Here is a 115,343-nt window from a genome sequence, read left to right on the forward strand (position 1 = left end):
GTAGCAATGCTACGTCTGGTCACACCCGTAAATTGTAAATTCATATTTTGATTCAGCAACGCCGTTTAAAGAATAAGTAACAACCAACAATCAACAATCAACCACTACAAATAACATCAACGGAAATTGCGCCTCTATTGTTCGGTTATACGACTTTCACCATTGCACAAAGATCGATAACCTCGTAAGTAACAGTGAAAAAGTAGTGAAAACTCTGCCTTAAACGCTGGATGTCGCTGTTGAACTAAGGGGTGAATACCTGTGTACAAATGGATCTTGCCTAGTCTGAGCGAAGTATTAGCCGATAGTCAATCAACTATGGGTTCTTGTTCATCTACAAAGGCTCAACAACAGTGGCGCTTATGCGTGGCGGCTACACAACAATTGCTGTTAGATACCTTGAGAACGCTTGACGGAGATGTAACGCAAGGATTGGTTTTAGCTGCGCCAGCACCTGTGTTTGATGATCCCAAGTTGACTCAAAAGTTGCAGTCAATAGCTTTTACAGCAGAACCGTTTAATCATTTGGCATTAATGCCATTTCAGATGTCTGATCAGGAAGTTGCGATCGCAGCAGAAGCAACTATCTTTAATAAGTCAATTTTACCTTTGCTAAAAACAGATCCGTTAGCAAAAGAGCAGTTTTGTCTGATTTTTACGAAAAAATTTAGATTAGTTCTAGTTTTAGCAGAAGAAAACGGTCAAAAAACCTTTTTATTTTCCTTTGATTCAGAGGTAGTGCAGCAGGCGTGGCGAGCATTGAGCGCACGGGTAATGTTGAGTAATCCTGATTTGTTTGCTGAACTTGAGGAGACAGTACAGAACTATTACCCTACTGCACCAGATTATCGCACAGTCATGCAGTTTAGCCAATTGTTGCTAGCGGAATTACCGGAGCAAGAAGGGACAAGGGACTGGGGGCTAGGAACAAGGGAAGCAATAGAGGGATCGCTTGAGCAGGAACAAAAAGCTGAGATGAATTCCTCTTACTCTGCATCACCAAATCCTGATGTGGAAATGCTGCAAGCTTTTGCTCATGAAGTCCGTACTCCTTTGACAACTATTCGCACTATCACTAGACTATTGCTGAAACAGCGCGATTTACCTGCCAATGTCATTAAGCGATTGAAAGTTATTGATCGTGAGTGTACCGAGCAGATAGACAGGATGGAATTGCTGTTTAGAGCAGCCGAACTAGAAACATCTGCTACAGATAAAGCTACAAGCCATCAACTGACAGCAATGAGTCTGGAGCAGGTGTTACAGGCGAGTATTCCCCGTTGGCAAGAAGCAGCTAGTCGGCGTAACTTGAAGTTGGATGTAGTTTTACCCCAGGATTTGCCGACTGTAGTTAGCAATCCTACCATGCTCGACCGGGTTCTCACAGGTTTAATAGAAAATTTCACCCGTAATTTACCTGCGGGTAGCCATATTCAAGTACAGGTTATTCCTGCTGGCGATCAACTAAAGTTGCAATTATTGCCTCTGGTGAGGGATAATGACGCAGCAATTGTATCAAACTGTACGCCACCAATTCGCAAGGCTCTTGGTCAGTTACTGATGTTCCAACCAGAAACAGGTACAATCAGCTTGAATCTCAATGCCACTAAGCATTTATTTCAGGCTATTGGTGGCAAATTGATTGTGCGTGAGCGTCCTCGTTATGGAGAGGTTTTAACAGTCTTCTTACCTTTAGAAGGATCGGAAAAGCAAGGGAATTCAAAGTTCAAAATTCAACATTCAAAAGTATAAGAGGCGTTAAAATTTGTAAATGTCTGCGATCGCACATTAATTATGATGTGGCAGTTCTATGTGCCTTCCTCACACGGGTAGAATTAGGCAGAATCTGCAACAGTAAGCGATCGCTAGGCAAGTATGCAATTAGACTGAAAAAGATTTTATACAACGGTTGAAAGCTGAAGATTCTTCCAAGTTTTTGGGAAAAACCCTTGCGAATAAATACTTTTGTTAAGCGAGTGATAAAAAATACAGTATTTTTACTGTTATTACGGTTGTAATAATTGAATAATATAATAAATCGTACTCGACTATAGTTCATCTTCAAGTAACGGCTGACTCTATAAATCTAGTCAAAAGATGAGACAAAATATCCATCATAAAATTAAGTAAAATCAACAGTTTTTAATCAAAATAAACTTGTTTTTGATTCATATTTGTTAATCTATCAAAGATAATTTTGCGTTTAGTGATTGTTTAACAATTCTATAATTGAGACAATGGATAATAAAATGATGAGTTTTACAGAAAAAAGTAATTTCTCACAACTGATTAATGAATTTAACAATTGCATAAAATTACAATATAACGGTGAATTAAAAATCAAAATAGTTAAGGGACAAGTCTATACTTTTTACTATCGTTTAGGTAGGATTGTATGGGCAACTGGGGGTTCTCATCCTTTCCGGCGTTGGCGTAGACTAATGGCACAACATTGTCCACAAATTGATATTGCACAAGTGCGATCGCACTTCATTGATCTATCAAGAGATTATTGGGATTATCGTGTCCTAGAAACTTTGTATTCTCAACAGAAAATCAACAGAGAACAGGTTAACACCATTACAGAAAGCACTATTCATGAATTGCTATTTGATTTAATACAACAAGCAAATTACAGTGTAATCAACTATGAACGCCAACAGCAAATTATTTTAAATTCACCAATGAGTTTTACAAATGTACAGATGGCTTTGCAGGAAGCACAACAATTATGGCAAGCTTGGTTAGCAGCAGGTTTAGCAAAATTTTCTCCTAATTTAGCACCAATAGTATGTCAACCAGAGGAGCTACAACAACAAGTTAGCCCCCAAATATATCAGAAGTTTATTTCTTTAATGACTGGTAAGCATACCTTACGTGATTTAGCAATCAAACTTAAACAAAATGTTTTACCAGTTACACGCTCTCTACTACCCTTTATCCTTAAAGGTGTGATAGAACTCGTAGAAGTTCCCGATCTACCGATGTTGCAACTAGTTCATGGCAAAAATGTTTCATCATCTCCACCACACGCACCTAAACCCCCACTTGTAGCCTGCATAGATGATAGTCCACAAGTTTGTCAAATGCTAGAGCAAATGCTGGTACCAAATGGCTTTAGATGTCTTAAAATTCAAGACCCTATTCAAGCATTACCTAATTTAATTCAAAATAAACCAGATTTAATATTTTTAGATCTGATCATGCCAGTAATTAATGGTTATGAAATGTGTACACAAATACGACGTATCTCTACCTTTACAAATACACCAATTATTATTCTCACCAGCCAAGATGATCTTTTAGACAGAATTCGTACTAGGGTAATAGGTGCAACAGAATTTATTTCCAAACCTATTACCGTTGATAAAACCATGGCTTTAATACGCAAATATCTACATCCTGCAATCAAATAATTTTTCAGGCGATGGAATTAGTTTTATATAAAAAGCATAAAAACTAGAAAAAAAATTTTGATTTTTGGGAATATATTTTTATTTTTCCGCAATTATTTAATAGCTAGATATTAAAATTTTTGCTATTAGGAAAAATCAATATTTACATAGTATTTATTTGTTAAATAAAATTACCTAGATAACTAATAGTAGCTCATAGCTGTAACATTGGAGCTAGATTTAAAAAATCAGAATTTTTACGGTATAAAATTTTTCAAGCAATTGCAATAATCAAATTATAAATAGATATAAGTAATTTTGATGTACTGCACAATATATATTTTTTTAGGAGCAAATCAAAATGGATTGTTTGCAACAGATGAATGTGAAGAATTTACTATTGGAATTCTTACACCTTAATCAGACGCAGTATAGTGGCGCGTTAGATATTACAACTAGTTATCATCATAAATTTCGTATTTACTATCATCGAGGAAGTATTATTTGGGGAACAGGTGGTGTTCACCCCCATCGGCGCTTACGCAGACATATGGCTCAAAATTTTCCACAAGTTGATTTACAGAGTCTACAATGGCGTTGGCAAAATCTATCAATCAATAACTGGGATTACCAGTTATTGAGAACCTTACATCAAATGCAAAAAATAGAATGGTCACAAATAAATACAATTGTAGAGAATACCGTTACAGAAATATTATTTGATATCATCCAGGAGGCACATTGTACTCACGTATTTTGCGATCGCCGTTCAGAAGTCGTTTTAGATGTGCCGATTATTTTTACAAACACAGAAATTATTCTGCGCCGTACATACCAATTATGGCAGAATTGGGCAAAAGCGGATTTAGCAGCAATTTCTCCTAATTTAGCACCTTCCCTAAATCAACCAGAACAACTGCAATACCAAGTTAGTCAAAGTGTATACAAAATTTTTATAACTTTGCTTAATGGTAACTATACTTTGCGTGATATTGCAATAAAAATAAAACAAGATATTTTGCCTATTACTCGTTATTTATTACCACATATCAACCAAGGGAAAATTCAACTAAAAGAAGTTAAAGACTGGTATTTAAATTTATCTAATAACGCTACAACATCTGTAGATAAATTTCTAATAAAACACAGAAATCAACTAGTTGCTTATGTAGATGATAGTCCACAATTAGGTCAGACATTGGGAAAAATTATTATTGATAATGGCTTGAGATTTATTCATATTCAAGACTCTACACAAGCTTTAGTAAATTTAATTGAGCAAAAGCCAGATTTAATTTTCTTAGATTTAATGATGCCATGCACTAGTGGTTATGAAATTTGCGCTCAATTAAGAAAAATTTCTTTTTTTGCTAATACGCCAATAATTATTTTAACTGGTAGTGATGGAATTTTTGACAGAACTCGCGCTAAAGTCGTAGGCTCTACAGATTTTCTCAATAAGCCAATTGTAGTTGAGCAAGTTATGGCTATGCTAAACAAATATTTGCCAGTGAAGTCTTTTGTTAATCTTAGTAAGTGATAAATTCAAGAATTTATCTATATTAAAAAATGTAAATTTTGTAAATTATACGTATTGATACTGAACCTATTTAACAACAAATATCTCAGAATAAAAAAATCAGTGGAGATATGATAAATATTTTTCCTGTCACCCTACTATAATATCTCCAAACTGTTGCTAATACATGTTATTGCTCTTTTTGCAAAAAAGATTTGATTTTGCTATGAATACTGTTTTAGTTGTAGAAGATGGATTAACTGATTTAGAACTAATTTGTAATTGCTTACAACAAGCTGGATATTCCGTTATTAAAGCAAAAAGTAGTGAAGAAGCAGAAGAAAAGCTGTTACAAAGTCAGCCAGATTTAATTTTTCTCGATGTAATTTTACCAGGAAAAAGTGGTTTTGAGATATGTCGAGAAATTAAAAGTAACCCTGCCACAAATAAAATTCCTGTAATTTTTTGTTCTACGAAAAATAGCGAAGTTGATAAGTTATGGGGCAATATGTTAGGCGGTGATGCTTATCTCAGTAAACCAATCAATCAAGATGAGCTTGTGGTTACGGTGAAGCAATTAATTAAGTGATCGGCAAGAGATGAAAACAGAAAACAAGCAAAGATATTTAAGCTTGACTTTAAAGGATAAATACATAGCGCTTATCACCTTAGAACATGTCCAGGAAATATTCACTATTGACTTGACAAATATTTGTCGAGTACCACAAGTGTCTAGTTGTGTTGTCGGTGTATACAATTGGCGTGGTGAGATGCTATGGCTAGTTGATTTGGAAAGGATGTTTGGTTATCCTCCTTTAGGATCACAAACAGATTTATTTTCTAAATTGATGGTGATAAAACTCCAGTATCAAGGCAAGTCTTTGGGAATTTTGGTACGTGAAATTCGAGATATTGAAAATCTGGATATACAGTTTCTAAAATCACCAGATGAACATTTATTTTCTCTGGAATTATCTCCTTTTGTACAAGGTTACTTTATCAGTCCTAGTGAAGAAATATTAATTAGTTTGAATACAAAAGCAATATTTCAAGCACAAATTGGGGTAGGAAATTAGTAGGGTGACAAGGAAAGGTATTTCATGGACTGCTGATAGATGCTGAAGGTTAATAAACATATTTATATAAATAGAGGTTCTATTCATGACAATTACCTATGACAATTATCCAGAAAATAGTTTTGTTGTTAATCAAGAAGAAATTTTAGAAACAACAGATATCTCTCAAGCATTTAAAAATTGGCGAAAACAATGGCAAGCGATCGCCAAGCAGATGCGACAAGCCACAGATGCAGATACACTGTTTCAAGTCACAACTAAAGCGGTACGGGAAATCATCGCAGGCGATCGCGCCTTAATTTATCGTTGGCACAATCTGGATACAGGTGTGGTGTTGGCTGAGTCCAAAACTATTGGTTGGACACCTGCATTTGGTGAAAACTTGTCTACTATTGTATTTGGTGTTGACACAACTCCAGATTACTCAGAACCGATCACAATTACAGATATCAACCAGGTAGAACCTACTCCTTATCAACGTCAGTTGTGGGAAAAATTTCAAGTCAAAGCTAGTGTGTCAGTACCGATTCTTGTAGAAGGTGAATTGTGGGGATTGTTAGCAGTTCATCAATGTGGGATGTCGCGCCAATGGCAAGAAGCAGAAATTAATTTGCTGACACAAGTAGCGACAGAATTGACTTATGCCTTGCAGAGGTTTCAATTTCAAAAGGAACAGCAACAGCAAGCCCAGGCAAAAAAAGCTGTTGGTAAGGTGATTGATAAAATTGTCCGCGTTGCCAACGTTGATCAGTTTTTCCAAACTTCCACTCAAGAAGTGCGTAACTTACTGCGTTGCGATCGCGTTGCCCTTTATCAATTTAACTCTGACTGGAGTGGTGAATTTATTGCGGAATCGGTTGGTAATGGCTGGGTGCGTTTGGTAGGGCCTGATATTAGAACAGTCTGGGCAGACACCCATCTCCAAGATACCAAAGGCGGACGTTATGCTCGTAGTGAAAGCTTTACAGTTGATGACATTTACAAGGCAGGATTATCCCAGTGTCATATAGATATTTTAGAACAATTTGAAGCCAAAGCTTACATGATCGCGCCCGTATTTTCTGGAGAAAAATTATGGGGACTGCTAGCCGCTTATCAAAACTCTGGTGCGAGAAAATGGCAAGAATGGGAAATTAGTTTTTTAGCTCAGATTGGTATGGGGTTTGGTGTCGCCATCATTCAGACTGAGTACTTGGAAAAGTTGCAAGAAAAATCAGACCAGTTAACCCAAATTGCCGAACAAGAAAAAGCTTACAGTAAGATTACCAATCGCCTGCGGCAATCACCAGACGTAGACACGGTTTTCAAAACCACAACTCAAGAACTCCGCCAACAATTACGTTGCGATCGCGTGGCTGTGTACCATTTCCGTGATGATTGGAGTGGCGAATTTATTGCCGAATCTGTTGCTAGTGCTTGGGGGCGCTTGGTAGGTACAGAAGTTAACAAGTTCTGGGAAGATACCTATTTGCAGGAAACCAAAGGGGGACGACTGGCAAAGGGTGAAAGCCTTGCCATTGATGATATCCATCAACAAGGATTGTCAGCTTGTTACATCGAACTATTAGAAGAATTTGAAGCCAAAGCCTATGTAGTTTCACCGATCTTCTTTGGGGACAAATTGTGGGGTATTCTCGCCGCCTATCAAAATTCCCAACCCCGCCATTGGCAAGAGTGGGAAATCAACTTACTTGCCAGAGTCGGCGATCAGTTAGGACTGGCGTTACAACAAGTTGAATATCTGCAACAACTCCAAACCCAGTCAACCCAACTAGCAGCAGTAGCTGCCAAAGAAAAAGCAGCAAAAGAGTTATTCCAACAACGTTGCATTCAAACCCTCACAGCCCTTCGTCCAGCCTTGGGAGGAGATTTGACCGTCCGCGCCCCGATCACAGATGATGAGTTGGGGACAATTGCCGATGCTTATAACAACACCTTGCAAGCACTGCGACAGATAGTCATACAAGTACAAAAAGCCGCCCAGCAAGTCGCCCAAACTTCTCAAGATAGTGACGCATCCCTTGTAGACGTGATCAATTTGGCACAGCAGCAGTCCCAGGAAATCTCTATAGCTTTAGCTGAAATTAAACTGATGGGAGACTCCAGCCAAGCAGTCGCTCACAGTGCTGATTTAGTGCAAGTCGCTGTAGAGAAAGCAAACCAAACTTTGACAGCTGGCGATCGCGCCATGAACCAGACAGTTGAAGCAATTCAAGCTATTCGCGAAACCGTCGCCCAAACCAGCAAAAAAATTCAGCGTTTAAGCGAATCTTCTCAGAATATCTCCAAAGTAGTCAACTTAATTAGTAACTTTGCTACACAAACAAATGTCCTAGCCTTGAACGCAGCCATAGAAGCCACTCGCGCTGGCGAATACGGCAAAGGTTTCGCAGTCGTTGCCGATGAAGTTCGTTCTCTGTCTCGCCAGTCAGCGACGGCTACAACCGAAATTGAAAAACTGGTGCAAGAGATTCAAGCAGAAACCACAGACGTAGCAATGGCAATGCAAACAGGTATTCAACAAGTACTAGAAGGAACCAACCTAGTTAACAATACCCGCCATAACCTCAACGAGATAGTAGCAGCCACAACGAATATTAGTCAATTGATAGAACAAATTACCGCAGCTACCCAAACTCAAACCACACGATCTGTTTCTGTTACCACCTCCATGCAACAAGTCGCTGAAATTTCCCATAATACCGTCGCCCAAGCCCAAGCTTTAGCCGCCGTATTTCAACAACTTCTTGCAACAGCCAAAGAATTACTCACAACAGCCAGTCAATTTAAAGTTGGTTAGTTGTTGGTTTGGTTGTTGGTTTGGTTGTACCAGACGTGCCATGGCACGTCTGTACATTGGTTAGTAGTTAGTGGTTAGTAGTTAGTTGTTCTTTAAACTACTTACTCCCCACACTCCTCACACCTCCCCACCTCCCGAGTGATACCATGATCACAGACTCTGCAATTCGCGAACAAGGTTACATCTATTTCCTGGCAGAAGCACCAGAATTACTGCATCAAGTTGAACAAGAACTGTTTACTTTATCGACTGATTTTAGTCATGCCAAAGTACATAATTTGATGCGGGCAACCCATACAATCAAAGGTGGAGCTGCTAATGTCGGATTGGAAGTCATTAGTAAAGTAGCCCATTACCTAGAAGATGTAGTCAAATGTCTCTATCATCCTGATGTTGTTATAGATGCCCAACTGCAAACATTGCTGGTAGAGGCTTATGAGTGTCTACGTTTACCAATTACAGCAGAATTGACGGGAACGACAATCGATGAACAAGAGATTTTGCAACGTTCAGCAACAGTGTTCGCTAAGTTACAAGAAAAACTGGGAGATGCATTTACAGATAGTAATCATATTCCCACATCCGCAGAATTAGGATTTGACATTATTCAGTCAATTTTTGAAACTGGTGTGCAACAAAGGCTAGAGACGATCGCAACAGCATTGCAATCCACTACAGATGCTGAAGCGATCGCTGAGTTATTACGTTCCGAAGCAGAGGTATTCCTTGGCTTGGGTGAGTCGTTAAGTTTACCAGGTTTATGTAATATTGCTGAAGCGATTATCAAGGCATTAGAAACCCATCCACAGGAAGTTTTCCAAATAGCAGAGATAGCATTAGCTGATTTACAACAAGCCCAAAGTGATGTGTTAGCAGGCGATCGCACTCAAGGTGGCACACTTTCTCAGGCTTGGCAACAATTTACAACAAAAATCCAAGCACCCAACGAAATTCATTTAAATGCAGAAATTGAAGAATTATATCAATTTTTAACTCAACACTTTCAAGTTAAAGGTCAGTGTTTAAAACCTCAAACAGCAAGATTATATCTCCAAGTAGTCTACTATCTTTTAGCTTGGTGGGAACAGGAATTCAAAATTCCTACTTCGGAATTAAATTTATCTTTACTTGTTCCCCAAGTTGCAAATCTTCCCAGCCACGATCATATTCCCGATTGGCTAAAACGATTTTGGCAATTTATCTGTGAAAAAGAAGATAGTTATAGCCTAATTCTGTATCGCCAAGGCGTAATTTTAACTGTTATTTTAGCAGTGACACGCCTACAAGCTCAAAAAGGAAAAGTTCAAAATGTTGTATTAGAAATACTTGCCGAACAAATTAAAGCTATAGCCCAAGAATACAAGCAATATCCGCCTGTAAATCGTCAAGAAAAACAATGGTTTACAAGTTGTAAATTACAGGATTTAATTAAAAATTCGCAAATTATATTACCTAGCATTAATAATAAAATTATAGAAGAAAATTATCAATTACAAGAATTAGTTATCTATAACGAGAGTTATCAGAGTAACCAGATACAAAAATTAGACATAGAAAAATTTTCAATTCCAATACCAGAAACACCAAAAAATATTTGTTCTACTGTCACGGCAGAGTCTAAAATTATTCCCAAAAGTGACGTGAAACCAGATGTGTTAAGCATTTCGCGTCAAAAAACCTTCGTGCGTGTGGATGTTGAAGATTTACAACGCCTTGATTATTTAGTTGGAGAATTATTGATTAGCGAACAACGCTACAATTTGCAAAACGAAAAACTCAAAGACATTATCAAACAGTTGTTGCAGCAATTACATCAACATCAAAATGGATTAGAAGACACACTGCAATTAAAAAAGACAGCAGATTCTCTCAATGCAGTTTTACAACAATCCCAGCAAATGCAACACAAGCAGCAATCTCTAGTACTCAATGTGATTGATCAGCTAGTATCAGCACGGATGTTACCTGTGGGATACGTTGTAGAGCGTTTTCCCCACATGTTGCAACATCTGAGTCAAGTATATGGCAAGCAGGTGCAGTTGCAACTGACTGGTACACAAGTTTTAGTCGATAAGGCGATCGCTGAAAAATTATATGATCCTCTGCTGCAATTATTGCGTAATGCTTTTGACCACGGTATTGAACTTCCAGAAGTCCGCCGTCAACAAGGTAAACCAGAACAAGGTGTAATTGAAATTTCTGCTTACCATCGCGGTAGCCAAACAGTGATTGAAGTCCGAGATGATGGACAAGGATTAAATTTCCACAAGATTTACACCAAAGCCGTACAACTTGGTTTGATGAGTGCAGACAATACTTCTATTACATTAAATCAACTCCTCGAATTCTTGTTTCAACCAGGATTTTCTACCACTGATCAAGTCAGCGAAATTTCCGGACGGGGAGTGGGCTTAGATATTGTGCGATCGCAATTACAAGCACTCAATGGTTCAGTGACAGTGCAATCTCTACCCGGACAGGGAACAACATTTATCCTGACGATTCCTTTTTCTATGACTACAGAAAAACTGATGCTGGTGCAAGCAGAGGGTGTGACTTACGCACTACTGTTGGATAGTATCCAGAAAATCCTCATACCAAGTCCTGAACAAATCAAAGTATTTGATGGTAAACAAGTTCTGCACCTACAAACAGAACAAAATGAGTACATAGTCACTTTACAGCAAATGGCACAGTTAATGCCTTATAGTGACTGCGATCGCGAATCTCCTGTTCTAGAATCGCTTAATTCACCTGTATTGTTATTACGTTGTCAACAAGAAATTTTAGCTTTAGTTGTTGACCAAATCATAGGTGAACAAGAACTAGTAATTAGACCTTTGGGAAGCGCGATCGCACCACCAAAATATGTTTATGGTTGTACAACCTTAGCAGATGGGACGCTAGTTTTAGTAATTGATGGCGCTTTGTTAACACAAACACAACAACAAAGAATACAACCGCAGTTAGACTACATGCGGCTACCAGTAGCAGAGATTCTGCAACAAAACAGTTGGTTCCAACTCTCTACGGACACGACCCAATCTCTGCCATTGTTAAACTCAGCATCTGCATCCAAAGTCATACTGATTGTGGACGACAACCTTAGCTTTCGTCAAACTCTCTCCCTAACTTTGCAAAAATTTGGTTATCAAGTCTTGCAAGCAGAAAATGGTTTAGAAGCACTAGAAAAATTACAACAACATCCTGAAATTCAGCTAGTGATTTCTGATTTAGAAATGCCGCATATGAATGGACTGGAATTCCTCAGTCGTCTACAACAAGATCCTCAGGTAGGACGTAGACCTGTCATTATTCTGACATCTCGGAGTGTGCAAATTTACGGTCAAATGGCCCAACATCTGGGAGCGATCGCCTATCTTACCAAACCTTATGTAGAACAGGAACTGGTTTCTACAGTAGAACGGTTTGTGAGTGCTGGTGAGTTAACACATTGCTAGTTGAACACTCATATTATTCGTTGGAGTCGGTAATCGGTAATAGGTAATGGTAATGCTTAATGCCCAAGCTTTATATCATAAGCAATTAGTCGGATATGATATCAATCCCCACCTTTGTTCCTTAGGACAGATGTGGTGAGAGGCAATAATTTTCTAATTGCAGGGTTGCAATTTGTAACAACAATCTGAGAAAATGAGAAGAATATGAAAAATAATTAGATCAAACTACTGCCTGTGAAACTTGATTCCCTACCCATGAGTGCTGCTAGTACATCTCAGTACAATTCTGTGGAGACTCGCCCTAGCGCATCTCTATATTCTAAAAGTCAGCAACAAATAACAGAAAATCTTGATAGCAATACGAGTATTACTACAGTCACTTCACCATCACCTGCTGTTGCTGATTGTACTCAAAAGCAGTCACCCATAACTATTTTCGTCACCACTTTCTTAACCATTTTTCTAGCGGAAATTGGTGATAAGACACAGCTATCCACTTTACTCATGAGTGCAGAATCACATTCACCGTGGGTTGTTTTTGTCGGTTCCGCAGCAGCACTGATTACAACTAGCTTATTAGGTGTACTTCTGGGTAGTTGGATCGCTAGTCGCCTTTCTCCAAAAACTGTAGAAAAAGCAGCAGGAGTAATGCTGCTGTTGATTTCCCTGATGCTGTTTTGGGATGTAATTTCTTAATTGTTCTTTGTTAGTGGTTGTTTGTTGGTTGCAAAACTTCAAACAACCACCAACTACCAATCACCAACCAACAAAATTTATGAACTGGCATCTTTTAGGATTAAGCTTTATCACCGTTTTTCTCTCTGAGTTAGGCGATAAAAGTCAACTAGCAGCGATCGCCCTTTCTGGGCGTAGCCAATCTCCTCGCGCTGTGTTCTTTGGAACTGCTGGGGCGTTACTGTTAACTAGTTTGTTGGGAGCATTAGCAGGTGGGGCTGTGGCAGAATTTTTACCCACGAGGTTGTTAAAAGCGATCGCTGCTGTGGGATTTGCCATACTTGCTGTACGCCTGCTGTGGTTTAAAGATGAAACTTCTCAAGATGAATTGTAGAGACGTCCTACTATATATAGTGCGTTTCTACAAATTCTATTGCCGCCAGCACCAGCTTAAAAGCGTACCACCTGCTACTAATTTGATAACTTCCAATAGCCAATAACCACCATGCAATAAATTCATATTCGCTGGGACTTTTGTTGTCGTGTCAAACAGGTTTAGTTGCATTCCGATAGCAGACATTTCCGGTGTTAACCAATAGGTGGTAGTGAGTGATATAGCTAACAGCAGTATTGATAAAATCAGGCTACCAGACCGCCAGTGAGATTGAGTTTGATTAAGAGCTAAAACACAAGTTAACACCAAACCAGCAGCCAATAATTCTATACGGTTAAAATTCCAGAAAATAACGTAACCTGCTGTAGCAAAACTGGCTTGTGTGATCATACCAGACACATAAAGACTAGGCATAATCACCCAGTCTAAAAGCAAACTAGCACTGAGCCAGAAGCCCAAAGTTAGCATCACAATTGATTGCAAAGTCGGACGCTTGAAGCCGAAACTAGAAACAGTATTCATGGTAAATAAATAATTGCTTATATTTATAACTCTAGTTTCTAACTTAATAAATTAATTTGACAACTAATTTCAATTATCTTTTACATTTATATTTGATAAGTAATAAAAATACAAGTTAATTTTGCGTGATAAAATATATTAGACAAATAATAAAAATTAGTTTTATACATTAGGCTAACTTAGCCAAATAAAGCAATGCGCTTTCCATTGTTATTAGGTACAGCACTAACTTTAGTAATAGCGATCGCACCAGATGCTGTCCTCAAAACTCAAGCAGTGCAGCTTAGAGATGGCACAGTATATTTTGTCCAACCTCCTTCGCTAGAAGGAGCAATTACTACCTATAAAACAACATATGCCTGGGGTGCAACATACTATTTTACAATCAATTTACCTGAAAATGCTGGAGAACCACTGCAAAAAATAACCATAAACCAGCATCAAGGAGTAGACCGTGTCCGCTTCGACCTAGAAGATACCGTCGTTTTTGAAGGTAAGCCTCGCGATAAAAGGCAAAAACAGCAACTCAAAGACGTGACAAGCGATCGCAAAACCAGAACAGTATCACTGACATTTGATCCACCAATCCCACCAGGTAAAACTATCACTATTGGTCTGAAACCTTACCAAAATCCAGGAGTTAGCGGGGTTTATCTGTTTGGTGTCAAAGCCTTTCCTGCGGGTGAAAAAAGTTACGGGCAATTTCTTGGTTACGGACGCTTGCAATTTTATAGCCCAACTTTCCTTTAACAAAATTAGCTTTCCTAGTTGAAATGAATTTTTCTTGGCGTCTTGGTGTCTTTGTGGTGAAAAAGATAATCTTTGAACCACAAAGACACTAAGACACAAAGAATGTAATACTGTTTTGTTGCGTGTCTTATAAGTGCGATCGCACCTTGCATTGCTGTAGAAGGCAAGATAATAGCAAATTCTTTGCCGTCCCCCAAGTCGTCCCCCATCTCCCTTGTTTTACTTATCCTTAAACGTCCATACACCATCATCCCAATCTGCATCTGATGGAGGTTTTTGCAACCAGTATAGACATCGGTTATGATGCATCTTTGCAGCTTGGTCATTTTTGTCTATTTGCAAAACCTTGGCAAACTCAGCTTTGGCAGAGAAAAACTGACGATTCAGATAAAAATGCCGTCCTTTTTGATAATGTTCAATTACTTGCAATTTCTTGCTACTTATGTTTTCGGAACGCAAGCCTACTAATTCATATATGGCTACTGGTTCATTTCTACCTTTCACACGAATATAATCTAGTTCTCTAGCCCAGATATAATCTTTACAGGGGTGATATGTTTTATCACTAATAATAATGTCACAGCCGTACTGCTTGCTGACACTTTCTAGACGGGAACCAAGGTTGACTCCATCACCAATCGCTGTAAATTCCATCCGCTTGCTAGAGCCAATATTGCCACTGATGACCACATCAGAATTAATACCAATACCAATATTAATGCGTGGCTTGTTACGGGCATGACGACGGGCATTAAATTCTTGCAGACGGTGGCGCATTTCTAATGATGTTTGCACAGCCATCCAAGCATGTTCTTGCAAAGGCAAAGGAGAACCATACACAGCCATGATGGCGTCTCCAATGTATTTATCAAGAGTACCTTTATACTTAAATACAGCTTCTACCATCGATTCAAAATATTCGTTGAGCATACTTACCACTTCCTCCGCTTCTAGGTTTTCTGTTAAAGTGGTGTAGCCACGGATATCAGAGAATAAAATTGAAACTTCTTTGCGATCGCCTCCGAGTTTAGCGTCGTCTAGTTTCAGTAATTCTTCTGCCAATTCCTGAGTCATGTAACGATACATCGTACTCTTGAGGCGCTTTTCATCACTAATATCATCCATGACTACTAGCGCCCCCCGCACTTGGCGATGATCGCTAGCATCGGCTATTGTGTTAATCGATAAATTTACACTGTGTTGCACTTCGTCATGAGATACTAAAGTGCGATCGGGGTAATACTGTTCGCGATATTTTATCTCTGCTGCATTTAAAGCATAGTGACACCATTTTTTAAAGTTACCTTCTTTAATCCGAATGATGTCAGTAATTAATTTACCTTCTAGTTTGTCTGCTGCCTCCAAACCCAACAAGCGCTTAGCACTTTCATTTGCAGCGATAATATGACCACTTTGGTCCGTAGAAATAACACCATTAGAAAGACTGCGGAGAATATCTCGCTGCATTTGTTCTTGTTGCTTGACTGTGGCAAATAACTTCGCATTTTGCAGTGCTACTCCCGCTTGAATATTAAAAGCTTCCATAAACTCTTCGTCGTTGCGATCAAAACTAGCTTGGAAACATTCGGGGGCTAGGGGCCAATCGGCGGGGTTATAAACAGGAAAATCACCAGTTTTCTTTTTATTAACTAGTTGGGTGACACCAATCAATTCGCGATCAGCGTTAAATACTGGCATACAAAGTAAGCTACAGGTACGATAGCCATTTTGCTGATCAATTTGTTTGGCTGTATCCGAGTCAGGATGATTATACAAGTCGAAGGGAATATTTAGCGTTTTACCGGATGCTGCGACTATCCCAGCGAATCCCTTGCCAATGGGGACACGTAACTCTTTAGTAGAACCATTATCTTGAGTGATTTTCGTCCATAATTCATGGCGATCGCGATCTACTAACCATAGAGTACTGCGATCAGCGTTCATTAATTCCTTGGCTTCATCCATCACCCGCTTGAGGGTGTCTTCTAAATCGAGACTGCTTTGAGAAAGGGATTTGATCGCCTTCATCAGTGCTGCTGCGGCTCTTTGTTTTTGAGTAGCAACATAAAAAGAGCGCGACGACTCCAAAATTAAACGAATAGAAGGGGCAAACTCCTGAAATAGCTGTTCATCAACACTCGTAAAGCCTCTAATATCAATTCGTTCTGATAGTGGTGCATGGCAATTGTTGGGATATTTTAATTTATTCAGCAATTGCACCACAGCCACTAACCGCCCTTGCTCATTTAACAAAGGCAAAGCTAGCATTGTGTAAGTACGGTAGCTGGTACTTTTTTCTTGTTCTTGGGCAAAACGAGAACGTGGATCGTCGTAAAAATCAAAAGGAATATTGATCACCCGTTTATAAGTAGCTACTTCCCCAGCAATACCCTTATCAGCCGGAATGCGAATTTCTAAAGAGCGATCGCCCTCCCCCCCAGCTACAATTGACCACAATTCTTGTTTTTCTTCATCCAATAAAAATATTGTCGTTCGGTCTGCTCCTAATAATTCCCCTGTTTTCAAAGTGATAGACTGTAACATTTCTTGCAAGATTGTCTCAAAGCCATGAGAGTCCAGCATGGATAGGGTTTGATTGACAATCAGTAACTTTTGTTCTACCTCCTTAACAACTTGTTTAAAAGTATCCTGCTTGAGAGGAGCAAGAAACGAAGAAATAGTCCCTTGTCTTCTAGCAAGACTACCCACAGGAGCAGTATTTTGCGGCGAGTCGTGGTTTTCGCTGCGAACACCTATAATCAAATCGGCGGCTTCACCGCAACTACGTTGTTGAACTGACATAACTAACTTTTGATATAGGTAACGGTTTTATGTGTTAAAGAATGTCGCTAATAATTATGTAAATGTTGCTACCAGCCAAGCTAGATTAACATTATCCACAGTTTAATCTTTCTATAGAGCAAGCGTCACCCTGAATACGGAGTCAAAGATGGGGTGATGAAGAGGTAGGATAATGGTGTGATGGGCTAATGGGGTGATGTGGTGATAGAATGCTAGAAAGTTAAAAGTCGATTTTACTACCATATTTTTAATCGTAAATCCACTAGGACTAAATAGATACTACAGTCCAGACTAAGTGTAAAGCTTAACTTTGTGTCTTAGTGTCTTTGTGGTTCAAAAGTTAAATTTTTCACCACATAGACGCGCTAGAGGCTTCCCGCAGCGTAGACACTAAGACACGAAGAAATAAAAACCAGCTTTGCGGAAAAGGTAGTATTTTTAAACGCAGAGTCACGCAGAGTAAGCGCAGAGGGACGCGGAGGTTTGAGGAAGATTATTCGCTGGGGATTAATGAAATGTTAGACTTAGCTGTTCTATTAATTTATTAATATGTGTTTGCTCATGAGTTGCCATGAGAGAAATTCTGATTCTACTGGTAGGAACAGTGGGAGGACGAATCGCCGGGGCAAAAATGCCAGCAGATTTGAGTTGGTTTCCTGCTTGCAGTGCGTCTGTTGCCTTAGCAAATTCTAAGCAGAGAATGGGTGATTGTGAAGGTAGTAGTTTAAGATTGGGTAAGTATTGGTGTATTAAGTTTTTTAAGTAATCTACATTTTTCCACAATTGAGTGCGGCGTTGTGGTTCTTGTTGAATAATATTGATTGCTGCTAACGCTGCGGCTGTATCTGCGGGTGAAAGGGCTGTAGTGTAAATCCAACTCGGGGCGCGATTTCGTAAATAGTCGATGAGTGTTGCACTTCCAGCTACATAGCCACCCAAACTACCTAAAGCTTTACTCAATGTCCCAATTTGTACTAATTGCTTACCTGTACAGCCGAAATGTTCGACGCACCCTGCACCTGTTTTTCCTAATACCCCAGTAGCGTGGGCTTCATCGACTAGCAGCATACAGCTAAATTCTTGGGCTAGATCAATTAGTGCAGGTAAAGGACATAAATCTCCATCCATGCTGAAGACGCTATCGGTAGCGATCAAACAGCGTCGATAGTCTGGGCGTAATCTTTGTAACTCGCTTTTGACTGCTTCAACATCACAGTGGGGGTATTCAACAATTTTGGCACCACTAAGAATTGCCCCATTTTTCAGGCTGGAGTGATTATACTGGTCAGCTAAAATTAAATCTCGCTTGCTTACTAAGGCTGTAATTGCACCCAAATTTGCTAGATAGCCGGAACTGAATACAACTGCATCTTCTGTTTGCTTGAGGGATGCGATCGCTTTTTCTAGTTCTCTGTGTATTTTTTTATGCCCACTGAGTAGTCGGGAACCAGTACTGCCAGTGCCAAATTCTTGCACAGCAGCAGTAGCTGCAAGTATCAAACGCTCATCCCCAGCTAATCCCAAATAGTCATTACTGGCAAAATTAATTACTTCCTGCCCCTGGAGTAACACTGTCGCACCAGGACAACCCTCGATGGTTTGTACCGAACGATACCAGTCTGCACGGTGAATTGTTGCCAGAGATTGTTCTATCCAAGCGTAGGGATCGGACATTGTCAGGGAAGAAACTAGGGAATTGTAAGCCTTTTATTTGCTTTATAAGTTTATATGGTTATGGAATTTAGCGATAATGTCACTAATTATCTAGTTCTGTGGATGTGTGTGATTGCAGTACCTTCAAATAACGTAAAACAAAAAATTTTGTCGTTACAAACATTTACATAATTCCTGAGAATTGCACCTACCTCATTCGACAAAACTACCCTTTTCGTATAGTATGTTCGCTAATGGCTTACAGGTGGAATGCTGTATGAATCACGAATCAGAACGATAAGCTAGTTATAAAATTTACAGACTTGAGAAAATTTTTATTAAAAATTTTACGCAAAAGATTCTAATTGAGGATTTTATATGAAAAAATCCTATATGGTTCAGCTTGAGTATCCGAAATATAAATTTAATTTTATATAGTAAAGTTTACGCATAATGAATCATTAGATGATACTGTCTTCTTTTGCTAGATGCAAGATATCTTTAAAAAATTATGAACCTACCCAAATGGCTTTTAGTCAGCTTATGGACTTCAATCTTAGCTTCACAAGTTGTCACAGCAACTACTGTTGAGCATAACAAAACAGCACACATTGTCGCCCAAACTGCTTATCAAGATAAGGTATGGCCTTTAATGAAGAGCCATGTACCCAATGCTGGTGATAAGAAAAGTCTGTTATGCGTCTTTTCCAAAGCACGGAATTTGGCACCTTACAACTTTCTTTTGCAGGAGTTATATAGAGAAAGTTTTGGTGATAGAGTTGCGGCAAAAGTCGGAGAGTTTTTGAAAAAAAATTCTCATGACTTTACTTATCAATTCCATATGCAGGCAATGAATGATGGCGCTGTCAGAATTCATACTTTAGATACGAGAGATAGCTATATTAATCACAATTATATTGTCGACTTTTACCCTAATGAAAAATATAACTTTATTAATTATGGTAGACTACCACGTACGAATCAAAGCCAAGAAAAAATTTTGCAAATTTACAAAAGATTCCTTCCTAGTGCATTGCAAAAAAGGTGTATGCAACATTTCCAATATTTGGAACTTTGAAATTTTTTAGAAATAGGGAAATTATAACTAATACCAACTAAATAATAGGGAATAATTATTGACCATTGACAAATAACTAATGACTACATTCAGTGGTACTAAGATGTGCGATCGCTTGTCTGAGCCATTCTTCTACGTATGCATCTTTTGGTAGTCCAATATCTTCGCTAACTACATGCAAAGCGTGACTCACTTCAGTGGGAGTATACCCCAATGCAAGCAGAGCCATTTGCACTTCTTCGAGAATTCCTGGTGCTGGACCGCCTGTAGCGACAAAGAAGCCTGCTGTTTTGCGCCATTCGATTAATTTGCTTTTCAATTCTAAACAAATGCGTTCGGCGGTTTTTTTGCCGACGCCAGGCGCTTGAATCAACAGTTGAATATTACCAGTGATAATAGTCTGGACTAACTCTGGAAGTTCCAGAGTATCTAATAAAGCGATCGCCAAAGCAGCACCGATACCACTCACACTTAGCAAGTGACGAAATACATCCCTTTCTGCTGGGGAACCAAAACCGTACAGTAACGGCACTTCCTCCCGAATTTGGTAATAGGTAAATACTTGTACTTCACCTCCCGATTCTGGTAGCTGCTGTGCTAGCCGCCCTGGGATTTGTAAATCGTAACCAATACCATTGACCTCGAGAGTAAGAACATGGCGATTTCCACTCTGTTTTTGAATGCCAGCAACAATGCCTTTAAGATAACTAATCATTATTCCATCAGTCCGAAATATCTTAAGCCTTCCAAAATACCACCTGCACAGGCATTTTGTGCCAAGTAGCGGTGGTTAGCGGGATTTTCATTGTGCCACTGGAGTAACTCCCGACGAGCATTCCCCACAATAATCCCTCGTTCATTGCCTGTTGCGAATAAAGCAATATCATTACCAGAATCACCACAGACAACAGTTTGCTCTGCTACAAATTTCCACTTTTGACGAAGAAACTGTACTGCCTGACCTTTATCGCTCCTGCGAGGTACAATGTCAAGGTCTATACCACTACTGTAGATTAACTTTACATTTAAATTAGATTTGAGCAACTCCGATTCTAATTTTGGTAAAACTGCCACAGATGCCTCCTGTTCTAAGAAAAAACTTACTTTGAAAGGACGCTGCTCAGTGCTTGGTTGCGGTTTTAACTCAGTAAATTTAGCTGTTTGATTTAACACTAAATTCCTGTCCCAACCCTGTGAAAGTATTGCTGCCCAAGTTGAGTCTGGGCTGTCGCTACCATCCAAGTATATTTCCGTTCCTACAGATAAAATCAGGGCATCTGGTTCAAGAAGATTTTTTTCTTCTTGCAATTCACGGTATAGAACAGGCGATCGCCCAGTAGCATAAACAATTTTTGTACCATACTCTTCACGATGTCTTTGCAGGCGCTCATTTAATAGCAGCAGCGCTTGATCATCACCTACGAGAGTATGATCTAAATCAGTTACAAATAAAAATCCAGCCACGGCTACTTCTTTTGTTAGCTCTACACCAAAAGTGTATGCCGTTTTTGTACCGATTATCTGCTTGGTGTCTCAGTGTCTTGGTGGTTATATAAAATTTTTATTTCACCACCAAGACACCAAGACACAAAGAAAATTTATACGACGCAAGGTATGCAAGTGAAAACAGAGGAGAAACTTGCAGTAGACGCAATATAAAGATATATAGATTTAAATCAATAGTAACTATTTGATAAAAAAGTTATAAGAATTTATTACAGTAGTTATCGTCGAATTGTCTAGATCACTAATTCCATTTTGAGAGATATAAGGATAATCTATATTTAACAAGATTAAGCAAATATAAATTTGTTTAAACTCCCATAGCAACGTTGTCTGGAAGTGACGGTTGTATTTTGACAACTGCTATTTTGTCTTGCTGCAAATTAGAGGTGAGTTAATGGCTCAGTTCCTGCTTGAAACGGTTTGGTTGGTACCTTTATATGCGTTAATAGGTGGGCTTTTAGCTGTGCCTTGGTCGCCGGGAATTATTCGGCGTACGGGGCCAAGACCGGCGGGGTATGTCAATTTAATCATGACATTTTTAGCGTTTGTTCACTCTGCTTTAGCATTCCCTGCTACTTGGAATCAGCCTGCGTATCAAGTATTTATACCTTGGTTGAGTACTGCGGGTTTAAATCTCTCCATTGATTTAGAAATTTCCTCGATTAGTGTTGGTGCAATGATCGTAGTTTGTGGCTTAAATTTGCTAGCACAGATTTATGCCATCGGCTACATGGAAATGGACTGGGGTTGGGGACGTTTCTATTCTTTGTTGGGAATGTTTGAAGCGGGATTATGTGCCCTGGCTTTGTGCAACAACCTATTCTTTAGCTATGTAATTCTGGAGATCCTGACTCTCGGAACTTACTTGCTGGTTGGGTTATGGTTTATCCAACCTTTGGTAGTTACTGGGGCGAGAGATGCGTTTCTAACTAAGCGGGTAGGCGACTTATTCCTGTTGATGGGGGTACTGGGACTATGGCCTTTATCGGGAACTTGGAATTATACAGAATTAGCGGAGTGGGCAGCTAGTGCTAATGCAAATCCAACACTAATCACACTGGTTGGTTTGGCACTGATTGCAGGGCCAATGGGTAAATGCGCCCAGTTCCCTTTGCATCTGTGGTTGGATGAGGCAATGGAAGGGCCTGTTCCCAGTACAATTTTGCGTAACTCAGTAGTAGTTGCAAGTGGTGCTTGGGTGCTGATCAAATTGCAACCTGTTTTTAGCTTGTCGCCGATAGTTTCTGGTGCAATCGTTGGTATCGGTGCAATCACGGCGGTAGGTGCTTCCTTAATTGCGATCGCTCAAGTTGATGTTAAACGCTGTTTGTCTTATTCTGTGAGTGCCTATTTGGGTTTGGTGTTTATCGCTGTAGGTACACAGCAAGACGAAGCGGCGCTGTTGTTGGTACTTACCCACGCTTTTAGTGCAGCATTACTGGTGATGAGTACAGGTGCTGTTGTCTGGAACAGTATCACCCAAAATGTTACTTTGTTGGGTGGACTATGGTCACGTCGTCCAGTTTCCGGCTTAGCTTATATTGTTGGTATTTTGGGTTTAATTGGTTTTCCACCTCTAGGTAGCTTTTGGGCGTTGTTGAAATTAGCAGATGGACTATGGACAACTAAACCTTGGCTAATTGGGGTAGTAATAGCAGTCAATGCTTTGACAGCTTTTAGCTTGACCAGGGAATTCTGTCTCATTTTTGGTGGTAAACCCAAGCAAATGAGTGAGCGCTCGCCTGAAGTTGGCTGGCAAATGGTGTTACCGATGATGATTTTGATGAGCTTTACTCTTCATTTACCTTTAATTTTGCAAAGCTTATCACTTCTACCTAGTTGGGCTGAATTAAATAAAGATGTTGCACTACTGCTAATTTGGTCAAGTATTTTTGGTTGCAGCATCAGTGCTGTAATTTATCTGGGCAATGTGCCAAAACCCATTCGCCTACCTTGGAAAGGTTTACAAGATTTAATTGCCTACGATTTCTACACTCCCAAACTCTATCGGATGAGTATTGTTTTGAGTGTTGACCTCATTTCTAAATTAGCCGACATTGTTGATCGTTTTGTAGTTGATGGCATTGTTAACTTGGTTGGTTTAGCTTCTATTGGTGGTGGTGAAAGTCTTAAGTATAGTACCTCTGGACAAACCCAATTTTATGCCTTCACTGTCCTGTTAGGAGTAGGTGTTTTAGGAATATTCGTCACTTGGCCCTACTGGGGAAATCAGTTCCTAGACATGATGTTGTTGTCTCGCTAACAGTGCATTGAAGTTTAACAATATCAATTTACCATTCCAAATTATGCTCAGTGTTTTAATTTGGCTCCCGATTTTTGCAGCTGCGATCATCGCATTATTACCTGGAAATATTTCTGCTAATCGTGTGCGTTTAGGAGCATTGTTTGCTTCTGGAATAGTACTGTTGTGGAATCTTTTTCTGTTACTCAAATTTGATATCAACAATCCAGGGATGCAGTTACAAGAGTATCTCCCTTGGAATGAAACCCTTGGTTTAAGCTATCAGCTTGGGGTAGATGGACTTTCGATTTTGCTGCTGATTTTAAATGGTTTGCTCACCTGGATTGCTATTTATAGCAGTAGTCAGCAAACAGAACGTCCCCGGCTTTTCTACTCGCTGGTGTTGTTAGTGAGTGGTGGAGTAGCAGGTGCTTTTTTAGCACAGAATTTATTACTATTCTTCCTGTTTTACGAACTAGAATTAATACCCTTTTATCTGCTAATTAGCATTTGGGGTGGTCAAAGACGAGCTTATGCTGGTATTAAGTTCCTGATTTATACTGCTGTTTCCGGTGCATTAATTCTGGCTAGCTTTTTGGGTATTGTCTGGGTGACAGGTTCCTCTAGCTTTAACTATGATGCCCTTTCTACTCAAACTCTATCAGCAACATTACAAATCATTCTGTTGGTAGGAATCATACTCGGTTTTGGAATTAAAATCCCCTTGGTTCCTTTACATACCTGGTTGCCAGATGCTTACGTTGAAGCTTCCGCACCGATTGCCATTCTGCTTGGTGGTGTGCTGGCGAAGTTAGGAACCTATGGAATTTTGCGGTTTGGTATGGCGTTGTTTCCCGATGCTTGGAGTACTCTCGCACCAAGTTTGGCAATTTGGGGTGCAGTCAGTGCCATGTATGGGGCAGTAACAGCGATCGCTCAAAAAGACATCAAGCGCATGGTGGCATACAGTTCCATCGGTCACATGGGTTACATTCTCCTGGCTGCTGCTGCTAGTACTCCCCTTGCCCTTGTTGGTGCTGTTGCCCAAATGGTTAGCCACGGTATTATTCTTGCCATTCTCTTCCACCTAGTCGGAGTTGTAGAAGCCAAGGTGGGAACCCGCGAGTTGGATGTCCTCAATGGCTTAATGAATCCTATACGCGGTTTACCCCTAACCAGCGCCTTATTAGTTTTAGGCGGTATGGCTAGCGCGGGTATTCCTGGAATGACAGGATTCATCTCTGAATTTATCGTTTTCCAAGGTAGTTTCTCTGTATTCCCCCTACCTACCCTATTATGTGTAGTCGCCACTGGCTTAACCGCCGTTTACTTTGTCATCCTTCTCAACCGTACTTGTTTTGGTAAACTCGACAACGACCTTGCCTATTACCCACGAGTCCTGTGGCACGAAAAAATGCCTGCCCTAGTTTTGGCAGCCTTAATTTTGTTCTTAGGAGTACAACCCACTTGGTTGGTGCGTTGGGCTGAACCAACAACAACAGCAATGGTTGCAACCATTCCTCCCATCGAAAAAGCAGTGACTCAGCAAGTAGCCCTGAAATAAAGAACTAAAAATGGTAAAAGCACTAGATAAACCTACAACTAAATTACCGCCTTCTACTCATGAATTTGCAGAAATAATTCACCGTTTAGAAGCTGGCGGTTCAATGTTACCGGATACGCCAGAAAATTTGATGCAAATTATCGGCATTTATAAGGCTTATGCAGTGCCGATGGATTTCTACTGGCGTGACTTACTTTATATTGCCGAACAAGTTTTTTTAGATCCCTTTCCCTTCTTTAAATACTTCATTTCTCAGGAGTACTTAGAGCGGCATAATCATTATGCTGGTGACGATGCTGATTTGCGAATTTGGCGTGGTGAAGCAACAGCCCATCCAGAACTTTTGGCATTTATGGAAAAGGGTGAAACCTTTAAAATGCCAAAATTGCTTCATCATTGGTTTCATGACCGCATAAATATGGAATTTGCCGAAGAGTGTATGCGGGCAATGCTTTGGCATCGTCATATGTACGCACCAGTAAATCAATTTGATGCCTATCTCGACAGTGAAGAGTACAAAGCCAATGCCGATCGCGCTATTAAGGCGTACTTCCAAGGCAACCCTGTAATGTTAGGACTCTATAAACTGTTTCCAGATATGTTTTTGGAACAGTGCCGCCAAATGTCTTATTATGCCAACCTGGGCTTGTTCTGGGAAGTCATGGCTCCAGTTTTCTTTGAAATGTCGGACATCTATGATGAAGGGGGATTTAAAGGCGTCCCCGATGCCATGAATTTTTTGGTCAATGGAATTTTTGCGATCGCAGGTCGTCCCATTTACCATCATGTTTACATTCGGGGAGAATGTTACGAAATTATCCCTAAGTCTAAGGGCTTTACCTGGCTTTATGAGGCAGCATTACCTTATGTAGAAGCTGTTTTCTATCGTACTTCTCCTTTCCGAGGTACAAAATCTTACAATGCCCAAGCCAGACAAATCCCTGATAAGCAAGAAGATTTCCACTACGGTATTTTATATGCCGATGTATTTCCTGTAGGGACTGCGGGCATTCCACCAACACTTTTAATGCAAGATATGTTGCATTTCTTACCCCAATATCTTGTGGATTATTACAAACAACACTGTCGTGGTGAGGACGATATGTTGATTCAGTTGGGAATTAGTTTCCAACGGTCAATGTACAACGTTACTTCTGCGGTAATTCAAGCTTTACGGACTGCACTCTTATATCCATTAGATGATCCAAATCCCAAACACTTACAAGCAAATCGAGAATTTTTTGAAGCACAATTAAATCGTTTTTGTCGCCCTGAATATGGCATGCGTGATGCTGCGCGTTTACGGCAAATTCAACGACAGGATTACAGATAAATCCTGAGTTATTAATATCCCCAAATTCTTAGATAACCCGGCGATATCGGCTTTAGAATTCTCACTAATCATATAGGATTTTATATCAATCCCCCTTAAGCAAGGGGGCTTTATTTTAAATGTCAAAATAAAACCTCCTTATTGGAGGCGTTGTGTTACCTTCACCCTTGAGAGTTTGTGACAAAGTTTTAGAAGGGTAGCAAATAATTGTTACTAATGCGAAGTCATCCCTAAGGCTGCTGGAGTAATCTTAGACATTACTTAATGCCTCCAAGCCATTGACCATAATATCCTCATTTTATAACAGACTAAAAAGTAAGGAATTTTCTTAGTGCCTTAGTGTCTTAGTGGTTCAAGATGTATTTTTTATCACCAAAACACTAAAATTTTTCGTGCGATCAACCAGGGACTAGGGGTGAGGTAAGAGAAATAACAGATAATATAAAAAGCGCTTCATAGTTCTTAAAAATTTTCTAACACAATGGCAAGAGATTTACGGGAATTTATCAAACTTCTGGAACAAAAAGGACAACTACAGCGAATTACAGCGCCAGTAGATCCAGATTTAGAAATTGCGGAAATTTCCAACCGCATGTTACAAAAGGGCGGCCCAGCGTTATTGTTTGAAAATGTCAAAGGTTCATCTATACCTGTAGCGATTAATCTGATGGGGACGGTAGAAAGGATATGCTGGGCGATGAATATGCAGCATCCCCAGGAGTTAGAAGAATTGGGGAAAAAATTGGCGATGCTACAACAACCCAAGCCGCCCAAAAAGATTTCCCAAGCGATTGATTTTGGTAAAGTGCTGTTTGACGTACTTAAGGCGAAACCAGGAAGAGATTTTTTCCCCACTTGTCAGCAAGTGGTGCTGCAAGGGGAAGATTTAGATTTGAATAAGTTACCTTTAATACGTCCTTATCCAGCTGATGCTGGGAAGATCATTACTCTGGGATTGGTGATTACCAAGGATTGCGAAACGGGTATACCCAATGTTGGCGTGTATCGCTTACAACTACAATCTCACAACTCAATGACCGTTCACTGGTTATCGGTGCGGGGTGGGGCGAGACATTTACGCAAAGCAGCCGAACGTGGGAAGAAATTAGAAATCGCGATCGCACTCGGTGTTGATCCTCTAATTATCATGGCAGCAGCCACACCAATTCCGGTAGATTTATCTGAATGGTTGTTTGCTGGACTTTACGGTGGTTCTGGTGTGCAGTTGGCAAAGTGTAAAACTGTAGATTTGGAAGTTCCTGCCGATTCGGAAATAGTCTTAGAAGGGACGATTACTCCAGGGGAAGTTTTACCAGACGGGCCTTTTGGCGATCACATGGGTTATTACGGCGGTGTAGAAGATTCGCCCTTGATTCGCTTCCAGTGTATGACACATCGTAAAAACCCAATTTATTTAACTACATTTAGTGGACGTCCACCCAAAGAAGAAGCGATGATGGCGATCGCTCTTAATCGGATTTATACTCCGATTCTGCGCCAACAAGTTGCGGAAATAGTCGATTTCTTCTTGCCAATGGAAGCTTTGAGTTACAAAGCAGCCATTATATCTATAGATAAAGCCTATCCTGGGCAAGCACGACGGGCAGCATTGGCGTTTTGGAGTGCGTTACCACAGTTTACTTACACCAAATTTGTGATTGTGGTGGATAAAAATATCAATATTAGAGATCCGCGTCAAGTCGTCTGGGCAATTAGTTCTAAAGTAGATCCCACACGGGATGTATTTATTCTAGCCAATACACCCTTTGACAGCTTGGATTTTGCCAGTGAAAAAATAGGTTTGGGCGGACGCATGGGTATTGATGCTACCACAAAGATACCACCAGAAACCGAACACGAATGGGGCGCACCCTTGGAATCAGATCCAGAAATAGCGGGGATGGTGGAAAGGCGCTGGGCGGAGTATGGTTTAGCAGATTTGCAACTGGGAGAAGTTGATCCGAATTTATTTGGTTACGATTTGAGGTAAAAATTATGACACCAGCAATATTGCTGGTGTCTAAAAATCGGAGAAACAAGCGTGAACAATCAAGCAGCAAAGTTAGCGATCGCTTTAGCATTTATTTCAACCTAATACCTGGGTGAGACTTTTGGAACTACTTAACCCCTACAGCTTTGATGAAGCACTACTGCTGTGTTCAATTTCCCAAGATGAGTGGATAGCCTGGATACCAGATCATGGAGAAGCAGTACTCAGTACCAGGCAATTTAGAATCATTTAGTCAATAGTCAATGGTCATTTGTTAGTGGTTAGTTGTTAGTGGTTAGTTGTTTACTCCTCACACCTCCCCATTACCCCATCTCCCCGATCACCAATCACACCACCGAAAGGGGTTCTTTAACCTTGCTTGTGAGTGTCAAAGGGTCAATTACTTCTAGTTCACCATGTTTGATACTCCAGCAACGGTCGGCGACTGCTAGCATATCTCCTGCATCGTGAGTTACTACCAATAGTGTCCAATCTTGTTTAAGTTTTGCTAATAAATTGACTAATTGCCGACGCATTGACCAATCCAAGCCGGCGGTAGGTTCATCAAGTAATAATAAGTGTGGTTGACGAATTAATTGCACAGCTAGGGCTAAACGTCGCTGCTGACCTCCACTTAAAGCCTGGGGTGATGTAGCCAATGATAAATGCTCTAATCCCACCTCTTGCAACGCTTGTTTAACTCTTTGTGTTCCTAACTCTGGATGTCCTAAGCGTAATTCTTCTAGAATCGTACCCCCGCAAAAATGCCGTTCGGGAAACTGAAATACTAAACCCGCTAATTGTTGTAACTCTTCGGCAGTCAGGGTTTGTTCGTGCCAAGCAACAGAGCCGGATGTAGGTTCAGCTAGGCCGGATAAAATTTCGAGTAGCGTACTTTTTCCAGAACCACTTGGTCCAATAATCAAACCCAACTGCTGGGGTGCCAAATCCAGATTAATTGATTTGAGAATTGCTGTTGGACAAGCTGTGGGGTGGTAAACTACATTTCTGAGATAGAGCATTTGTTAAGACTACCAAAAAGAGTTAGGACATATCTATTAACTACACACGCTCGCATCTGCTAAGTCCCGAAAAAGTTAACAGGACATTAGCTATGCTTACATAGTAAATATTTAGCAGCTATAAGATATTCTGCTTTTCTTTAAATTCTAAGAGCAACAGAAACGATCGCTCCTAATTGTTTTTATTGTGGCAAACTTATTTTGGAACAACAGCTAAAACAAAATATGGGAACCTGCTAACATCAAGGCAGTCAAACTGTATACAAAGTTTTTTTCGGAAATACCCACTAGTCTTCGTTTATCTTTTTGGATTCTAAGTAACATATAAAACAATTTCAACAGTAATCATTCTGAAGGAAACACAACAATGAGTAAATGGTTTCCATCTGTGCAAGCAATTCGAGCTGCTAAGCTTGAAACCTTTGTCCAAGTTAGTCTTGCAGCGACTTTATTTCTGAATGTATGGGTTAATCCTTCTGTTGCTGCCGATCCTTTTCGGACAAAAGAAGCACGTAATATAGGTGACAAAACTGAAGCAGCTTTTAAAGCTATTTTCCAACAGGGAGACTACAAAGCAGCAGAAGCTTACCTACAACAGGCATTAATCAGCGAACCTAATGAACCTTTAGCCTATGCAATGAAGGCATCGCTAGCATACACCAACAAAGATTGGACAACACTAGATACTTACAGCAAAAAAACTTTAGAAATAGGACAAAAGTTAATTGCTAGCGACCCCTTGCGTGGTAATATTTACACTGCCGTTGGTCATTTCTTAGAGGGAGCAGCACTAGTTCGCCGTCAAGGTACTGTTAACGGTGCTACACAGGCATTAAGTAAGTTACAAGAAGTTTACAAGTATTTAGATAAAGCACAGGCAATTTCTGCCAACGATCCGGAACTCAATTTACTCAAGGGTTACATGGATTTGATGCTAGCTGTGAATTTGCCTTTTGCCAATCCCAAACAGGCAATTGAACGCTTGGACAAAAATGCTGCACCTGAGTACTTAGCGGATCGGGGTATTGCCTATGGGTATCGAGATTTAAAACAGTACAACCAAGCACTGGAGTATGTAAATCGGGCTTTAAAGGCGACATCTAATAATCCAGAGGTATATTACCTGAAAGCCCAAATTTTGCGGGGAATGGCAGGAAAAGAGAAAAATCAAGAACTTTTACAGGAAGCGGTAATAAATTTTGACCAAGCACTAGCGAAGAAATCTCAACTACCAGCAGGTTTAGTAAAACAAATTGAACGTGAACGCCGCAAAGCTGCACAGGATATTGCTCGCGCTCAAAGATAGTGGACTGTGCTATTAATTTTGATTGGTTTGTAGTAAGGACTTTAGTCCTTAAAATTTTAAGCCCTAAAGCGCTTACTACGAACTTTTCTCTATCTGAGTTTTCTTGCCTGACTCACCTATAATTTAGTTTGGTAGCTTTGAGTAAGATTCTGTTAAGCAATTGTAAGTAATGGAAATACAGTTTCGTGAATTTAATCCTTTTGATTTGTGGATTTGGCTGAAGTTCAGTACTGTACCTTCACAACGTGAAAAGGAGTATGTCGAAGAACTTTTTGATTCCTGGTTTTACATGGGTAAACTGGGCGCATTTAATGCTGAAAATCTCCAGGTACAGGAAACAGGGTTAGATCTTAGCTATATGAACTATGACTCTGATGCGTATGATAGAACTTTGTTAGCACTGATGCACAACAAAGGCGAGTTTGAGTATCAGGGTCAATGGGGACGTTGCTGGTTTGACTTGGGAACTTCAGATGCGATCGCCTTGGATATTCTCATTAACGCCCTCCAACAGCTGGGTGTAGAATACGTCACCATTGATGAAGTTTACATCGGCGGCGAAAATGATGATTGGCCTGTCGAGGAAAGTGACAGTCGTCCTTCGTTTATATATGATAACTAGTAACAAAAATCGAACCACTAACCACTAACCACTAACTAAAATTTGCTTGTATGCTTGGATGGTTTGACGAGCGATCGCATCCCAACTATAGTTGTGCAATGCATACTCTTTCCCATTTAACCCCCGGCGTTGACATTCCGCAGGGTTTTGCAAAGCGGTACGTAGTGAATCAGTGAGTGCTAGCACATCTGTTGTAGTTACCCATCCTGACTGACTTTCCTGGACTTGTTGGCAAATATGTACTTGATCTGAAATTACTACAGGTGTTCCTGCTACCATTGCTTCAGCAACAGCGATACCAAAATTTTCGTAGTATGAAGGCAAGACAAATAAATCGGCTGCTTGCAGTAGACTAGATTTGAATTCGCCAGTGACAAAACCAGTAATTGAAGTGTGCGATCGCAAGCCAGAATTAGCTATCTGTGATTTGATTTTTTGCTCATAACCTGGATCTTGGGGATTAGTTCCAGCTAAAACAAAGTGAAAATTTAACCCTTCAGCTAGAAGGTTTTCCAAAGCTGGAATTAATAAACTCAGACCCTTTTTTGGATCAATTCGTGACATAAACAAAACCAATGGTACATTAGCAGCAATACCAAATTGCTTTCGTATCAAATTTTCCTCATTTTTCTTAGGAGGAATAACACCCAAGGGAATCACCAAATCCCGTGTCGCTACTCCAAATCTTTCTGAAATTTTCGCTTCCTGAATACTAGTGAAATGAAGTGCAGCAGCATTAGCTATATTGGCACGTTCTAATATGGCAGCATACATTTGTTTCAAGTATCTTTTCTTTCTTAAATCGGCTGGATCAAGAGTACCTAGAGGACGCAAAATATAAGGCAGCTGTCGTTGACGACAAATTGCCGCAGCAGCACTACTAATAGGAGAAAATAGTGCGTGAATATGGGCTATATGAAACTCTTGGGCGTGGCGATTTAACCAGTTGCATAAATCAAGAGAAAATTTGTAGCGGCGAAAAGGGGCGCAACGAAAATAAATTATTTCATAACCATCTTTTTGAATAGGGACATTTAAGGTGACATCTAGAGGTTTTTGACCGTTATCACCGTTACTATCGGTTGTGATCACAGTTACTTTTACACCTTCTTTGGTTAACGCCGGGGCTAATCCAAGTACCATTTGACTAGGCCCACCGTAAATTAAGGAAATGGAAGGGACTATTTGTAGAATATGCATAAGTTATATTTTTTTTATTAGTCAGAATAATTGATTGTTAAATTTACGTTTAAATATGAATTGAGGCTGAGAAAATATATTTTTATTATTCGACCACCGATGCACACAGATAAACACAGATGACCACAGATAGATTTTTCGTGTGGTTTTATGTTATTGTTTTTGACTAATAAATAATTTTTGATAAAACTCTAGTTGTTGTTTTGCTAAAGCTTTGTTTGTATATTGTGCTATTGTTTTTTGGTAGCCCATTTCACCTAAGTTTTGGGCAAAGTTTGGCTTTTCTATTAGTTGGAGGATACAATTAGCAAGGGCTTGGGCATTTCCTTCAGGGAATACTAAACCAGCATCACCAATTACGTGAGGAATTTCACCAGAATCAGAACCAATGACAGGTACTTGACAAGCCATTGCTTCGATTAATACATGACCGAATTGTTCTTTCCAACCTATGGCGGTTAATGTTTTAAATTTGTATGTTGTTTCTGATGGTAGTACTAGGGTATTCATTAAGTTGATATATCTACAAACTTGATCATGGGGGACGCTTTCTACGATGATTATTCTGTCGTGAATTTTATTTTCTGCGGCTTTATTCATTAACTCTGTTCGCAATTCTCCCCGTCCCAGTAGCAGTAATTTCCAAGGTTTATCTTTTGGTAGAAGAGTTAAAGCATCTATCAGGGTTAACAAGCCTTTTTCTTTGACAAATCGCCCCACGAAACCAACAATAAATTCCTCTGGTTGAATACCTAGTTGTTTGGCTAATTCTGGTTGGGGTTGAGGGTAAAATACACGTTCATCTATACCTAATTGAGGCATGACTTTAATAGGACCTTGGTATCCACGTTGACGTAAAATTTCAGCACCGTCTTGATTGCCAGAAATAATCCCGTGGGTGTTTTGTAGATTATATTTTTCTAATAAAGCAGCTGGAAATTTTAATGCGTATGGTAAGTTCCACCAGGTAAAAAATAAGTTTTTTGCTTTCAAGCCTAATAATTTATTTAAGGTAATCATTTGAGCATAAGCAAGACTTCTCGAAGCTTGCTCTACTTGAATGATTTGGGGACGAAACTGTTGTAACAAAGATATTAATTCTGTCCCAAAAGTCAGTAATCCCTGATGATTTTGACTAAAATTAGAAACAGGTATGATGCGAAATTTACCTTCTTCTTGATATTGTGGTTCGATAATTTTGTTTTGCACTCCCCCAGGTTGCCACTTTTTTGGCACTACAACAGTTACTTCAATGTTGGGTTCTAACTGGGATAAAACGCGTAATTTTTCACAGTTAAGGTCTACGATATAAGTATGGCTAGCGACTAAAATTTTCATAAATTATGATAATAGGTAATTGAAATGCAGAGTATTTGTGTAGAGAATTTGCTATGTATTAATGATTTTTTTTACTCAATAATGACCAACCAACAACAATTTAAACACTCTCAACTTGTTTATCTAGATGAGTGTAAATTTGTCCATCATTCCATAGAGATTGGATGATTGTTCCTAAAGCTTTCGCAAAACCTAATGTGTAGAAAATGGCGCGCGTGAAAACTTTGATGGGTGAACCACTTTTGTGACAAGGGGGACGTCCTAAGACGTGACAATCAAACAAACGGGCGTAAAGACGTAAAGCTTGACTCGCAGTAAGATTTTTCAAACCCAGCAAGAAATGATTGTGATAGAAGGTGAGTTGATATTTGAGCGATCGCATACTAATATCATGACAGCCACCTGTTTCTTCCCCTAAATGCACTAAACTAGCTTCTGGGTCGTACCAAATCTTATAGCCTGTTCGCCGCAACCGCAAACAAAAATCGGATTCTTCTCGAACTGCACTACCGCAAAATCTCTCATCAAAATTCAGTCCGTGCTTGGTAAAAATTTCGCGGCGAAATGACATATTACAACCCCTTGCTGTCAGAACTTCTTGGGGTTTGACTGTATGTACTAAATCTATATAATACCAAGCAATACCAGGATCCATTGCTTGGGGAGGTAAATATTCGATACTCTTGTAAGGTGTATCTCCCTGTGTTCTTCCTTGGGCTGTATCAGCTATTTTCATTCTGTCAAAAACTCGTCCAGCAACAGCCCCTATTTCTGGTTTATCTAAATAATTTTTGGCATGAGCTGTTAAAAATCCAGAATTTAACTTGACATCATCATCAATAAATAAAATTATCTCTCCTTTCGCGCGTCGCACTGCATAATTGCGCGCCCCTGGTAAGCTAGCCCAATTTAAACGAAACCATTGAATTTTTCCTGCTGTTGCTTGTTCTGATAAAAAAGCTTCAATTTCTGGTTCGTGTTTTGGAGTTTGATCTACTACTAAAACTTCAAAATTTGAGTAGTCTTGTTTCAATAGGTCGATGATACTGTCTCGCAGTGGTTCTTCACGACCATAAGTTGGAATAATTACAGAAATAAAAGGTAAATTCATATTAATAGTTATTTGTCATTTGTTAGTAGTTATTGGTTAGTAGTTAGTGGTTGGTGGTTGATAATAATTTCTCTACTCCCCCCATCACCCCTACCCTACGGGAAGCCGCGCAGAGCGCGTCTACACCCCATCACCTTTTTCCCTGTCTCCCCTTCGGCTTGTGCTTGTTGCAGTCTTTCCATTTTGTCTATAGTCGGCAATTTTAAAAGAATGCCAGCAGCAAACCAATAATAAACAGCAACTGGATCAACATCCAGAGGATAGTAATAAGTGTTGTAACTAATAAACAATATAAACACCCACATAGCAGCACCGTAACTGCGGAAATTACGGTTTTTTACCAATCGATACTGCCGGAAACAAATAATTGTTAAGGTAGTGACTAAAACTATGAATCCTAATAACCCAAATATTCCTACTTCGTAAAGAACTTTCGGATAATAGGTTTCTACTAATTTAGTGGGACCCATTGCACGGGCGGAGTTAGTAGCACGACCTAAACCACTTCCGAATGGGCTATCTACACTTTTCCAATTCTCTTCAAATTGTTGAACTATAAATTCATAGGGAGGAGAAGCATTCCAACGGGCTATAAAACTGTCTGTTCTCTCTTGGACAACGGTGGGATTACTCACTATTGCAATTCCCAAAAGTAGGGCTAGTCCTCCAAATATAGGAATAAACTTTTTCAAATTAGCAATTTGACCAGTCAGTACAAGTAACATTACAAAACAGACTGGCACTAAAGCTAAAGCTATTCTTTGTCCAGAGATAACTGCATTAATAAATACAGATGCCATTGAAGCTAAACTGATAATCCGCCAAATAATCGAAGGGTCACTAAAGCCAGTTGCAAAAGTGAAAAATGTGCTAGAAATGAGAAACCATGCCCATTGCCAAGGTGCAACAAATGTTCCTGGCAAGCGAATCATTCCTTGACTAGGGCTATAAACTAGTGAACCGCCAAAAAAACATCGTGCTTCCAATGAAGCTTTAAATAAAGCAGCACCTTCCGCATTTCTTGTACCTTCACATATGCCAGTTAATAATAATAAATATTGAATAAATCCTAGTACACAGGAAACAAGAATTAAAACAATTTGTAAGCGTGAAATAAATAGAAAATCCCGCTTATTACGAATCAAATAATAAACACAAGCAATCAGAGGTACATAGCCTAAAAATACTTTTAAGCCCAAAATTCCCATACCAAGAGGGAATTCTTTGGGTGCTTGTTTAAAGAGTCCTACAGGAGGCGGGTTGAACTGCTGTCCACCATTTATAAATAACAGTGTGATTATGCACAAGCCTAATAGAATATATAGTGGGGTTTTAATTCCTTCAGGAATAATTATCGGTAGTTTCTGTTTGCGGCAATTCTGCCAAACTGCAATTAAAGCAGGAACATAGAAAGCGTCTTTCGCCAATTGTAATACGGGACTATTGCCGATGTAGTAGGTGATAGTTCCGCCAAACGGCACATAAAAAATAAAGGCAAACAAAGCTTGGCGGGGATATTTGTAGGCAAGGGACATAACTATTATTCCCATTACAGCCGGGACAGCCGCCTTAATTCCAGCTGCTAAAAAAAGAATAAAACCAATGAATAAACCCCCACCAATGGCGGGAGTTAGTGTATTAATAAGTTCTTGACGTGCCTGTGCTGCTTTGCGTTTTTGGGCTAAACGTTCTTTGAGGGTAAGAGTAGGAACCTCTTGTTTTTTCTGCTTTTTTGTTTTTCTATTTTTCTGATTTGTTTTTTTCTTTTTCTGGGATTTTTGCTTTGATTTCGGCATGATTTGCTATCAATACGTCCCTAGAATAGCTGATCATAGCCTTGTAAGGATGAAAACGTAAATAATCGTCCGATTATCCCTAATCTGCTGCGTGCTGATGCTACCAATCTCAGCCGTTAATTACGCAGTATGGTAAAAAATTGTCTGTTTGCTAGTTATCAAGCTAGGATTCCCATTGTCTAACTGGAAGCACCTTGCTTGGCCAGGACTGCTACGCAGAAACCGCGATCGCCCGGCAAAAGTACCTGAAAAAGTACTTTACCGGATGAAGAATCACTTAGAAGTGCGGGATATTACTGAAGCCCAAGTCCTGGACTGGGTGGTGTTCAGCGTGATCACTATTTAATTAGTCGACTTGCAAGAGTCCGAGAATAACCATTGCGAGCAAATTTTTCTCCGAGAATTTGTTGATAAACAGCTTCATAACCGTCCACCATGCTTTTCACGCTAAAATGTTGTTCTACGTGAGTGCGACAAGCACGACGGTCGATTTCTCCTATACGATTGATTGCCTCTACAAAATCTTCAATGCGATCGCACAAAAAGCCTGTCTTACCATCCACAATAACTTCTGGCACTGAACCCAAAGGTTTTGCAAGTACAGGGGTTCCAGCCGCCATCGACTCGATCATCACCAATCCAAAAGGTTCGCGCCATGTGATGGGGAATAGCATTGCTAAAGCCCCACCTAAGAGTGCATTTTTCTGTGAGTGACTAGCTTCACCTAAAAATTCAATCTGCTTGCCGTCAATATGAGGCTTAACCTGGCTCTCAAAATAGTCTATATCTACCTGATCAACTTTACCCGCCATTTTAAGTGGTATACCCACTCGTTTAGCAATCTCAATGGCGATGTGTGGCCCCTTTTCTGGAGACATTCGTCCCAAAAATGCTAGATAGGGGGGATCTTGTGGTTGGGAATAAAACTGATGGCTGTCTGTATCAATGCCATTGTATACAGTTGCAACATAGTTTAATCCCAATTTTGGCTCTCGCTGAGCATTGGATATGCTAACAAAAGGTTGCTTGTAACTTGTAGAAAAAATTTTTTCGTTATCTGGAGTGAATATACCGTGTAGTGTGTGAACTGTAGGAGTGGTAACGAAATCTGCGTAAATTAAAGCTGGATAACCTACATGAGAATGAATGATGTCAAATTCCTGTGCTTGTTGATATGCGCGGCTTAGTAGCAAAGTTTCGTAAACATTGTATTCTTTAACATTAGGGTCTAAACGTAAAGCTTGAGGATAAACGGACTCTAATGTTGCGGAAGTGATCGAATCCCCCGATGCAAATAGCGTAACTTCATGACCACGCCGGACTAATTCATCAGTTAATAAACTGACAACCAACTCAACACCACCGTACGCAGGAGGAGGTACTCTCTCCCACAAAGGAGCAATTTGAGCAATTCGCATGTCAATCTCCTAATTGCTAAGAAATAGCTCAAAGAATTGATTTGATTCAGTCTCTGAAGAATAAGAGTTTTGATTAGAATTTAGCAGAAATAGAGTTTTAATCGTAAAGACCTGTAAACACTACATACCAAGTAGAAGGAACCGTACTTAATACTAGAAGTATATTTTATAAGATATTTAAATTTAACCTTCTGCGAATTCTAATTTCAATTACCAGGTGTGCAAAACCTCACTCTCTAATTCGTATTGTCTGGATTTTCACTACATAAAACTTGAGGCAATATTGTGAATGTCAGCAGTGACAGAAGTTGAAAACTGCTAAGTCTAAATAAATCAGGTATCTAGTAATCAATGCAGAGGTCAATAATATTATGATGATTCGCTACTTGCAACCAATCCGCGAACTAGAAAACTTGCGTCGGCAAATGGATCTAGTTTTTGATGAACTCTCAGCACAAACCGCTCAGACAAACGATACATCAACAGCTTGGGTTCCTGCTGTAGAGTTAATTGATACTGGTGATAACTTGGTGTTCTACGCACAATTACCTGGTGTAGCAGCTAAAAATCTGGATATACAGGTAACTCGTGATGCTGTAGCGATCGCAGGGGAACGTCAGCGTCAGCATCAGTCTGAAAATGCCAATTACCTACATTCAGAGTTTCGTTATGGCAAGTTTCAACGCGTTGTGAACTTACCTGTTGCCGTACAAAATGACAAAGTGCAAGCAGATTTTCGCGATGGTATCCTGACTCTGACTCTCCCGAAAGTTGAACAAGTCCGTAATCGTGTTGTTAAAATTAATTTGGGTGAAAGTACTGCTGATGCTGAGAAAAGCATAGATACAACTGCTCAAACAGTTAACTCTCAAAATTAGTTGAGAATTATTAGACTTCTTAACAAAAGTCTAATTAACCCCCGAAACGGCGGGAAGAAATCTGTTTTAGAAAACGAACACAGATGGACACCGATAAACACAGATAGATTATCAGTGTGCATTTGTATGCATCTGTGTTCGTTATTACCAGAAATTTTCATACTTGCCACAATACCATTACTTTAGCAAATATTCTTTCACAAACATTACAGTTGCATAGAACTGGAAATCAATATTTTGCTTCTTACTAAACCCATGTCCTTCATCTTTCGCCATCAGATAGCAAACAGGAACATTATTCTTTCTGACTGTCTCTACAATTTGTTCGGCTTCTCGGAGAGGGACGCGGGGGTCATTTTGACCGTGAATTACAAATAGTGGTTTTCTGATGTTACTGGCGTTATTGACTGGTGAAATTTTCAGCAGGAATTCTCGCATCTGTGGATCACGTTCATCACCGTACTCGAATCGTCGTAAATCACGCCGATAACTTTCAGTATTTTCTAGGAAGGTGACAAAGTTGGAAATACCAACAATATCAATGGCAGCACGGATGCGATCGCAAATGCACTTGGGGAGTATCAGCGAAACGGGTGGAAATTAGCATTTCACGCCGAAACTTGGTAGCAGAAAGACTGCAAGTAGTGTAGCAAACAAGAGTGATAAAAATCGCATCCTTGGACTCAAGAAGGCTGAAGAGTGAAGTATAAAGTATAAATTTTTCTTTTCTATTTTTCCTCTCCTTCAGTTCTAATTTTTTAAGGTGGGCGACGCCCACCCTACAGAAACAATTTACTCAAATCCACGGAAAACTGTTGTAATTATGCTTCCTTTGGCTCTACTAAATTTTCTGCACCTTTGACGACTTTTGCCGATTCGATTTTGTCACCTGCTTTTATTTCCCGTAAAACATCTTTTCCTTCGACAACGTAACCGAAAACAGTGTAACGACCATCTAACAGATTACGTCCAGCTGGAGTAAGTTCTGGTTCATAAAGGAAGAAGAAAAATTGTGAAGAACCACCGTTATTGTCACTTTCGGGACGAGCCATAGCTACTGCACCGTAGGCAGAAAATGGCAGCACTGGTAAATCAGTGTAACGGCCTGCTTGTTCTGATGTAATACCATAAGTTGGTTCTTTGTCACCTTCAAAAAGGATTTCTAAAGGAATAGCCCGGTATTTTTTTGTTTTGGGGTCAATAAAGCCTACTTCTTTACCTGGTGGATCACCAGTTTGTACAACATAAGATTCTTCTGCACGGGTAAAGGGTAAGCCATCATAAAAACCTCGTTGTACTAAATCAACAAAATTCCCCGCAGTAACAGGGGCACTATAACCGTCCACTACAAGAGTAATAGTACCCTTTGTAGTTTTCATTTCTATGGTGGCACGACCTTTGAGTTGCGGTAAATTGCTATATTCTTTGGGAACTTCAAAGGGAAATCCCTGCACCATCAAATCTTCTAAGTCACCGACGAGATTTAATAGCTCGGCTCGTTTTGTTAAGATTTGTTCTTTGTTTTTGGTTTTAGCCGCTTCTTCCAGGCTAGTTAGACCTGATTTCAACTCAGAAATCAAAGCTTCGGCTTGGGGTTTGTTGACTTCTGGTACACTAGCCAAAATTTGAGCAGGATTGTTAAGAATCCGTGATGCTTTGCTGAGGTCTTTGGAAACAGCACCCCAGCGCCGATTGGCCCGTAGTTGGTTTGATATATCTTCCAAGCTGCCTTGCAGTTCCCGCACAGGCTTATTATCTATTGGTAATGCATAACGCAACAGCGCTTTACCGTCAGTAATTGCATTTCCTGCTGGTAGTCCAGCACTAGTGGAGGGAGTCCACCCAGCTGTACTTACCCCTAAAAAAAGTGTTACCAACAGGAGTGTAATGAGAGTATTCTTCAACCGAGATTTTAATAACTTGAACATGGGATGGCTCAAACGCAGCATCAACTTCTTGACTAAAACAATTCGGAAATGGGAATTCGCGCTTACTGGACTTAACCATCAATAATCTTCCCACAGTACAGGAAACATCTGTCAGGTAAAGAGAATAGAAGGCAGAGGAGCCACTGCGGTGGATGGGTTTCCCGGTATAAAGGACGTGGCGTGGCACAAGGATAAATACTAATACTTCACCCTTCATTCTTGTTAAAATTGACAAAATTTTGAAAATAAGATGATTGAGAGTAAAAATTAGGTAAATGACACACCGCATCTATAATTGAATTTATTGAAATTGACTTATTAATCAAAACACAGGTGGACAATCTCATATGACAGGTAAAGGACAGGGATTTGGCTTTGGCTTAGGAAAAATGAAAGAACTAGCTGAAGCCTTTAAGAAAGCTCAGCAGGTGCAAGAAGGAGCAAAGCGACTTCAGGAAGAACTGGAGCAAATGGAAATTGAAGGTGAAGCCGGCAATGGTTTTGTGAAGGTAATAGTCAGTGGGAACCAAGAGCCTAAACGGGTAGAAATTTCCCCTGATGCCCTTAATGAGGGTGCAGAGGTACTTTCTGATCTGGTAACTGCGGCAATGAAAGATGCTTACAACAAATCCACAGCAACAATGCGGGAACGTATGGAAGAATTGACAAGTGGATTGGAACTTCCTGGGTTCTAGATTTATGGTGATTTGTCATTTGTCTTATTCTAATGACAAAGGACAAAGGACTAAAAATTTCTATGCCTTACAAACTTTTGTTTGTCTGCCTGGGAAACATCTGCCGATCGCCTGCGGCAGAAAATATCATGAATTACTTGATCGAGCAGAACGGGTTGAGCGAGTCTTCTTTCCAGACGCCAGGCGATCGCATTATCTGTGACTCTGCTGGCACATCTAGTTATCACATCGGTAGCCCACCTGATCGACGTATGTGTGCTGCGGCACTTGAAAGGCTAGGAATCAAACTCCGTGGTCGCGCTCGTCAGTTTCAAAAGTCAGACTTTCAAGACTTTGATTTGATCTTAGCTATGGATCGAGAAAATTATGACGATATCCTATCTATGGATCCAACGGGACAATATCACCACAAAGTGCGCTTGATGTGTGACTTTTGTTCTCGGCATACTCTTAAAGAAGTTCCAGATCCCTATTATAGTGGTTCAGAGGGCTTCAATCAGGTGATTGAACTACTCCTTGATGCTTGTGATGGTTTGCTGCAATACGTTTCTAATCAAGAAGACAGAAGGCAGTCGCGATGATATTTCACCACCTAGTATGAAAAACCTCACCCCCTACTCCTCTTTTGAGCAACCAGAGGTGCTGAATCCGGGGTGAGATTTTTCGGTTTTTTGGCAAACTAGGCTTTTAAGAAGCAGGGAAAAGGGAAAAGAATGTTCTCAGATGAGGTAGTAGGGTGAAGTCTTCTGCCCATCTGCCCATCTGCCCATCTGCCCATCATCAAGTTTTCCCTTTACTCAACCACTAATAGTCTCGTCTACGCAGTCCCAATAAGGGGCCAAGCACCACTCCAGCGACAAAACCACCAATATGCGCCCAGTAAGCTATTCCCCCCGTCTCTACGCTCATATTGGCAGCTGCTTGTAGACTGGCGACACCAGAAATCACATTTTGGATAAAGAAAAATCCGATCAGAAACAAAGCAGGAATTCTCACAGTGGTGACAAAAATACCTAAAAATATTAATGTCACAACTCTTGAGTGCGGAAAGGCTATAATATAAGCTCCTAAAATCCCAAAAATTGCACCACTTGCTCCCAATGAAGGAATCTGAGAATTCATGCTGATAAACCACTGACATAGGGCAGCAAAAGCACCGCAACTGAGATAAAAAATTAAATACTTAAAATGCCCCAATCTATCTTCTATATTGTTGCCAAAAACAAATAGAAAGAGCATATTTGAGATTAAATGCCACCAATTACCATGTAGGAATTGAGACGTAAATAATGTTGTCCATTCGCCAGCGAAGTTGGTAGTTAATTGTACTGGTATAACTGCATATAGCTGCAAAAATTGATTTAGTTGTTCAGTTGATAGTTGGAGTTGATGCAGAAAAACTAAAACGTTCATCCCAATCAAACCATAAGTTAGATACGGAGTGATTCGTGTTGGATTTTCATCGTACAGAGGAAACACTGGTTTTGTTCCTATAATCTATTAACTGCAATATAGCTTGTGTGCCTGCTCAAAAAATAATATTCAAAATCAAAACTTGGGTAATAAAGATTACATGTTATGCTTGTGTCAGCCTGGCATCTCACGATATTTTGTTGTTTATACTTTTTATTGTATTTGCCAGAGCATGTGAGAATACTGACAATTAAGAAATAATATGTTTACTTATTCACTAGCTTTTCAGTATATTTCTGTAGAAAATTTCATCTTTCTCTCAATTCTCGGTAAACGTTAAACCTCGAATAAGCTGTCAGATGAACACAAATATTAATTCAAACATAACCGACATCATTGATCAGCATCTTCCCCTGATAGAAAAAATTCCTAATAAGGCTCCAGAACAGGCAAAGTTGGATTCCCCAAGCATAGCGTTGTTCGAGCAAAACTTCATGCAACTGTGGCAGGAAATCACACACAGTTTTGAGAAATTACTGCAAGAAGTCAGGAAAAAGCGGCAAAATGTAGATATCGACTTGAAAAAGCAAGTAGAAGTGACATTGCAAGTCTGTCGAACTTACACAGGAATTCCTTCTATTGACGAAATTGAAAGGCGTGTGGAAATTGAGAATAGCTACGAAATTGTATATGAAAAGTACCTGAATGAGGTTCGCACCTATTTCTTGCAACATCTGTCGTCTTTAGATGATGGACTGAAGCGATCGCTTGAGCAAGTGAAATCTCAAATAGCAGAGATACTGATTACCAAAACAGAATTAGGAAAACTCACTGACAGCAAAGGTTCTGAATTCATCAAGATACTAGCAACAGAAATACCAGATCAACTTATTCCAGGCGTACCGAGTAAACTCAAAGTTGCATTTCAAATCTTGGCTGAGTTAGAACTAAACTATCGAGAATTTATACTTTATCGCATTCGTCCCCATCTAGATGGGCTGACTCCTCAACAAGCACAAACCTTGAAGTTGACTATCTTGCCTTCTGCTGAGCAAGTATTTCTCAATCTCAAGATAGCTCATGCCGAAAGTGTTCGTAAATGTGAAAAAGCATTAAAACAGTTGCTGAGTGAACCTAGTCAAGTTGCTTTTGCGATCGTAGAAGAGTTTGTTGATCGCACAATACGGACAGCAGATGTGGAAAATGAATGGCGAATCTTACTACAAAAATTACAACCAGGTTGGGATGATTTTTTGTTTCAACCAGAGCAAATTCAACGCGAGTGGATCAATTCTCCACAGCAAAACACATATGCAAATATAGCCATGAGTGAAGTTGAGGATATTTTTGCACTCATTGACTTTTAAGTCATAACAAAAATTGGTACAAATATTTTTTACCCCACCCTCACCCTCCCCGTTTACGGGGAGGGAATTAACTTTTGCTACTGTAAACGGTGGGAATAAAGGGGGTATCTAGGATTTATGCAAGAGGTTTAACTTAGACTTTATCTACGATAAGAACCAGGATTTATGTAAGTACGATTAGGTGTCCGCAGGACAGTACCGTTAGGTCCTTTGTAAACATCATAACGAACACCGTTATAGAGAGTGCGACCGTTGGGACCCTTTACTACGTCACGATTAACACCGTTATAGATGATAGTACCATTCCGACCCTTGTAAACATTGCGGTTGACACCGTTAACGATCACACGACCATTGGGACCTTTTACCACGTTACGGTTTATACCGTCATAGATGACACCGCCATTCGGACCTTGGTAGAAATCACGTCTTTGGCCATTGACATAGACAGCACCATTGGGACCTTGATAAACTGTCGGTTCTGCATGGGCCATAGTAGGAATAGCGGTTGTGCCAAGGGCAAGAGCAGAAGCAAAAATTAGATATGAGCGTTTTAAATTCAACATAATTATCACTCCTCATTGTTCATTGAGTATTTTGGTTAAGTAGGTCAGACTAAATCAACATACTTTACTGTTATCATAGGTAGTATTTAGTCATCAGTAATTAAATACTACCTACTAGAATATACTATTTGCTCAGGATACTTGTATTCGCTCCTAACGGTTAAATTGTTGACGACGTGAGCGTTTACTTTCACGCATTTGTTGTAGTTGCTGTCTTTGTTCAGGAGTCAAAACAGCGTCAATTTGAGATTTTTGAGACTCCATTATTTGCCGCATTTGAGCTTTTTGATCTTCAGTAAGATTGAGGGAGGCTTTTAGATTGCGTCTATTTTGACGATTTTGCCTTGCATCTGCCAGCTGTTCCCGTTGTTGCGGGGTGAGAACTGCATCCATTTTAGCTTTTGTATTACGGCGGATTTCTGCTATTTGGGCTTTTTGTGCATCTGTTAGCCCTAAACTTTGGAGTGGACTTTTACCTTGAGGAACTTGTGCTATTAGGAAAGGAGATGAGGTTGTTTGTGCTTGAACTGCAAAGGGAAGAGCAGTTAAACTGAGGACAACGGCACCAGTGATCAGTGATAATTTTTTGAGTGTCATTTGTGCATCTCTAGCTTTTTTCTGGGTTTCTTTATCTCCATCTTACGGAGTGATATTTAACAGTTACATGAGGAGAAAGTCATGTGTAACCCATGACTTAAGTCATGTTTATTACGTGACGATTAATATAATGTAAACTCACATAAATCTCTTTAAAATTAGTTCTAGCTGAAGTAGCCAATAATAAGTAATAGGCAATGGGCAATGGGCAATAGAGAATATACGTGTAATTAGTTCTGTCTAATTACTCGCATAAAAATATTTTTTTACTTTTCCCTTAACCTTGCCCATTTGCCCTAATCACCACTTCGTGGAAATCCCGATTGTTCCATTTTTATTTTTATAGGAGGTATATTTTTGTGAGTAGACCAATTAATATTAGCAATCATCCTTTTCGGTTTTTACTTTATTTGGAATGGATATTACTGATTATTTCTGCTTTTGCTGTTTTAATACCTTCTCATTTTCAACGTTTTAACAATCAGTCTATAGAGTTAACTATTCTTAGTTTGCTTGTTTTTGGGTTAATGGGCTTGAGTCTACCTACAAATAATAAAAAAATAAAAGTAATTTACACAATTATAGAAGTAATTTTAATTTTATTCATTTCCTTTTATAATACTAAACCATCTGGAAGATTTTTCCCATTTTTATACTTGGTTTTAGTAACTCGTAGCTGTTTTATTTTTCAAATGCAAGGTCGTTTGATTATAACAGCTTTATCTTTTATATTATTTATGGTTTCTTTATCGCAAAGAAAACCTCCTCGTGTATCAGTACAAATAGCACCGTTTATCCAAGAAAGATTTTTATTTTATAACTTTGTAGTTGCTCTATTATTTGGATTAGCTTTAGTGTTTGTATTGATGTTGATGAATACAATTTTATCTGAAAGAAAAAGTCGAGATGAACTAGCGATCGCTAATGAAAAATTACGTCAATATGCTTTAAAAATAGAAAATCAAGCAACTTTGGAAGAACGCAATCGAATTGCTCGAGAAATTCATGATTCTTTAGGACATTCTCTGACTGCTTTAAATTTACAATTAGAAACTGCTCAGAAATTGTGGCAATCTAATCCAGAAAAGGCTCAAACATTTTTAGCAAGAGCAAAAGAATTAGGTTCAAAAGCATTACAAGATGTCCGACAATCAGTTTCTACTATGCGTTCTCATCCGTTACAAGAACAATCTTTAGAACAGGCGATCGCTAATCTAGCAGAAAATATGCAGCGTACAACAGGAATCTTGCCAATTCTCAAAATAAATTTAGCTTATCCTATTTCTGCTGAGATTAGTACCCCAATTTATCGAATTATTCAAGAATCATTTACAAATATTTGCAAATATGCTCAAGCTACAAAAGTTAAACTGGAACTGACAACTACAGATACAACTTTATATTTACTAGTTGAGGATAATGGTAAAGGCTTTGATTTAGGACAAAATACGACAGGTTTTGGACAGCAAAGTATGCGCGATCGCACTTTAGCATTAGGTGGAAAATTTAATATTAACAGTACTCCTGGTTCTGGTTGTCAAATTAAAGTTGAAATCCCATTACTGAGGTATAGGTAATGATTAAAGTCTTGCTAGTAGATGATCAAAATTTAATTCGTCAAGGATTAAAAGCATTATTAGAACTAGAACCAGATTTAGAAATTGTTGGAGAAGCAGAAAACGGAGAGGCTGCTATTACTTTGATTGAAGAATTACATCCAGATGTGGTGTTAATGGATATCAGAATGCCAATTATGGATGGAGTTGCAGCCACACGAGAAATTCATAAGCGTTTCTCTAACATACAGATTTTAGTATTAACAACTTTTGATAATGATGAATATGTAACAGCAGCATTACAAAATGGTGCGATGGGCTATTTACTCAAAGATACTCCTTCCGAAGAATTAGCTGTTGCTATCCGTGCTGTGCATAAAGGATATACTCAATTAGGTCCAGGTATAGTCAAAAAACTTTTAACTCAATTCCCACCAATTGCACCCAATAACTCCCCATCTCCGCCACCAAGTTTAGCTGAACTGACTCCCAGAGAAAAAGAGGTTTTGCGGCTAATTGCAACTGGTGCAACTAATAAAGAAATTGCCCAACAACTTTATATTTCCGAAGGCACAGTCAAAAATCATGTCACTAATATTTTAAATCGCTTAAACTTACGCGATCGCACCCAAGCAGCAATCTTTGCCAACTCATTTTTATCTTATTTAAACTAGTAACATGTCTACCCTAACTTTGTACATAAATCCGAACATCTCCTCTTCTTTCTCTGCGTTCTCTGTACCTCTGCGGTTAATTAAGGAAATATCTGAACCCAGTCACGTTACTATGGTAAATCTATGATCATTTGGCCCGTCTCTGTTTCTCTTTCTTTAATATCACAAGGGGATCCTTGACAGCAGTAACTGCTTCTGGGCGGAATTGTAATGAGGGATTTTGCACAACTTGTAGCGCTTTTTCCAAATGAGAAATAGTTGTATCTATTTCTTTGATAGATAATTGACTAAGATTTTCTTGCCAACTCGAGCTAATATCACCTAAAGCATAAGCTGCACTGTGACGAACAGTTTGATCTGTATCTTGTAGACGAGTAACTAAAGCAGGTACAGCTGGTGTTGCTGCTTGACCGATACTACCTAAAGCAGAGATAACACTTACCCGCATCCAAGCATCTTTATCCTCTAATTTTTTCATCAGTGCAGGTACAGCAGATGCTGCATCTTTTCCCATAGCGCGTAAAATATGAGCTGCACCGTAACGTTCTTGTTGATTCTTGCTATCTAACCCAACTACTATGTAAGGCACATAGGCTTGTCTACCCATTTTAGCGATCGCTTGGACTGCATGAGAACGAACCGTCGCATCCTTGTCATCAATTGCACGCATCAGAGCCGGTATAGCTTGGGCAGCATTAGGGCCAATTTTAGCAATAATTACTAATGCACTAGTACGTACTCGCGGATCACTATCTTGTAAAGCTGCAATTAAAGCGGGAACAGCAGGCTTACCCACTGTTGCTAAATAATCTATAGCAGCAGTACGCTGTTGGGGGTTCTTTAAGCGTTGGATATAGGACTTAATTTGTGTTTGATTTTGTGACTGTGCTGAAGTAGTGTTGATAATTAGTAAAGGCGATGAAATACAAATGAAAGCGATCGCGATTTGGGAAACTATGACTTTTAAGCGCAGTTTGTGAGTAAATCTAGTCACAAGCATAATTTTGGCAATTTATTTCTCCGATGAAACAGACAAAGCCCTGAAAAAATTAGTTCCACCTTCAAAGCATAAAGCATACTGTACAACTGATGTGAATTGAGGAGAGAACAGAAATCATGTTTTAAAATCGACCACAGATACACACCGATGGACACAGATGAAACAGACAACCAACGCAAAAACTATCTGTGTTCATCCGTGTTCATCAGTGTTCGCTAATTATTATCCCTGCCACTCCGCCACAATCTCAAAAAAATCGACCACAGATACACACCGATGGACACAGATGAAACAGACAACCAACGCAAAAACTATCCGTGTTCATCCGTGTTCATCAGTGTTCGCTAATTATTATCCCTGCCACTCCGCCACAATCTCAAAAAAATCGACCACAGATACACACCGATGGACACAGATGTAGATAGATTTGGTGATTTTTGGTTTTTCTCCATTACCCATTGCCATCAATATATACTACTATTTAAACAACTCTAAACATTCTTCTCTCAAAAGACCTTTTTTAACTTGAATTTTTCTAAAACTTTTAGCAATAATCTCTTCGCAAGATATTTCAATTTGTGATTGATTTACTGATATTAAATCTTGAATGGAAGCACCATAAATAATTTCTGATACACTAGCCCAAACACAAGCAGTTGCACACATTGCACAAGGTTCACCAGTTGTATATATGCTATAACCCTCCAAAGAATTGTTTTGAAGTTTTGCTGTTAAACTGCGAATAACATTAATTTCTGCATGGGCAGATGGATCATGATCTCGCTTCACAGTGTTATGAGCAACAGCAACCACTTCTCCATCTTTAACAATTACAGCCCCATAAGGTGCATCTCCTTTCTTTGCTTCTGTTATGGCTAAACGCATCAAATCTTCTGGAGTCATATAATTGAGATATAATTTATGGGTTTGAAAGGATATTTAGTCAGTATATATCAATCTGATTGTAGTTGTTAATATGATTTTTTCTACTAACCACAAAGTACACGAAGAATATAAGGAAAGTAACATTAGAGACAAAGAAGAGTTTTTATGTTGTTGACAAAAGAGAAAACTGCTTTTTATCTAGCTGATTTGGAAACACCAGTAGGCAAATTAATTAATTTAACTATTGCTGGGTTGGTTTTATTGTCTTCAGGGATTTTTGTCGCAGAAACTTATAATATACCTGATGTTGTTAGATTTAATTTAAATATATTAGATAATATTATTTTAGTCATTTTTGCTTTGGAATACTTTCTGCGCTTGTGGAGTGCTGAAGATCAAGTTAAGTATGTTTTAAGTTTTTATTCAATAATTGACTTAATCGCAATTCTACCATCTTTTTTAGGAGCGATTGATATTAGCTTTTTGCGTCTATTGCGGTGGTTCAGAATCCTAAGGCTGATTAGGTTTATAGACAAAAAATACTTATTTGGTATCAGCAGTGAAGATGGTGTAATTTTTGCTAGAATATTGTTTACTCTATTTGCAATTATCTTTGTATATTCTGGCTTAATCTATCAAGTTGAGCATCCTGTTAACTCGAAAATTTTTGCTACTTTTTTGGATGCTTTTTATTTTTCCGTAGTGACGATGACGACTGTAGGTTTTGGTGATGTCACTCCCACTTCAGAGTTAGGTCGCTTGCTGACGGTCTTAATGATTCTAACAGGGATTGCGCTTATTCCTTGGCAAGTAGGTGATTTAATTAGACGCTTAGTAAAAACTGCAAATCAAGTAGAAACTGTTTGTCCGGGATGCGGTTTAGCTTTTCATGATGCTGATGCGGTATTTTGTAAAAGTTGTGGCACAAAATTACAAAATTGTATAAACACTCACAATCTAAAGTTAAATAATAAAAAATAAAATATTTCTTTATAACTAGGGTAAGACGACAAAACAACCGTCGTATTGAAATTGTCACCCCTTCAGGCAGATTACGTTTAAAGAGCGATCGCTATCTATTGTCCCAACAAACAGAAACTTATAACAAGAAAGACTTTAACTTACTTTAAGGAATCGACTGCTACAAAGTTGAAGTGTAAGCGGTAGGATGTCAATGTCTTTTTTGACAGTATAAATATGTCTCAAATTCTTTACGTAAATTCTGTTGTTGGCAATGATAGCGCCAGTGGTTTACCACAAGCACCTTTAAAAACTATTACACAAGCCCTCAAAAAAGCTACTTCCGGTTCGCAGATCCAACTAGCAGATGGTAGTTACAATGCTGCTTCTGGGGAAGTCTTTCCTTTGTCGGTTCCGGCTGGAGTTTCAATAGTAGGTAATGAAGCTAACAAAGGCAGTAGTATTTTAATTGAAGGTAGTGGTCAGTACCTCAGTCGTACTTTTGCTGGTCAAAATGTCACATTTGTACTAGACAATGGTGCTGAACTCAAGGGTGTAACTGTGACTAATTCCGCTACCCGTGGTAGTGGTGTATGGGTAGAATCTACCAGTCCTACTATTGCCAACTGTACCTTTACAAAATGTAAGCGAGAAGGAGTGTTTGTAACTGGTGATGGGAACCCAGTAATCCGCAGTAATCAATTTATAGAAAATGCTGCTAATGGAATTGCGATCGCCAAGAATGCTAAAGGCGAGATTCAAGGTAATACATGCATCAATACGGGTTTTGGCATTGCCATTAGTGATACAGCTTCTCCCAAACTAGTAGATAACAAAATTTCTGAAAATCGTTCTGGTATTGTCATCTCTGGTAGCGCTCGTCCGATATTACGTAATAATATCTGCGAAAGAAATACCCAAGATGGCTTGACGGTAATTGCCAATGCTTTACCAGATATTGGTAGTACCAATAACCCAGGAGGTAATATCTTCCGTAGTAACGGACAATTTGATGTCCAAAATGCCAGTTCCAACAAACTTACTTCTATAGGAAATCAAATAGATCCAACAAAAATCAAGGGTTTAATTGAGTTTCTTGATAATCAAGTTCCTACCCCAACCCCAAATCCAACTCCAAATCCAATTCCTAATCCAACTCCTACCCCAGAACCACAACCTGAACCATTTCCTGATCCGATACCGACTCCATTACCAAATCCAACTCCAAATCCCACACCTACGCCTACACCTACTCCCAGCAACTTAACCGATATTAGCAATCATTGGGCAGTTGCCTTTATTCGGGAATTAGTCAAGTTACAAATCATCAAGGGTTTCCCTGACGGCACATTTAGACCAGATGCGACAATGACAAGGGCGCAGTATGCTGCATTAATAGTCAAAGCTTTTAACCCCAGCGCCAAACGCCAAGCAATCAAATTTAAAGATGTACCCCAGGACTTTTGGGCAAACAAAGTCATTCAACAAGCCTATCAAGGACAATTTCTCTCTGGTTATCCTGATAACACTTTCCGTCCTAACGATAATATCCAGCGTGTACAAGTTATCGTTTCGCTGGTGAATGGACTAGGATTAACGGCTAGTGGTAATAAAACTGTCAAACCCTACGATGATCAAACAAAAATTCCTGACTATGCCAAAGATGAGGTAATTGTTGCTAGCGAAAAACAAATTATTGTTAACTATCCCAAAGTTAAGCAACTCAACCCCACCCGCGAAGCAACACGCGCAGAGGTAGTGGCGATGGTGTATCAAGCGTTAGTTGATGCTGATCGCGTAGCGGCGATCGACTCGCCTTATATTGTGGTTGCTTAGGTTCAGACTGGAAATTTCAGGGCATTTATAGCAGTTTTCGGCGTTGCTGAATCAAGATATGAATTTACAATTCACGGATATGTAGAGACGTAGACGTAGCAATGCTACGTCTCTACAAAAATGTATACAAACATAATTCATGACCNAGATTCAGCAACGCCCCATCTCTTCCATAAATAGAATAGGGCAGACGAAACGCCTACCCCAAAATTCAATGTAATTATTCGCGGTGTGGTTGGACTACCCATTCATTAACCAATGTACCAGACGTGCCATGGCACGTCTGGTACAACAATCAATAACCAACCACTAACCACTAACCACTAACAAAAGCTTTATTTATTTACGTGCGATACCTCCGTAACGCCAGTGCTGGTATGAGCAGTTTTGCCATTTTTACCATTGGTATGATTTATATGACCATTACTGTTGCGGGGTTGAATTACACCGTAACCACCGTGGTTGCGTTCGTAAATCACGTTAATTTCGCCTGTTTCGCTGTTGCGGAACATGTAAAAATCGTGTCCCACCAGTTGCAGTTGTTCTAAAGCTTCTGTAACAGTCATTGGTGGCATGGCAAAATATTTTGTCCGAACCACTTCTTCTGGTAATTCAGGGGCGCGATTACCTATTAAATCCGTAACTACTGTCTGTTGTACTACTCCTTCAATAGTAGTTTGGGCATGAGTTTTCTTGTCATGACGCCGTTCTTTATATTTACGTAGTTGACGGGCAATTTTATCTGCTACCAAATCTATACTGGCGTACAAGTTCTCGCTACTCTCCTCGGCACGGATGACGTTTCCGTTGGCATAAATTGTGACTTCTGCCGCCTGCTTGGGATTAATTCGGGGATTGCGAGCTACGCTCAAGTGTACATCCACTTCATTTGTGATGTTTTGAAAATGACTCACCGCCTTTTCAATTTTTTGATGTACATATTCTCTAATCGCATCGGTGATTTCAATATTTTTGCCGTGGATGACAAGCTTCATGTAAACTCTCCCGCTCAAAGCTTTTGATGTGTATTTGGTTTGGAGAAGAAGATATTTCGGTTAAGGTCTATCACTGCCGCCGAAATTGGGAAATCCCTACTGTACTGCTAATGCGACTACCCTAAGCCAAATCTAGGTGAGTACTTGCTCATGCCTAGTGTTATCAATTTAGGAATCTTTGCAATAGCTCCAGCTGCAAAAAAGGCTCATGGATATTCATGCAGATATATTTAGCTTTGCTTCTCCAACACGGGCTGCATTCGCTTTTCATAGACAATAAGCGTTTTATTGTTAGTTTTATCCCTTTTTCAACAGAAAACAATTGAGTTAGAATCCATCAGCCAGTGCATTTATTCTTCTTTCTCTTGGCATGATGGTTATTGTAGAGAATTCCTCCCAATACCATTGAGGTTATATATTCAAACTAGCATCTTGTATTTTACAAAACCGCTTCCCTTTACTTTCCTTTATGATCCTTTGCATAGCTTGAGGTTTAGGAGACAATACTGTCATTTTTTATACATCATAACATGTAAATTAGTTATTTTTTGGTATGAGCCGTAGTATTCCTTCACACAACCGCCGGTGTCTACTATATGACCAAGGACTATTACCATACTTGGATGCACTAGAGTGGCAGCGATCGCTTCTTCAAGAGCGGATCAAAGACCCGAATCTAGACGATGTGTTAATCTTGCTAGAACACCCACCTGTATACACTTTGGGGCAAGGAGCAACCCCGGAATTTCTCAAATTTGACCTTGACAATCATACGTATGATGTGTATCGAGTTGAACGAGGCGGAGAGGTTACTTACCATTGTCCAGGTCAACTGGTAGGGTATCCAATTTTAAACTTGCATAGTTATCAAAAAGACTTGCATTGGTACTTGCGGCAGTTAGAAGAAGTGTTAATTCGGGCGCTGGCAGTATATGGTTTAGTAGGAGAGCGGATTTCTGGTTTCACCGGTGTTTGGGTGGAAGGACGCAAAGTTGCTGCAATTGGTATTAAAGTCAGCCGTTGGATTACCATGCATGGCTTTGCATTAAATGTTTGTCCTGACATGACAGGTTTTGAGCGAATTGTACCCTGTGGCATTGCTGATAAACCTGTGGCTAGTTTAGCCAATTGGATACCAGGTATAAGCTGTGAGCGAGTACGCCACACTTTAGCACAGTCTTTTGCACAAGTATTTGATGTCGAATTAATTAGAACGGTGCGAAAAAAACCGTAGACGCTGAGCGGCTTCAAGGGAGAGTGGTATGTAACGGAAAGTAAAGTTGCCCAAAAAGCTCTTCCCTTCTGCCTTGTCATAACGACAATTTTCACACCGACCTACTTAATTGCAGCGTTGTGGCAAGGATTTTCGTTGTCAGGAAAGCCATTGACAACCACGCGATCGCCATTGAAATACTCAAGACACCAGAATGTGATGTTCAATTAGTATCATAGACTACAAATTTAGTTGATAGTAACTGATAATGTTGGTAGTGTTATACCAACTGTAAATTTTACACCAAAATATTTTTACTAAACGCGTGATCTGTTAATGAAAAGCAGACGATTTTTTACATCCATAGGCATAGCACTCACCAGCTTGGTTTTAGCAGTTAGTACCTTCATATATCAAGAAAGAAATTTTCGTTTCTAGGGGATTATCTTGATGGCGATCGCTAGCTACAACAACTGCTGTGATTCTTAAAATGAGTAAGGCGAGCAACATCAGAATTTATGTCGTCTAAATTACGATCGCTACTCAAAAATCCAATCTCAATTGGTGTCGCTTTATATTTCTATGCTTTTATTTTGATGGTTCCTTTGCTGGTGCTCATGGTGATTTTGCACCGTTGGCTAGTAGAGCGATCGCCTGCAAACCAGAGTTGAACGATTTACTTCTTCCAAGGAAACTTAGTTCCCATTTCAGTCATGGCTGAGAAGACAAGATATACAACGAGTACACCCACGCCGATCAAGAAAAGCACAAAGTCCTGATTCATAATTATGAAGAGTAATAGTCACAATTGTTAGATTACCTAATCTTGATGCGGATGCGATCACCTATCTTCTCCCTTTTCTGGTGCAAGTTTCACATCAGCGCCATATTTCTGAAACAAAAACTTCATAAAGAGTATCTAGATTGGATATAAGCTTAAAGATACTCTGTACAAAAAATGTTACACGAACCACGTGATCGCGACAATTTATCAAATTATTCATCTAGCGATAAACCCCATTCTATTGCACCTTGGCGCAGGGCAGCTATGAATTTATCGCTAGTGTTACTCGGTTCTGGCATGACGTTTGCTGGTGGATATGTAGCTACTAACTATCAGCAGATGTCTCGCAATGCATCTAATCTAGCAGTAACTCCAGTTAATGCTGCCCCACCCTTAACAGCAACCGCAGATCCCAATTTTGTTGCAAATATTGTGCAAAAAGTTGGTCCTGCCGTAGTGCGAATTGATTCTGCTAGAACTGTAATATCCCGTATTCCACAGGAATTTAACGATCCATTTTTCCGTCGCTTTTTTGGTGGGCAAATACCATTTTCACCACAACAGCGAGTAGTACGTGGTAGTGGTTCTGGTTTTATCATCAGTAGTGACGGTCGTATCCTCACTAATGCTCATGTTGTTGATGGTGCAGATACAGTTAAAGTCACACTTAAAGATGGACGCAGCTTTGACGGTAAGGTGTTGGGTAAAGACGAGTTGACTGATGTAGCAGTGATCAAGATTGCAGCCAATAACCTACCAACCTTGGCAATGGGCAATTCTGAACAATTGCAACCCGGACAATTAGCGATCGCGATCGGTAATCCTTTGGGATTAGATAATACTGTCACCACAGGTATTATCAGCGCTACCGGACGCAATGGAAATTTGATTGGTGCTACCGATAAACGAGTAGACTATATCCAAACAGACGCAGCAATTAACCCTGGTAACTCTGGTGGCCCCTTATTAAATGATCGTGGCCAAGTAATTGGCATGAATACAGCCATTATCCAAGGCGCACAAGGAATTGGTTTTGCCATTCCCATCAACACAGCCCAACGCATCGCTGATCAACTGATTACCACAGGTAGCGCTCAACATCCTTATTTAGGTATTCAAATGATCGGGTTGACACCAGAGTTGAGAGAGAATCTGAACTCTGATCCTAACAGCAATTTGACTGTCAATGAAGATAGAGGCGTATTAGTTGTGAGAGTTATGCCCAATTCACCAGCTGCGAGAGCAGGTATACGTGCTGGTGATGTGATTCAAAAAGTCAATGGTGAAACTGTCACAGATGCTAGAAGTGTCCAAAAAGCAGTAGATAATAGCCAAATTGGTGGAAATTTACGCCTAGAATTGCGCCGTCAAGGTCAAACCATCAATTTAGCTGTACAACCTGGTGCATTCCCTACTGCTTTGAATCAATAGTAAGTTTTTGACAGTTGGGCATTTGTAGGGTGGGCATAGTGAAAAAATAACCAACTATTACCCATTACCCATTACCGACCCCAAGGGATAATATAAGTCCTCAAGCGGACATGATATCATCAAATGCTCCGCCCACAAATCAATCTTGTTGAAAATTGACCACAGATGCACACAGATGTACACAGATGGTTTATGGGTGTACATTTATTTCCCAGAACACATATTTCTTGTCCGACTCTTCCAAATCCACCCAGATTCCGGAGAACTAATCTCTATCCAACCATTTTGTTCTTTGCCTGTAACTGTGACTTTGGTTCCAGCTTTGATAACTTTTCCTGTTCTCCTGCGTCCGGATGTAGAGCGTAAATTAGATGAGCTAACAACAACAATACAACTATCTTTTTTTGGGGTTTGATTTTTATCGGTTGTTTCTTTAACTTGATTTTTTGCAACTACAGGTGCAGGCTGGGGTGGGCGACTTGTGGTAATTACACCGTAAGTAAGTAAGACGCCAGCACCAGTACCAAAAATTAATAATGGTAATTGACGAGGTTTAATCTGAAAATTGCTGCGTGACGTAAATGGATTGAGACGAGCAGTTTTTCCTAAATTCTGTGTTTGTGGTATTGTTGGTGGAATTGTGGGTGTTGATCCTGTAGATAGGCGAACTGTTGTGTTATCTGGGGGAACGTAACAAGGTTTTGCTAGTTCTTGGAGCGATCGCACCATTTTTGTTGCAGACAGGTAGCCTTGTTGCCAATAATCTTTTAATATTTGGTTGACAACAGCTGCTACAACGCTTGGTGTGTTGGGACTGCTAATCGCAGCTACTGCTTGTCGGGCATCAGTTGCTGAATGATAGCGGTATTTGTAATGTTGACGCACCATCTTTGTTAAAATAGCTGCCAAGGCGTCACTAACTTGGGCATGATGCTGCCATATTATCTCCCCAGTTGCAGGCTCTTCACCTAACTGTTTGGGATGTAAGCCCGTCAAAGCTTGAATCGCTATCATACCCAAAGCATAAATATCACTGTTAGGATATGGTCTGCCTAGTGCTTGTTCACTTGGCATGTAGCCAGGTGTGCCAATTGGAATAGTCTCATTTTTTAGCTGATCTGGTGTCATCAGTGAATACATTTTCACTTGTTTCACCGCACCAAAGTCAACTAAAACCAGCTTATTGTCAGAACTACGGCGAATTAAGTTATGGGGTTTGAGATCCTGATGGATCACCTCATGACTGTGGACAAATTCTAGAATGGGTAAAACGTCTTGCAGTAGATGAATGACTTGGCTTTCACTCCACTGTAAACCCGGTTGCAATTCCATCGATAGCGGATTACCAGGAACAAATTCTTGCACCAGGTAAAATTCTTCGTCTTCTTCAAAGTAAGCTAGCAGTCGGGGAATTTGGTCATGATTACCCAGCCTTTCCAGGGTTTCAGCTTCTCTTTTAAATAAGCGTCTAGCTGTTTCCAAAAAATCTGGATCACTAGTTGCTGGTTGGAGGTGCTTGACTACACAGGAGGGATTTCCAGGACGACGAGTATCTTCGGCTATATAGGTATGACCGAATCCACCTTGACCTAGTCTCTGAACCACCTGATAACGCCGATCTAGCAATTTGCCAATCATGCTATGGCTAAACTGTTATGCAAAATTAACAACAATAGACTTTTCTCATTATGAGTAGTTTCTTCAGGATTGATCGCAAAATTTATGTATAAAGGTCAAATATCTGATTTTCAATCAAGCCCCACGGGTACGTTTGCCTATACCTTTACACTCCCAATACGGTTCGTCAGATAATTGACCTACCAAGTAATCTTTGTAAAGACATACCATAGCACGTCTCTACACATCTAAACAACCCTTAACCTAAGGGTACTGGATTTTAAGCTACTTTTTTGATTAAAAAAGTAGCCCTGTTTCTCAGGATAAAGGCTGTAGTTGCCGTAAAAAATATACCAAGTAAAATATTTCTCAAACTAATTTCCTTACCATACACATTTACCAAAAAAGTTTCCAGCATCAAAGAAGGTAATAATATACCCAAAATTATTAACAACCTGTGAATGACGCGACTGTTTTTTACCAACAGAGAAAGAAGGGCAAGGTAAATTCCTAAAGGTATAAAATTTAAAGAATAGTAAAAGAGCTTATAGTCTATGGGAATGAAGTCTAGCAAATTTAATGAGTAGGAATTTTGTAGTTTATCTACGTATACCTGGATAATCGGACGAGAATAGGTAATGATTAGATGATGTGGTTGTTTGTCGGTAAAAATATTAGGAATGTTAAGTTGAACACTTCCAGCATTTTCCCCCGTAATTGGTGTTCTTAATCGCAAATTTAAAGCTGTTCCCTGCTGTCCTAAAGTAAAATTACGACGCAGAGAATCATGAGAAATTGACACAATTCGGGCTGGTCCAGTTTGATTTATGTCACTAGTAGCTACAGTTGTGCTGATAGTAAATTCAGAAGTGTTGGATATTCTTTTATTTAATTTTTTCACAGGATCTGCTGTTTCAAGCCAGTTACTAGAACTCAATAAAGCCCCTTTGTTTTCCTGAGTATTTACAGGCTGACCACGCCATAACAATTTGGGTAAATTACCACTCCTATCCCGATAAGAATATTGACTACTTGCATCTAATTTGTAAGCAGCTACCAGAGAATCTCCAAAATTATTAAAGTAATCTTTATCTGTAAATATCTGTGCAGCTTCAATTGCAGAAACGGCTTTATCAGTTATGTATACTTTAGAGATATATCCTTGCCAAGGTCTATCTCCTGTTGCCTCATTACCAATTACGAGTGGATAGTTGGAGTCCCAATTACTTAAATATGTTGTACTTTGCCAGAATACTAAATTCAGAGATGATAATAATATGTAACCAAGGCAAAAAGTAGCTATTCTTTGATTCACCCGTCTACTGCTATTATGCTCGATCCTTGCTAAGATGGTAGCAAAACTGCGAGAAAAAAGCCAATTAAAGCAAAGCCAACCAACAAAACCACCAATAGAATTATTAATAATATCCTCTGGAGTCGGTCTTCTCCCAGGCACAAAAACTTGCAATAATTCAACTATTGTTGATAAACTCGCACTTGCTAATATAACTGTTAAAATTTCCAGTCTTAATTGTGTTCTGTATTTTTGTAAAAGACTAGTACAAAAAAAACCTAGAGGTATAAATAATAAAATATTGTTGACTGTATCTTGAAAAGAAGTAGTATTACTAAAACTATTAATTAGTTCTTCTAAAGAAAAAGAATCTGGAAATGAAAAATTAAAAGGATAAAGTGTCGCTAACAGTACTACTAATACACTTATAGCGACAAGCCCGTAATCTTTGAGCAGACCTAATAAATGAGCGTGATAAATAGTTTGACATTTCTTCATAATCACTCATTTTACTTAATGCTACTTCTGAAGACGGTCTAACTAAAGACGTAGTTTTGCTCATTTTTGTTCATCTACTCCAAATATGTCACCTATTGCGGCAAGGAAACTCACCTGAATTCGACAAGCCCACAGCATCATTTATTTGTGGGGTGGTACGCAGCAAAGCTTTGCTGCGTGTTAGGCTGACACACCCATACCCCCTATGTTTCTTGAGAAACGAATGAAGTGGAACTTATGCAGAAAAGCGGGTTGTAATCCGCTTCATCGCCTCTTCCACATTCTCCCGACTGTTAAACGCGGAAATTCGGAAATAACCTTCACCTGCTGCACCAAAGCCAGATCCTGGTGTACCCACAACATTGCAACTATGCAGCAATTTGTCGAAAAAGTCCCAACTAGAAAGACCATTGGGCGTTTTCACCCAGACATAAGGTGCATTTACGCCACCATAGACAGCTAATCCTGCTGCTGTCAGTTGCTCGCGAATGATGTTAGCGTTTTCCAGGTAAAAACTAATCAGGGCTTTGGTTTGCGCTTGCCCTTCTTGGGAATAAACTGCCTCAGCTCCCCGTTGTACAATGTAGGACACACCATTAAACTTAGTAGACTGGCGGCGGTTCCAGAGTTTCCAAAGTTCCACATCGGAACCATCAGCAGCTTTAGCAGTAAGGTTTTTGGGTACCACAGTCAATGCACACCGCGTACCGGTAAATCCAGCATTTTTGGAAAAAGAACGGAATTCGATCGCACAATCTCTTGCTCCCTCAATTTCATAGATGGAGTGGGGAATTTCTGGATCAGTAATATAGGCTTCGTAAGCAGCATCAAAGAAAATGATCGAGCCATGATCCTTTGCATAGTCTACCCAGGCTTTGAGATGTTCTTTAGTAGCGACTGCACCGGTGGGATTATTTGGGAAGCAGAGGTAAATTAAATCGACTTTCTGTGAGGGGATAGTAGCGGTGAAGTTATTTTCTGCTGTAATTGGCAGATAAACTAAACCTTCATACTCACCTTTATCGTTAGAGTTACCTGTATTTCCCGCCATGACATTAGTATCTACGTATACCGGATACACAGGGTCGGTAACGGCAATGGTATTATTTTTGCCAAATATTTCGAGAATATTGCCTGTATCACACTTAGATCCATCAGACACAAAGATTTCCGATGCATCAATTTCGCACCCCCGCGCTTGGAAGTCGTGTGTAGCTATTTTTTCTCGTAGCCAAGCGTAACCTTGTTCCGGGCCATAGCCCTTGAAAGTGGCGCGATCGCCCATTTCTTCTACAGCTTTAATCATCGCAGTGCGGCAAGCTTCTGGCAATGGTTCGGTGACGTCACCAATACCCAACCTGATAATTTTGGCATCTGGGTGAGCTTCTGCAAAAGCGTTGACACGGCGTGCAATTTCAGGAAACAGATAACCAGCTTTCAGCTTGAGGTAGTTGTCGTTAATCGTTGCCATAGTTGGGAATTTTTATAAATGCTCTAAATAAACCAGCTTACTGCTATGTGCGATATCTTGGTTGAGTTGCGATCGCCAATATAACGTAATTAGTCAGACAATTTTGGATTGATCCCACGGATAAATCTGCTTTCTTGGGAATCGGGTAATCGAATAACAACTAACCGCTAACCAAAATATTTGTTATGATGAATTATACGTAGTCGTTATGAGTTTGTTTATCTTAGCCATCATGACTAACCCAAATGTAGAAAACGTGGTAATCATAGGTTCTGGTCCAGCAGGCTACACAGCTGCTATTTACGCGGGACGCGCCAACCTAAAACCAATTGTATTTGAGGGCTTCCAAGCTGGGGGTTTGCCTGGTGGACAGTTGATGACAACAACGGAAGTAGAAAACTTTCCTGGCTTTCCCAAAGGGATTACTGGGCCAGAACTGATGGATTTGATGAAAGCTCAAGCGGAACGTTGGGGCGCTGAGCTATATACAGAAGACGTAATTGAAGTAGATTTAAAACAGCGTCCATTTACAGTCCGCTCCACAGAACGGGAATTTAAAACCCATAGTTTAATTATTGCCACAGGTGCAACAGCAAAACGGCTAGGACTACCTTGTGAAGAGCAATTTTGGAGTCGGGGTATTTCTGCTTGTGCGATTTGCGATGGTGCTACACCAATTTTCCATGGGGCGGAATTGGCTGTGGTAGGTGGTGGCGACTCAGCAGCGGAAGAAGCTATTTACCTAACCAAATATGGCTCCAAAGTAAATCTGCTGGTACGTTCCGATAAAATGCGGGCTTCTAAAGCCATGCAAGACCGAGTTTTGAGTAATCCCAAAATCCATATTCACTGGAACACCGAACCTGTAGACGTGTTTGGTAACGGTCACATGGAAGGGGTGAGAATTCGCAATAATAAGACTGGGGAAGAAAGTGAACTGCACGTTAAAGGACTATTCTACGCCATTGGTCACACTCCCAACACCTCCTTATTTAAAGGACAAATAGAACTCGATGAGGTAGGTTACATTGTCACCAAACCTGGTTCACCAGAAACAAGTGTAGAAGGTGTTTTTGCTGCTGGTGACGTGCAGGATCATGAATATCGCCAAGCAATCACCGCAGCAGGTAGTGGTTGTATGGCAGCGATGTTAGCAGAACGGTGGTTATCTGCCAATGGTTTAATTCAGGAGTTTCATCAAGTCTCACAAACTCCAGATAATGAATTAGAGCCTCAGCCAACTTCTAACCGTACTCCCACCGACGATGAATTTGATTTAAATGCAACACGTCATGAGGGAAGTTATGCTCTGCGGAAGCTTTTCCACGAAAGCGATCGCTTGCTGGTTGTCAAATACGTCGCTCCTGGTTGCGGCCCTTGTCACACCCTCAAACCCATACTTAATAAAGTAGTAGATGAATTTGACGGTAAAATTCACTTTGTGGAAATTGATATCGACAAAGACCGAGAAATTGCGGAAAATGCGGGCATTACCGGAACTCCCACAGTTCAGTTTTTTAGGAATAAGGAACTGTTAAAAGAAGTCAAGGGCGTGAAGCAAAAGAGCGAGTACCGCCAGTTGATTGAAAGTTATTTGTAGCTGTAAACTCTGACAAAAAGAGATATTGGGTGATTACGAACACCGATAAACACCGATAAACACAGATAAACCATCGGTGTGCATCTGTGTGCATCTGTGTTCGCTTTCCCAAAACTACTGGACTACTGGTTAAAAATCTTAGCCACAACAAAAATTAATATGATTACGAACACCGATAAACACCGATAAACACAGATAAATCATCGGTGTGCATCTGTGTGCATCTGTGTTCGCTTTCCCAAAACTACTGGACTACTGGTTAAAAATCTTAGCCACAACAAAAATTAATATGATTACGAACACCGATAAACACCGATAAACACAGATAAATCATCGGTGTGCATCTGTGTTCGATTACATAAAACATAAATGAAGGTGCGTTACACTTCATTAATGCACCCCACTTTATGCTTGACAAAACAACACTCAAACCCCAACACTCATAACTCAAAATCTGAATTATATAGACGCATCATAGTGCGTCTTTCCCAAACCTATGACTGTTGTAAAAACTCAACTGCCAAGATTTTTAAATTTTGCTAAAAGTCCTAACCTCTCCCAAAAATTAATGGTTGTGGGTTTAGTGATTACTATCTTATTCATATTTTTAGCGTTATTTGCTCCTGTATTTCAGGCTTGGGGATGGCTACAAGACCCCACAGATTTTTTGAGTAACCCCATTCATAGCCCACCGTCAGCCAAGCATTGGTTTGGTACTAGTCGTCTTGGCTATGATGTCTTCTCGCGGACAATATTTGGCATCCAAGCAGCGTTGCAAGTAGTTCTGCTAGCAACAGCCCTCAGTATGATTGTGGGTGTACCTTTGGGAATGGTGAGTGGCTATGTTGGCGGTAAATTAGATAAAACTTTGCTGTTTTTGATGGATAGTATCTACACCTTACCAGGTTTATTGCTTTCGGTAACACTGGCGTTTGTAGTGGGACGGGGAATATTGAATGCTGCGATCGCCATTAGTATTGCCTACATTCCTCAATATTACCGTGTTGTCCGTAATCATACGGTAAGTGTGAAAACAGAAGTATATATTGAAGCAGCCCAAGCGATCGGTGCTAATACCTGGCAAGTTCTTTCTCGCTATCTCTTTTTTAACGTCATTCAAAGTGTACCCGTCCTATTTACCCTCAACGCCGCCGATGCAATTTTGGTGTTAGGTGGTTTGGGATTTTTAGGTTTAGGATTACCCGAAGAAGTACCAGAATGGGGACGCGACTTAAAGCAAGCTTTGGAAGCCCTACCCACAGGCATTTGGTGGACCACCCTCTTCCCTGGCTTAAGTTTAACATTGATGGTTGTAGGGTTATCACTAGTGGGTGAAGGGTTAAACGAATTTGTCAATCCGCGTTTACGGAAAGACAATGGAATCCGGAAATAGTAATTGGTTGTTTGTTGTTTGTTGTTTGTTGTTTGTTGTTTGTTCCAACCAACAAGCAACTATCAACCAAGAACACTATATTTGATTTGCTATTCTGGATATTTGTTGTAGTTTTTAGGGAGAGATTTGTGTGAACGATAAACTTTCTTTAGTTGCTGCCACAGCTGGCGGTTTTATGCTTTCGGTTGCTTTAGCTGGTATTTTACGAGGCGCGCCAGTTACATCTTGGCAGGTGCAAGCAAATGTGGGTTCAACTCCAGTGATGTATGTAACTCGAACTACACCATATGCAAGTGAAATAATTCAAAAACATAAATAAGTCGGCACAAATAAAGCTAACTAGTTGGGGTCGTCATTTGTCCTCTGTCATTGGTAGTTTTAGGCATGTTTACTTTTTGTAACTCGTGTTATATTTATCCCCGTCGACTTACTTAGAAGCACAGATAGCCGTTGGTTGTTGTTCGTTGATTGTTGTTTGGACAACTAACCATTAACCACTAACCACTAACTACTAACCACTAACCAAAAAAGTGTAGTGACACCAGAAGTAATTGGTATTGACTTGGGGGGAACGGCAATTAAGCTGGGACGGTTTAGATCTGATGGCACTTGCCTAAAATCCTTAACTGTAGCAACTCCCCAACCAGCAACCCCAGAAGCAGTTATAGCAACAATGGTAGATGCGATCGCCCAATTAGATCCACTGAGCGAGGCTGTTGCGATTGGTGTTGGTACTCCTGGTCCTGCGGATGCAACTAGGCGCATTGCCAAATTCGCTATTAACCTGCCAGGATGGGTTAATGTCCCCCTTGCGGACGCTTTAGAAGCGAAAGTTGGCAAACCAACGATTCTCGATAATGATGCCAATTGTGCAGGTTTAGGAGAAGCTTGGTTAGGAACAGGTCGCCAGTTTCAAAATTTCATTTTATTAACTTTGGGGACTGGCGTTGGTGGGGCAATTTTTATTAATAATAAATTATTTGTTGGACATTACGGCGCTGCTGGGGAGTTGGGTTTAATCACATTTAACCCAGATGGGCCCATGTGTAACAGTGGTAATAAGGGTTCGTTAGAACAGCATGTTTCAATTACAGCAATTCGTCGCCGCACTGGAAAAGAACCATCAGAATTAAGCGTGTTGGCACAATCTGGAGACGCCGCCGCCTTAAAATTTTGGCAAGAATACGGTAGAGACTTAGGTATTGGTTTAACAAGTTTAATTTACGTACTGACACCACAAGCGATTATTATTGGTGGGGGTGTTAGTGCTAGCGCTGAGTTTTTTTTACCAGCTGCCAAAGCAGAAATTGAAAAACGAGTCTTACCCACATCTCGCGTGGATTTACAAATCTTGCCAGCCGCATTAGGAAACTCTGCGGGAATGCTGGGTGCAGCGAGGTTAGCGTGGGGGATGGTGGAGAGGGGGAGATGAGGAGTGTGAGGAGTGTGAGGAGTGTGGGGAGTGTGGGGAGTGGGGATTGGGCATGGGGAATTGGGTATTGGAGATAACTAACAATCAACCACTAATAACCACCAACCAACTTATTCAATTTTTTGCAAATCTTGTAGCACTTCAGCAGCAGATTGATAGCGATCGCTAAAGTGATAACGCACCATTTTATCCAAAATTTCTGCTAATTTATTACTAATTTTTACTCCATAACGCCATTCGACAGTACCAGTTTCTGGATGAGGATGAAGTTCGTGCGGTGGTATCCCGGTAATTGCTTGAATGGCAATCATTCCCAAAGCATAAATATCACTGGATAACCGAGGATGACCAGCAAATTGTTCTGGTGGTGCGTAACCACGTGTGCCAATGGCTACTGTGGCTAATTCCGTTTGTTCGCTAGATTGTGGTTGCATCATCTTCACTGCACCAAAATCAATTAGCACCAAGCGATTATCTGTATCGCATCTAATAATATTACTTGGTTTGATATCGCGATGAATTACACGATGTTCATGAACAAATGCTAATACTTCTAATATCCCTTTGAGCATTTCGATGACTTCAGATTCAGTTTTGATATTGTGATGTGGTGGTAATTCCTCACTAAGTGCATGTCCCGAAATATATTCTTGTACTAAATAGAATTCGTTGCTCTCTTCAAAATATGCTAACAATTCTGGAACTTGATTATGCTTACCTAAAACTTCTAAAATTTCTGCTTCTGCATCAAATAATCTTCTGGCAACTTGCATAAATCTTGTATCTCGTCGGGCTGGCATTAGTTGTTTGACAACACAAATAGGATTACCAGGGCGTTGGTTATCTTTTGCTAAATAAGTACAACCAAATCCACCCGAACCAAGTACTTTATTAATTTGATAACGCCCACCTAAAATAAAGTCACCAGTGGCTTTTTCTGTATTATCAACTGTTGCTCCATAATGAACGTGTTTGTCATAAATACGTGTAGTTTCTTTTAAGAGTGTATTTAATTGTTCTATGGCTTCTTTTTGTTTTTCAACTTGTAAAACAATTATTTTTGTTTGTTGTTGAGTTTGGTAAGTACTGTAAGCCATAACACTAACACCACTCAACACCAAAGTCACAGCAGGAGGTATAACTGGCAACCACGCTCCCTGTAAAAATAGTAAATAGCAAACACCCACCAAGCTACCCAAGGACACACTACCAGCCAAACCTAGACGTAGGGGATATCGCAACTGCCATGCTAAAACACCTCCCACTATCGACCATCCCCATACCCAAACAGCTTCAGCCCAGTTTGGTAAGTACCAAATTAGATGGCGATCGCTCAATACTGTACTGATAATCTGACTCGCCACCTGTGCATGAATATAAACAGGTGCTATCCTTTGCGGATACTTAGATGAACCACTGTAGGGTGTATAAAAGCCTGGATGAACACTACGGGCAGTAGTACCAATAATGACGAGACGGTCTTTAATCCAATTGGCATCTACTTTGCCCTCTAAAACTTCTGTGAGAGTGACTTGTTTAGCAAACCCAGAAGGATCACGGTAATTTAGTAGAATTTGATAACCTGCTGCATCTATATTTTCATAACCACCTGCATCTTCTGATAAACGCGGAAATAGATTTTTACCTATATAAAAATGGTTTAGATCCGTGAAATGAGATTTAATGCCTTGTCTTTCTAGGTAATGAATTGCTAATAAAGCAGCGAAGGAAAATTTTGTTTGACATTTTTTGTCATTGGAAGCAGCAAATAACAAACTGCGACGGACAATCACATCTTCATCGTCAGAAATTACATCACTAAAGCCGACTTGGTCAATGGGGAAATTTGGTGGTGGGGGAATTTCTGGGCTGCCCATACTGCTAAAGGTGCAGTAAGTGATCACATTATCTAGATTTTGCAGACCAGCCCCTAAATTTTTTTGTTTGGAACGATCAATACTTAAACCAATAACCCGTGGTTGATAAGACTGGATTTTGATTAATAGCCGATTGATGATCTCATCTGGTAGGGAAAAATCTTGTGACCCCAAATCCTCTTCAGTGATAGTAACTAATAACAGATGAGGATCTGGTGGTTCAGCAGGACGTAGCCTGATCATTTGGTCGTAAGCGGCTAATTCCCAAGTTTGCAACCATTTCAGATGCCGAACTCCTAGCACTAAAATAGTAACTCCTACACTGGTGATCAAAACAGTTTGCAGCCAGCTGCGGCTGCTATTGTCCTGAGGGAGTCTATCTTTTGTCGCAAAAGCGGTGCGGAGTTTCCTAAATAATGTAATCACGGCTTGGTGGCGATCGCCCAAATGTGGTAGATGGTGCAAACAGGGAATGAGAAATTATCCCAAGTATTTATCAATGTAGCAATTAGTGGGTGGTTAGCGATTGTTGGTTATTTAACACTTCACAGTCGTTGTACGTGATTTCGCAAATTCTCTTCATCGTTAACTTGTAGCCCATCCATAGGAAGGCGATAATTGTCACTGTTGGTTTTGGCACACAAGGGGAAGAAATACTATGGGGTACAACTTGAACGCGCTAGCAGAACTTTACAAAAACACTCTCCTTGGCGATGTACTTCCTTTTTGGGAAAAACATTCTTTGGACTGGGAGTACGGCGGTTATTTTACCTGTCTGGATCGTGAGGGCAAAGTTTACGATCCAGACAAATTTATCTGGTTGCAAAACCGCCAAGTATGGACTTTTTCGATGCTTTGTAATCAGCTAGAAAAACGCGAAAATTGGTTAAATATTGCTCGCAACGGTGCTAATTTTCTCGCCCAACATGGTAGAGATGCCAGTGGTAACTGGTACTTTGCACTTACTCGGGCAGGTGAACCACTAGTGCAGCCCTATAATATCTTTTCTGATTGCTTTGCGGCAATGGCATTTAGTCAATATGCCCTCGCTAGCGGTGAAGATTGGGCAAAAGATGTGGCAATCCAAGCTTACAATAACGTTTTGCGGCGGAAAGATCATCCCAAAGGTAAATATACCAAAACCTATCCCGGCACACGCCCGATGAAATCTTTAGCTGTGCCAATGATTTTAGCTAACCTAACTTTAGAAATGGAATGGTTGCTATCTAGTGAAATTCTGGAAAATGTTTTAGCTGCAACTGTTCAGGAAGTGATGACTGATTTTTTAGATCAAGAAAAGGGACTAATGTACGAAAGTGTTGCTCCCGATGGATCACATATTGATTGTTTTGAGGGACGGTTAATTAATCCCGGTCATGGTATTGAAGCGATGTGGTTTATTATGGACATTGCCCGTCGCCAAAATGATACTAAAACTATTAATCAAGCTGTTGATGTGGTGTTAAATATTCTCAATTTTGCTTGGGACGATGAATATGGTGGTTTGTATTATTTTATGGATGCAGACGGTCATCCTCCACAACAACTGGAATGGGATCAAAAGCTGTGGTGGGTGCATTTAGAATCATTGGTTGCGTTGGTAATGGGTTATCGTTTGACGGGGCGGAAAGCATGTTGGCAATGGTATCAAAAAGTACATGATTACGCTTGGTCGCACTTTGCCGATCCTGAATTCGGTGAGTGGTTTGGTTATCTCAATCGTCGTGGGGAAGTGCTATTGAACCTTAAAGGTGGCAAGTGGAAGGGATGTTTTCATGTGCCACGTGCTATGTATCTTTGTTGGCAGCAGTTTGAGGCGTTGAGTTCGCAGTCAGTTTAGCGAGGAGTATTCTTTAAACGCACCAGGTAGCAGAGGTTTACGCAAAGGGGCGCAGAGTGTTAATCAGAGTTACTTGGTTTTGTGTTTTCAAATAATTGGGATGTTCCCGTTTTGCCTGTGTTGAGAAGCTATAGTAAAAACAGATTTATCCGATGGGTATCCTTATGAATGTTGTTACACCGAAGCGATTCACAATTGACGAATATCATCGGTTGATTGAACTTGGATTTCTGAGGGAGGAGGATCGCATTGAGTTAATTCGAGGAGAATTGATCCAAATGACTGCAAAGGGAAGACTACACACAGTTTGTAATTCTATTTTGTGCCGTCAACTAGATCGAATTTTAGGCGATCGCGCTGTCATTCGTGGACAAGATCCAATTACACTACCAAATCAAAGTGAACCAGAACCAGATGTCGTGATTGCACGCGGAAAAGATGAGGATTATCTGGCTCATCATCCTTACCCCAAAGATATTTTTTTGGTTGTCGAAATTTCAGATTCTACACTGATATATGACCAAACAAAGAAGTTAGAACTATACGCAGAAGCCGGAATTTCTAATTATTGGATTGTGGATTTAAATACTCGTCAATTAGAGCGTTACAAAGAGCCTTATCAAAATATTCAAGGTCAGTTTAATTATCTCAGCAAGCAAATTTCTCTGGCGAATGAGTCTGTGCCTATTCCTGGGTTTGAAGATGTGTTATTGGATTTGAGTCGGATTTTTCCAATGGGTGATGTTGTTGAGTAACTATTTAGACATTGCTGTTTCTGATTTTGACTGCTTCATGAAATCGGTATTTGGCTGACATTTCTCCTCACACACTTATAACCTGATTTTAAATCAGTAGCATATCGTAAGAAGTCCTTGACTATTCTTAAGGATATTAACGCTTTATTTATCAAACCTGGTGTGACACTTGCGCTAATATATCCCCTATTGCCTTTGTGCAATTATGTGGGGAGTTGTGCAAGAATATGACCGAGTATCTCAAAACACAGAACACAGACAATCTTGTTAATATCGCTGATCAATTCACTCTTCAGGGAAAGGTTACAACTGTTCAGTCATTTGGAAGTGGTAATATAAATGACACTTTTCTGGTTACACTAGATTCTCCAGAGGAAAAGCATTTTGTCCTGCAACGCATTAATACACAGGTATTTCGTCAGCCACAGTTGATTATGCAGAACATGTGTACTTTCACTGAACATGTTTGCATGAGGTTACAGCATAGCCCCTTAAACCGTCGCTGGGAAGTGCCGCGTGTACTGTTGACTAAGGATGGTCAAGACTATTGCAGAGATACTGAAGGTTCGTTCTGGCGGGCAATTAGTTTTATTGCAGACTCGGAATCTTTTGACACGATGCAAAACATGCAACAAGCCAAAGAAATTGGCTATGCCTTGGGGATGTTCCACAATCTGATCAGCGACTTGCCCCCAGAAAGACTTGCCGACACCCTCGAAGGCTTTCATATTACGCCACTTTATCTTCAGCAATACAACGAAGTTTTAGCAAAAACTAGCCCCTGTCAATCCCCAGAGGTCAATTATTGCTTGCAGTTTGTGAGCGATCGCCAAAATTTTGCCCATATTCTGGAAAATGCCAAAGCTACAGGCAAACTACCTTTGCGTTTAATGCACGGCGATCCCAAAATTAATAACGTCATGTTTGATACTATTACTAACCAAGCTGTGAGTGTCATAGACCTCGATACTGTTAAGCCTGGTTTGGTACATTACGACATTGGCGATTGTTTGCGATCTGGGTGTAATCCTGCTGGAGAAGAGACAGAAGAATGGGAGAGCGTTTATTTTGATACTGATATATGCCAGACAATTTTACAGGGTTATCTTTCTGTTGCCCAAGCATTTCTAACCGAAAATGACTATATATATATGTACGACGCCATCCGTCTGATTGCCTTTGAATTAGGGCTGCGATTCTTTGCTGATTATCTAGCTGGAAATGTCTATTTCAAAGTCAAGTACCCAGAACACAACTTGGTGAGGGCGCTTGTCCAGTTTAAGTTAACCGAGAGTATTGAATCTCAGGAAGCAAATATTCGCAAAATTATTCGAGACGTGAAATGAATCAGCAAAAATTTTCCCTGCAACCTTTCCCTACTGACAAATCACTGCCTAATTTAAAAATTACAGGTAATATTGCGCGATCTGGTAATCAACTCAATCTCTGCTACACACTTTCTGGTGATTTAGAAGAAATTGCGATCGCCCCACTATCATATACACCTCAACGCAAGCATGAACTTTGGGAAGACACCTGCTTTGAGTTCTTCTTAGGCATCAAAGATTCAGATCGATATTGGGAATTCAACCTTTCCCCGGCTGGACACTGGAATATTTATCGTTTTGATGGGTATCGTCAAGGTATGCAAGAGGAAACAGCTTTTACAAGCCTACCGTTTATTGTTCAGCATCAATCAGATACTTTGGTGCTTGCTTTAGATATGGATTTGAGTGGTATCGTCTCAGAAGAACCAGCCCTTGAAGTTGCAATTACCACTGTAATCAAACACAGAGATGGTGAAGTGAGTTATTGGGCGTTGATTCATCAGGGGAAAAAAGCTGATTTTCACCTACGAGATAGTTTTATGATTGAGTTGTAAATTAGAGAAATCATACTTTACAATAAATTATTTTGTGTTGAGTAGTACGAGAGATTTTCATCATTGAGTTGGTAGATGAGTGCGCTCGACAATGGCAGTTAGATCATTATATTGTATTCAAGTGAAATTAATATAATAATTAGGCGATTTACACCAAAATTTTTATATTCAAACTTGCTTTCAAATTGCTGCTATCACAATCTATTTTTAGATATTACCTACTGATAGTAGTATTCCTAAATGATTCATGAAAAATAAGATCCCCGACTTCTTAAAAAAGTCGCGGATCTGGCTTTCTCAATATTTACAACTCCTAGACGGATTTATAAATAAGGATGTTTCATATCATAAAAAGTTTATTAGTACTATTTTAAATACAAATAATATATACCTATTTCTTTGGATGTAGATGTGACTTATTCCAAAGTATATATGTCAAATTATTCCAAGTGATTGATGAATTATTAAACAATAAAAAGCTTAATAAAGTTACAAGCCCTAATTCACATTTAAAAATAAATAATTTTTTTGGTGGTAACTAAATATGGTTGTAGGTATACATAGACGTGCTGTAGGGGTGTTTTCTCACCGTCGTGATGCAGAAGCAGCCTTGCATGAATTGAGAGATGCTGGCTTTGCGATGGACAGAGTATCTGTCGTAGTGCGTGATGCTGATCGCAACGATCAGATTGCCGGTGCTGAAGTAACAGAGAAGGTTGGTAATAAAGCTGATGAAGGAGCAACCGCTGGAGCTGTTTCTGGTGGTGTTTTAGGTGGACTGACTGGTTTATTAGTTGGGCTTGGTACTTTGGCAATTCCAGGAATTGGTCCAATTATGCTGGCTGGAGCAGCTGCAACTACCTTAGCTACAACTCTAGCTGGGGCTGGGATTGGTGCAGTCGCAGGTGGTTTGCTTGGGGCTTTGATTGGTTTGGGAATTCCCGAAGAACGAGCCAGAGTTTATAATGAACGAGTAGGGCGAGGACATTACTTAGTCATTATAGATGGCACTGATGACGAAATTGCTAGAGCAGAAGCAATTCTCCGGCGTCGGGGGATTGAAGAGTTTGAGGTCTATGACATACCTGTTGGCACAGCAAATTATACTGCTACCCCTAGTCGGGATTTAGGTGTAACTCACAAACAGGCCATTGGTTATTTCTCACGTCTGGAAGATGCAGAAGCAGCAATTAACGATTTGCGGGCTGCGGGTTTCCCCTTGAGTCAAATTTCTTTGATTCACAGAGATTGGTCACGACGCGATCGCTTTGCTGGTGTAACTTTACGCGATCGCTTTGACGATGCCATTCACAACCTGAAATTGAGACTTCCAGATCATCGCGCTCGTTTCTACAACGAACGTTTCCATAACGGCGATTATGTGGTAGTCGTAAGTGGTACTGACGCAGATATCCAACATGCTGCTGCGATTCTCAATCGTCACGGAATTCAACAGTGGGAGATTTTTGAACCTACAGCAACAGATTATGTTGCGACTCCTAGACGAGAGGTAGTTTCTACGCCAGTTTCTGGTTACGGTGCAACACCTTTGCACAGAAATAGAAGAGCGATTGGCGTATTTGCTCATCGCCGAGATGCAGAAGCAGCCCTCATGGAACTGAGAGACTCTGGATTCCCCATGAACCAAGTATCTGTGATCGCAAAGGATAGCGGCGATCGCCTTCCTGGCGTCAACACAGGTGCAACCACAAATGTAGCTGCAAAAACAAAGGCTGATGAAGGTGCAAAAGCTGGAGCAGCCACAGGCGGAGTGTTAGGTGGTCTCGGAGGTTTACTAGTTGGTCTAGGAGCCTTAGCCATTCCGGGAGTAGGCCCCGTAATTGCAGGTGGTGCTTTAGCAACAGCTTTGGCTACAACTGTTGCAGGTGGCGCGATTGGCGCTGCGGCTGGGGGTTTAACAGGTGGACTAATTGGCTTAGGAATACCTGAAAACCGGGCGCGATTGTATAGCGATCGCTTCAACAGAGGTGACTATTTGGTAATGATAGATGGCACTGATGAGCAAATCCATCGTGCAGAAGCAATTTTGAAGCGTCGAGGAATTGCAGACTTTGACATCTTTGATGCTACTGATATAGACCGTATGCATCACGCAGCACCAGTTACCGATACTAGTCAGACTAGTTACTCACCAGAATTAAGAGTGGAGGAACCTAAGGTCATTATTGTTGACCGTCGGGACGAAACATTTAAGTAAAAGGAACTAAGGAAATAGGAAATTGGGCAGAACAATTAGTAATTAAGAATCGAGAATGAAGTTTTTTCTGTTATTTTCTATTTCCTACTTTTGAAATTTACTCTTTGCACTTAAATATTTTGTTTTTCATGTCTTGTATTACTATTAAAAATTAAACAAATGAACAAGCTAACTTTCTTCTTAATCAGTGGTCTTTTAATATTTACTGCTGCTTGTAATAATGGTGCTAGAACAAGCCAGACTGCACCTGTGAATACTGAAGTAGTACAAACACAAACACCAGAACCCGAAGAAACTCAAGAAGCTCAAGAAGATGCTCAAAGTGAACTTCGCAGAAGACAACTAAATCAGGATATTCGCGCTCGTGAACAGCGAAACCATATCTTTAATGAAGGTAGCGCTCAAAACAGAAATCCAGACAACATTGCTAGTGAAGTTCGCTCTAAGTTAGAGGCAAATATTCCCAGAGGTAGTTTAACAGTTGAAGCTGATGAGGGTGGTGTTGTGACCGTTTCAGGAACAGTGACTAATCAACAAGAGCTAGCTAAAATTGAACGTTTAGCTAAGGAAATCAAAGGTGTAACAGCTGTGAATGTTAAAGCTACAGTTGCCAAACCACAAACCTAAAGCAGTTAATAGCTACGTCAAGTAAAAAATAATATTTGCTAAATCATTCCTTGTTAGTTGAGTGTTGATGGTCAAGTAGAAAATCATTTTTCTATTTGACCATTTTTACATATCATGCCCATTTAAGAATTGATCATATCATGTCCGGATGAACACTTGTAAAAAAACGAATAACCTCACCCCAAACCTCTCCGCCAGTTCGGAGAGGGTGCCGAAGGTGGGTGAGGTAACGCAGAAATTATAAGTAATTAGCCGAACTTGATATCATATTTGCGAATGTCGATAATTAGTAAAAAAAACAATTACCAATTACCTATTACCATTTACCTATTACCAACCCCAACAGATAATATAAGTGTTCAAGCGGACATGATATTACTTCTTCCTTCTGATAGATAATTTTCTGACTAAGCTGTTTACCTCTTGAGAGATGAAAGTTTTCATAAATTATTTATATATTTAGAAATATATAAATAATTTACACATTTATCTTGAAATAATCATGTCTCAACTACCTGGAAAAGCAATTTCATATTGGATTGCTTCAACTCTTTCTATTTCTAATTTCCCATCTCTAACCCATGACATATCGGTTGATGTGGCAATTGTGGGAGGAGGTATTGTTGGAATCACAGCTGGTATGCTCCTCAAGCGTGCTGGAAAAACTGTGGCAATCCTTGATTCACAACAGATTGCAACAGGTGTTAGTGGACATACAACAGCAAAAATCACTTCACTGCACCAATTAATTTACGCTCAATTGATTCAGGAAATTGGTGAGAAAAAAACGCAAATTTATGCAGATTCTAATCAAGCTGCTATTGAAAGAGTAGCAAGATTTGTAGAAGAAGAAAATATCAATTGTGATTTTAGTCGTAGAAGTGCTTATACCTTTGCAGAAACAACAGAGAATTTAGATGACATTAAAAAAGAAGTAGAAGCAGCAGTTAATTTAGGATTGCCAGCTTCCTTTGTGACAGAAACTTCTTTACCATTTTCTATTGCTGGAGCTATTAAGCTTGATAATCAAGCTCAATTTCATGCTCGTAAATATTTGCTGCATCTTGCGAAATTAATTGATGGTAATGGCAGTTATGTATTTGAAAACACCCGTGTCGAGAACGTCGAAGAAGGTACTCCCTGTCAGATAGTAACAGCGACAGGAACTGTCAAAGCACAAAATGTAATTGTTTCTACTAATTTACCTATTCTGAATCAAGGACTATTTTTTGCTAAGACTTATCCCAAGCGTTCCTATATTATTGCTGCTCGCATAGACCCAGCAAGAGCGCCAGAAGGAATGTATATTGGTACTGGCAGCGACTATCATTCAATTCGGACAACTCCTGCTGGTGATGGTGGATTGCTGTTATTAGTCGGTGGGGGTGGACATAAAGTTGGTACTGTTACCGAAACCGAAGAACGTTACCAAAAACTAGAAGCTTACGCTCGTTCCCGTTTTAGAGTAGAGCAATTTGAGTATCGCTGGTCTACACAGGATATGGTGTCTTTTGATCAGCTACCTTATATTGGTAAGCTTACCCCCTTTAGTAAGAATGTCTACGTAGCAACAGGATTTAGCCTCTGGGGTATGAGCAAAGGTACACTAGCAGGAATGTTGCTTTCAGATTTAATTTTAGGAATAGAAAATCATTGGTTAAAACTCTACGATTCTACGCGTACAACTCCATTTTTAACTACCGAATCACTCAAGAATAACCTAGAGGTAGGATTTCATTGGGTAGGCGATCGCCTCAAGGGACTTGATAATTCTTCTTTGACAGCAGTAGCAACAGATGAAGCCAAGCTACTTACAATTGATGGTAAAAAGATAGCCGCCTACCGCGATCCACAGGGACAACTTCACACCATTTCGGCCACATGCACCCATCTCGGTTGTATTGTCAATTGGAACAGCGCCGAAAAGAGTTGGGACTGTCCCTGTCACGGTGGACGTTTTGACTGTGATGGCAAAGTTTTGCACGGACCACCAGTTAAAGATTTAGAAAGTTACGGCAAATAGTATGAGGTGGGGAGGTGGGGAGATGGGGAGGTGGGGAGATGGGGTGTGAGGGGTGTGTAGACGCGTAGCGGCTTCCCGTAAGGGTGGGGTGTGGGGAGTGTGAGGAGTAGTGAACAACCAACAACTAACCGCTAACCGCTAACCACTAACCACTAACCACTAACCACTAACAACTAACCTTTGACCCTTGACATTATGGCATCCACTCTAAAACCACTCCTACACCACTATCTTGATATTGCCGTGAAGTTTGTTGCTTAAAACCAGTAGATAGGCGTAGATTGCGAGTTATCGCATAACCAATTGCAGCCGCTGTTAAACCCACTTCTTCTTCACTACCGGGAGACACCCAACTTTGAGTTACAGAAATATCTGCCGCACCACCACGAGATAATACCAGTAGCAACTTGATACCTACATTTACCCCATCTGTAGAATAATCATTAGTTCGTAAATTTTGATAACCTAGCAACGGTGCAAAGTTAACATAGCTACCTAAAGGACGTAGATAATAATATAAATTACCACCATAAGACTCATACTTACCATTGAATGCTGACTCATACTCAGCACTCACCGTCAAACCACTCCGACCGATAAATACATCTTCTACACCAAAAATTATTCCCCCTCCTTGTTCGCCAGAATAGCCTAGCCGTACCTTCGTACGAAAACTGGGATCATTCTGAATTTTCTCCAAAACATTCGGTACTTCTCGTCGCCAGCGCTGCAACACAGGACTCTTTTTAATCACCTCTGGACTCAAATCCAAATCTTGGGCATAATTACTAGGAGTTTCACACCAACCAGGGTTAGCTACCAAAAGCAAACTCATACCCAGTCCAATACAAAAAATAGACAACTGACCTCTCATTCCTTGGCGTCCTACTTTACAGAAGCCGCTGACGCGTCTAAGGCGTCATGGCGGTTAATAAAAAAAGTGGTCCTGTCTTCAGCAGAACCACTTAATTTTTAGCAAAACCTAGAGAATTTAGCGCACAGTACCCTCTGCAACAGTTGCGTCAATGGGCTTCATTAAATACAAGCGCAGAGTTTGCCAACCATTGGAAATGTAATAAGGTAGCTTTTGGAAGAACTGTAAAAACTTGGGAGTATTAGAATTAGCGATCGCTGTCAATTTCTCATTATTCTTAACACAAATTTCCAAGCGATCATAAAACTCCGGATTATTAACATCCAGCATTACTGGGAATACCCGTCCAGCAGTTTCGTTGGTCTTCTTAATCACATACTTGTCATACTCGCGCGCATCCAACCCAATAGCAGCATAGAAGTCTTTACGCTGAATATCGTTGAGATACATCGTCGCAAACACCGACAACAAGAAGAACCGACACCACAACCGCGCCTTCCAGTCATTTAATATTTGCGGTTGCGCTCTCATCACAGCATCAAAGAAATCCCCATGACGGTTTTCATCCTGACACCAATTTTCAAACCAGCGGAAAATAGGATAAATTCGGTCTTCTGGATGAGCTTCCAGATGACGATAAATAGTGATATAACGCCAATAACCAATCTTTTCAGAAAGATAAGTCGCGTAGAAGATAAATTTCGGCTGGAAGTAGGTGTAATTTTTGCTCTTAGTCAAAAATCCTAAATCCAGAGACAGATTAAAATCTGCCAATGCTTTATTCAAAAAACCAGCATGACGTGCTTCATCCCGCGACATCAGGGCGAAACACTCTGCCAAGACAGGGCTTTTGTCCTTGAGGCGACGGCTAAGTTCTTTGTACAGCAAAAAGCCAGAAAATTCTGCTGTACAAGAACGCTCTAAAAATTCAACAAATAAGCGGCGAGTATCCCCGTCAATGTGATCCCAGGATTGTTCAAACTCCTCATCCCGAACAAAGTGATGGCGGTTGTAGTCAGCGCGGAACTCTTCTAGGATGGCTCTTAACTCATCTTCATTGACGGAGATATCCATCTGCGCCATCGCATCAAAGTCTGTGGTGTAAAACCGTGGTGTTAACAGGGTTTCTTTTGCCGGGACTTTAATTCCTGGACGCAATTCTTCAAAACCTGGTTTTTTTAGGGAATCTACCATGTTGTGATTACTCTTGTGTTTTTTATTGTTCAATGCCCTAGAAAGCCAAGGTTTTTGCTTTCAGGCGGTGCAACAGACAGAATAATGCATTTTGTGTATTAAAAATCAGTCTACCAAGGCATGGCGTGACAGGAGAGGGATAAAACATTAAGAGTTGCAACAAATTGGGGGGATTGGGGATTAGGGATTGGTGAATAACTTTGTCCTTGAATATACTCGAATTCCGAAAATCGCTAATACGCTAATACACTGAGGATATGATCTTCAACAGGTAAAACGTATTAAATAGCTACACAAAGTCAATGGTCAAGAGCCCAAAAAATCTTTAGATGAGGATTTTAATCCCACCTTATATTAGGAAGGGGGAAAAGAATTTTTATAAGTGCTTTCCATTTGGCGTTGCTGAATCAAGATATGAATTTACAATTCACGGATATGACCAGACGTAGTAGAGACGTAGCATTGCCACGTCTCTACGTCTGGTCAATGATTTGGCATCGAACTACAAAAATGTATGCACACATAATTCATGACCAAATTCAGCAACGCCTCGATTTAACCTTTACCTTTTACCCCACACGGTATACGGCCCCTATTGTTTATATGGGGTTTCTTTTACTATTTTCCCATCTTCCTTCATTGGCGGTTTTGGTTGTTAGGAATTGGTTGAGTTTGAAAAGAAGGCTGAAAAATTGTGTTATCTGTTCTGTTAGCAGGTATAAAAGTAGGTGAATAGCCACTAACATAATTGCTGGCATCAATACAGGTATTTATAGCTTGAGTAGGCGCTAAATTTTCAATTTGCAATCGCAAACCCACAACGCATTGAGCATAGCGCCTTGGTAATAAACTCAAACCACAATTGCTTAAAATTGTTCTGTTCAATAACTGTTTATCGAGAACTTGGTTCCCAGTTTCAGTATTTTTACTGATGCCAACTACACACGCGCCTACATCTTCAGGGCGCCACGCCCGTATGCAGGTAGATAGTGCATCTACCGCAGCTATTTCAGTCTCATCTTCAATTTCAGCTACACAAGAGGACAAATCTCTGGGACGCAATGCCCTTGCACAAGCGCTTGCTGCTGCGTCCGCAGTGATGCCTGCCTTGAGGAGTCGAGAGGCACACGCCCTGTAATCACCTGTGCTAACAGCGATCGCACTTGTACCAGGTAAAAAACTTATTCCTAACCATCCCATTACAACCAATGCTGGTGCGGCGATTCCAGTACTCAATTTTTGTTTAGCTTTGAGCATGTTTTTGTATAAATAGTTACTGTTTTTCTTGAAAGACATTTCCGTTCCACTCCAATCACGCAAAGTTATGCTATCTCATCTTCAAACTTTGTTCTCATTCATTTTGGCAGGAAGCCTGATCAATTAAAAATTAAAAATTAAAAATTGGTTAAGAGGGACGAGGAAGACAAGGAGGGATCACCAATCACGCCTAATTGCTTGTATAATATCTTGTGGAGTTAGCGAAAATGTCTTGGCTGCTGGCATTTAGCGCTACCGTAGAGGCTTGAAACTCAAGCAGTGACTAACGGTAAGGCGCGCGATCGCAACTAAAAGCTTGAAATAACAAGTACAGTACGGCGAGACACGCCGGAACTGACTCTGAAACAATCAGAGTGAAAGCTTGGAAACAGAAGCAACTTCATTTAAATTCAGCAAACAGTGATCAATATACTGATAACTGCTAAGTGATAACTGAGTAACTGTGAAAATTTAGCTTCTGTAAACCAAGAATCTCTAGCACTTTTGGGTAGGGAATGTCAAAATGATATGTCTGGGTAACAGTTGAAATTAGGATTAGATTAGGAAGCTCATGTCCCGATACAGAGGACCACGACTAAGAATTACACGTCGCCTGGGTGAATTGCCAGGACTAACTCGTAAAAGCGCCAGACGCTCTTATCCTCCTGGTCAACACGGTCAGAACCGTAAGAAGCGCTCTGAATACGCTATCCGTCTTGAAGAAAAACAAAAACTCCGTTTTAACTACGGTTTGACAGAAAAGCAGCTGTTGCGGTACGTACGGAAAGCCAGACGTGTAACTGGTTCTACCGGACAAGTGCTACTGCAATTGCTAGAAATGCGCTTGGATAATACGGTTTTCCGCTTGGGTATGGCTCCCACTATTCCAGCAGCACGCCAATTGGTAAACCACGGCCATATCACAGTCAACGGTCGAGTTGTGAATATTCCCAGTTACCAGTGTCGTCCGGGGGAAGTTATTGCTGTGAGAAATAGAGAAGCATCCCGGAAACTAGTGGAAACTAACTTACAATATCCGGGTTTAGCTAACCTTCCCAGTCATCTTGAATTTGACAAAAACAAGATGGAAGGTAAAGTCAACAGTGTCATTGAACGTGAATGGGTGGCACTAAGTATCAACGAATTGCTTGTGGTTGAGTACTACTCACGAAAAGCGTGATATATTCCCAACGCCAACTGCATTTGCAGTATGGCGTGGGTTTATATGAAAAATTTCTCTTTTAAGCATTAAGGACGGATACTCCCGCCCCATTTTTATATTGATTCATGACAATTTTGCTGCTGATTGACATTTTACGAGCATAATTTGTCATCGCTTTTTACATTTCTGAGTTTTGGATAAGTAAGAATTCATCATTCGCGTCATCGAAAATAAATATTGCTGAGTTGTGGAATTAGTACTAAGAACGGAATGTTTCCAGACTATAGATGAGTAACAAGAAGCTGTGTGGAAACAGTTAGGTAAATTGGCATTGCTGAATCAAGATATGAATTTACAATTCACGGATATGTAGAGACGTAGCATTGCTACGTCTCTACAAAAATGTATACAAACATAATTCATGACCAGATTCAGCAACGCCGGTAAATTGACTATTTCTAAATCAAAAATTGTTTGGCTCACCCTAACAGGTGATCGCAATTAAATCTTCTTGTCGATATCTTAAAAGTACCAGGAGTTTTATAACTCTGGAGACTAATATGATGAAAAAGATAATTATGACAAGTCTAGTAGCTTTAATGAGCGCTACTAGTTTTCTCCTCAATGATCAACCAGCTCAAGCTCATCGACGCTATCGGTATTATGACACCTATCCTTTTTATCCATTGAACTATTGTTATCCGATTACCCATTGGCTTGTTGATGAAGATCCAGCCTATCATCCCCAAGCTTACGCTGATGGGTATCGCCAAGGACGTGAGAATGCTAAAAAGGGGAAAGAGTACAAGCCACGCACAGCGGGCGGTGAATTTGCACGTGGTTTTGATGATGGTTATTACGGAAGGAAATTTGCTGGTCAGAAAAATATTGTTCCGAACGTATATAGACCATATATCACAACTGATTGTGGTTGGTTTTAATTTTGGTATTACTTGTTCCTTAACTACCAGAAACAAGAGCTTTTAGAAGAAATACATCTTCTCTGACAAGAGTCACAGTAAGGAATGACCTGTGTGATTAACTATGAGAGGTTTGTAGTGAGCTATTTCTCCCTGAATTTAAAGGGCTAAAGTCCTGACTACGAACTTTCACAACTAATCAAAACTGTCTACATCACGTTAGCTTATTTTCCCAAGCGATCGCACTTTTGATGATGGGGTTGATGTGGACGATCACACTCTTAGCAACCGTGTCAAATCAGCGATGTCTAGCGACGAGAAGCAGAGCTTCTACGCACTTGTGATGACTTTTACACAACTCTAGCCCAAAGGCACGAAAGGCAAATTGCAAGGAACTTTTATCTACGGGTTCTTCTCGTCCCAGTGTCCTGGAGATCGTCTGCAGGGATAAACCCATGCGATCGCTCAGTTCTTCTAAAGTAAAATCGTCTCCAGCATTCTCCTCAAACTCGGCTTGAATTTTGGCAGCTTGAAATCTCTCCCAGCCTTTAGGGGTGAGGATGACACCCCGGTTGCGTCGAGCTTTTTGCTGTTGCATCAGCTTTACCTAAAATTAAAGTAGATGTTTTCCAAGGAAGAAAATGCTTCAAAATAGAAGCAGACGGCCCTGAAATAAAGCTTTCAGCTTAAAAAGTTAAATAAATCTATAGAAAAAAGGGCGTTGCTGAATTTGGTCATGAATTATGTGTGCATACATTTTTGTAGTTCGATGCCAAATCATTGTAGAGACGTAGCAATGCTACGTCTCTACTACGTCTGGTCATACCCGTGAATTGTAAATTCATATCTTGATTCAGCAACGCCGAAAAAAGCATATATTTTAGCTAGCTCTTCTTAGTTATGCAAAAATCAAGGTTGTTCGTTGATAAAAGCTAGCGTTTTTAAACGCAGAGGGGCGCAGAGTCAGCGCAGAGGTACGCAGAGTCTTTTGATTGTAAATTTATATAAACACAACAATAAATTTTTCCTGTTCAAACTGAAGAACCTATAGAAGCAAGGCTAACCAGTAGGAGAGTTCTGTGAATAGTGGGTGACAGGAAATGATGAACATTGAACAAGCAAAATTATATACACGGATTCAAGAGTTTTCTATAGACGAAAATGATGCTATTTATCCGTTCAGCAAAAAATTAGCTAAAGAAAATGGTTGGAGTGCTGAATATACAAAACGGGCAATTGAGGAGTATAAAAAGTTTGCTTTTTTAGCGGTAGTTGCTGGACATACGGTGGTTCCATCAGAACAAGTTGATCAAGTTTGGCATCTGCACTTAACTTATACACATTCTTATTGGGACGAATTTTGTGCAAAAGTTTTACAAACACCACTGCACCACAACCCTACTCGGGGTGGTAGTGTTGAACTTCGTAAATTCCAAGATTTGTATATCAAAACTTTGGCAAGTTACGAGCGTTTTTTTAGGCAAACTCCACCACTAGATATTTGGCCATTACCACATATTCGTTTTAGTATTGATACGCATTTTGTGCGGGTGAATACTCAGGAAAATTGGGTTTTACCGAAAAAATTAGTGAAGTTGCCAAAGATAAGTATAGCTCGTTTGTCACTGCCCCCTACAGGAAATTTATCGTTAATTTGGCTACACCTATTTTCTTTGGGATTAATAGTAGCAAATAACCAGCCAGCCTTAGCGGCTTCTATTACCAATCCCCTGAATTTAAGCGGCCCTGATTTCCTCTGGTTTTACTTTTTGACGGTAATTTTTACTTTTGTCATAGCTAGAAGTTTGCGTTGGTTTTTAAGTATATCTGCTAATAGTTCAGGTAGTGAATCTGGCTCTCTCAATGGTTATGAATTAGCATATTTGACTGGTAGTGCATACCGGGCAGTAGATGCTGCGATCGCTAAACTTGTTCAAGACAAATATCTCACAGTTTCGGCGACAAGGCGGACTTTGCAGTTGGAAAATACTCTATCTGCTAATAGTCATCCTTTAGAAAAATCAATCGCAGAAGCAATTACTGAGGAAAGCGTCAGTGGTACGAATTATGCTCCTATTGAAACTATCCGCAAAAGAGCCATATCTGCAACAAATTCAATTAGGCGAAACTTGGAAAACCAAGGTTTGCTAGTTAGCGATCGCCAAGCGAAGATAATTCAATGTGCGACTGCAATACCCGTCTTAGCAGTACTGCTATTGGGAATCAGCAAAATCTTTGTGGGACTTTCCCGAGGTAAACCTGTAGGTTTTTTAATCGGAATGTGCATTGTGACGGCGATTTTGGCGTTCTTCCTATTGCCAAAACCACACCGCACTCGATTTGGCGATCGCACCCTCAATTACTATCGCTCATCTTACTCCCCTACCTCATCTGACATTGCATTCGGTGTAGCTTTGTTTGGTAGTGCAGTCTTGGTAGGTTCTTTAGCAGATTTAAAACAAGCCCTCGTACCACCAACTACTAGTAGTGGTGATGTTACCAGTGGTGTTGGTAGTAGCTGTGGTGGTGGTTGTGGTAGTGGCTGTGGTGGTGGTTGTGGCGGCTGTGGTGGTTAATTTGAAATAGTTTTATGAAAAATTCCATTTTGATAATTACTGGTATTGCAGTCGCCTTGGGAATTTTGGCTGGTGCGTTTATAGTTGTATTGATTTTTTTGCAACGCCGACGCCTCGCGATCGATAGCCTTGTACGCACGGATCATATTGTCGGTTGTTACGGAACTGTGGAAATTCCTCTCAACCGCAGCAGCCCGGGAAAAATCCGCGTTAATCTCAAAGGTTCCTTAGTAGATTTTGTTGCCCTCACCGATGAAACTCAACAATTTCACCAAGGCGATCGCGTTGTTGTTGTGAGGATGAAGGGTAATAAGGTGTGGGTGGTGGGGGTGTGAGGGTGGGGAGGAGTGGGGGGAGTGTGGGGAGATTTCGGGTTCAAGATTAGAAGTTTATAGTTCAAACCCAGAACTTCCAAGATTGTAAATCGGTTAACTACCAACTAACAACTAACAATGAAAACTATCACAACTGTACAAGTCGGGCAAATTCCAGCTGATCGGCCTGTCACAACAAATAAAGATAATGGGATAGAAGGATTAATATTTACCAGTCTTCCCATTGCTGCTTCTATTTTTGGCGCTATTGCTATTGTCTGGTTTTTGAAGTCGTTTTTGTGTATTTGCAAGCCTAATGAAGTTTTGATTCTTTCGGGGCGCAAGTGGCGGAATAAAGATGGACAACAAGTAGGTTATCGGGTATTGGTAGGTGGGCGTGCTATCCGGATTCCGATTGTGGAAACTGTCAAGCGGATGGATGTAACGACAATGCCAGTGCGCGTAGAGGTACGGAACGCCTATGCTAAAGGGGGGACACCTTTAAATATTCAAGCGATCGCCAATGTGAAAATTTCCACAGATCCGGCGGTAGTAGGTAATGCGATCGAACGTTTTTTAGATCGCGATCGCTCAGAATTAGCGCGGGTTTCTCGCGAAACTCTAGAAGGATATTTGCGGGGTGTTGTGGCTACCCTCACACCAGAAGAACTCAACGAAGATCGACTAAGTTTTGCCGAACGCATCGCCTCTGATGTCAGTCGTGATTTAGCGAAACTGGGATTACAACTCGATACTTTAAAAATCCAAAGTGTTTCTGATGATGTAGATTATCTCAAATCCTTGGGACGCAAGCAAATAGCCTTGATTTTGAGAGATGCAGAAATTGCCGAATCAAATGCGATCGCTCAAGCCGAACAAGTGGAAGCCCAATGTGAAGAACAAGCCCAAGTTGCTAAAACCCAAGACAGAATCATTGTTTTGGAAAAAGAAAACGAACTGCGTAAAATCAAAGCCAAATTAGAACAAACAGCCCGTTCCGAAGAAGAAATTACTAAAGCCGCAGCCCAAGAAAAGAAAGCTAAAGCCGAACAAGCACTGCAAGCATTACGGGCAGAATTAGAACGTCTACGTTTAGAAGCAGATACAGTTTTGCCAGCCCTCGCCCAATCTCAAGCCCAAGAACTCCACGCCAGAGGCGAAGCCGCCGCTTTGGAAGAAAATGCGAAAGCAGCAGCCTTAGTCAACGATATTCTTTCCCAGGTTTGGCAGCAAACAGGAACAGAGGCTGGCAAGTTGTTCTTAATTCAACAAATTGAAATGGTATTACAAGAGGCGGTGCAAATTCCCCAGCGAATTCAAATCGATAAAGTAAATGTAATTGACAACGGTGATGGTAAGTCTTTGGCTAGTTTAGTGAATGTTTATCCAGAGATTGTGTTGCAGTTTTTAGAGAATGTGAATCGGACTTTAGGAATTGATGTGAGGGGGACTTTGAATGAGCAAAATAATTAATTTGAGAAAACGAACACCGATGAACACAGATGAACACAGATGGATTTTGCCCTTTTAATGTGAATTTACTACTCATAATCACTCAACCACCAAAGAATAATTCCCCTGAAATTATCGGTGTGTATCGGTGTTCATCTGTGTTCGCTTTTTGCAATTTCATTCCTCTAATCGCGAACAAACAAATTGATTTTTTATCGAACACCGATGAACACAGATGGACACAGATGGATTTTGCCCTTTTAATGTGAATTTACTACTCATAATCACTCAACCACCAAAGAATAATCCCCCTGAAATTATCGGTGTGTATCGGTGTTCATCTGTGTTCGCTTTTTCCAACCTAATCATTTACTGATTCAAGGAAAAATATTATGGAAATTATAGCTTTACTACTTGGAATATTTGGTACTGGTACTGCTGCTGGTTGGTGGGTAATTCGCAATTTGTACTATATTTGTCAGCCCAGTGAGGTGTTGATTTTCGCTGGTAGTCGTACTCCTACAGGTGATGGCAATTCGGTAGGATACCGTTTGGTAAAAGGAGGTAGTGGGATTCAAATTCCCCTGATTGAAAAGACTTTCCGCATGGATTTAACTAATATGATTATTGAATTGCGGGTGGTAAATGCCTTTTCTAAAGGTGGTATTCCTTTGACGGTAGAAGGGGTAGCGAATATTAAAATTGCTGGCGAAGAACCAATTATTTACAATGCGATCGAACGTTTGTTGGGTAAAACTCGCAAAGATATTGAACAGTTAGCCAAGGAAACTTTGGAAGGAAATTTGCGGGGGGTGTTGGCGAATCTCACACCAGAACAAGTGAATGAAGATAAGATTGCTTTTGCGAAAACTTTGTTGGAAGAGGCGGAGGATGATTTGGAAAAGTTGGGATTGGTTTTGGATAATTTGCAAATTAAAAATATTTCTGATGAGGTGCGTTATTTAGATTCAATTGGACGCAAGCAGCAGGCGGAGTTGTTACGAGATGCGCGCATAGCGGAAGCACAAGCCAAGGCGGAAGCTATTATTAAGGCTTCGGAAAACGATCGCATCACTAAATTAAGACAAATTGAACGGGATTTGGAGGTGGCGAAGGCGGAGGCGGAACGCAGAGTTAGAGATGCACTGACAAAGCGCACCGCAATGATTGCGGAAGTGGAAGCGGTAGTCAATGCAGAGATCGCGCGGGTACAAGCAGAGGTGGCGGTACAAACTGAACGCATCAAACAGGTAGAAAAGCAGTTGCAAGCTGATGTGATTGCGCCAGCCGCAGCCGCATGTCAGCAAGCGATCGCCAAAGCTAAGGGCGATGCAGCCAGAATTATCGAAGATGGTAAGGCGCAAGCCGCAGGTACACGGCGTTTAGCTGAATCTTGGCAAAATGCTGGTGCGGCGGCGCGAGAAATTTTCCTGTTTCAGAAGTTGGAACCTTTGTTGAAAATGATGGCTCAGGGAGTTCCGCAAGTGGAGGTAGAAAATTTAACTGTCATTGATGCTGCTAATAGTGGAAATGTGCCAAAATTTGCATCTTTATTAGAACAGTTACGCCAGGCTACTGGTATAGATATTAGTAAGGCGATTAATGAATTCAAGGGTGACGGGAAAATTCTGATGCCGGAAGTGAAATCAAATCTGGATAAACGCCCATAGAAACTGTAGCAGTAAGTTGAGCCAAAGCTGTTAAAAGTTAACCAATCCTTTACAGTATGGATGAATTAAACTCACAAATCCTCCAACTTGTTCAAGAAGCTTGTCAGCATCCACGAGGCAGTTTAGAACGCAAAAGGAAACTGAATCAAATTATTTATCTGATTCAAAAATCGGGTAAAATTTTGCGATGTACAGATGTACCTGATGTAGAGGAAGCCTTTCAGAAAACCTGGATATATTTTTGCCAAAATATCTGTGAAGCAACTACTGCTAGGAATCCCTATAATCCCGAACAAGGTTGTGTAATTAACTGGTTAAATGGTTACTTGTATTATCGTATTAAAGAAATTAGTCAGAGAAATAAAGAAGAGAGAAAAAGAAGATTTTATCCCTTTGTGGGAGAAAATGGTGAAGTAATAGATCCTTTAGATCTGATTCCCGTACCACCAGAACCATCACCTCTGCTCAAAGAAATTCGGGAATGGCTCATAACTCAAACCAGTAAATTACGGCGTATTCATATTAGCGATCGCCCGGATGTTAACTGTCAAGTTTTGATTGAACGCCGCTTTCTTTTGGAAGTTACTTGGAAAGATTTATCGCAGGATTTTGGTGTACCTATACCAACTCTCAGTAATTTCTACCAAAAAAAATGTCTGCCTTTGCTAGCAGAGTTTTGTAAATTCCAAGGCTATCTTGATTAATCTTTTTTGAAGTTTGAATCTACAACTATGAATTACTTAACTGAACGTCAAACCATATCTATCCCTATTCCTGAAGAATTCCGACAAAATGCTCTCAAATTTGCCAGAGAACAACTAACACCAACAAGAGGTAGACAAGTATATTTAAATACTTTAGCCGTTCAAGTAGTTCATACCTATTTGCAAATGCTAGATATACCCACAGATTTAGAATCTAGCTATAGTTGGCAGCCTTACCGGAGGTTAATTGATAATGTCGCCGATTTAATGTTAACTGGGGTAGGACACTTAGAATGTCGAGCAATTCGCACAGGCGATCGCATTTGTTATATTCCGCCAGAAGTTTGGGATGATCGCATTGGTTATGTGGTTGTCGAAATTAATAAAACTTGTAAGGAAGGGAAAATCTGGGGATTTTTGCCTAATGTCACAACATCGGAAATTGATATTAACCAGTTACATTCATTGGATGAATTAATAGAGCGATCGCATCTAATTTCTTTAAGAGCATGGCTAGGAAATATGTATACAAATGAGTGGCAAACAGTTGAAGAATTCACCCGTAAAAGAAAACCTCAATTTGCTTTTCGTTCTATTAAACGTGTCAGAGGATTGAAATTAGAATCCCAAGATATCGTTTGGCAAATTATTGAGCAATTTTATCCCAATCATAGTTGGCAAAAAGGTTTACCCTCCAAATTCATGTCCAAAACGTTTAATCATCGTTGTCAAGAAACGGAGGTAAATAATAATAGTAATATTTCCTCAGAACTTCTGGATATTTTAGTTCATCTAATCAGAACTACTGAAGATGAAGAAACACGTTGGACTCTTGCGGAAATTTTGTGGACTCTCCAACCGAATCACCCAGTTGTGACTGCTAGACGCATTATGGATTTGGGAATGCAATTAGATGGTAGTTCTGTAGCTTTGATGGTAGCAGTTTTACCAAAACCAGATCAAACAGTTGCTGTGCTATTGCGGGTTTATCCTATGAATCATGCTTATTTACCATTAGGTTTACAATTAGCAGGATTATATGAGGATGGACAAGCATTTTTAGAAGTTCAGGCTAGAGGAGATGATGATTATATTCAATTAAAGTTTTGTGCGGAATTCGGTGAGAGATTTCGAGTTAGAGTTGGTTTAAATGATGCAGTGATTACAGAAAATTTTGTTATTTAAATATGAATTATTGGAACTGGTATAGAAATGATTTTTTTAATCGAACACAGATGCACACAGATGGACACAGATGGATTTTCATCGGTGTGTATCGGTGTTCATCGGTGTTCGCTTCCCACACGATCATTGTTGCGATCGCCATTTACTAATTCAAAGAGAAATAAATTCATTTTATCGAACACAGAGAGATTTCCATCAGTGTTCATCGGTGTTCATCGGTGTTCGCTTCCCACACGATCATTGTTGCGATCGCCATTTACTAATTCAAAGAGAAATAAATTCATTTTATCGAACACAGAGAGATTTCCATCAGTGTTCATCGGTGTTCATCGGTGTTCGCTTCCCACACGATCATTGTTGCGATCGCCATTTACTAATTCAAAGAGAAATAAATTCATTTTATCGAACACAGATGCACACAGATGGACACAGATGGATTATTCGTTAGCTATTGAGTGGTGATTTCTAGCCATGATTTTACATTAAATATTAAGTTAAAGTGGTGGTAAATGTGGTTAAGCAGGTTAAACAAGTCATTTTTGAAATAGGAGAGGGTTCTTTTGAGAGGGGATTTCCTGTCAAAGTGAGAATTGGTGAAACTGGTAAGCCTCATACTGCTGAGATTTCCGGGAGATTACCACCTGCACCAGAATTTCCGACAATATACACTACATGGCAATCTATTTATGAAAAATTGCCAGCAAATTGGTTGATTATTATTCCTAAAAATCAGATTACAAACTTTTCTAGTAAAGATGCTTGTAATCAAGCTGCTCAAGCATTTCAAGATAGTTTTAATGCTTGGTTAAATCAAGCGCCTGTTTTAGAAATAGAGCGACAATTATCAAGACAAATTGGAAATTCTGAAGATGTTCGGTTTATTTTACAGACTCAAGATTCATTATTGCGGAGATTACCTTGGCATTTGTGGGGTTTTTTCTCTACTAGCCATCCCCAAGCAGAAATAGTCATTAGTTCAGAATACGAACCATCAACAAAGCAACTCAAAGCACCAATCAAAATATTGGCAATTTTAGGTAGTAACCAGGAGATTAATCTCGAACAAGATTTATATTTTCTCAAAAATTTACCAGGTGCAAAAGTTAAAGCATTAATAGAACCTACACGCCGTCAATTAATTGAAAATTTGAGAACTCAACCTTGGGATATTTTATTTTTTGCCGGACATAGTATGAGTAAAGAGGGTGACTGTTGGGGAGAAATTCAAATTAATGCCGACGAGAGTTATTTATCATTACGAAATTTACGTTACTCTCTTAGACATGCAGTCAGACAGGGATTAAAATTGGCAATTTTTAACTCTTGTGATGGATTGGGATTAGCACGCAATTTAGCTGATTTACGCATTCCTTACACAATTGTGATGCGGGAATATGTACCTGATATTATTGCTCAAGAGTTTTTGAAATATTTTCTGACTGCATTTAGTAGGGGTGAATCTTTATATGCGTCTGTAAATCAAGCACGGGAACGCCTATATGAGGAATGGGAAAGGGACTACCCTTGTGCTTCTTGGCTACCTGTAATTTTTCAGAATCCAGCCGCAACGGAACTAAAATATCCCCGAATTATGAACTGGAAAGAAAAGGCTTACCGAATAGTTCTTTTCACAGTTTCGCTGGGGTGTATTGGTGCAGTTTTGTGGCGTGGAATTGATGAAATTAATTTCCGTAATCGGTTTAGTGATGGCAATAAAATTTTAGTGAAAACAGTTTCGACTGACTATAAAAAGCAAGGAGTGCAAGCATTATCATGGAAAAATTATAATCAAGCAGTTAGTAAATTCAAACTTTCTTTAAAACAAAAATCTAATGATCCGGAATCATTAATATATTTGAATAATGCCAAGATCGGCAATCAAGAAAAATTGACGATCGCAGTTGCAGTTCCTATTGGTACGAATCCTGATGTCGCACAGGAAATTTTGCGGGGTGTAGCACAAGCTCAAGATGAAATTAACCGTAGAGGTGGTATTGATGGTAAGTTACTTAAAGTTGAAATAGCCAACGATGATAACAATCCTGCTATTGCTCAAAGGGTTGCTCACAGATTTGTTCAGAATCAAAAGATCTTAGCAGTAATCGGACATAACAGTAGTGATGCTAGCGTCCCTGCTGCTAATATTTATCAAGCAGGAAAATTGGTGATGATTTCACCAACTAGTACTTCTCAATTGGTAACTAACCCCGAAAACCGATCTGCTGGGAGTTATATCTACAGAACTGTAATTAGAAATGATGTCATTGCTGAAACTTTAGCCGAGTATGCAAAAAAAGAAGGCAAAACTCGCGTTGCTATCTGTCGTGATTCTCAAGCAAAAGATCAGTCTTATGAACCAGCAATAGCTTCAGCACTGAGCAAAAATGATATTCAGTTAATTGATATTCACTGCGATTTAGCAGCAAAGAATTTTCAGCCAGAATTTGCCATTGAACGTGCGCTCAAAGTGCAAGCAAATAGTATATTTCTCAATCCCCATGTTGACAGAATTGACAAAGCTATAGAGATTGCTAAAGCTAATCAAGGCAAATTAATGCTTTTTGGCAGTCACAGTATGCAAACTCAAAAAACTCTTAAGGCTGGTAAAACTGTCAACGGTTTAGTGATGGCTGTTTCTTGGCATACCGACGCTTCTGCCAATAAAAACTTTGTCAAAGATGCCTACAAACTTTGGAATGATCCAAATTCTATCACTTGGCGCACAGCAAATGCCTACGATGCAACAAATGCGATCGCTCAAGCCCTAATCCAAAAAGATAACACTAGAGATGGCATCCAACAAGCTTTATCTGATGGTTTTGCTTTAGAAGGTGTTACGGGAACTATTCAATTTTCACCTTGGGGTGATCGCATCGGTACGGCGGTGTTAGTAGAAGTTAAACCTGATGCCGAAAATTCTCATAACTATCATTTTGCACTCAAAGACTCTGTTTTTAATCGTATTAGCTTGGGAGAGAAAATTTTATTTCAAGATACAAACCCCAGTAGCGAGAAAAAAGCAGGTATACAAGCTTTTGCAGCAGAGAAATATGAGATGGCGATCGCATATTTTCAAAAATCTCTGCAAAATATGCCCAATGATCCCGAAACACACATATACTTACAAAATGCCCTTGCTGCTCGTCATGGCAAAGTTTTAAAAATTGCCGTCAGTGTCCCGATTGGTAGTAATCCCAATGTTGCCAGAGAAATACTTCAAGGTGTAGCTCAAGCTCAAGATGAAGTTAATAATAAAGGTGGTATTCAAGGATATTTGTTGCAGATAGAAATAGCAAATGACGATAACAATCCTGATATTGCCAGAAAAATAGCTAACTATTTTGTCAGCCACAAGCAAATTCTAGCAGTTATTGCTCATAATGCTTCCGATGCTTCTGTAGCAGCCTGTGAAATTTATCAAAAAGGGAAATTAGTCAATATTTCTCCTACTAGCTTTTCGCTAAAATTATCGGGGTGTGGTTCCTATGTATTTCGCACTGCTCCCAATCTGCGTTTTTTAGCTGATTCTGTTTCTCACTATGCGATCAATATTGCTGGCACAAAAAACTTGGCTATTTGTGTAGATGAAAAAGCTATAGATAATCAATCTTTTCGCGATGAATTTGCTTCTGCTACCATTGCCGGTGCTGGAAATATTGTGAATATTAGCTGTGATTTTTCTGCACCAGATTTTGATCCTCATAAAATTATTGTGGATGCAATTAGCAATGGTGCTGATGGCTTATTTTTAGCTCCCCATATTGATAGAATTAGTAAAGCTTTAGATTTAGCTAAAGCCAATCAAGGCAGACTCAGATTATTTGCCAGTACTTCACTATATACCTTACAAACTCTCCAGCAAGGAAAAGGTGATATTAATGGTTTAGTGTTGGCTGTTCCTTGGGAAGCCAGAAGAAATTTTGCAAGTGAATTTGCTAAGAACTCCCAGAAACTTTGGAATAGTTTAGTAACTTGGCGTTCTGCTACAAGTTATGATGCAACTATAGCTATAGTTAATGGTTTACAGCAAAGTAAAACTCGTGATGGACTGCAAAAAGTCTTGCGTAATCCTAAATTTTCTGCTAATGGTGTAACTGGAAAAATTCAGTTTTTACAATCAGGCGATCGCCCTATTAAAAATAAAAATGATATGGTCTTGGTGAAAATTCAACCAAGTCGTACATTTGCAAATCAATATGAATTTTTCCCTTTATATCCTTAATGCCAATATAAAACTTTTTCCTTAAATAAATTGCGTCCATCACGAGAAACTCTGAGCATTTTCCGGTTGAGAAGATAACGAGTTTTACCTTTAATAGCAATATATTCACTATCTTCTGCTTTCGCAGAGGAATTGTAGTTTGACAATAATGGTAGAGTAATTATACTAGTTCCATTCTTAGTTAAAGCTATATAAGTATCTGGCGTTTCTCTACCACAAATATACACAATATAGTTCTTGGTTGCAGCTTCTACAAAGGAAGTATTATCTTCAGGACAACCCTTCACTAAAGATTGACCATCAGCTGCGATCGCATGATTAACTTTGTCTCTCAAAACAAGACTATTACGTTTACTAAATTTAGTTACTACTAATTCATAGGGTGTAACAGTATATATTACCCCAGTATCTTTAGCAAAGTAAGCTTCACCTACTTTATTACTAACGGGAATAGTAATTTTGCTACCACTATTTTTATAAATTTGTACATAATATCCTAAAGAGCTTTTTTCGTCTCCTCTGCAAATATAAACATAATACTTATCTGTCTCAAAAATTCGCTTCGGTAGTAATTGTGCAGATGGACAAACTTGTTTTTGTGTTAGTTGTATCAGGGAATGATTCAAGTTACTTACTAATGTAGATTCCTTTTTAATTTCTGCTTGTGTCTTTGCCAAAGGAGAGAAAAATAATAAGCAGCTGAGACTGACAAAGGCTAACTTCAAACTTCCTTTGTGATACAATCTAAATTGTAAAAAATTCATATTTTTAAATTTTTAAACAGTAAAACTACTGCCATTAACAACTAGTTATTGGCGTTAAAATATCAGTAGATTTAGATATTGCACCAGCTTTTCATCCCGCCCAGAAATAAATTTCTCGGCTAATAACTAAAGTCTACTTAAGTAGACTAAAAGACTTTGGACTTGTCTTTAGACCGCTTGAACTATAAGCCAAAAATCTTAATTCTTGGCGGACTCAATGAAAATGAAATCACCTTGGAAATATTCAGTGTTTTAACGGTTGCAAAGCTGGAACTATTATCCTACGAAAAAAAGTCCAGAACAACAAAAAGCCCTGGACTTGTTTATTTTTTTAAAAATCTAATTCTTAAATAAAGTTATTGTTATGGTTAGTGGTTGATTGTTGTTTGTTGATTGGTGGTTGTTGTAGAGACGTGCCATGGCACGTCTGTACAGTGGTTAGTAGTTAGTAGTTAGTGGTTAGTGGTTAATAATTATTTCTCTACTCCCCGTCTCCCCACCTCATCTTCCCTCACACTCCCGTCTCGTAATGTGATGGCGATAGCGAAACATTGCTTCTAGTTGCACATTCACCAACCAGCCACCCAGAAATTCCACTGGATCTCCACCAGGTAAAGCAAAAGAAACTTCATCTGTCAACCTAGTTTTACCATTTTCCGGTTCAAATCGATGCCGATGCACCCAATAATCGAAGGGACCAGATATTTGTTCATCGGTAAATAAATGAAATTCTTCGTATTCGGTATGACGTGCTAACCAACGCAAAGGTAATGGTCCGAGAAAAAGACGAAATTCCGTCACAGCACCCACGCCCAACCCTCCCTCACGACGCATGACTTGTACAGGTTGCCAAGGTGGAGTTAGCATTTGTAAAACATCTGGTCTTTCATGAAATCGCCACACAACCTCTACCGGTGCATCAATTACTGAGGAGTATTTAAAGTCCAGCATTGGGAACAACCTCAAATTCACCCTTCATATTCAGTATCAATTTCAATATCCAGAGTCTCTTCATCAACACGGATATATAAAATATTGGGACAACAGCAAACCTGACAATCTTCCACATAAGATTGTTGTCCCCCTGCACTCAAGTCAACAAAAGTCAGATTTGTTTCCCCACAATAAGCACAATAAAACTCTGCTGTAGTTTGCATCTATCAATTTTAGAATTTGGATTTGAGATTTTCGATCGCTAATTGCCAATGAATAACTTTCTTATCATTAACCGTTAGCAGTTAGCAATTGCTCAGATGGTTTAAACTGACTTGTAGCTTCTGCTAGATGCTTTTGCAGGGTAGACTGTGGTAAAGGTCCATGTAAATGATGCCAAGGTAAGACTTGCTCAGTTGACCAATTAGCATGAACATAGAAATCTAACTCAGGTAGTTTCCCTTTGAGTTCCTTAAAAGCACGTTTGTAGCTACCCAGAGAATCTCCAAAGTTGCGCGTAAGTTCCAGTAAGTGTGATAATCTGCGATCGCCTCTCGAGATCAAAGCTTGAATTATAGACCAATTGTAACTTTCCGGGCGAAAATCTATCCCTTGGGGTTTGAGCTGTTTTTGTAATAACTGTAACCGCTTTTCTGCTTGACGATTCACCCCAAACCATTGAAACGGCGTATGCGACTTAGGTACAAAGGTACTGCATCCCAATGTTAAGCGTAAACCGGGAGCAGCTTTTTTGATCTCGCGCATCATTGCGACAGTAGCATCCAAATCCTCAGCTTCCTCCCCAGGAACCCCTACCATTCCGTAGAGTTTCAAACCTGTTAATCCGCCAGCTTTAGCATTTACTGCTGCTTGGATGATCTCGTCGTTATGCAACTTTTTATTAATGATTTGCCGTAATCTTTCCGAACCACTTTCTACAGCAATAGTCAGAGATTTAGTATCACGTTTTGCCAAAGTTTTTGCTAATTGTACCGTCACAGTGTTAGTGCGCACCGAAGCAATACTCAACCGCACATCATCGTATTTTGGCTGACTAATATAATCTAATAAATTCTCAAATTCAGGATGTTGAGTCACAGAAGCACCCAATAATCCCAGCCGATTTGTCACAGCTAAACCTCTTTCAATCGCTGGGATTAATGACTCTTCTATACTTGCGGTTCTAAAAGGTAAAGTAAGATAACTTGCCAAACAGAAACGACACATTTCTGGACAACTTCTCACCACTTCTACCATATAAATATTTTCCCAAGCTGCCTTTTGGGTAACTACCGTTGAAGCTGATAAAACGTTGCCGCGATAAGTTTGCTTTTGGACTACAGTTGGAATTTCTGATGAAGTTGGACTAATAAACTTAATTGCACCATCGCCACTATTATATTCAACTTCATATAAACTTGGAACATAAATTCCTGACACTTGTGCCAGTGCTTTTAATTGAGTTTTTCGGTCAGCATTTCTCACAGCTTTATAAGCATCAATAAAATTACCAAGCAGATTTTCGCCATCCCCCAAAAGAATGACATCAAAAAAATCTGCAAAAGGTTCTGGGTTAGCAGTGAGGACAGGTCCACCACCAAAAACAATGGGATGATGATCATCACGAGCAGCCGTGCGGATCGGAACTTCTAAAAATTCCAGTAAATTCAAAATATTCACATAATCCAGTTCCCAAGAAACAGAAAAGCCGAATAACTCTGGTTCTTTGGGAAGTGATTCGTGAATATCAGTAAACAGGCGACTCACCTGCACATCTGCACGCATAGCCAAAGTCGCCCATACTACCTGATAGCCAAGACTAGTTATACCCACAGTGTACTCGTTAGGAAAGGCAAAAATAGTGGGAATAGCATCAATATCAGGAGTAGCGGGTGTGAATAAAAGGCGTTCGGCAGAAAAAACAGATGACGTCACAGTTGGAAAATAGGGGCTAAAGGTTAGGGGCTAAGAACCGAGAAAAATTTAGTCTTTAATTATTATCTATATCTAATTTTAAGCCATAAAATTATCAGGTTAAAAATTAAAGTTATAAAATTAGCTAAAATAATCGCTAAATCCTGACGGAAAATTCCATATATCAACCATAAAAAAATACCGATAATAAAAGTAATCAACATCGTGTAAGAAACATCTTTTGCTGATTTTGATTGCCAAGTCTTCAGCATTTGTGGTAAGAAAGCACTAGTGGTAAGCGTAGCTGCTGCCAATCCCAAAATAGTCAGTAACTCCATAGATTAGATGCATTATATTTAGTTAAATATATCCATTTATTATATCAATAATAAGTATTATTAAATCTGTCTTATCCAAATTATTTTTAACTCTTTATCGGTGTTAATCTGTGTTCATCTGTGTTCGCTTTTCTCTACCCATCCAAGTACAAACCGCTATATCTTAAAGCCACAAGAAAATTTATATTTGTAAATCGAACACCGACGCACACCGATGCACACAGATGGATTTTTCATTTGGATTTTGTCTGTTCTGCGTTAAAAAAGACCAGATTTAGTAGTAAATAAAAAACCCGGCTGACATAATCAACCGAGTTTTCATGATAGTTAATCAATTTAACTTTGTGCTTGGGGTGAACCAGGAATAGTCACATCTATTGGTGTCACTTGTTTAGCTAATTGTGTCAACGGTGGGTTGATCGCTGTTTGATTTCCCACAACCAAAGTTACTAAAGAATCTGGTTTTAAATACTTCTGTGCTACTCTCTGCACATCAGCTGCTGTGGTTGCTGCTACTGCTTTTTGGTAGCGGAAGAGAAAATCAGAGGGATAGCCATAATATTCATATCGCATCAAGCGCGATAAAGTTTGGGCGGGGTCTTCAAAATTGAAAACAAACGAATTGAGAGTAGATTCTTTAGCAAAAGCTAATTCTTTGGGCGTGATTGGTTGAGTTTGGAGGCGTCGTATTTCTGTTTGCAAAGACTTGACAAATTGTACAGTTGCATCAGATCGCGTTTGTCCACCGGCAATGAACATACCAGGATAATCATAGCGTGGACTCCAGTAACCGTATACAGAGTAAGCTAAACCCTGACGCGATCGCACTTCATTAAATAAGCGTCCACCAAAACCATTTAAAACGCCATTCAACACATCCAACGCTGGATAGTCGGGACTGTTAAATTGTCCTCCCAAATGACCAATGAGAATGCTACTCTGAGTCAGCTGTGGTCGATTGACAAAAAATACTCCTCCTCCTTGGGCTGTGACCTGTGGTAACTGGGGTTTAGTAAAATTGGGATTGGGTTTCCAGTCACCAAAGTTGTCTTGAATTAAGGACTTCATCTTTTTCGGATCAAAGTCACCCACAATCCCCAAAATCATATTGTTGGGATAGAAATACTGTTGGTAAAATTTCACTAAATCCGGACGAGAAATTTTAGCCAACGTCTCATACTCTGTGGTACGGGCATAGGGACTGTCTTTACCGTAGACTAATTTCTTAAATTCTCGTCGGACAATTTCATTGGGATCATCATTGCGCCGGGAAATCTTACCCCGCTCTTGTGTCTTGGCTAAGGCTAGTTTATCTTCAGCAAAAACAGGTTCACGCAGGATCTCAGCAAACAACCCTAACACAGTTTCGACATCTTCACTCAGCGCTTCAAAGCTAGCATTACCACTAGTTTCATTAATATCAGTCTCCACTGAAGCTGCCCGCTGTTCCAAGATCTGGTTTAATTCATCTGGCGTATGGGAACGAGTTCCTCCAGTCCGCATTACCGTCCCTACCATCTGAGCTAAGCCGACTTTATCTGATGGTTCAAAGCGATCGCCAGTACCAATCAACGCCGCACCATTCACCAAGGGTAATTCGTGATTTTCCATCAGATAAACCACCATACCGTTATCCAACTTATACCGCTCATACTTTGGCAACTTAATTTCCGGTAATGGTGCAAACTCTAGCTCTGTATAGTGCTTTGCTGCTGTCGCCGCCCAAGAAAAATTAACAGTTAAAAGTACTAAGACAAAAGCAGCAACTACTGCACAAACCAACCCCTTAAATTTAAAACTTTGGATTTTCATCTGCTTTTTGCCTGTTCTTTTATACCTCTTCATACCTCTTGTTTTTTCCTCATCCTTGTTGTGACAACAATTTACCAATGGTGCGATTCTCGGATGTAAAAGTTGCCTTTGCTACTCGCTGAACATCCGCAGCGCTCACAGCTTGCAATTGCTCCAACTGCTTAAATAAGTTTCGCCAAGAACCAGTTTTCACCTCATACTCCAACAACTGCTGCGCCATCCCCATGTTAGAATCAAGCGATCGCAACAATTCTGCCCTTGCTTTAGTTTTGACTCGATCTAATTCCATCGCTGACACGGGTTCCGTCTTGAGTCTGTCAATTTCCTGGCGTAAAGCCATCGCGACTTCATCAACCGTATGACCCGGAGCCGTGAGAGCATAAAATAACATCAAATTCGGATACTTATTTCCGGGAAAACCACTAAAACCTTGGGCTGAAAGTGCTAATTGCTGTTTTTCCACCAAAGATTTATACAGACGTGATGTCCGTCCATCACTCAGCAAACTAGCAATAATTTCATAAACAGCATCATCTGGATGGGTAAGTGCCGGACGATGATAACCTTCTAGGTACCAAGGTTGAGAATTTAACTTGACTGTCACTTCCCGCGTTTGTTTCTGTGGTGGTTCCACTGGCAGTTTTGCCACAGCCTTGGGTTTTGCTTTGTAGCGCCCAAAGTAGATTTGCGCTAGTCTTTTAACTTCCTTGGGGTTAACATCTCCCACAACAGCCATAGTTAAATTACTCGGCACATAGTACGCATCGAAAAACTTTTGTACATCCTCCCGTGTCAAGTTGCGGATATCTTCGTCATAACCAATAATTGGACGCCTGTAGGGGTGGAGTTGGAAAGCTGTATCGATAAACTTTTCTAACATCATTCCAATTGGAGAATTGTCTACCCGCAGGCGTCGTTCTTCCAAAATCACATTTTTTTCTTTATAAAACTCCCGGAATACAGGCTCAAGAAAACGTTCTGACTCCAGCGACATCCACAATTCCAACTTGTTAGCAGGAAAGCTGTAAAAATAACGGGTGGCTTCTGTGGAGGTATTAGCATTTAAATTTACACCTCCCGCCTGTTCCACAATTCGTCCCAGTTCATTTTGATTGACAAGTTTGGCTGCTTGTGCTTCTACTTGCTCAAATTGCGCTGTCAACTTAGCCACTTCCTCTTTTTTGCCAGCAGCTTGGGCAGCTTCAATTTGGGCAGCTAGTTGATCTAATTTGTCTAGCAGGGGCTTTTCTGCTTCGTAGTCTTTTGTACCAATCCTCGTGGTACCCTTAAAAGCTAAATGTTCTAAAAAGTGGGCTACACCAGTTTTTTTATCTGGTTCATCAACACCACCAACATCAGCATAGGTAAGAAAAGAAACAACTGGTGCTTGGTGACGTTCCAAGACAATAAACTTCATCCCATTGTCGAGGCGAAACTCCGTCAACTGCTTAATCACTCGATCCAGATAGGGTTGGATTGAGCTTTGGGCTGGTGGAGTTTGAGTTTTAGCGAAAGCAACTTCTGGTGATAATCCCCACCACAAAGTCAATGCTAAAAGCAAAATGGCGATCAGACGACTTGCTTTGTGTTTCAACATTGGCAATCCAAAATTGGCATGATTCATAAGCAAAATTAGAAGTAAAGTTTTGTTACTGAAAACCCGGGGTACTTGCGAGTAGAGCGTTAATCTTGTATTAAGCTTTCTGTGTTTTTTGTACTTGTTGTAAGACAATAATGCTACGAGTCCTGTTCCGGATATTTCACTATAACTGTTATGCGCGTTTTTAATTCTCCTCCGCCATCAGAGGCACAAACCCGTGGCCGTATTTTACAGGCAGCACGGCGCTTGTTTGCCTCCCAGGGATTTGATGGCACCACCACCCGCGACTTAGCACAGGCTGCTGGAGTTGCGGAAGGGACGCTATTTCGTCATTTTCCAAATAAAAAGGCCATTTTGGTAGAGGTAGCGACTGCTGGCTGGGTGGAGATTCTCACCGATTTGCTGACAGAATTAAGTGAAATGGGCAGTTATAAAGCAGTGGCGCAGGTAATGCGCCGCCGGATGTGGAACATGCAAAAAAGTGCCGACTTGATGCGGGTGTGTTTCATGGAAGCACAATTTCACCCAGATTTACGCGATCGCATCCAGTCAGAAGTGATTGACAAAATGACTGATGTTGCCGAAGCCTTTTTCCAAACGGCCATGGATAAAGGTATTTATCGCCAAATGGATGCCAAATTGGTAGCGAAAGTATTTTTGGGAATGTTTGCGATCGCAGGTTTTTCTCACAATACCCTGATGGAACCTGATGCTTCCCCTCAACAAATGCAGCAAATGGCAGAAGGACTTGCTGATATTTTCCTTAATGGTGTGTTAGCTAAAGATTAGGCGATCGCTTGAGCTTGTTGAATCCACTGCTGTACTTGCTCAACAGCAGGACATAAATCTCGCCTTTGCATCGTCGCCACTTGCAAGCGCAAAATTTGTTTGTGTAATCTGTGAGTGGGAATTGTCGCCAGCAAGGCTACAGAACCGACACCAGCATGAAGTAACAATCCACAATACTGAGTACCAACGCTAGGAATTCGGGCTAAATCGGCTAGTGCTACCCATTTATTGACATACTGAAGATGAATTTGCAGTTTATTGGCGAGTTTCACTTTAGCCTGGAGAGTTTGACTTTGTGCAATTAGTGCTTTTGTGGTGGAAATACCGCAATTTTGCAGTTGAGATATTTCTTGCTGAGATAATCCTGGTAGTTGTTCAATCGGCCAGTCACAGGATTGTACAGGATTAACTGGCGCTTTAGGTTTAGGAGACATTTCTATAATTTAACAATGAGCTCGCACTTATTAAATTAACGTTAATCACAAAATATGAATGAAATCACATTTGCCACAAACTTAAAAGCGATCGCAAATAACAATTAAATTTAAGTACGTACCGACGCAAAAATATTTATCCATTTTCCCAGAAACATAAATCGCTGTATCTCTTTGCTATTGCCTGTTTCCCGTTCTCTTTTGCATCCGATTCTCTAGCGTCTCTAACTTCAAAATTCCAACTCGCAGTACCTTAAAAATAAGTAAAGTTTCAAAACATCAAATCTATGTTCCATATCGAGCGTTGGAGAAAAAAAGACATTTGGGCTATTCTTGCTGCTGCTAGCTTAGTCATCTTACCAGGGGGATTAGTTGCCTGTAACTTTGGTGTAGGAGGTGAAGCTCAAGAACAACAAGAGAATAACACAAATCAATCAGAGTCAGATGACGATGATGACGACAGAGAAAATAACCAACGACAAAATAACGATGATGACGATGATGATGATTAGAAATTAAATTCAGTGAACAGTTATCAGGCATATTCTGGAAATAAGCACTAGCAAAGCCCGACACACATGAGTACAGTGTTTCGCCAGTAATGAAAACTGATAACTGCTCGTACTGATATGCTCAACTTTAACTCCTTTCTAAACTGAAAACATCGTAGCCTTCAGGAAGTCTGTGTGTGAAATACAAGCACCTGCTTGTAAGTATTCCATAGCCTTGAGGGCAGACCAGTGAGCCTCCCAATCAGAGCCAGCACAACAATCTGCAATCACATGAAAATAATAGTCCCGCTGGTGGGCATCTACGGCTGTATAGTGAACGCAAACATTAGTCATTGTCCCCATAAAAACCAAAGTGTCAACTTTTAACCCTCGCAAGAGAATCTCCAAATCCGTGCTAAAAAAGCAACTATAGCGGCGTTTAACAATTACAAATTCTCCTTCCATGGGAGTGAGTTCCTTATAAATTTCAGTACCAGGCCATGTTTCCAAACAATGAACTTGCTCTGCACCGTCTAACTCTCGACCAAAATCTACCATTTGTTTACGATGAACTTCCTGAGTATGGATGATGGGCAGTTTGGCTTGTCGAGCAGCAACAAGAACTTGCTTCGCCTTAGGTAATACTTCTGCTGCTCCCACTATTGCTAAAGAACCACCTGTAAAGACATAGGTTTGAAAGTCAATACTGATTAAAGCAGTTCTTTTCAGATCCAAATTGAACTTCATAAATATCCGTAGTAAACTTCCACTTTCTTTTCCCCTAGCTTGAACAGCAGAAATCTAATTAGTCTACAGCCCATTTACAGCTTATACGCAGTAACAATTGAAACAATAAATCAAACACCAAACCAATCAAGCCAATAACAATCAAACTTGCAAAAATTTCATCAGTCTTGAGAAATCTTTGAGCAACGCTAATCCGGCGACCTAACCCTTCTGTCGCGGCCACTAATTCAGAAACAATCACCAAGTTCCAAGCCCCCGCCATATTTACCCGACAAGCATTAATCACGGTGGGGAGAATAAATGGCAAGATAACTTGCAGTAAAATCTGTCTTTTGTTTGCACCTAAAGTATAAGTGGTATCCAATAACTCCTTGGGCACAAACTTCACCGCGTCCATAACCATTAGGATATTGAAGAACACATTACCGATAAAAATCAGCATAATTTTTGACGTTTCTTCCACACCAAAGTACAAGATTAGTAAGGGAATAAACGCTGGAGCTGGCATGTAGCGCACAATACCAATTATCGGTTCAAGAAGTGCCTGAACACTAGCAAAAGCCCCCATTAACAACCCTAATGGCACGGAAACAACGGTCACCAGTAAAAATCCAACCGATACTCGAAATAAACTAAAGGCGGTATCTGTTTGCAAATCCCCACTTACTAAAAGTCTTTGAAATGCACCCAAAACTTGACCTAAAGAAGGCAGAAATAGTGGTGAAATCAAACCAGTGCTAGTAATTGCCCACCAAAGTACAAGAGGAACAGCAATGGACAAAAACATTAAAGTCCATGCCAGATTTTGCGGTATATCCTCAGCCACTCGCCAAAAACTAGATCCTGGGAACATTTTTTGAAGATGCCCAGAATAGATTACTTTTAAACCTTTGCTATTTTGGCTATGATTTTTTTTGCGCAGCATAGGCCTTGACAAAGCGATCGTCAAATAATTTGCTCAGATCAGGCGCCTGTTTAGCTAGACCTGTTTGAATAAGAAAATTGCTAATTTCTCCAGCAGCATACTGTAATGATGTCATGTCTTGACCTGGGCGAAATGCTTTCAAATTCTCGGACAGTCCTAACAGTGTCACACCTGATGAGAAATTTTTATATTCTGAGACTGAAACTCCAGCACGTTCCGCCATAATTTCATAAGACTTTTGGGGATTAGCTCTGATAAAATCTAGGGTTGCAAACCAACTATTTACCAAAGCTTGAACATCTTGAGGACGCTCGTTCAGTGTTTTGCGACTAACCACTAAATGATCGGAAATTGCACCAGGGAAGTCTTTAGAACTGAATAATTCTTTACTCCCAGGACGGGATAAAGCCTTTGTAGTAAAGGGTGCAAATACTCCGACAGCATCAACTTGTCCTGCTACAAAAGCTGCTGCTGCTGCACCCGTTTCTAGTGGTCGAAATTCAATATCTGCCTGAGTTAAACCTGCCTTTGCTAATCCTAAAAGTATGAGAAAGTGGTCAACGGTTCCTTCTTCAGCAGCAACTTTTTTACCTTTAAGATCAGCGATACTATTAATGCCTTCGCGGACAATTACTTTGTCGCTACCAGTTGAGTTATCAATGGTTAGAACAACGATTTGATCTGAGCCAGCTGCGACGGAACTGATCACATCGTTTAACGTTTGACCGTTCGCATCTAGTTGACCTGCTCTCAAAGCATTAATTGAGTCCAAATAAGCATCAAACCACTTCAAATCTACATTGACTTTATTCGCTTCAAACAGCTTTTCTTTTTTAGCTACTTCCCACGGAAAGAACCCAGCCCAAATATTTAAACCTAATTTTATGGGAGTAGTTACTACAGGCGTTGCAGTGTTCGTAGTCGGTGTGGTGGTTTGTCGAGTGCAACTAACTGTTACAATCAAACTGATTAAAAATATGACAAATAAAGCTAGTAAAGCACGTGGTTTCATATAATTTAGTGGAAACACCCATAATTATCACTTAATTAATAGCTTATGAGAATATTGGCGTGACAAAGACAAAAAATCATTGATTATTTACTAGTGGTTCACCAAAGCAAGTTAGACGGGTAAAATAATGAACCGCGGAGGCACGTAAACACTCTCATCGGCTTCCGTGAGTAGTGTCTTAAGTAAAGGTAGATGCAAACCGTGCCCAAGAAAAACACAATTATAAATTGTTTTACCTAGCTTGTGTTGATATGAAGGTGTACTAGTTACCAACACGAACTAAGCGAATTTCCGTACGTTGATTACGGCGATCTTCACCGGGTAATCCTGGCAACGCTTCTTTTGAACCTTTGCCTTCAGCAAAGATATTATGGTTCAAGCCACGCTGACGTAAATATTGGACTACTTCCTCTGCCCTTTGTTGACTTAGCTTTTGATTAGCTTCAGGATCGCCAGTCGCAGAAGTATGACCAATGACTCGTAGTGCAACTGTTTGTTCGTTGAAATCTCCAATTTCCTGAGCTAGTTTATCTAGGGTCAGACGAGCTTCATTGGTCAGTAGTGCTGAATCTGTCTTGAATTTGACCTCTCCTCGCAATTGCAAGTTACCAATATTAGGGGCAGTTCCAATTTGGTTCTGGTTTAAATTGGGAATCGAAGCCATCTCCTGACCTTCAAGCTTCTTCGCTAAGTCTGGATTGTCAGAACGGACTTCATCAATCAGATTTTTTGTATTTTGTGCAGCCTTGGCAATTAATTCAGACTTGTATAAACTCTCTGAACTCAAGGGAAGTTCTTTCCGTTTTCCTGCTAATGTTAGCACTGCCGCAGTTGAGCGGATTTTTTTATTAAGTGTGCCGTCTGTGAGCCATTTTTGGGCTTCTAAAGAGGTGAAAAAATCGATACCTCTAATGGCAATTACTGCTTCTCTAGGAGATAGATTGCTCACAGCAGCTATTTCTGTTTGCAAGCGTGAAGCATCACGTATATTGGCATCCATCTCCCGATAGTAAGCCGATAAAAATTGTTCGATAACCCCAGGCTGAGATTGCACAAGGCGATCGCTGGCAACGATCACATCAATAATTGTGCCTGGGGCATCCTTGCTAGATAAAACTACTGTATACCCTTGTTGTCGAGCCTGACTCACATAAGGTTCCCAAACAATGGCGATCGCAACATTTTCATTCGGGTCTTGCAACAATTTCCAAGCTTCACCAGCATCCGCTACTTTCTTAAGTTGGAAATCTGATAACTTGAATGCTTCAAATTTACTACTCAGAACCATTGCTAGATACTCACTCGGAGTATCACCTGCAAAAGCAATACTCAACTGTTGTCCTTTGGTATTTGCTTGTTGGATCAGTTGAGGTAGATCTATTAAAGATTTTAGATTGGGATATTTTTTCGTATTCAGGACTACCGCATCAGCCCCAACAGTTGTATCAATCAAGCCAACTATTTTCCCCTTAGTTGGATTGACAAGAAACTGGTCGAGTGTTGTCAGTATAATATCAACTTTTCCCTGATTCAGGTGCTCTGCCAATTTACTAAAGCTTAATTCCTGTTGATAACGTACATCTTCTAATCCAAGTTCTTTAAGGGTTTTCTGGAAAGCCTGACCACGGAAAGTACTGTAGCCACTGAAATCATTACCCGAAACTATTAATTTCTTTATCGTTTCTTTTTTCGAGTAGTTTTTCGTGGTTGTGATCGAAGGCAAATACTGATCAAACAACCAAGTGCTAATAAAAACAAGGGATGATAATCCCACTGCCATACTCAGCACTATTACAAATAAATTTTCTTTTTGTTTCATACAACCCTCGCATTATACAAGTGATTTTATGAGGATTTAACTCGGGTTATAAAATCCTTTGTTTTAGAGTGTATTTTCGCTAAAAATTGATTTTACAATCACCACTCATCACATAAATAATGAAACTGATAACTGAGAACTGTGCCATGCTCACCCATAATACCTGCATTTCTCTGATTGAGACCCTACGCCAGCGCAGACAAAAATTAGCTAGCCACATTGATTTTCCTGCAATTCTTTGGTCAGGAAACAGCAGTCCACGCAATTTTCCAGCCAATGTTTTTCCTTTCCGGGCTAGCAGCCATTTTCTCTACTTTACAGGATTACCTCTACCAAATGCCGCTATTCGCCTCGAAGCAGGCAAACTGGAACTATTCATGGATGATCCCACCCCTAGTAACGCCCTTTGGCATGGTGAAATGCCCAGTCGAGAAGAAATAGCCACTCAAATCGGGGCAGATGCAGCCTATCCCATGGCAGAATTACAGCTACACCTAGAAGGAGCAGCAACAATTCCTGTCCAAGATCCAGCCACTTGGACACAACAATCACAACTGTTGAATAGATGGGTACTGCCACAAAACCAACTGCAAGGCATTGACTTAGAATTAGCCCAAGCCATTATTGATTTACGTCTCATCCACGATCAAGGAGCCTTAGCCGAATTGCGAAAAGCTGCTGCTGTTACCATTGAGGCACATAAAGCAGGTATGGCTGCAACAACTAGCGCCAAAATAGAAGCAGAAGTACGCGCAGCCATGGAAAAAGTCATCATTGCCCACAACATGACTACTGCCTACCAAAGTATCGTCACTGTTCACGGCGAAATTCTTCATAACGAACAATATCACCATCCCCTACAACCAGGTGACTTATTACTTGCCGATGTCGGTGCTGAAACAGAAATGGGTTGGGCTAGTGATGTCACTCGTACCTGGCCTGTAAGTGGAAAATTTTCATCTACCCAACGAGATATTTATGATGTAGTCTTGGCAGCCCATGATACTTGTATTGCCCAGGTGCAGCCTGGTGTAGAATACCGAGATATTCATCTGTTGGCATGTACCGTTATTACTCAAGGTTTAGTAGATTTAGGCATTTTGCGAGGAGATGCCGAAAATTTAGTAGCAAGGGATGTCCATTCCTTATTTTTTCCCCATGGTATTGGTCATTTACTGGGTTTAGATGTCCATGATATGGAAGACTTGGGCGATTTAGCCGGATATGAACCAGGAAGAAAAAGGAGCGATCGCTTTGGTTTAAGCTATTTGCGTTTAAATCGTCCTTTACAGGCAGGTATGTTAGTAACAATTGAGCCTGGTTTTTATCAAATCCCAGCGATTATCAACGATCAAAAAGTACGTTCCATCTACCAATACACAGTTAACTGGGAACGTTTATCTCAATTTGCTGATGTACGTGGCATCCGCATTGAAGATGATATTTTAGTTACAAAAAATGGCAGCGAAATCCTAACAGATACTTTGCCAACTGATGCTAGTGCAATAGAGGAATTAGTTAGTGGTTAGTGATCCTCATGATAGTACCATCCCAGACAATAAGTTTTCTTCGTGTCTTCGTGTCTTTGTGGTGAAAAATAAATTTATTTATTGGCACTCTGAAAATCTGGTACAAGATATCAGTTATTATTTCGGCTGAGCGATAATATTCGCTCAAAACAATCTTATTGCTACTAAAAAAAGCCACAACGAAGATAACTAGCTAGTAGTAAGCGTTAGGCTGACTTTTATGAACTTTTTTAGGAAGTTTAGTTCATACAGCGCAACCTTTCTCCCTTGTCTTCCTTATCCATTTGGCAGGTAATATCTTTGAATTCAAATTAGTATTATTTTCCCCAAGGGGTTGACCCTGGAATCATAACCAAGTTATGTAATTGCTATCACCGATTATCTAGCAGAGGGTGTGGCAGATGAGAAAACTGTTTAAGCGCATTCGGGAAACAGGACAAGATGAAAACTTTATGCACCTGATTGAAAATATAGAGGTGCTTGTATCAAAAATTCTCTCTGTGATGATGGTGGTAGTAATTTTTGTAGCTGTATTTGATTTAGGTATTTTTTTGTTAAAAGAATTATTTGATACGCCATATGGCAAATTTAACAAAACTTTATTTACAATTTTTGGCTTATTTTTAAATATTTTGATTGCTTTAGAAATTCTCGAAAATATCACAGGTTATCTCAAAAAACATGTTCTACAAGTAGAATTAGTGATTGTAACTTCTTTAATTGCCGTTGCGCGTAAAATTATTATTTTAGATCTAGAAAAAGTTTCAGGAATTGATATCATCGGTTTAGGTATTGCTTTACTTGCCCTTTCAATTAGTTATTGGATAGTTCGTAAAACGACTAGCAAAAATTAAATATAGGGTAGGGCGCAAAGCGTTTTATCCCTACAGTAATGACTTTTATTGTTCTTTGGTTTTGCTCAAAGTTAATTATGGCAACAGAATTTTTTCAGTTTGAATCGGATTTTGTTGACTCTCTGCGTTGTATCCCAATGCAGGTACGTTGTAAGCTCGATACTTGTGGTATCAAACTGAAGTTATCAGATTGGAATCACATGACTCAAGTAGAGCGTCAACAACTTGTTGAACTACCTTGCACTACAGAATCTGACATTCAAGCCTATCGGAAATACATTCAAGATTTGATTTTACAACGCACTGGTATGCCTGTAGCTGAGTTACCTGTTGAATCTCATCCAGCTTGGATGGATACCACTACTGTACCAACTAGTGTGTATGAAAAAGCTCAAAAAATGGGTGTTACTATTACCACTGAACACTGGTCAACTCTAACTGATTTACAGCGTTTTGCCCTAATTAAATTGAGCCGTTCTCATCATGAGAATAAAAACTTTTTACCGGCTTTGAAGGAATTTAATTTGTTATAAAAAATCTTGGAACTTTTACTGAAGCAAAGTTTTTGATATAAAGTATCTGATAATACAAAGACATCAGGACATCAAAATCATATAGGTGCTTGTGAAATTATTTTTACCATACAAGGGAGGATATAAAATATGGCTGCCAAGAAAATTTTAATGCTCGTTGGGGATTATGTAGAAGACTACGAAGTTATGGTTCCCTTTCAAGCACTACAAATGGTAGGACATACTGTTCATGCAGTTTGTCCCAACAAACAAGCAGGCGAAAAGGTGCGAACTGCTGTTCATGACTTTGAGGGAGATCAAACTTATAGTGAAAAACCAGGTCACAACTTTACTTTAAATGCCACTTTTGATGAAGTAAATCCTGACACTTACGATGCTCTAGTCATCCCTGGAGGACGCGCACCAGAGTATATCCGTTTGCATCAAAAGGTGTTAGAAATTACTCGTCACTTTGCCCAAGCAAACAAACCAATAGCTGCTATATGTCACGGTTTACAATTACTAGCAGCAGCAGATGTGTTAGTAGGAAAGAGTTGTACTGCTTATCCTGCTTGTGGACCGGATGTACACCGTGCAGGTGGTCATTATGTCGAGATTCCAGCTGATGAGGCAATAGTTGATGGTAACTTGGTGACTGCACCCGCTTGGCCAGCCCATCCTCGTTGGTTAGCAGAATTTCTGAAGGTACTTGGTACCAAGATTGAACATGTTGAGATAGCTAAAGTTGGCTAAATTCAGTCAAAAGTTATCAGTGAACAGTAAAAACTCCCTCAAAACTATATTTGAGGAAGTTACTCAATTGACAAAACTGATCACTGATAACCAAATAATGAACCAAGCTCATCTAATGTCTAAAGCTGATGTTGTCTAACTGTCAGGAACACAAGATATCATTTATTTTGATTTTTATAATTTATAATTCCTGAGCAAAGAGTGAAGCTATAGTGGATTTAGCAATTCTGCTAATTAGTGCAGCTAGGATTAATTCTTACTGCCAATTATATTTTTGCAATAGTTTATACCCTGCAACTCGATGACAGGCAAATACGCAAGACAAAATGCATTTCTGCGGCTAGTGTCTGGTAATGGGGCAGCTTATGGGTCTGATTTTCGCTATTCGCTGTTTCCCACTAAAGAAGTAGTAATTGGACGTGACCCTAGCTGTCAAGTTGTCTTAGATGCCATGATTTACCGCATGGTATCTCGTCGTCATGCGGTGGTTCGTCCTCTTCCTCCCTCCCCAGATAGCGAATTAGGTTGGGTAATTTGTGATTTGAACAGTGCTAATGGTACTTATCTCAATGGACAACGCTTGCAAGGTTGTCAGCAATTGGTAAGTGGCGATCGCATTACTCTTGGCTATGATGGCCCGGAATTGTTGTTTGAGTACGAATTTAACCATCAATCTACTGTAATATCTTCCATTGCCGAAGCCACATCCCTACCACCGGCTGGCTACCAAAACACAAACATACCAGATTCTTCGGTTAGTTTTACACAACTGTTTCCCATTATTTCTACTGGTAAAGATTTAACTCGTAAAGCCTATCTTATCCCTGGTGTTCTTACGGTCGTCTTTGTAGTACTGATGTTTGCCACTGTCGGCGATCCCCAAGCGAATCAAGTAGTTGTGGGGACTTACATAGCTTTTGCCGCCTATTACTTTATTTACCAGTTGTGTGGAAAACGCAAGCCTTGGTGGGTGTTGATGGGTTCAGGATTGACAACAATGTTGATCTTGCTGAGTCCTCTCACAGATTTTTTTATTTTCTTCTTTCGTGAAGTTCTACCTGGTAGTTTGCCTGCAAATCAGCAGGAATCCGTTACCTTTACAGAATTACTCATTCGGTACTTTTTTGGTGCTGGGTTGATGGAAGAATTACTCAAAGCCCTACCAATACTGGGAGCTTATGCGATCGCTAGAAGTTTATCATCACCTTGGCGAGAACGTATCGGTGTCTGGGAACCTCTTGATGGTATTCTTCTAGGAACCGCTTCTGCTGTAGGATTTACTCTGTTAGAGACATTGGGGCAGTATGTACCGCAAATTATTCAAAGTGTGACTTTCCAGGCTGGGGATGGTGCTGGTCAACTAGCAGGATTGCAACTGCTGATTCCCCGCATCTTGGGTTCTGTGGCAGGACATATGGCTTACAGTGGCTATCTGGGCTATTTCATCGGTTTAGCTGTTCTCAAGCCCAGGAAAAGTTGGCAGATTTTGCTCGTTGGCTATTTAACTGCCGCAGGACTTCATGCTTTATGGAATGCTACGGGAACGATCAACGGCTTATTGTTAGTGGTTGTTGGTGTATTATCTTACGCTTTTTTGATGGCTGCTATTCTCAAAGCCAGGGCGCTATCACCAACAAGAGAGCATAATTTTGCTACCCGCTTTCTTGGCCCGAAGTAATACCGTTTCTCTAAAATTCTCTAAAAGCACTTGGCGTCACCAGGTGCAGAAGGTTTGTATCAAGAATTTTTTGAAATAGTATAAACTTCACTAGATTGTAAATAGGGGTACACAGCTGTGTACCCGTAAAATTTTATCTATTCCAGACTCCACCTCATTGAGAACGAACATATTTTTTCCCTCTTTAGGTAGATGACGCAGGTCTTGCAATTTGATAATTTCCGGATACGATAAATGTTCTATAACTTGAGAGAATAAATTAGAACATTCCACAAAGTTTGCAAGACAAGCGCCATGTAAATATAAGGTTGCTTGCAAGTATAAAGATTGAAGCAGACTAAAAGAAAACAGATTTTTTTTAAGCTTCCCCCTGAAAGCTGTTGAGTTGTTGCAAAGCATAGTAAGCGATCGCCATACTAACTCTAGCTTGTTCAATTTCAGATAGATTTTTCCATTCGTGTTCATCAATTCGGTTAAGAACAGTTTCTGCGGTCTTTTGTGATTCGCTACTCCGCATCGCATAAGCATAAGGACGGGCCAAAACCAATAAATCTTCAGCTCCCCAGCCAGGTAATACAGACTGAACACATTCCACTAGTTTATCTGCCATTAATTGTTGGGTAGTACAAATATCAGCAGCTTTTTGAGCGATCGCCTTTAACCATTGTTTTGGTACGCCTGTAGCTAAGCGGCTTTGTAAAGTTTCTTGAAGTTGAATTACTATGTTACTATCTGTAGTATGATTGTAGGGTAAAGCATGAGAAGTCCATAGCGCTTCTAGATGATTGTAAAAATCTTCAGAGCGTGTTGTGAGTTCTTCTTCTAGGACATCTTGCAGCAAAAACTGCTCTTCCAAGTGATGAAAATATTCTTCTGATTGCTCATCAGCTGGATTCCAAGGATAAGTGCCATCCTCTGGTTGCAGTAGTGCTTCTAAAAATTCCAGTTCGATTTGAGAGGGGATTGTTTGGAGTTTTTCTAAACCGTTGGTTTGTCTATTCATTTTGTCGTCTCCCGATTAATTATTTTGT

At 40.0% G+C, this 115,343-nt stretch carries 97 protein-coding genes and 1 pseudogene; 58 read left to right on the top strand and 40 right to left on the bottom strand.

Annotation, left to right across the window (positions count from 1 at the left end; all coding sequences use genetic code 11):
• Positions 1-261: 261 nt before the first annotated feature.
• The 9 genes from NIES592_RS16115 (at position 262) to NIES592_RS16155 (ending at position 13,320) form a co-directional block, all read left to right on the top strand.
• On the top strand, positions 262-1,752 hold the full coding sequence (locus NIES592_RS16115) for a sensor histidine kinase (protein ID WP_073556285.1): 1,491 nt from the start codon (positions 262-264) through the stop codon (positions 1,750-1,752).
• Positions 1,753-2,249: 497 nt separating this feature from the next.
• Positions 2,250-3,416: a response regulator gene (locus tag NIES592_RS16120; RefSeq protein ID WP_256678151.1), complete on the top strand. Its 1,167-nt coding sequence runs from the start codon at positions 2,250-2,252 to the stop codon at positions 3,414-3,416.
• Between the two features lie 340 nt (positions 3,417-3,756).
• A complete protein-coding gene (locus NIES592_RS16125) occupies positions 3,757-4,935 on the top strand; it encodes a response regulator (RefSeq protein ID WP_073556287.1) in 1,179 nt (392 codons plus the stop codon).
• A 205-nt stretch (positions 4,936-5,140) separates the two neighbouring features.
• Positions 5,141-5,503 (top strand): response regulator transcription factor, encoded by a 363-nt coding sequence (locus tag NIES592_RS16130; protein WP_016864813.1) that lies wholly within the window; start codon positions 5,141-5,143, stop codon positions 5,501-5,503.
• 10 nt (positions 5,504-5,513) lie between these two features.
• Positions 5,514-5,990: a chemotaxis protein CheW gene (locus tag NIES592_RS16135; protein ID WP_062245161.1), complete on the top strand. Its 477-nt coding sequence runs from the start codon at positions 5,514-5,516 to the stop codon at positions 5,988-5,990.
• Positions 5,991-6,075: 85 nt separating this feature from the next.
• A complete protein-coding gene (locus NIES592_RS16140; protein ID WP_073556288.1) occupies positions 6,076-8,790 on the top strand; it encodes a GAF domain-containing protein in 2,715 nt (904 codons plus the stop codon).
• Between the two features lie 146 nt (positions 8,791-8,936).
• Complete coding sequence (locus NIES592_RS16145; RefSeq protein ID WP_073556289.1) at positions 8,937-12,251, top strand: hybrid sensor histidine kinase/response regulator; 3,315 nt, start codon at positions 8,937-8,939, stop codon at positions 12,249-12,251.
• A 255-nt stretch (positions 12,252-12,506) separates the two neighbouring features.
• A complete protein-coding gene (locus NIES592_RS16150; protein WP_084552339.1) occupies positions 12,507-12,947 on the top strand; it encodes a TMEM165/GDT1 family protein in 441 nt (146 codons plus the stop codon).
• A gap of 79 nt (positions 12,948-13,026) precedes the next feature.
• Positions 13,027-13,320, top strand: coding sequence for a TMEM165/GDT1 family protein (locus tag NIES592_RS16155; RefSeq protein WP_009457882.1), 294 nt, complete (start codon positions 13,027-13,029; stop codon positions 13,318-13,320).
• Positions 13,321-13,356: 36 nt separating this feature from the next.
• On the opposite strand, the gene NIES592_RS16160 is transcribed toward NIES592_RS16155, so the two are convergent.
• Positions 13,357-13,842: a DUF4149 domain-containing protein gene (locus tag NIES592_RS16160; protein ID WP_073556291.1), complete on the bottom strand. Its 486-nt coding sequence runs from the start codon at positions 13,840-13,842 to the stop codon at positions 13,357-13,359.
• A gap of 195 nt (positions 13,843-14,037) precedes the next feature.
• Here NIES592_RS16160 and NIES592_RS16165 point away from each other — a divergent pair, with 195 nt between their 5' ends.
• A complete protein-coding gene (locus NIES592_RS16165) occupies positions 14,038-14,592 on the top strand; it encodes a DUF2808 domain-containing protein (RefSeq protein ID WP_062245148.1) in 555 nt (184 codons plus the stop codon).
• A gap of 219 nt (positions 14,593-14,811) precedes the next feature.
• On the opposite strand, the gene NIES592_RS16175 is transcribed toward NIES592_RS16165, so the two are convergent.
• Positions 14,812-17,394 (bottom strand): GAF domain-containing protein, encoded by a 2,583-nt coding sequence (locus NIES592_RS16175; protein WP_062245145.1) that lies wholly within the window; start codon positions 17,392-17,394, stop codon positions 14,812-14,814.
• Positions 17,395-17,901: 507 nt separating this feature from the next.
• Positions 17,902-19,068, bottom strand: a complete 1,167-nt coding sequence (gene bioF / locus NIES592_RS16180; protein ID WP_073556293.1) for an 8-amino-7-oxononanoate synthase — start codon at positions 19,066-19,068, stop codon at positions 17,902-17,904.
• A gap of 490 nt (positions 19,069-19,558) precedes the next feature.
• On the opposite strand from bioF, the gene NIES592_RS16185 reads away from it, so the two are divergent.
• On the top strand, positions 19,559-20,125 hold the full coding sequence (locus tag NIES592_RS16185) for a hypothetical protein (RefSeq protein WP_073556294.1): 567 nt from the start codon (positions 19,559-19,561) through the stop codon (positions 20,123-20,125).
• 76 nt (positions 20,126-20,201) lie between these two features.
• On the opposite strand, the gene ruvA is transcribed toward NIES592_RS16185, so the two are convergent.
• Together ruvA and NIES592_RS16195 are read right to left on the bottom strand one after the other, a co-directional pair.
• Positions 20,202-20,840 (bottom strand): Holliday junction branch migration protein RuvA, encoded by a 639-nt coding sequence (ruvA, locus tag NIES592_RS16190; RefSeq protein ID WP_062245137.1) that lies wholly within the window; start codon positions 20,838-20,840, stop codon positions 20,202-20,204.
• Positions 20,840-21,589, bottom strand: coding sequence for a sucrose-phosphate phosphatase (locus NIES592_RS16195; RefSeq protein WP_062245134.1), 750 nt, complete (start codon positions 21,587-21,589; stop codon positions 20,840-20,842). The genes ruvA and NIES592_RS16195 overlap by 1 nt, the downstream gene beginning before the upstream one ends.
• 436 nt (positions 21,590-22,025) lie before the next feature.
• Between NIES592_RS16195 and NIES592_RS16200 the strand changes: the two genes are divergently transcribed.
• The 5 genes from NIES592_RS16200 (at position 22,026) to NIES592_RS25950 (ending at position 29,013) form a co-directional block, all read left to right on the top strand.
• Complete coding sequence (locus NIES592_RS16200; protein ID WP_073556295.1) at positions 22,026-23,894, top strand: NAD(P)H-quinone oxidoreductase subunit F; 1,869 nt, start codon at positions 22,026-22,028, stop codon at positions 23,892-23,894.
• 43 nt (positions 23,895-23,937) lie between these two features.
• Positions 23,938-25,437 (top strand): NADH-quinone oxidoreductase subunit M, encoded by a 1,500-nt coding sequence (locus NIES592_RS16205; RefSeq protein ID WP_073556296.1) that lies wholly within the window; start codon positions 23,938-23,940, stop codon positions 25,435-25,437.
• A 10-nt stretch (positions 25,438-25,447) separates the two neighbouring features.
• Entirely contained in the window at positions 25,448-26,770 is a 1,323-nt protein-coding gene (locus NIES592_RS16210) for a CO2 hydration protein (protein ID WP_009457865.1), read from the top strand.
• A gap of 481 nt (positions 26,771-27,251) precedes the next feature.
• Positions 27,252-28,760: a UbiD family decarboxylase gene (locus NIES592_RS16215; RefSeq protein ID WP_073556297.1), complete on the top strand. Its 1,509-nt coding sequence runs from the start codon at positions 27,252-27,254 to the stop codon at positions 28,758-28,760.
• 121 nt (positions 28,761-28,881) lie between these two features.
• Positions 28,882-29,013: a hypothetical protein gene (locus tag NIES592_RS25950; RefSeq protein WP_256678152.1), complete on the top strand. Its 132-nt coding sequence runs from the start codon at positions 28,882-28,884 to the stop codon at positions 29,011-29,013.
• Positions 29,014-29,107: 94 nt separating this feature from the next.
• Here the strand turns inward: NIES592_RS25950 and NIES592_RS16220 are convergent, their stop codons facing one another.
• Positions 29,108-29,782 carry an ABC transporter ATP-binding protein gene (locus tag NIES592_RS16220; RefSeq protein ID WP_009457861.1) on the bottom strand — a complete coding sequence of 225 codons (675 nt, stop codon included), beginning with the start codon at positions 29,780-29,782 and terminating at the stop codon, positions 29,108-29,110.
• Between the two features lie 367 nt (positions 29,783-30,149).
• Between NIES592_RS16220 and NIES592_RS16225 the strand changes: the two genes are divergently transcribed.
• Positions 30,150-31,088 (top strand): Sll0314/Alr1548 family TPR repeat-containing protein, encoded by a 939-nt coding sequence (locus NIES592_RS16225; protein WP_073556298.1) that lies wholly within the window; start codon positions 30,150-30,152, stop codon positions 31,086-31,088.
• A gap of 169 nt (positions 31,089-31,257) precedes the next feature.
• Positions 31,258-31,710, top strand: coding sequence for a DUF3531 family protein (locus NIES592_RS16230; protein WP_062245115.1), 453 nt, complete (start codon positions 31,258-31,260; stop codon positions 31,708-31,710).
• 24 nt (positions 31,711-31,734) lie between these two features.
• Here the strand turns inward: NIES592_RS16230 and hpsP are convergent, their stop codons facing one another.
• From hpsP to hpsL, 4 genes are all read right to left on the bottom strand, one after another.
• Positions 31,735-32,910, bottom strand: coding sequence for a hormogonium polysaccharide biosynthesis glycosyltransferase HpsP (hpsP, locus tag NIES592_RS16235; protein ID WP_073556299.1), 1,176 nt, complete (start codon positions 32,908-32,910; stop codon positions 31,735-31,737).
• A 153-nt stretch (positions 32,911-33,063) separates the two neighbouring features.
• Positions 33,064-34,248 carry a hormogonium polysaccharide biosynthesis glycosyltransferase HpsO gene (gene hpsO / locus NIES592_RS16240; protein ID WP_073556300.1) on the bottom strand — a complete coding sequence of 395 codons (1,185 nt, stop codon included), beginning with the start codon at positions 34,246-34,248 and terminating at the stop codon, positions 33,064-33,066.
• A 100-nt stretch (positions 34,249-34,348) separates the two neighbouring features.
• A complete protein-coding gene (gene hpsN, locus NIES592_RS16245) occupies positions 34,349-35,359 on the bottom strand; it encodes a hormogonium polysaccharide biosynthesis glycosyltransferase HpsN (RefSeq protein WP_062245104.1) in 1,011 nt (336 codons plus the stop codon).
• A 95-nt stretch (positions 35,360-35,454) separates the two neighbouring features.
• Positions 35,455-37,155 (bottom strand): hormogonium polysaccharide biosynthesis protein HpsL, encoded by a 1,701-nt coding sequence (gene hpsL, locus NIES592_RS16250; RefSeq protein WP_062245099.1) that lies wholly within the window; start codon positions 37,153-37,155, stop codon positions 35,455-35,457.
• Between the two features lie 175 nt (positions 37,156-37,330).
• On the opposite strand from hpsL, the gene NIES592_RS25285 reads away from it, so the two are divergent.
• The gene (locus NIES592_RS25285) at positions 37,331-37,501 is read left to right on the top strand and encodes a hypothetical protein (RefSeq protein WP_178379565.1); all 171 of its coding nucleotides are present in this window, start codon (positions 37,331-37,333) and stop codon (positions 37,499-37,501) included.
• Here the strand turns inward: NIES592_RS25285 and NIES592_RS16255 are convergent.
• Complete coding sequence (locus NIES592_RS16255) at positions 37,494-38,573, bottom strand: glycosyltransferase family 4 protein (protein ID WP_062245096.1); 1,080 nt, start codon at positions 38,571-38,573, stop codon at positions 37,494-37,496. The two genes, NIES592_RS25285 and NIES592_RS16255, sit on opposite strands and share 8 nt — an antisense overlap.
• 371 nt (positions 38,574-38,944) lie before the next feature.
• On the opposite strand from NIES592_RS16255, the gene NIES592_RS16260 reads away from it, so the two are divergent.
• Complete coding sequence (locus NIES592_RS16260; protein ID WP_062245092.1) at positions 38,945-39,451, top strand: Hsp20/alpha crystallin family protein; 507 nt, start codon at positions 38,945-38,947, stop codon at positions 39,449-39,451.
• 177 nt (positions 39,452-39,628) lie between these two features.
• Here NIES592_RS16260 and NIES592_RS16265 read toward each other — a convergent pair.
• Both NIES592_RS16265 and NIES592_RS16270 read right to left on the bottom strand, forming a co-directional pair.
• Positions 39,629-40,015 (bottom strand): annotated as a pseudogene (locus NIES592_RS16265) (alpha/beta hydrolase family protein); the annotation flags it as partial.
• 257 nt (positions 40,016-40,272) lie between these two features.
• Positions 40,273-41,400 (bottom strand): peptidylprolyl isomerase, encoded by a 1,128-nt coding sequence (locus NIES592_RS16270; RefSeq protein WP_009457840.1) that lies wholly within the window; start codon positions 41,398-41,400, stop codon positions 40,273-40,275.
• A 326-nt stretch (positions 41,401-41,726) separates the two neighbouring features.
• On the opposite strand from NIES592_RS16270, the gene NIES592_RS16275 reads away from it, so the two are divergent.
• Positions 41,727-42,074: a YbaB/EbfC family nucleoid-associated protein gene (locus tag NIES592_RS16275; protein WP_062245087.1), complete on the top strand. Its 348-nt coding sequence runs from the start codon at positions 41,727-41,729 to the stop codon at positions 42,072-42,074.
• A 62-nt stretch (positions 42,075-42,136) separates the two neighbouring features.
• The gene (locus NIES592_RS16280) at positions 42,137-42,655 is read left to right on the top strand and encodes a low molecular weight protein-tyrosine-phosphatase (RefSeq protein ID WP_178379571.1); all 519 of its coding nucleotides are present in this window, start codon (positions 42,137-42,139) and stop codon (positions 42,653-42,655) included.
• 223 nt (positions 42,656-42,878) lie between these two features.
• On the opposite strand, the gene NIES592_RS16285 is transcribed toward NIES592_RS16280, so the two are convergent.
• Positions 42,879-43,553: a rhomboid family intramembrane serine protease gene (locus NIES592_RS16285; protein ID WP_062245081.1), complete on the bottom strand. Its 675-nt coding sequence runs from the start codon at positions 43,551-43,553 to the stop codon at positions 42,879-42,881.
• A gap of 293 nt (positions 43,554-43,846) precedes the next feature.
• On the opposite strand from NIES592_RS16285, the gene NIES592_RS16290 reads away from it, so the two are divergent.
• Entirely contained in the window at positions 43,847-44,854 is a 1,008-nt protein-coding gene (locus NIES592_RS16290; protein ID WP_073556301.1) for a hypothetical protein, read from the top strand.
• 140 nt (positions 44,855-44,994) lie between these two features.
• Here the strand turns inward: NIES592_RS16290 and NIES592_RS16295 are convergent, their stop codons facing one another.
• Complete coding sequence (locus NIES592_RS16295) at positions 44,995-45,420, bottom strand: hypothetical protein (RefSeq protein ID WP_062245075.1); 426 nt, start codon at positions 45,418-45,420, stop codon at positions 44,995-44,997.
• 153 nt (positions 45,421-45,573) lie between these two features.
• Positions 45,574-46,017 carry a Spy/CpxP family protein refolding chaperone gene (locus NIES592_RS16300; protein WP_073556302.1) on the bottom strand — a complete coding sequence of 148 codons (444 nt, stop codon included), beginning with the start codon at positions 46,015-46,017 and terminating at the stop codon, positions 45,574-45,576.
• 359 nt (positions 46,018-46,376) lie between these two features.
• Here NIES592_RS16300 and NIES592_RS16305 point away from each other — a divergent pair, with 359 nt between their 5' ends.
• Together NIES592_RS16305 and NIES592_RS16310 are read left to right on the top strand one after the other, a co-directional pair.
• A complete protein-coding gene (locus NIES592_RS16305) occupies positions 46,377-47,594 on the top strand; it encodes a sensor histidine kinase (RefSeq protein WP_073556303.1) in 1,218 nt (405 codons plus the stop codon).
• A complete protein-coding gene (locus NIES592_RS16310) occupies positions 47,594-48,247 on the top strand; it encodes a response regulator (protein WP_009457823.1) in 654 nt (217 codons plus the stop codon). Before NIES592_RS16305 ends, NIES592_RS16310 begins: the two co-directional genes overlap by 1 nt.
• Positions 48,248-48,374: 127 nt before the next feature.
• Here the strand turns inward: NIES592_RS16310 and NIES592_RS16315 are convergent, their stop codons facing one another.
• Together NIES592_RS16315 and NIES592_RS16320 are read right to left on the bottom strand one after the other, a co-directional pair.
• Positions 48,375-49,247, bottom strand: a complete 873-nt coding sequence (locus NIES592_RS16315; RefSeq protein WP_073556304.1) for a HEAT repeat domain-containing protein — start codon at positions 49,245-49,247, stop codon at positions 48,375-48,377.
• Positions 49,248-49,724: 477 nt separating this feature from the next.
• Positions 49,725-50,150: a nucleoside deaminase gene (locus tag NIES592_RS16320; RefSeq protein WP_062245058.1), complete on the bottom strand. Its 426-nt coding sequence runs from the start codon at positions 50,148-50,150 to the stop codon at positions 49,725-49,727.
• Positions 50,151-50,297: 147 nt separating this feature from the next.
• Here NIES592_RS16320 and NIES592_RS16325 point away from each other — a divergent pair, with 147 nt between their 5' ends.
• Positions 50,298-51,113, top strand: coding sequence for an ion transporter (locus tag NIES592_RS16325; RefSeq protein ID WP_073556305.1), 816 nt, complete (start codon positions 50,298-50,300; stop codon positions 51,111-51,113).
• 216 nt (positions 51,114-51,329) lie between these two features.
• Positions 51,330-52,928, top strand: coding sequence for a DUF1565 domain-containing protein (locus NIES592_RS16330; protein ID WP_073556306.1), 1,599 nt, complete (start codon positions 51,330-51,332; stop codon positions 52,926-52,928).
• A 335-nt stretch (positions 52,929-53,263) separates the two neighbouring features.
• Here NIES592_RS16330 and hpf read toward each other — a convergent pair whose 3' ends face one another.
• Positions 53,264-53,923, bottom strand: coding sequence for a ribosome hibernation-promoting factor, HPF/YfiA family (gene hpf / locus NIES592_RS16335; RefSeq protein WP_062245044.1), 660 nt, complete (start codon positions 53,921-53,923; stop codon positions 53,264-53,266).
• Positions 53,924-54,476: 553 nt separating this feature from the next.
• Between hpf and lipB the strand changes: the two genes are divergently transcribed.
• From lipB to NIES592_RS16345, 3 genes are all read left to right on the top strand, one after another.
• Complete coding sequence (gene lipB, locus NIES592_RS16340; RefSeq protein WP_073556307.1) at positions 54,477-55,157, top strand: lipoyl(octanoyl) transferase LipB; 681 nt, start codon at positions 54,477-54,479, stop codon at positions 55,155-55,157.
• A gap of 497 nt (positions 55,158-55,654) precedes the next feature.
• On the top strand, positions 55,655-55,807 hold the full coding sequence (locus NIES592_RS25290; RefSeq protein WP_178379566.1) for a hypothetical protein: 153 nt from the start codon (positions 55,655-55,657) through the stop codon (positions 55,805-55,807).
• A gap of 287 nt (positions 55,808-56,094) precedes the next feature.
• A complete protein-coding gene (locus NIES592_RS16345; protein WP_073556308.1) occupies positions 56,095-57,351 on the top strand; it encodes an HhoA/HhoB/HtrA family serine endopeptidase in 1,257 nt (418 codons plus the stop codon).
• Between the two features lie 204 nt (positions 57,352-57,555).
• On the opposite strand, the gene NIES592_RS16350 is transcribed toward NIES592_RS16345, so the two are convergent.
• The 3 genes from NIES592_RS16350 to NIES592_RS16360 all read right to left on the bottom strand — a co-directional run bounded on the left by NIES592_RS16350 (position 57,556) and on the right by NIES592_RS16360 (position 62,231).
• The gene (locus tag NIES592_RS16350; protein WP_073556309.1) at positions 57,556-58,989 is read right to left on the bottom strand and encodes a serine/threonine protein kinase; all 1,434 of its coding nucleotides are present in this window, start codon (positions 58,987-58,989) and stop codon (positions 57,556-57,558) included.
• Positions 58,990-59,248: 259 nt separating this feature from the next.
• Positions 59,249-60,760 carry a VanZ family protein gene (locus NIES592_RS16355; RefSeq protein ID WP_062245029.1) on the bottom strand — a complete coding sequence of 504 codons (1,512 nt, stop codon included), beginning with the start codon at positions 60,758-60,760 and terminating at the stop codon, positions 59,249-59,251.
• A 235-nt stretch (positions 60,761-60,995) separates the two neighbouring features.
• On the bottom strand, positions 60,996-62,231 hold the full coding sequence (locus tag NIES592_RS16360; protein ID WP_062245025.1) for an LL-diaminopimelate aminotransferase: 1,236 nt from the start codon (positions 62,229-62,231) through the stop codon (positions 60,996-60,998).
• Between the two features lie 232 nt (positions 62,232-62,463).
• On the opposite strand from NIES592_RS16360, the gene trxB reads away from it, so the two are divergent.
• The 4 genes from trxB (at position 62,464) to NIES592_RS16380 (ending at position 66,656) form a co-directional block, all read left to right on the top strand.
• On the top strand, positions 62,464-63,831 hold the full coding sequence (gene trxB / locus NIES592_RS16365) for a thioredoxin-disulfide reductase (protein ID WP_062250459.1): 1,368 nt from the start codon (positions 62,464-62,466) through the stop codon (positions 63,829-63,831).
• A gap of 496 nt (positions 63,832-64,327) precedes the next feature.
• Entirely contained in the window at positions 64,328-65,224 is an 897-nt protein-coding gene (locus NIES592_RS16370) for an ABC transporter permease (RefSeq protein WP_062245022.1), read from the top strand.
• A gap of 130 nt (positions 65,225-65,354) precedes the next feature.
• Entirely contained in the window at positions 65,355-65,543 is a 189-nt protein-coding gene (locus NIES592_RS16375) for a hypothetical protein (protein ID WP_062245019.1), read from the top strand.
• A gap of 216 nt (positions 65,544-65,759) precedes the next feature.
• The gene (locus tag NIES592_RS16380) at positions 65,760-66,656 is read left to right on the top strand and encodes an ROK family protein (protein ID WP_062245016.1); all 897 of its coding nucleotides are present in this window, start codon (positions 65,760-65,762) and stop codon (positions 66,654-66,656) included.
• A gap of 110 nt (positions 66,657-66,766) precedes the next feature.
• Here NIES592_RS16380 and NIES592_RS16385 read toward each other — a convergent pair whose 3' ends face one another.
• On the bottom strand, positions 66,767-68,959 hold the full coding sequence (locus tag NIES592_RS16385; protein WP_073556371.1) for a CHASE2 domain-containing protein: 2,193 nt from the start codon (positions 68,957-68,959) through the stop codon (positions 66,767-66,769).
• Between the two features lie 232 nt (positions 68,960-69,191).
• On the opposite strand from NIES592_RS16385, the gene NIES592_RS16390 reads away from it, so the two are divergent.
• The 7 genes from NIES592_RS16390 (at position 69,192) to NIES592_RS16420 (ending at position 77,878) form a co-directional block, all read left to right on the top strand.
• Positions 69,192-70,373, top strand: coding sequence for an AGE family epimerase/isomerase (locus NIES592_RS16390; protein ID WP_073556310.1), 1,182 nt, complete (start codon positions 69,192-69,194; stop codon positions 70,371-70,373).
• A 164-nt stretch (positions 70,374-70,537) separates the two neighbouring features.
• A complete protein-coding gene (locus tag NIES592_RS16395; protein WP_062245010.1) occupies positions 70,538-71,128 on the top strand; it encodes a Uma2 family endonuclease in 591 nt (196 codons plus the stop codon).
• 227 nt (positions 71,129-71,355) lie between these two features.
• Positions 71,356-72,474, top strand: coding sequence for a phosphotransferase enzyme family protein (locus NIES592_RS16400; RefSeq protein ID WP_073556311.1), 1,119 nt, complete (start codon positions 71,356-71,358; stop codon positions 72,472-72,474).
• Entirely contained in the window at positions 72,471-73,010 is a 540-nt protein-coding gene (locus NIES592_RS16405; RefSeq protein ID WP_073556312.1) for a DOMON-like domain-containing protein, read from the top strand. Before NIES592_RS16400 ends, NIES592_RS16405 begins: the two co-directional genes overlap by 4 nt.
• Positions 73,011-73,554: 544 nt before the next feature.
• Positions 73,555-75,228 (top strand): general stress protein, encoded by a 1,674-nt coding sequence (locus tag NIES592_RS16410; protein ID WP_073556313.1) that lies wholly within the window; start codon positions 73,555-73,557, stop codon positions 75,226-75,228.
• Between the two features lie 159 nt (positions 75,229-75,387).
• Positions 75,388-75,855: a BON domain-containing protein gene (locus NIES592_RS16415; protein ID WP_073556314.1), complete on the top strand. Its 468-nt coding sequence runs from the start codon at positions 75,388-75,390 to the stop codon at positions 75,853-75,855.
• 502 nt (positions 75,856-76,357) lie between these two features.
• The gene (locus NIES592_RS16420) at positions 76,358-77,878 is read left to right on the top strand and encodes an FAD-dependent oxidoreductase (protein ID WP_073556315.1); all 1,521 of its coding nucleotides are present in this window, start codon (positions 76,358-76,360) and stop codon (positions 77,876-77,878) included.
• Positions 77,879-78,071: 193 nt separating this feature from the next.
• Here NIES592_RS16420 and NIES592_RS16425 read toward each other — a convergent pair whose 3' ends face one another.
• From NIES592_RS16425 to NIES592_RS16435, 3 genes are all read right to left on the bottom strand, one after another.
• A complete protein-coding gene (locus NIES592_RS16425) occupies positions 78,072-78,752 on the bottom strand; it encodes a hypothetical protein (RefSeq protein WP_062244992.1) in 681 nt (226 codons plus the stop codon).
• Positions 78,753-78,869: 117 nt separating this feature from the next.
• Entirely contained in the window at positions 78,870-79,946 is a 1,077-nt protein-coding gene (gene acsF, locus NIES592_RS16430; protein WP_062244989.1) for a magnesium-protoporphyrin IX monomethyl ester (oxidative) cyclase, read from the bottom strand.
• A 636-nt stretch (positions 79,947-80,582) separates the two neighbouring features.
• Positions 80,583-81,242: a hypothetical protein gene (locus NIES592_RS16435; protein WP_009458490.1), complete on the bottom strand. Its 660-nt coding sequence runs from the start codon at positions 81,240-81,242 to the stop codon at positions 80,583-80,585.
• Positions 81,243-81,774: 532 nt separating this feature from the next.
• On the opposite strand from NIES592_RS16435, the gene rpsD reads away from it, so the two are divergent.
• Complete coding sequence (rpsD, locus tag NIES592_RS16440; RefSeq protein WP_016871084.1) at positions 81,775-82,383, top strand: 30S ribosomal protein S4; 609 nt, start codon at positions 81,775-81,777, stop codon at positions 82,381-82,383.
• A gap of 545 nt (positions 82,384-82,928) precedes the next feature.
• Positions 82,929-83,306: a hypothetical protein gene (locus NIES592_RS16445; RefSeq protein WP_062244986.1), complete on the top strand. Its 378-nt coding sequence runs from the start codon at positions 82,929-82,931 to the stop codon at positions 83,304-83,306.
• A gap of 277 nt (positions 83,307-83,583) precedes the next feature.
• Here NIES592_RS16445 and NIES592_RS16450 read toward each other — a convergent pair whose 3' ends face one another.
• Positions 83,584-83,883 (bottom strand): hypothetical protein, encoded by a 300-nt coding sequence (locus tag NIES592_RS16450; RefSeq protein ID WP_256678154.1) that lies wholly within the window; start codon positions 83,881-83,883, stop codon positions 83,584-83,586.
• A 502-nt stretch (positions 83,884-84,385) separates the two neighbouring features.
• Between NIES592_RS16450 and NIES592_RS16455 the strand changes: the two genes are divergently transcribed.
• The 8 genes from NIES592_RS16455 to NIES592_RS16485 all read left to right on the top strand — a co-directional run bounded on the left by NIES592_RS16455 (position 84,386) and on the right by NIES592_RS16485 (position 95,408).
• The gene (locus NIES592_RS16455) at positions 84,386-85,861 is read left to right on the top strand and encodes a TIGR04222 domain-containing membrane protein (protein ID WP_256678155.1); all 1,476 of its coding nucleotides are present in this window, start codon (positions 84,386-84,388) and stop codon (positions 85,859-85,861) included.
• A 14-nt stretch (positions 85,862-85,875) separates the two neighbouring features.
• Positions 85,876-86,196 carry an NfeD family protein gene (locus tag NIES592_RS16460; protein ID WP_062244979.1) on the top strand — a complete coding sequence of 107 codons (321 nt, stop codon included), beginning with the start codon at positions 85,876-85,878 and terminating at the stop codon, positions 86,194-86,196.
• A gap of 117 nt (positions 86,197-86,313) precedes the next feature.
• A complete protein-coding gene (locus NIES592_RS16465) occupies positions 86,314-87,648 on the top strand; it encodes a flotillin family protein (protein ID WP_062244976.1) in 1,335 nt (444 codons plus the stop codon).
• A 371-nt stretch (positions 87,649-88,019) separates the two neighbouring features.
• The gene (locus NIES592_RS16470) at positions 88,020-89,297 is read left to right on the top strand and encodes a flotillin family protein (RefSeq protein ID WP_062244974.1); all 1,278 of its coding nucleotides are present in this window, start codon (positions 88,020-88,022) and stop codon (positions 89,295-89,297) included.
• Between the two features lie 56 nt (positions 89,298-89,353).
• A complete protein-coding gene (locus NIES592_RS16475; RefSeq protein WP_073556317.1) occupies positions 89,354-90,001 on the top strand; it encodes a hypothetical protein in 648 nt (215 codons plus the stop codon).
• A 27-nt stretch (positions 90,002-90,028) separates the two neighbouring features.
• The gene (locus NIES592_RS16480) at positions 90,029-91,186 is read left to right on the top strand and encodes a DUF1822 family protein (RefSeq protein WP_073556318.1); all 1,158 of its coding nucleotides are present in this window, start codon (positions 90,029-90,031) and stop codon (positions 91,184-91,186) included.
• Between the two features lie 70 nt (positions 91,187-91,256).
• Positions 91,257-91,634, top strand: coding sequence for a hypothetical protein (locus tag NIES592_RS24620; protein ID WP_143168377.1), 378 nt, complete (start codon positions 91,257-91,259; stop codon positions 91,632-91,634).
• 63 nt (positions 91,635-91,697) lie between these two features.
• Entirely contained in the window at positions 91,698-95,408 is a 3,711-nt protein-coding gene (locus NIES592_RS16485) for an ABC transporter substrate-binding protein (RefSeq protein ID WP_073556319.1), read from the top strand.
• Here NIES592_RS16485 and NIES592_RS16490 read toward each other — a convergent pair.
• The 7 genes from NIES592_RS16490 to NIES592_RS16520 all read right to left on the bottom strand — a co-directional run bounded on the left by NIES592_RS16490 (position 95,405) and on the right by NIES592_RS16520 (position 102,793).
• Positions 95,405-96,172 (bottom strand): hypothetical protein, encoded by a 768-nt coding sequence (locus tag NIES592_RS16490; protein ID WP_062244960.1) that lies wholly within the window; start codon positions 96,170-96,172, stop codon positions 95,405-95,407. The two genes, NIES592_RS16485 and NIES592_RS16490, sit on opposite strands and share 4 nt — an antisense overlap.
• 501 nt (positions 96,173-96,673) lie before the next feature.
• Positions 96,674-97,123 (bottom strand): SRPBCC family protein, encoded by a 450-nt coding sequence (locus NIES592_RS16495; RefSeq protein ID WP_062244957.1) that lies wholly within the window; start codon positions 97,121-97,123, stop codon positions 96,674-96,676.
• Between the two features lie 17 nt (positions 97,124-97,140).
• Entirely contained in the window at positions 97,141-97,329 is a 189-nt protein-coding gene (locus NIES592_RS16500) for a CPXCG motif-containing cysteine-rich protein (protein WP_073556320.1), read from the bottom strand.
• A 67-nt stretch (positions 97,330-97,396) separates the two neighbouring features.
• Positions 97,397-99,040, bottom strand: coding sequence for a B12-binding domain-containing radical SAM protein (locus NIES592_RS16505; protein WP_073556321.1), 1,644 nt, complete (start codon positions 99,038-99,040; stop codon positions 97,397-97,399).
• Between the two features lie 62 nt (positions 99,041-99,102).
• Positions 99,103-99,357: a SemiSWEET transporter gene (locus NIES592_RS16510; protein ID WP_062244945.1), complete on the bottom strand. Its 255-nt coding sequence runs from the start codon at positions 99,355-99,357 to the stop codon at positions 99,103-99,105.
• A 336-nt stretch (positions 99,358-99,693) separates the two neighbouring features.
• A complete protein-coding gene (locus NIES592_RS16515; protein WP_073556322.1) occupies positions 99,694-101,169 on the bottom strand; it encodes a M16 family metallopeptidase in 1,476 nt (491 codons plus the stop codon).
• Between the two features lie 49 nt (positions 101,170-101,218).
• Positions 101,219-102,793 (bottom strand): M16 family metallopeptidase, encoded by a 1,575-nt coding sequence (locus NIES592_RS16520; protein ID WP_073556323.1) that lies wholly within the window; start codon positions 102,791-102,793, stop codon positions 101,219-101,221.
• A gap of 150 nt (positions 102,794-102,943) precedes the next feature.
• On the opposite strand from NIES592_RS16520, the gene NIES592_RS16525 reads away from it, so the two are divergent.
• Positions 102,944-103,558 carry a TetR/AcrR family transcriptional regulator gene (locus tag NIES592_RS16525; RefSeq protein ID WP_009458512.1) on the top strand — a complete coding sequence of 205 codons (615 nt, stop codon included), beginning with the start codon at positions 102,944-102,946 and terminating at the stop codon, positions 103,556-103,558.
• Here NIES592_RS16525 and NIES592_RS16530 read toward each other — a convergent pair.
• Positions 103,555-103,992, bottom strand: coding sequence for a DUF4332 domain-containing protein (locus NIES592_RS16530; RefSeq protein WP_062244935.1), 438 nt, complete (start codon positions 103,990-103,992; stop codon positions 103,555-103,557). The genes NIES592_RS16525 and NIES592_RS16530 overlap by 4 nt on opposite strands.
• Positions 103,993-104,279: 287 nt before the next feature.
• Between NIES592_RS16530 and NIES592_RS16535 the strand changes: the two genes are divergently transcribed.
• Positions 104,280-104,504 (top strand): hypothetical protein, encoded by a 225-nt coding sequence (locus tag NIES592_RS16535; protein ID WP_073556324.1) that lies wholly within the window; start codon positions 104,280-104,282, stop codon positions 104,502-104,504.
• A 138-nt stretch (positions 104,505-104,642) separates the two neighbouring features.
• On the opposite strand, the gene NIES592_RS16540 is transcribed toward NIES592_RS16535, so the two are convergent.
• The 4 genes from NIES592_RS16540 to NIES592_RS16555 form a co-directional block, all read right to left on the bottom strand.
• Entirely contained in the window at positions 104,643-105,230 is a 588-nt protein-coding gene (locus tag NIES592_RS16540; RefSeq protein ID WP_062244929.1) for a cysteine hydrolase family protein, read from the bottom strand.
• Positions 105,231-105,288: 58 nt separating this feature from the next.
• Positions 105,289-106,083 (bottom strand): ABC transporter permease, encoded by a 795-nt coding sequence (locus NIES592_RS16545; RefSeq protein ID WP_371915105.1) that lies wholly within the window; start codon positions 106,081-106,083, stop codon positions 105,289-105,291.
• A gap of 49 nt (positions 106,084-106,132) precedes the next feature.
• Entirely contained in the window at positions 106,133-107,167 is a 1,035-nt protein-coding gene (locus tag NIES592_RS16550) for an ABC transporter substrate-binding protein (protein WP_009458530.1), read from the bottom strand.
• 262 nt (positions 107,168-107,429) lie between these two features.
• Positions 107,430-108,986 carry an OmpA family protein gene (locus NIES592_RS16555; RefSeq protein WP_062244924.1) on the bottom strand — a complete coding sequence of 519 codons (1,557 nt, stop codon included), beginning with the start codon at positions 108,984-108,986 and terminating at the stop codon, positions 107,430-107,432.
• Between the two features lie 146 nt (positions 108,987-109,132).
• On the opposite strand from NIES592_RS16555, the gene NIES592_RS16560 reads away from it, so the two are divergent.
• From NIES592_RS16560 to NIES592_RS16580, 5 genes are all read left to right on the top strand, one after another.
• Complete coding sequence (locus tag NIES592_RS16560; RefSeq protein ID WP_062244921.1) at positions 109,133-110,515, top strand: aminopeptidase P family protein; 1,383 nt, start codon at positions 109,133-109,135, stop codon at positions 110,513-110,515.
• Positions 110,516-110,916: 401 nt separating this feature from the next.
• The gene (locus tag NIES592_RS16565; protein WP_009458534.1) at positions 110,917-111,369 is read left to right on the top strand and encodes a phosphate-starvation-inducible PsiE family protein; all 453 of its coding nucleotides are present in this window, start codon (positions 110,917-110,919) and stop codon (positions 111,367-111,369) included.
• A 77-nt stretch (positions 111,370-111,446) separates the two neighbouring features.
• Positions 111,447-111,902 (top strand): nitrate reductase associated protein, encoded by a 456-nt coding sequence (locus tag NIES592_RS16570; RefSeq protein ID WP_062250455.1) that lies wholly within the window; start codon positions 111,447-111,449, stop codon positions 111,900-111,902.
• Positions 111,903-112,031: 129 nt separating this feature from the next.
• On the top strand, positions 112,032-112,634 hold the full coding sequence (locus tag NIES592_RS16575) for a DJ-1/PfpI family protein (protein ID WP_009458536.1): 603 nt from the start codon (positions 112,032-112,034) through the stop codon (positions 112,632-112,634).
• Between the two features lie 301 nt (positions 112,635-112,935).
• Positions 112,936-114,312: a PrsW family glutamic-type intramembrane protease gene (locus NIES592_RS16580; RefSeq protein ID WP_073556326.1), complete on the top strand. Its 1,377-nt coding sequence runs from the start codon at positions 112,936-112,938 to the stop codon at positions 114,310-114,312.
• Between the two features lie 358 nt (positions 114,313-114,670).
• Here the strand turns inward: NIES592_RS16580 and NIES592_RS16585 are convergent, their stop codons facing one another.
• Positions 114,671-115,315: a hypothetical protein gene (locus NIES592_RS16585; protein WP_016871094.1), complete on the bottom strand. Its 645-nt coding sequence runs from the start codon at positions 115,313-115,315 to the stop codon at positions 114,671-114,673.
• Positions 115,316-115,343 lie beyond the last annotated feature (28 nt).

Source organism: Fischerella major NIES-592 (genome assembly GCF_001904645.1).
GTDB classification, from domain to species: domain Bacteria; phylum Cyanobacteriota; class Cyanobacteriia; order Cyanobacteriales; family Nostocaceae; genus Fischerella; species Fischerella thermalis.

Excerpts from the sequence above, each read along its gene's own strand:
- NIES592_RS16120 (WP_256678151.1), top strand. The coding sequence starts at position 2,250 with ATGATGAGTTTTACAGAAAAAAGTAATTTCTCACAACTGATTAATGAA.
- NIES592_RS16125 (WP_073556287.1), top strand. The coding sequence starts at position 3,757 with ATGGATTGTTTGCAACAGATGAATGTGAAGAATTTACTATTGGAATTC.
- NIES592_RS16130 (WP_016864813.1), top strand. The coding sequence starts at position 5,141 with ATGAATACTGTTTTAGTTGTAGAAGATGGATTAACTGATTTAGAACTA.
- NIES592_RS16135 (WP_062245161.1), top strand. The coding sequence starts at position 5,514 with ATGAAAACAGAAAACAAGCAAAGATATTTAAGCTTGACTTTAAAGGAT.
- NIES592_RS16140 (WP_073556288.1), top strand. The coding sequence starts at position 6,076 with ATGACAATTACCTATGACAATTATCCAGAAAATAGTTTTGTTGTTAAT.
- NIES592_RS16145 (WP_073556289.1), top strand. The coding sequence starts at position 8,937 with ATGATCACAGACTCTGCAATTCGCGAACAAGGTTACATCTATTTCCTG.
- NIES592_RS16150 (WP_084552339.1), top strand. The coding sequence starts at position 12,507 with ATGAGTGCTGCTAGTACATCTCAGTACAATTCTGTGGAGACTCGCCCT.
- NIES592_RS16155 (WP_009457882.1), top strand. The coding sequence starts at position 13,027 with ATGAACTGGCATCTTTTAGGATTAAGCTTTATCACCGTTTTTCTCTCT.
- NIES592_RS16160 (WP_073556291.1), bottom strand. The coding sequence starts at position 13,842 with ATGAATACTGTTTCTAGTTTCGGCTTCAAGCGTCCGACTTTGCAATCA.
- NIES592_RS16165 (WP_062245148.1), top strand. The coding sequence starts at position 14,038 with ATGCGCTTTCCATTGTTATTAGGTACAGCACTAACTTTAGTAATAGCG.
- NIES592_RS16175 (WP_062245145.1), bottom strand. The coding sequence starts at position 17,394 with ATGTCAGTTCAACAACGTAGTTGCGGTGAAGCCGCCGATTTGATTATA.
- bioF (WP_073556293.1), bottom strand. The coding sequence starts at position 19,068 with ATGTCCGATCCCTACGCTTGGATAGAACAATCTCTGGCAACAATTCAC.
- NIES592_RS16185 (WP_073556294.1), top strand. The coding sequence starts at position 19,559 with ATGAACCTACCCAAATGGCTTTTAGTCAGCTTATGGACTTCAATCTTA.
- ruvA (WP_062245137.1), bottom strand. The coding sequence starts at position 20,840 with ATGATTAGTTATCTTAAAGGCATTGTTGCTGGCATTCAAAAACAGAGT.
- NIES592_RS16200 (WP_073556295.1), top strand. The coding sequence starts at position 22,026 with ATGGCTCAGTTCCTGCTTGAAACGGTTTGGTTGGTACCTTTATATGCG.
- NIES592_RS16205 (WP_073556296.1), top strand. The coding sequence starts at position 23,938 with ATGCTCAGTGTTTTAATTTGGCTCCCGATTTTTGCAGCTGCGATCATC.
- NIES592_RS16210 (WP_009457865.1), top strand. The coding sequence starts at position 25,448 with ATGGTAAAAGCACTAGATAAACCTACAACTAAATTACCGCCTTCTACT.
- NIES592_RS16215 (WP_073556297.1), top strand. The coding sequence starts at position 27,252 with ATGGCAAGAGATTTACGGGAATTTATCAAACTTCTGGAACAAAAAGGA.
- NIES592_RS16220 (WP_009457861.1), bottom strand. The coding sequence starts at position 29,782 with ATGCTCTATCTCAGAAATGTAGTTTACCACCCCACAGCTTGTCCAACA.
- NIES592_RS16225 (WP_073556298.1), top strand. The coding sequence starts at position 30,150 with ATGAGTAAATGGTTTCCATCTGTGCAAGCAATTCGAGCTGCTAAGCTT.
- NIES592_RS16230 (WP_062245115.1), top strand. The coding sequence starts at position 31,258 with ATGGAAATACAGTTTCGTGAATTTAATCCTTTTGATTTGTGGATTTGG.
- hpsP (WP_073556299.1), bottom strand. The coding sequence starts at position 32,910 with ATGCATATTCTACAAATAGTCCCTTCCATTTCCTTAATTTACGGTGGG.
- hpsO (WP_073556300.1), bottom strand. The coding sequence starts at position 34,248 with ATGAAAATTTTAGTCGCTAGCCATACTTATATCGTAGACCTTAACTGT.
- hpsN (WP_062245104.1), bottom strand. The coding sequence starts at position 35,359 with ATGAATTTACCTTTTATTTCTGTAATTATTCCAACTTATGGTCGTGAA.
- hpsL (WP_062245099.1), bottom strand. The coding sequence starts at position 37,155 with ATGCCGAAATCAAAGCAAAAATCCCAGAAAAAGAAAAAAACAAATCAG.
- NIES592_RS16255 (WP_062245096.1), bottom strand. The coding sequence starts at position 38,573 with ATGCGAATTGCTCAAATTGCTCCTTTGTGGGAGAGAGTACCTCCTCCT.
- NIES592_RS16260 (WP_062245092.1), top strand. The coding sequence starts at position 38,945 with ATGATGATTCGCTACTTGCAACCAATCCGCGAACTAGAAAACTTGCGT.
- NIES592_RS16270 (WP_009457840.1), bottom strand. The coding sequence starts at position 41,400 with ATGCTGCGTTTGAGCCATCCCATGTTCAAGTTATTAAAATCTCGGTTG.
- NIES592_RS16275 (WP_062245087.1), top strand. The coding sequence starts at position 41,727 with ATGACAGGTAAAGGACAGGGATTTGGCTTTGGCTTAGGAAAAATGAAA.
- NIES592_RS16280 (WP_178379571.1), top strand. The coding sequence starts at position 42,137 with ATGCCTTACAAACTTTTGTTTGTCTGCCTGGGAAACATCTGCCGATCG.
- NIES592_RS16290 (WP_073556301.1), top strand. The coding sequence starts at position 43,847 with ATGAACACAAATATTAATTCAAACATAACCGACATCATTGATCAGCAT.
- NIES592_RS16295 (WP_062245075.1), bottom strand. The coding sequence starts at position 45,420 with ATGTTGAATTTAAAACGCTCATATCTAATTTTTGCTTCTGCTCTTGCC.
- NIES592_RS16300 (WP_073556302.1), bottom strand. The coding sequence starts at position 46,017 with ATGACACTCAAAAAATTATCACTGATCACTGGTGCCGTTGTCCTCAGT.
- NIES592_RS16310 (WP_009457823.1), top strand. The coding sequence starts at position 47,594 with ATGATTAAAGTCTTGCTAGTAGATGATCAAAATTTAATTCGTCAAGGA.
- NIES592_RS16315 (WP_073556304.1), bottom strand. The coding sequence starts at position 49,247 with ATGCTTGTGACTAGATTTACTCACAAACTGCGCTTAAAAGTCATAGTT.
- NIES592_RS16320 (WP_062245058.1), bottom strand. The coding sequence starts at position 50,150 with ATGACTCCAGAAGATTTGATGCGTTTAGCCATAACAGAAGCAAAGAAA.
- NIES592_RS16325 (WP_073556305.1), top strand. The coding sequence starts at position 50,298 with ATGTTGTTGACAAAAGAGAAAACTGCTTTTTATCTAGCTGATTTGGAA.
- NIES592_RS16330 (WP_073556306.1), top strand. The coding sequence starts at position 51,330 with ATGTCTCAAATTCTTTACGTAAATTCTGTTGTTGGCAATGATAGCGCC.
- hpf (WP_062245044.1), bottom strand. The coding sequence starts at position 53,923 with ATGAAGCTTGTCATCCACGGCAAAAATATTGAAATCACCGATGCGATT.
- lipB (WP_073556307.1), top strand. The coding sequence starts at position 54,477 with ATGAGCCGTAGTATTCCTTCACACAACCGCCGGTGTCTACTATATGAC.
- NIES592_RS25290 (WP_178379566.1), top strand. The coding sequence starts at position 55,655 with ATGTCGTCTAAATTACGATCGCTACTCAAAAATCCAATCTCAATTGGT.
- NIES592_RS16345 (WP_073556308.1), top strand. The coding sequence starts at position 56,095 with ATGTTACACGAACCACGTGATCGCGACAATTTATCAAATTATTCATCT.
- NIES592_RS16350 (WP_073556309.1), bottom strand. The coding sequence starts at position 58,989 with ATGATTGGCAAATTGCTAGATCGGCGTTATCAGGTGGTTCAGAGACTA.
- NIES592_RS16355 (WP_062245029.1), bottom strand. The coding sequence starts at position 60,760 with ATGAAGAAATGTCAAACTATTTATCACGCTCATTTATTAGGTCTGCTC.
- NIES592_RS16360 (WP_062245025.1), bottom strand. The coding sequence starts at position 62,231 with ATGGCAACGATTAACGACAACTACCTCAAGCTGAAAGCTGGTTATCTG.
- trxB (WP_062250459.1), top strand. The coding sequence starts at position 62,464 with ATGACTAACCCAAATGTAGAAAACGTGGTAATCATAGGTTCTGGTCCA.
- NIES592_RS16370 (WP_062245022.1), top strand. The coding sequence starts at position 64,328 with ATGACTGTTGTAAAAACTCAACTGCCAAGATTTTTAAATTTTGCTAAA.
- NIES592_RS16390 (WP_073556310.1), top strand. The coding sequence starts at position 69,192 with ATGGGGTACAACTTGAACGCGCTAGCAGAACTTTACAAAAACACTCTC.
- NIES592_RS16395 (WP_062245010.1), top strand. The coding sequence starts at position 70,538 with ATGAATGTTGTTACACCGAAGCGATTCACAATTGACGAATATCATCGG.
- NIES592_RS16400 (WP_073556311.1), top strand. The coding sequence starts at position 71,356 with ATGACCGAGTATCTCAAAACACAGAACACAGACAATCTTGTTAATATC.
- NIES592_RS16405 (WP_073556312.1), top strand. The coding sequence starts at position 72,471 with ATGAATCAGCAAAAATTTTCCCTGCAACCTTTCCCTACTGACAAATCA.
- NIES592_RS16410 (WP_073556313.1), top strand. The coding sequence starts at position 73,555 with ATGGTTGTAGGTATACATAGACGTGCTGTAGGGGTGTTTTCTCACCGT.
- NIES592_RS16415 (WP_073556314.1), top strand. The coding sequence starts at position 75,388 with ATGAACAAGCTAACTTTCTTCTTAATCAGTGGTCTTTTAATATTTACT.
- NIES592_RS16420 (WP_073556315.1), top strand. The coding sequence starts at position 76,358 with ATGTCTCAACTACCTGGAAAAGCAATTTCATATTGGATTGCTTCAACT.
- NIES592_RS16425 (WP_062244992.1), bottom strand. The coding sequence starts at position 78,752 with ATGAGAGGTCAGTTGTCTATTTTTTGTATTGGACTGGGTATGAGTTTG.
- acsF (WP_062244989.1), bottom strand. The coding sequence starts at position 79,946 with ATGGTAGATTCCCTAAAAAAACCAGGTTTTGAAGAATTGCGTCCAGGA.
- NIES592_RS16435 (WP_009458490.1), bottom strand. The coding sequence starts at position 81,242 with ATGTCTTTCAAGAAAAACAGTAACTATTTATACAAAAACATGCTCAAA.
- rpsD (WP_016871084.1), top strand. The coding sequence starts at position 81,775 with ATGTCCCGATACAGAGGACCACGACTAAGAATTACACGTCGCCTGGGT.
- NIES592_RS16445 (WP_062244986.1), top strand. The coding sequence starts at position 82,929 with ATGAAAAAGATAATTATGACAAGTCTAGTAGCTTTAATGAGCGCTACT.
- NIES592_RS16450 (WP_256678154.1), bottom strand. The coding sequence starts at position 83,883 with ATGCAACAGCAAAAAGCTCGACGCAACCGGGGTGTCATCCTCACCCCT.
- NIES592_RS16455 (WP_256678155.1), top strand. The coding sequence starts at position 84,386 with ATGATGAACATTGAACAAGCAAAATTATATACACGGATTCAAGAGTTT.
- NIES592_RS16460 (WP_062244979.1), top strand. The coding sequence starts at position 85,876 with ATGAAAAATTCCATTTTGATAATTACTGGTATTGCAGTCGCCTTGGGA.
- NIES592_RS16465 (WP_062244976.1), top strand. The coding sequence starts at position 86,314 with ATGAAAACTATCACAACTGTACAAGTCGGGCAAATTCCAGCTGATCGG.
- NIES592_RS16470 (WP_062244974.1), top strand. The coding sequence starts at position 88,020 with ATGGAAATTATAGCTTTACTACTTGGAATATTTGGTACTGGTACTGCT.
- NIES592_RS16475 (WP_073556317.1), top strand. The coding sequence starts at position 89,354 with ATGGATGAATTAAACTCACAAATCCTCCAACTTGTTCAAGAAGCTTGT.
- NIES592_RS16480 (WP_073556318.1), top strand. The coding sequence starts at position 90,029 with ATGAATTACTTAACTGAACGTCAAACCATATCTATCCCTATTCCTGAA.
- NIES592_RS24620 (WP_143168377.1), top strand. The coding sequence starts at position 91,257 with ATGGATTTTCATCGGTGTGTATCGGTGTTCATCGGTGTTCGCTTCCCA.
- NIES592_RS16490 (WP_062244960.1), bottom strand. The coding sequence starts at position 96,172 with ATGAATTTTTTACAATTTAGATTGTATCACAAAGGAAGTTTGAAGTTA.
- NIES592_RS16495 (WP_062244957.1), bottom strand. The coding sequence starts at position 97,123 with ATGCTGGACTTTAAATACTCCTCAGTAATTGATGCACCGGTAGAGGTT.
- NIES592_RS16500 (WP_073556320.1), bottom strand. The coding sequence starts at position 97,329 with ATGCAAACTACAGCAGAGTTTTATTGTGCTTATTGTGGGGAAACAAAT.
- NIES592_RS16510 (WP_062244945.1), bottom strand. The coding sequence starts at position 99,357 with ATGGAGTTACTGACTATTTTGGGATTGGCAGCAGCTACGCTTACCACT.
- NIES592_RS16515 (WP_073556322.1), bottom strand. The coding sequence starts at position 101,169 with ATGAAAATCCAAAGTTTTAAATTTAAGGGGTTGGTTTGTGCAGTAGTT.
- NIES592_RS16520 (WP_073556323.1), bottom strand. The coding sequence starts at position 102,793 with ATGAATCATGCCAATTTTGGATTGCCAATGTTGAAACACAAAGCAAGT.
- NIES592_RS16525 (WP_009458512.1), top strand. The coding sequence starts at position 102,944 with ATGCGCGTTTTTAATTCTCCTCCGCCATCAGAGGCACAAACCCGTGGC.
- NIES592_RS16530 (WP_062244935.1), bottom strand. The coding sequence starts at position 103,992 with ATGTCTCCTAAACCTAAAGCGCCAGTTAATCCTGTACAATCCTGTGAC.
- NIES592_RS16535 (WP_073556324.1), top strand. The coding sequence starts at position 104,280 with ATGTTCCATATCGAGCGTTGGAGAAAAAAAGACATTTGGGCTATTCTT.
- NIES592_RS16540 (WP_062244929.1), bottom strand. The coding sequence starts at position 105,230 with ATGAAGTTCAATTTGGATCTGAAAAGAACTGCTTTAATCAGTATTGAC.
- NIES592_RS16545 (WP_371915105.1), bottom strand. The coding sequence starts at position 106,083 with ATGTTCCCAGGATCTAGTTTTTGGCGAGTGGCTGAGGATATACCGCAA.
- NIES592_RS16550 (WP_009458530.1), bottom strand. The coding sequence starts at position 107,167 with ATGAAACCACGTGCTTTACTAGCTTTATTTGTCATATTTTTAATCAGT.
- NIES592_RS16555 (WP_062244924.1), bottom strand. The coding sequence starts at position 108,986 with ATGAAACAAAAAGAAAATTTATTTGTAATAGTGCTGAGTATGGCAGTG.
- NIES592_RS16560 (WP_062244921.1), top strand. The coding sequence starts at position 109,133 with ATGCTCACCCATAATACCTGCATTTCTCTGATTGAGACCCTACGCCAG.
- NIES592_RS16565 (WP_009458534.1), top strand. The coding sequence starts at position 110,917 with ATGAGAAAACTGTTTAAGCGCATTCGGGAAACAGGACAAGATGAAAAC.
- NIES592_RS16570 (WP_062250455.1), top strand. The coding sequence starts at position 111,447 with ATGGCAACAGAATTTTTTCAGTTTGAATCGGATTTTGTTGACTCTCTG.
- NIES592_RS16575 (WP_009458536.1), top strand. The coding sequence starts at position 112,032 with ATGGCTGCCAAGAAAATTTTAATGCTCGTTGGGGATTATGTAGAAGAC.
- NIES592_RS16580 (WP_073556326.1), top strand. The coding sequence starts at position 112,936 with ATGACAGGCAAATACGCAAGACAAAATGCATTTCTGCGGCTAGTGTCT.
- NIES592_RS16585 (WP_016871094.1), bottom strand. The coding sequence starts at position 115,315 with ATGAATAGACAAACCAACGGTTTAGAAAAACTCCAAACAATCCCCTCT.